Annotated in this window: 120 protein-coding genes, 2 tRNA genes and 2 pseudogenes (1 of these 124 only partly in view); 48 read left to right on the forward strand and 76 right to left on the reverse strand. The window is 62.8% G+C overall.

Features of this window, described 5'->3' with window-relative positions; genetic code table 11:
* Positions 1-181 precede the first annotated feature (181 nt).
* Entirely contained in the window at positions 182-793 is a 612-nt protein-coding gene (locus LB524_RS09170; RefSeq protein WP_224525488.1) for a TetR/AcrR family transcriptional regulator, read from the reverse strand.
* 200 nt (positions 794-993) lie between these two features.
* Here LB524_RS09170 and LB524_RS09175 point away from each other — a divergent pair, with 200 nt between their 5' ends.
* Together LB524_RS09175 and LB524_RS09180 are read left to right on the forward strand one after the other, a co-directional pair.
* The gene (locus LB524_RS09175; protein ID WP_140717607.1) at positions 994-1,428 is read left to right on the forward strand and encodes an OsmC family protein; all 435 of its coding nucleotides are present in this window, start codon (positions 994-996) and stop codon (positions 1,426-1,428) included.
* A gap of 17 nt (positions 1,429-1,445) precedes the next feature.
* Positions 1,446-1,832 (forward strand): nuclear transport factor 2 family protein, encoded by a 387-nt coding sequence (locus LB524_RS09180; protein WP_224525490.1) that lies wholly within the window; start codon positions 1,446-1,448, stop codon positions 1,830-1,832.
* Between the two features lie 14 nt (positions 1,833-1,846).
* Here LB524_RS09180 and LB524_RS09185 read toward each other — a convergent pair whose 3' ends face one another.
* From LB524_RS09185 to LB524_RS09220, 8 genes are all read right to left on the reverse strand, one after another.
* The gene (locus LB524_RS09185; protein ID WP_224525492.1) at positions 1,847-2,458 is read right to left on the reverse strand and encodes a LysE family translocator; all 612 of its coding nucleotides are present in this window, start codon (positions 2,456-2,458) and stop codon (positions 1,847-1,849) included.
* 193 nt (positions 2,459-2,651) lie between these two features.
* A complete protein-coding gene (locus LB524_RS09190; RefSeq protein WP_224526064.1) occupies positions 2,652-2,978 on the reverse strand; it encodes a YkgJ family cysteine cluster protein in 327 nt (108 codons plus the stop codon).
* Positions 2,979-3,039: 61 nt separating this feature from the next.
* The gene (locus tag LB524_RS09195) at positions 3,040-3,207 is read right to left on the reverse strand and encodes a hypothetical protein (RefSeq protein WP_015318394.1); all 168 of its coding nucleotides are present in this window, start codon (positions 3,205-3,207) and stop codon (positions 3,040-3,042) included.
* Between the two features lies 1 nt (position 3,208).
* A complete protein-coding gene (locus LB524_RS09200) occupies positions 3,209-3,616 on the reverse strand; it encodes a hypothetical protein (protein WP_140617157.1) in 408 nt (135 codons plus the stop codon).
* Entirely contained in the window at positions 3,616-3,843 is a 228-nt protein-coding gene (locus LB524_RS09205; RefSeq protein ID WP_015318396.1) for a hypothetical protein, read from the reverse strand. The genes LB524_RS09200 and LB524_RS09205 overlap by 1 nt, the downstream gene beginning before the upstream one ends.
* A 339-nt stretch (positions 3,844-4,182) precedes the next feature.
* Positions 4,183-4,392, reverse strand: coding sequence for a cold-shock protein (locus LB524_RS09210; protein ID WP_010915421.1), 210 nt, complete (start codon positions 4,390-4,392; stop codon positions 4,183-4,185).
* 276 nt (positions 4,393-4,668) lie between these two features.
* Positions 4,669-5,421, reverse strand: a complete 753-nt coding sequence (locus LB524_RS09215) for an SDR family NAD(P)-dependent oxidoreductase (RefSeq protein WP_224525495.1) — start codon at positions 5,419-5,421, stop codon at positions 4,669-4,671.
* Between the two features lie 83 nt (positions 5,422-5,504).
* The gene (locus LB524_RS09220; protein WP_140664795.1) at positions 5,505-6,173 is read right to left on the reverse strand and encodes a glutathione S-transferase family protein; all 669 of its coding nucleotides are present in this window, start codon (positions 6,171-6,173) and stop codon (positions 5,505-5,507) included.
* Positions 6,174-6,340: 167 nt separating this feature from the next.
* On the opposite strand from LB524_RS09220, the gene LB524_RS09225 reads away from it, so the two are divergent.
* A complete protein-coding gene (locus tag LB524_RS09225) occupies positions 6,341-6,526 on the forward strand; it encodes a CsbD family protein (RefSeq protein ID WP_015318399.1) in 186 nt (61 codons plus the stop codon).
* 66 nt (positions 6,527-6,592) lie between these two features.
* Here the strand turns inward: LB524_RS09225 and LB524_RS09230 are convergent, their stop codons facing one another.
* Positions 6,593-7,225, reverse strand: a complete 633-nt coding sequence (locus LB524_RS09230) for a TetR/AcrR family transcriptional regulator (protein WP_224525498.1) — start codon at positions 7,223-7,225, stop codon at positions 6,593-6,595.
* 83 nt (positions 7,226-7,308) lie between these two features.
* On the opposite strand from LB524_RS09230, the gene LB524_RS09235 reads away from it, so the two are divergent.
* Positions 7,309-8,148: an NIPSNAP family protein gene (locus tag LB524_RS09235; protein WP_318012222.1), complete on the forward strand. Its 840-nt coding sequence runs from the start codon at positions 7,309-7,311 to the stop codon at positions 8,146-8,148.
* Here LB524_RS09235 and LB524_RS09240 read toward each other — a convergent pair whose 3' ends face one another.
* Together LB524_RS09240 and choX are read right to left on the reverse strand one after the other, a co-directional pair.
* Complete coding sequence (locus LB524_RS09240) at positions 8,149-8,982, reverse strand: alpha/beta fold hydrolase (protein ID WP_224525500.1); 834 nt, start codon at positions 8,980-8,982, stop codon at positions 8,149-8,151.
* Positions 8,979-9,911 carry a choline ABC transporter substrate-binding protein gene (gene choX / locus LB524_RS09245; RefSeq protein ID WP_224525503.1) on the reverse strand — a complete coding sequence of 311 codons (933 nt, stop codon included), beginning with the start codon at positions 9,909-9,911 and terminating at the stop codon, positions 8,979-8,981. Before choX ends, LB524_RS09240 begins: the two co-directional genes overlap by 4 nt.
* A 77-nt stretch (positions 9,912-9,988) precedes the next feature.
* Here choX and betI point away from each other — a divergent pair, with 77 nt between their 5' ends.
* The 6 genes and pseudogenes from betI (at position 9,989) to LB524_RS09270 (ending at position 14,351) form a co-directional block, all read left to right on the forward strand.
* On the forward strand, positions 9,989-10,627 hold the full coding sequence (gene betI / locus LB524_RS09250; protein ID WP_224525505.1) for a choline-responsive transcriptional repressor BetI: 639 nt from the start codon (positions 9,989-9,991) through the stop codon (positions 10,625-10,627).
* A 180-nt stretch (positions 10,628-10,807) separates the two neighbouring features.
* Positions 10,808-11,101: pseudogene (locus LB524_RS28820) on the forward strand (SDR family NAD(P)-dependent oxidoreductase); the annotation flags it as partial.
* The gene (locus tag LB524_RS28825; protein WP_263486555.1) at positions 11,079-11,579 is read left to right on the forward strand and encodes an SDR family NAD(P)-dependent oxidoreductase; all 501 of its coding nucleotides are present in this window, start codon (positions 11,079-11,081) and stop codon (positions 11,577-11,579) included. The pseudogene LB524_RS28820 and the gene LB524_RS28825, both read left to right, overlap by 23 nt.
* 134 nt (positions 11,580-11,713) lie before the next feature.
* A complete protein-coding gene (fumC, locus tag LB524_RS09260; protein ID WP_224525508.1) occupies positions 11,714-13,111 on the forward strand; it encodes a class II fumarate hydratase in 1,398 nt (465 codons plus the stop codon).
* Between the two features lie 172 nt (positions 13,112-13,283).
* The gene (locus LB524_RS09265; protein ID WP_140790525.1) at positions 13,284-13,706 is read left to right on the forward strand and encodes a DoxX family protein; all 423 of its coding nucleotides are present in this window, start codon (positions 13,284-13,286) and stop codon (positions 13,704-13,706) included.
* Positions 13,707-13,928: 222 nt separating this feature from the next.
* A complete protein-coding gene (locus LB524_RS09270; protein ID WP_224525510.1) occupies positions 13,929-14,351 on the forward strand; it encodes a DoxX family protein in 423 nt (140 codons plus the stop codon).
* Here the strand turns inward: LB524_RS09270 and ppx are convergent, their stop codons facing one another.
* Together ppx and LB524_RS09280 are read right to left on the reverse strand one after the other, a co-directional pair.
* Positions 14,352-15,887: an exopolyphosphatase gene (gene ppx, locus LB524_RS09275; protein WP_015318407.1), complete on the reverse strand. Its 1,536-nt coding sequence runs from the start codon at positions 15,885-15,887 to the stop codon at positions 14,352-14,354.
* Entirely contained in the window at positions 15,887-18,079 is a 2,193-nt protein-coding gene (locus LB524_RS09280; protein WP_015318408.1) for an RNA degradosome polyphosphate kinase, read from the reverse strand. The genes ppx and LB524_RS09280 overlap by 1 nt, the downstream gene beginning before the upstream one ends.
* A 167-nt stretch (positions 18,080-18,246) precedes the next feature.
* On the opposite strand from LB524_RS09280, the gene LB524_RS09285 reads away from it, so the two are divergent.
* On the forward strand, positions 18,247-18,492 hold the full coding sequence (locus LB524_RS09285) for a zinc-finger domain-containing protein (protein ID WP_015318409.1): 246 nt from the start codon (positions 18,247-18,249) through the stop codon (positions 18,490-18,492).
* A 10-nt stretch (positions 18,493-18,502) separates the two neighbouring features.
* On the forward strand, positions 18,503-19,741 hold the full coding sequence (locus LB524_RS09290; protein ID WP_140664771.1) for an FAD-dependent monooxygenase: 1,239 nt from the start codon (positions 18,503-18,505) through the stop codon (positions 19,739-19,741).
* Between the two features lie 18 nt (positions 19,742-19,759).
* Here LB524_RS09290 and LB524_RS09295 read toward each other — a convergent pair whose 3' ends face one another.
* The 7 genes from LB524_RS09295 to LB524_RS09325 all read right to left on the reverse strand — a co-directional run bounded on the left by LB524_RS09295 (position 19,760) and on the right by LB524_RS09325 (position 26,753).
* Positions 19,760-20,425 (reverse strand): TIGR02117 family protein, encoded by a 666-nt coding sequence (locus LB524_RS09295; protein ID WP_224525513.1) that lies wholly within the window; start codon positions 20,423-20,425, stop codon positions 19,760-19,762.
* Positions 20,426-20,543: 118 nt separating this feature from the next.
* A complete protein-coding gene (locus LB524_RS09300; RefSeq protein WP_031240865.1) occupies positions 20,544-21,293 on the reverse strand; it encodes an amino acid ABC transporter ATP-binding protein in 750 nt (249 codons plus the stop codon).
* Between the two features lie 79 nt (positions 21,294-21,372).
* Positions 21,373-22,530 (reverse strand): amino acid ABC transporter permease, encoded by a 1,158-nt coding sequence (locus LB524_RS09305; RefSeq protein ID WP_140824685.1) that lies wholly within the window; start codon positions 22,528-22,530, stop codon positions 21,373-21,375.
* 4 nt (positions 22,531-22,534) lie between these two features.
* Entirely contained in the window at positions 22,535-23,722 is a 1,188-nt protein-coding gene (locus LB524_RS09310; protein ID WP_140726254.1) for an amino acid ABC transporter permease, read from the reverse strand.
* A gap of 62 nt (positions 23,723-23,784) precedes the next feature.
* Positions 23,785-24,813 carry an amino acid ABC transporter substrate-binding protein gene (locus LB524_RS09315; RefSeq protein WP_015318414.1) on the reverse strand — a complete coding sequence of 343 codons (1,029 nt, stop codon included), beginning with the start codon at positions 24,811-24,813 and terminating at the stop codon, positions 23,785-23,787.
* Positions 24,814-25,247: 434 nt separating this feature from the next.
* Complete coding sequence (locus LB524_RS09320) at positions 25,248-26,108, reverse strand: DUF2182 domain-containing protein (RefSeq protein ID WP_224525515.1); 861 nt, start codon at positions 26,106-26,108, stop codon at positions 25,248-25,250.
* A 9-nt stretch (positions 26,109-26,117) separates the two neighbouring features.
* Positions 26,118-26,753, reverse strand: coding sequence for a DUF1326 domain-containing protein (locus LB524_RS09325; protein WP_023773469.1), 636 nt, complete (start codon positions 26,751-26,753; stop codon positions 26,118-26,120).
* 342 nt (positions 26,754-27,095) lie between these two features.
* Between LB524_RS09325 and LB524_RS09330 the strand changes: the two genes are divergently transcribed.
* From LB524_RS09330 to LB524_RS09350, 5 genes are all read left to right on the forward strand, one after another.
* Positions 27,096-28,283 (forward strand): cystathionine beta-lyase, encoded by a 1,188-nt coding sequence (locus tag LB524_RS09330; RefSeq protein WP_224525518.1) that lies wholly within the window; start codon positions 27,096-27,098, stop codon positions 28,281-28,283.
* A 207-nt stretch (positions 28,284-28,490) separates the two neighbouring features.
* Positions 28,491-29,570, forward strand: coding sequence for an HPP family protein (locus LB524_RS09335; protein WP_224525521.1), 1,080 nt, complete (start codon positions 28,491-28,493; stop codon positions 29,568-29,570).
* A gap of 89 nt (positions 29,571-29,659) precedes the next feature.
* On the forward strand, positions 29,660-30,346 hold the full coding sequence (locus LB524_RS09340) for an RNA polymerase sigma factor (RefSeq protein ID WP_224525523.1): 687 nt from the start codon (positions 29,660-29,662) through the stop codon (positions 30,344-30,346).
* A gap of 106 nt (positions 30,347-30,452) precedes the next feature.
* On the forward strand, positions 30,453-30,977 hold the full coding sequence (locus LB524_RS09345) for a DUF4142 domain-containing protein (RefSeq protein ID WP_015318420.1): 525 nt from the start codon (positions 30,453-30,455) through the stop codon (positions 30,975-30,977).
* On the forward strand, positions 30,974-31,294 hold the full coding sequence (locus tag LB524_RS09350) for a cupredoxin family copper-binding protein (protein WP_181171288.1): 321 nt from the start codon (positions 30,974-30,976) through the stop codon (positions 31,292-31,294). The genes LB524_RS09345 and LB524_RS09350 overlap by 4 nt, the downstream gene beginning before the upstream one ends.
* On the opposite strand, the gene LB524_RS09355 is transcribed toward LB524_RS09350, so the two are convergent.
* Entirely contained in the window at positions 31,240-32,136 is an 897-nt protein-coding gene (locus LB524_RS09355) for a crotonase/enoyl-CoA hydratase family protein (protein ID WP_224525526.1), read from the reverse strand. The genes LB524_RS09350 and LB524_RS09355 overlap by 55 nt on opposite strands.
* Positions 32,137-32,220: 84 nt before the next feature.
* On the opposite strand from LB524_RS09355, the gene LB524_RS09360 reads away from it, so the two are divergent.
* Positions 32,221-32,808, forward strand: a complete 588-nt coding sequence (locus LB524_RS09360) for a TetR/AcrR family transcriptional regulator (protein WP_015318423.1) — start codon at positions 32,221-32,223, stop codon at positions 32,806-32,808.
* 2 nt (positions 32,809-32,810) lie between these two features.
* On the opposite strand, the gene LB524_RS09365 is transcribed toward LB524_RS09360, so the two are convergent.
* The 6 genes from LB524_RS09365 to LB524_RS09390 form a co-directional block, all read right to left on the reverse strand.
* Complete coding sequence (locus LB524_RS09365; RefSeq protein ID WP_015318424.1) at positions 32,811-34,037, reverse strand: anion transporter; 1,227 nt, start codon at positions 34,035-34,037, stop codon at positions 32,811-32,813.
* 153 nt (positions 34,038-34,190) lie between these two features.
* The gene (locus tag LB524_RS09370) at positions 34,191-35,189 is read right to left on the reverse strand and encodes a glycosyltransferase family 4 protein (RefSeq protein ID WP_224525529.1); all 999 of its coding nucleotides are present in this window, start codon (positions 35,187-35,189) and stop codon (positions 34,191-34,193) included.
* A 168-nt stretch (positions 35,190-35,357) separates the two neighbouring features.
* Entirely contained in the window at positions 35,358-36,146 is a 789-nt protein-coding gene (locus tag LB524_RS09375) for a GGDEF domain-containing protein (RefSeq protein WP_224525533.1), read from the reverse strand.
* A gap of 200 nt (positions 36,147-36,346) precedes the next feature.
* Entirely contained in the window at positions 36,347-36,568 is a 222-nt protein-coding gene (locus tag LB524_RS09380) for a hypothetical protein (RefSeq protein ID WP_015318427.1), read from the reverse strand.
* 268 nt (positions 36,569-36,836) lie between these two features.
* Positions 36,837-36,913 (reverse strand) — tRNA-Arg (locus LB524_RS09385).
* 44 nt (positions 36,914-36,957) lie between these two features.
* Positions 36,958-37,263 (reverse strand): ETC complex I subunit, encoded by a 306-nt coding sequence (locus tag LB524_RS09390; protein ID WP_015318428.1) that lies wholly within the window; start codon positions 37,261-37,263, stop codon positions 36,958-36,960.
* Positions 37,264-37,387: 124 nt separating this feature from the next.
* On the opposite strand from LB524_RS09390, the gene LB524_RS09395 reads away from it, so the two are divergent.
* Together LB524_RS09395 and LB524_RS09400 are read left to right on the forward strand one after the other, a co-directional pair.
* Positions 37,388-37,464 (forward strand) — tRNA-Pro (locus LB524_RS09395).
* A 24-nt stretch (positions 37,465-37,488) separates the two neighbouring features.
* Positions 37,489-37,869, forward strand: coding sequence for a hypothetical protein (locus LB524_RS09400; protein ID WP_224525536.1), 381 nt, complete (start codon positions 37,489-37,491; stop codon positions 37,867-37,869).
* A gap of 28 nt (positions 37,870-37,897) precedes the next feature.
* Here LB524_RS09400 and LB524_RS09405 read toward each other — a convergent pair whose 3' ends face one another.
* From LB524_RS09405 to LB524_RS09425, 5 genes and pseudogenes are all read right to left on the reverse strand, one after another.
* Complete coding sequence (locus LB524_RS09405) at positions 37,898-38,287, reverse strand: type II toxin-antitoxin system VapC family toxin (protein WP_224525539.1); 390 nt, start codon at positions 38,285-38,287, stop codon at positions 37,898-37,900.
* Positions 38,284-38,538 carry a type II toxin-antitoxin system Phd/YefM family antitoxin gene (locus tag LB524_RS09410; protein ID WP_224525542.1) on the reverse strand — a complete coding sequence of 85 codons (255 nt, stop codon included), beginning with the start codon at positions 38,536-38,538 and terminating at the stop codon, positions 38,284-38,286. The genes LB524_RS09405 and LB524_RS09410 overlap by 4 nt, the downstream gene beginning before the upstream one ends.
* 329 nt (positions 38,539-38,867) lie before the next feature.
* Positions 38,868-39,572: a DnaA regulatory inactivator HdaA gene (gene hdaA, locus LB524_RS09415; protein WP_224525546.1), complete on the reverse strand. Its 705-nt coding sequence runs from the start codon at positions 39,570-39,572 to the stop codon at positions 38,868-38,870.
* Position 39,573: 1 nt separating this feature from the next.
* Positions 39,574-40,854, reverse strand: a complete 1,281-nt coding sequence (locus LB524_RS09420; protein WP_015318433.1) for an AI-2E family transporter — start codon at positions 40,852-40,854, stop codon at positions 39,574-39,576.
* A pseudogene (locus LB524_RS09425) lies at positions 40,829-41,384 on the reverse strand (CDP-alcohol phosphatidyltransferase family protein). Before LB524_RS09425 ends, LB524_RS09420 begins: the two are co-directional and overlap by 26 nt.
* A 209-nt stretch (positions 41,385-41,593) precedes the next feature.
* Here LB524_RS09425 and purM point away from each other — a divergent pair.
* Genes purM through LB524_RS09440 form a run of 3 tightly spaced genes read left to right on the forward strand, consistent with a single transcriptional unit; the run spans position 41,594 to position 43,937 of the window.
* The gene (gene purM / locus LB524_RS09430; RefSeq protein ID WP_140617178.1) at positions 41,594-42,703 is read left to right on the forward strand and encodes a phosphoribosylformylglycinamidine cyclo-ligase; all 1,110 of its coding nucleotides are present in this window, start codon (positions 41,594-41,596) and stop codon (positions 42,701-42,703) included.
* The gene (gene purN / locus LB524_RS09435) at positions 42,700-43,413 is read left to right on the forward strand and encodes a phosphoribosylglycinamide formyltransferase (protein WP_224525549.1); all 714 of its coding nucleotides are present in this window, start codon (positions 42,700-42,702) and stop codon (positions 43,411-43,413) included. Before purM ends, purN begins: the two co-directional genes overlap by 4 nt.
* A gap of 14 nt (positions 43,414-43,427) precedes the next feature.
* Positions 43,428-43,937, forward strand: coding sequence for a SixA phosphatase family protein (locus tag LB524_RS09440; protein WP_015318437.1), 510 nt, complete (start codon positions 43,428-43,430; stop codon positions 43,935-43,937).
* A 50-nt stretch (positions 43,938-43,987) separates the two neighbouring features.
* Here the strand turns inward: LB524_RS09440 and LB524_RS09445 are convergent, their stop codons facing one another.
* The 4 genes from LB524_RS09445 to LB524_RS09460 all read right to left on the reverse strand — a co-directional run bounded on the left by LB524_RS09445 (position 43,988) and on the right by LB524_RS09460 (position 45,583).
* The gene (locus LB524_RS09445) at positions 43,988-44,227 is read right to left on the reverse strand and encodes a DUF680 domain-containing protein (protein ID WP_224525552.1); all 240 of its coding nucleotides are present in this window, start codon (positions 44,225-44,227) and stop codon (positions 43,988-43,990) included.
* A gap of 206 nt (positions 44,228-44,433) precedes the next feature.
* Positions 44,434-44,667 (reverse strand): DUF680 domain-containing protein, encoded by a 234-nt coding sequence (locus tag LB524_RS09450; RefSeq protein ID WP_015318439.1) that lies wholly within the window; start codon positions 44,665-44,667, stop codon positions 44,434-44,436.
* A 442-nt stretch (positions 44,668-45,109) separates the two neighbouring features.
* Positions 45,110-45,337: a DUF680 domain-containing protein gene (locus tag LB524_RS09455; RefSeq protein ID WP_015318440.1), complete on the reverse strand. Its 228-nt coding sequence runs from the start codon at positions 45,335-45,337 to the stop codon at positions 45,110-45,112.
* 45 nt (positions 45,338-45,382) lie between these two features.
* Positions 45,383-45,583: a DUF680 domain-containing protein gene (locus tag LB524_RS09460; protein WP_015318441.1), complete on the reverse strand. Its 201-nt coding sequence runs from the start codon at positions 45,581-45,583 to the stop codon at positions 45,383-45,385.
* Between the two features lie 481 nt (positions 45,584-46,064).
* Between LB524_RS09460 and LB524_RS09465 the strand changes: the two genes are divergently transcribed.
* Both LB524_RS09465 and LB524_RS09470 read left to right on the forward strand, forming a co-directional pair.
* Entirely contained in the window at positions 46,065-46,742 is a 678-nt protein-coding gene (locus tag LB524_RS09465; protein WP_224525555.1) for a response regulator, read from the forward strand.
* 12 nt (positions 46,743-46,754) lie between these two features.
* Entirely contained in the window at positions 46,755-48,107 is a 1,353-nt protein-coding gene (locus LB524_RS09470; protein WP_224525557.1) for a sensor histidine kinase, read from the forward strand.
* A gap of 45 nt (positions 48,108-48,152) precedes the next feature.
* Here the strand turns inward: LB524_RS09470 and LB524_RS09475 are convergent, their stop codons facing one another.
* From LB524_RS09475 to LB524_RS09500, 6 genes are all read right to left on the reverse strand, one after another.
* Positions 48,153-49,031 (reverse strand): ABC transporter permease, encoded by an 879-nt coding sequence (locus LB524_RS09475; protein ID WP_224525561.1) that lies wholly within the window; start codon positions 49,029-49,031, stop codon positions 48,153-48,155.
* A gap of 14 nt (positions 49,032-49,045) precedes the next feature.
* Positions 49,046-49,900 (reverse strand): ABC transporter ATP-binding protein, encoded by an 855-nt coding sequence (locus LB524_RS09480; RefSeq protein ID WP_224525565.1) that lies wholly within the window; start codon positions 49,898-49,900, stop codon positions 49,046-49,048.
* Positions 49,901-50,060: 160 nt separating this feature from the next.
* Positions 50,061-51,074: an ABC transporter substrate-binding protein gene (locus LB524_RS09485; protein ID WP_140617183.1), complete on the reverse strand. Its 1,014-nt coding sequence runs from the start codon at positions 51,072-51,074 to the stop codon at positions 50,061-50,063.
* A gap of 175 nt (positions 51,075-51,249) precedes the next feature.
* A complete protein-coding gene (gene dapB, locus LB524_RS09490; protein ID WP_224525568.1) occupies positions 51,250-52,029 on the reverse strand; it encodes a 4-hydroxy-tetrahydrodipicolinate reductase in 780 nt (259 codons plus the stop codon).
* Between the two features lie 10 nt (positions 52,030-52,039).
* Positions 52,040-54,133 (reverse strand): ATP-dependent helicase, encoded by a 2,094-nt coding sequence (locus LB524_RS09495; protein WP_224525570.1) that lies wholly within the window; start codon positions 54,131-54,133, stop codon positions 52,040-52,042.
* 68 nt (positions 54,134-54,201) lie between these two features.
* On the reverse strand, positions 54,202-54,375 hold the full coding sequence (locus tag LB524_RS09500; RefSeq protein ID WP_015318449.1) for a hypothetical protein: 174 nt from the start codon (positions 54,373-54,375) through the stop codon (positions 54,202-54,204).
* A 109-nt stretch (positions 54,376-54,484) separates the two neighbouring features.
* Between LB524_RS09500 and LB524_RS09505 the strand changes: the two genes are divergently transcribed.
* Positions 54,485-54,625: a hypothetical protein gene (locus LB524_RS09505; protein WP_015318450.1), complete on the forward strand. Its 141-nt coding sequence runs from the start codon at positions 54,485-54,487 to the stop codon at positions 54,623-54,625.
* Between the two features lie 33 nt (positions 54,626-54,658).
* Here the strand turns inward: LB524_RS09505 and LB524_RS09510 are convergent, their stop codons facing one another.
* From LB524_RS09510 to LB524_RS09525, 4 genes are all read right to left on the reverse strand, one after another.
* A complete protein-coding gene (locus LB524_RS09510; protein ID WP_224525574.1) occupies positions 54,659-54,829 on the reverse strand; it encodes a hypothetical protein in 171 nt (56 codons plus the stop codon).
* Between the two features lie 309 nt (positions 54,830-55,138).
* The gene (locus LB524_RS09515; protein ID WP_015318452.1) at positions 55,139-56,299 is read right to left on the reverse strand and encodes a M20 aminoacylase family protein; all 1,161 of its coding nucleotides are present in this window, start codon (positions 56,297-56,299) and stop codon (positions 55,139-55,141) included.
* Positions 56,292-57,536 carry a Zn-dependent hydrolase gene (locus LB524_RS09520; RefSeq protein WP_224526080.1) on the reverse strand — a complete coding sequence of 415 codons (1,245 nt, stop codon included), beginning with the start codon at positions 57,534-57,536 and terminating at the stop codon, positions 56,292-56,294. The genes LB524_RS09515 and LB524_RS09520 overlap by 8 nt, the downstream gene beginning before the upstream one ends.
* A gap of 14 nt (positions 57,537-57,550) precedes the next feature.
* Entirely contained in the window at positions 57,551-58,759 is a 1,209-nt protein-coding gene (locus LB524_RS09525; RefSeq protein WP_224525576.1) for a diaminopropionate ammonia-lyase, read from the reverse strand.
* A 104-nt stretch (positions 58,760-58,863) separates the two neighbouring features.
* On the opposite strand from LB524_RS09525, the gene LB524_RS09530 reads away from it, so the two are divergent.
* Both LB524_RS09530 and LB524_RS09535 read left to right on the forward strand, forming a co-directional pair.
* Positions 58,864-59,343, forward strand: coding sequence for an Lrp/AsnC family transcriptional regulator (locus LB524_RS09530; protein ID WP_224525581.1), 480 nt, complete (start codon positions 58,864-58,866; stop codon positions 59,341-59,343).
* Positions 59,344-59,405: 62 nt separating this feature from the next.
* The gene (locus LB524_RS09535; protein WP_224525584.1) at positions 59,406-60,548 is read left to right on the forward strand and encodes a flavin-containing monooxygenase; all 1,143 of its coding nucleotides are present in this window, start codon (positions 59,406-59,408) and stop codon (positions 60,546-60,548) included.
* 31 nt (positions 60,549-60,579) lie between these two features.
* Here the strand turns inward: LB524_RS09535 and LB524_RS09540 are convergent, their stop codons facing one another.
* The 6 genes from LB524_RS09540 to LB524_RS09565 form a co-directional block, all read right to left on the reverse strand.
* Complete coding sequence (locus LB524_RS09540; protein ID WP_224526082.1) at positions 60,580-62,688, reverse strand: molybdopterin-dependent oxidoreductase; 2,109 nt, start codon at positions 62,686-62,688, stop codon at positions 60,580-60,582.
* Positions 62,689-62,770: 82 nt separating this feature from the next.
* Positions 62,771-64,648 (reverse strand): ABC-F family ATP-binding cassette domain-containing protein, encoded by a 1,878-nt coding sequence (locus tag LB524_RS09545; protein WP_140878575.1) that lies wholly within the window; start codon positions 64,646-64,648, stop codon positions 62,771-62,773.
* Between the two features lie 134 nt (positions 64,649-64,782).
* Positions 64,783-65,235, reverse strand: coding sequence for a MucR family transcriptional regulator (locus LB524_RS09550; RefSeq protein ID WP_224525586.1), 453 nt, complete (start codon positions 65,233-65,235; stop codon positions 64,783-64,785).
* A 161-nt stretch (positions 65,236-65,396) separates the two neighbouring features.
* A complete protein-coding gene (locus LB524_RS09555) occupies positions 65,397-65,600 on the reverse strand; it encodes a hypothetical protein (protein WP_015318460.1) in 204 nt (67 codons plus the stop codon).
* Positions 65,593-66,519, reverse strand: a complete 927-nt coding sequence (locus LB524_RS09560; protein ID WP_318012223.1) for a DMT family transporter — start codon at positions 66,517-66,519, stop codon at positions 65,593-65,595. Before LB524_RS09560 ends, LB524_RS09555 begins: the two co-directional genes overlap by 8 nt.
* A gap of 42 nt (positions 66,520-66,561) precedes the next feature.
* Positions 66,562-67,395 carry a hypothetical protein gene (locus tag LB524_RS09565; protein ID WP_181166384.1) on the reverse strand — a complete coding sequence of 278 codons (834 nt, stop codon included), beginning with the start codon at positions 67,393-67,395 and terminating at the stop codon, positions 66,562-66,564.
* Between the two features lie 109 nt (positions 67,396-67,504).
* On the opposite strand from LB524_RS09565, the gene LB524_RS09570 reads away from it, so the two are divergent.
* The gene (locus LB524_RS09570; protein ID WP_015318463.1) at positions 67,505-68,464 is read left to right on the forward strand and encodes a LysR substrate-binding domain-containing protein; all 960 of its coding nucleotides are present in this window, start codon (positions 67,505-67,507) and stop codon (positions 68,462-68,464) included.
* 60 nt (positions 68,465-68,524) lie between these two features.
* Here LB524_RS09570 and LB524_RS09575 read toward each other — a convergent pair whose 3' ends face one another.
* Positions 68,525-69,037: a DinB family protein gene (locus LB524_RS09575; RefSeq protein ID WP_015318464.1), complete on the reverse strand. Its 513-nt coding sequence runs from the start codon at positions 69,035-69,037 to the stop codon at positions 68,525-68,527.
* A 64-nt stretch (positions 69,038-69,101) separates the two neighbouring features.
* On the opposite strand from LB524_RS09575, the gene LB524_RS09580 reads away from it, so the two are divergent.
* The gene (locus LB524_RS09580; protein WP_140823712.1) at positions 69,102-69,794 is read left to right on the forward strand and encodes a glutathione S-transferase family protein; all 693 of its coding nucleotides are present in this window, start codon (positions 69,102-69,104) and stop codon (positions 69,792-69,794) included.
* Positions 69,795-69,885: 91 nt separating this feature from the next.
* Here the strand turns inward: LB524_RS09580 and LB524_RS09585 are convergent, their stop codons facing one another.
* On the reverse strand, positions 69,886-70,158 hold the full coding sequence (locus tag LB524_RS09585) for a DUF2934 domain-containing protein (protein WP_140617197.1): 273 nt from the start codon (positions 70,156-70,158) through the stop codon (positions 69,886-69,888).
* A 303-nt stretch (positions 70,159-70,461) separates the two neighbouring features.
* On the opposite strand from LB524_RS09585, the gene ndk reads away from it, so the two are divergent.
* Complete coding sequence (ndk, locus tag LB524_RS09590; RefSeq protein WP_140823713.1) at positions 70,462-70,884, forward strand: nucleoside-diphosphate kinase; 423 nt, start codon at positions 70,462-70,464, stop codon at positions 70,882-70,884.
* Between the two features lie 62 nt (positions 70,885-70,946).
* Here ndk and LB524_RS09595 read toward each other — a convergent pair whose 3' ends face one another.
* The 6 genes from LB524_RS09595 to LB524_RS09620 form a co-directional block, all read right to left on the reverse strand.
* Complete coding sequence (locus LB524_RS09595; protein ID WP_140823714.1) at positions 70,947-71,132, reverse strand: alpha/beta fold hydrolase; 186 nt, start codon at positions 71,130-71,132, stop codon at positions 70,947-70,949.
* A gap of 4 nt (positions 71,133-71,136) precedes the next feature.
* The gene (locus LB524_RS09600; protein ID WP_140823715.1) at positions 71,137-71,619 is read right to left on the reverse strand and encodes a molybdenum cofactor biosynthesis protein MoaE; all 483 of its coding nucleotides are present in this window, start codon (positions 71,617-71,619) and stop codon (positions 71,137-71,139) included.
* A 5-nt stretch (positions 71,620-71,624) separates the two neighbouring features.
* A complete protein-coding gene (gene moaD, locus LB524_RS09605; protein ID WP_140664705.1) occupies positions 71,625-71,882 on the reverse strand; it encodes a molybdopterin converting factor subunit 1 in 258 nt (85 codons plus the stop codon).
* Position 71,883: 1 nt separating this feature from the next.
* Positions 71,884-72,480, reverse strand: a complete 597-nt coding sequence (gene pgsA / locus LB524_RS09610) for a CDP-diacylglycerol--glycerol-3-phosphate 3-phosphatidyltransferase (RefSeq protein WP_015318470.1) — start codon at positions 72,478-72,480, stop codon at positions 71,884-71,886.
* Between the two features lie 98 nt (positions 72,481-72,578).
* Positions 72,579-74,663: an excinuclease ABC subunit UvrC gene (uvrC, locus tag LB524_RS09615; protein WP_140790590.1), complete on the reverse strand. Its 2,085-nt coding sequence runs from the start codon at positions 74,661-74,663 to the stop codon at positions 72,579-72,581.
* On the reverse strand, positions 74,660-75,424 hold the full coding sequence (locus tag LB524_RS09620; protein WP_140726315.1) for an SDR family oxidoreductase: 765 nt from the start codon (positions 75,422-75,424) through the stop codon (positions 74,660-74,662). Before LB524_RS09620 ends, uvrC begins: the two co-directional genes overlap by 4 nt.
* A gap of 412 nt (positions 75,425-75,836) precedes the next feature.
* Here LB524_RS09620 and LB524_RS09625 point away from each other — a divergent pair, with 412 nt between their 5' ends.
* Positions 75,837-76,493, forward strand: coding sequence for an outer membrane protein (locus LB524_RS09625; protein ID WP_140717897.1), 657 nt, complete (start codon positions 75,837-75,839; stop codon positions 76,491-76,493).
* A 61-nt stretch (positions 76,494-76,554) separates the two neighbouring features.
* Here the strand turns inward: LB524_RS09625 and LB524_RS09630 are convergent, their stop codons facing one another.
* Positions 76,555-77,151, reverse strand: coding sequence for a glutathione S-transferase family protein (locus tag LB524_RS09630; protein WP_140726317.1), 597 nt, complete (start codon positions 77,149-77,151; stop codon positions 76,555-76,557).
* 395 nt (positions 77,152-77,546) lie between these two features.
* Complete coding sequence (locus LB524_RS09635) at positions 77,547-77,936, reverse strand: hypothetical protein (protein ID WP_224525591.1); 390 nt, start codon at positions 77,934-77,936, stop codon at positions 77,547-77,549.
* Between the two features lie 634 nt (positions 77,937-78,570).
* Here LB524_RS09635 and LB524_RS09640 point away from each other — a divergent pair.
* On the forward strand, positions 78,571-78,882 hold the full coding sequence (locus LB524_RS09640; protein WP_224525594.1) for a transcriptional regulator: 312 nt from the start codon (positions 78,571-78,573) through the stop codon (positions 78,880-78,882).
* Between the two features lie 241 nt (positions 78,883-79,123).
* On the opposite strand, the gene LB524_RS09645 is transcribed toward LB524_RS09640, so the two are convergent.
* From LB524_RS09645 to LB524_RS09660, 4 genes are all read right to left on the reverse strand, one after another.
* On the reverse strand, positions 79,124-79,576 hold the full coding sequence (locus LB524_RS09645; RefSeq protein ID WP_140717907.1) for a hypothetical protein: 453 nt from the start codon (positions 79,574-79,576) through the stop codon (positions 79,124-79,126).
* 185 nt (positions 79,577-79,761) lie between these two features.
* The gene (locus tag LB524_RS09650) at positions 79,762-80,628 is read right to left on the reverse strand and encodes a 23S rRNA (adenine(2030)-N(6))-methyltransferase RlmJ (protein ID WP_224525598.1); all 867 of its coding nucleotides are present in this window, start codon (positions 80,626-80,628) and stop codon (positions 79,762-79,764) included.
* Positions 80,625-81,236, reverse strand: a complete 612-nt coding sequence (locus LB524_RS09655; RefSeq protein WP_224525601.1) for a hypothetical protein — start codon at positions 81,234-81,236, stop codon at positions 80,625-80,627. Before LB524_RS09655 ends, LB524_RS09650 begins: the two co-directional genes overlap by 4 nt.
* A gap of 19 nt (positions 81,237-81,255) precedes the next feature.
* Entirely contained in the window at positions 81,256-81,933 is a 678-nt protein-coding gene (locus LB524_RS09660) for a TetR/AcrR family transcriptional regulator (protein WP_224525605.1), read from the reverse strand.
* An 86-nt stretch (positions 81,934-82,019) separates the two neighbouring features.
* On the opposite strand from LB524_RS09660, the gene LB524_RS09665 reads away from it, so the two are divergent.
* The 3 genes from LB524_RS09665 to galE all read left to right on the forward strand — a co-directional run bounded on the left by LB524_RS09665 (position 82,020) and on the right by galE (position 85,785).
* The gene (locus LB524_RS09665; RefSeq protein ID WP_140717915.1) at positions 82,020-82,490 is read left to right on the forward strand and encodes a carboxymuconolactone decarboxylase family protein; all 471 of its coding nucleotides are present in this window, start codon (positions 82,020-82,022) and stop codon (positions 82,488-82,490) included.
* Positions 82,491-83,698: 1,208 nt separating this feature from the next.
* Complete coding sequence (locus LB524_RS09670) at positions 83,699-84,745, forward strand: UDP-glucuronic acid decarboxylase family protein (protein ID WP_140717917.1); 1,047 nt, start codon at positions 83,699-83,701, stop codon at positions 84,743-84,745.
* Positions 84,742-85,785, forward strand: a complete 1,044-nt coding sequence (gene galE, locus LB524_RS09675) for a UDP-glucose 4-epimerase GalE (protein ID WP_224525608.1) — start codon at positions 84,742-84,744, stop codon at positions 85,783-85,785. Before LB524_RS09670 ends, galE begins: the two co-directional genes overlap by 4 nt.
* 859 nt (positions 85,786-86,644) lie before the next feature.
* Here the strand turns inward: galE and LB524_RS09680 are convergent.
* The gene (locus tag LB524_RS09680) at positions 86,645-87,271 is read right to left on the reverse strand and encodes a DUF995 domain-containing protein (RefSeq protein WP_224525610.1); all 627 of its coding nucleotides are present in this window, start codon (positions 87,269-87,271) and stop codon (positions 86,645-86,647) included.
* Positions 87,272-87,462: 191 nt separating this feature from the next.
* Between LB524_RS09680 and LB524_RS09685 the strand changes: the two genes are divergently transcribed.
* From LB524_RS09685 to LB524_RS09695, 3 genes are all read left to right on the forward strand, one after another.
* Positions 87,463-89,088, forward strand: coding sequence for an ArnT family glycosyltransferase (locus tag LB524_RS09685; RefSeq protein ID WP_224525613.1), 1,626 nt, complete (start codon positions 87,463-87,465; stop codon positions 89,086-89,088).
* Between the two features lie 181 nt (positions 89,089-89,269).
* Positions 89,270-90,196 carry a lysylphosphatidylglycerol synthase domain-containing protein gene (locus LB524_RS09690; RefSeq protein ID WP_140823724.1) on the forward strand — a complete coding sequence of 309 codons (927 nt, stop codon included), beginning with the start codon at positions 89,270-89,272 and terminating at the stop codon, positions 90,194-90,196.
* A complete protein-coding gene (locus tag LB524_RS09695) occupies positions 90,193-91,242 on the forward strand; it encodes a glycosyltransferase family 2 protein (RefSeq protein WP_411909905.1) in 1,050 nt (349 codons plus the stop codon). The genes LB524_RS09690 and LB524_RS09695 overlap by 4 nt, the downstream gene beginning before the upstream one ends.
* A gap of 262 nt (positions 91,243-91,504) precedes the next feature.
* Here LB524_RS09695 and LB524_RS09700 read toward each other — a convergent pair whose 3' ends face one another.
* On the reverse strand, positions 91,505-91,921 hold the full coding sequence (locus LB524_RS09700; protein ID WP_224525616.1) for a hypothetical protein: 417 nt from the start codon (positions 91,919-91,921) through the stop codon (positions 91,505-91,507).
* A 342-nt stretch (positions 91,922-92,263) separates the two neighbouring features.
* Complete coding sequence (locus LB524_RS09705) at positions 92,264-94,132, reverse strand: glycosyltransferase family 2 protein (RefSeq protein ID WP_224525619.1); 1,869 nt, start codon at positions 94,130-94,132, stop codon at positions 92,264-92,266.
* 614 nt (positions 94,133-94,746) lie between these two features.
* Between LB524_RS09705 and LB524_RS09710 the strand changes: the two genes are divergently transcribed.
* Together LB524_RS09710 and LB524_RS09715 are read left to right on the forward strand one after the other, a co-directional pair.
* Positions 94,747-95,670, forward strand: coding sequence for a glycoside hydrolase family 26 protein (locus LB524_RS09710; RefSeq protein WP_015318491.1), 924 nt, complete (start codon positions 94,747-94,749; stop codon positions 95,668-95,670).
* Positions 95,671-95,802: 132 nt separating this feature from the next.
* Positions 95,803-96,321 (forward strand): DUF995 domain-containing protein, encoded by a 519-nt coding sequence (locus LB524_RS09715; protein WP_015318492.1) that lies wholly within the window; start codon positions 95,803-95,805, stop codon positions 96,319-96,321.
* 143 nt (positions 96,322-96,464) lie between these two features.
* Here the strand turns inward: LB524_RS09715 and LB524_RS09720 are convergent, their stop codons facing one another.
* Positions 96,465-96,914 (reverse strand): DNA polymerase III subunit chi, encoded by a 450-nt coding sequence (locus LB524_RS09720; RefSeq protein ID WP_140617213.1) that lies wholly within the window; start codon positions 96,912-96,914, stop codon positions 96,465-96,467.
* A gap of 9 nt (positions 96,915-96,923) precedes the next feature.
* Entirely contained in the window at positions 96,924-98,471 is a 1,548-nt protein-coding gene (locus tag LB524_RS09725) for a leucyl aminopeptidase (RefSeq protein ID WP_140726351.1), read from the reverse strand.
* Positions 98,472-98,835: 364 nt separating this feature from the next.
* On the opposite strand from LB524_RS09725, the gene lptF reads away from it, so the two are divergent.
* The 6 genes from lptF (at position 98,836) to rsmA (ending at position 106,451) form a co-directional block, all read left to right on the forward strand.
* The gene (lptF, locus tag LB524_RS09730) at positions 98,836-100,038 is read left to right on the forward strand and encodes an LPS export ABC transporter permease LptF (RefSeq protein ID WP_224525624.1); all 1,203 of its coding nucleotides are present in this window, start codon (positions 98,836-98,838) and stop codon (positions 100,036-100,038) included.
* Positions 100,035-101,120: an LPS export ABC transporter permease LptG gene (lptG, locus tag LB524_RS09735; protein WP_181171237.1), complete on the forward strand. Its 1,086-nt coding sequence runs from the start codon at positions 100,035-100,037 to the stop codon at positions 101,118-101,120. Before lptF ends, lptG begins: the two co-directional genes overlap by 4 nt.
* On the forward strand, positions 101,120-103,564 hold the full coding sequence (locus LB524_RS09740; protein ID WP_224525627.1) for an LPS-assembly protein LptD: 2,445 nt from the start codon (positions 101,120-101,122) through the stop codon (positions 103,562-103,564). The genes lptG and LB524_RS09740 overlap by 1 nt, the downstream gene beginning before the upstream one ends.
* Positions 103,565-103,652: 88 nt before the next feature.
* Positions 103,653-104,585 carry a peptidylprolyl isomerase gene (locus LB524_RS09745; protein ID WP_224525631.1) on the forward strand — a complete coding sequence of 311 codons (933 nt, stop codon included), beginning with the start codon at positions 103,653-103,655 and terminating at the stop codon, positions 104,583-104,585.
* Between the two features lie 13 nt (positions 104,586-104,598).
* Entirely contained in the window at positions 104,599-105,615 is a 1,017-nt protein-coding gene (pdxA, locus tag LB524_RS09750) for a 4-hydroxythreonine-4-phosphate dehydrogenase PdxA (protein WP_015318499.1), read from the forward strand.
* Positions 105,612-106,451: a 16S rRNA (adenine(1518)-N(6)/adenine(1519)-N(6))-dimethyltransferase RsmA gene (rsmA, locus tag LB524_RS09755; protein WP_015318500.1), complete on the forward strand. Its 840-nt coding sequence runs from the start codon at positions 105,612-105,614 to the stop codon at positions 106,449-106,451. The genes pdxA and rsmA overlap by 4 nt, the downstream gene beginning before the upstream one ends.
* Before the next feature lie 50 nt (positions 106,452-106,501).
* On the opposite strand, the gene gmk is transcribed toward rsmA, so the two are convergent.
* The 3 genes from gmk to mltG all read right to left on the reverse strand — a co-directional run bounded on the left by gmk (position 106,502) and on the right by mltG (position 109,355).
* Complete coding sequence (gene gmk / locus LB524_RS09760; protein WP_023773399.1) at positions 106,502-107,158, reverse strand: guanylate kinase; 657 nt, start codon at positions 107,156-107,158, stop codon at positions 106,502-106,504.
* 21 nt (positions 107,159-107,179) lie between these two features.
* Positions 107,180-108,070 carry a YicC/YloC family endoribonuclease gene (locus LB524_RS09765; RefSeq protein WP_224525633.1) on the reverse strand — a complete coding sequence of 297 codons (891 nt, stop codon included), beginning with the start codon at positions 108,068-108,070 and terminating at the stop codon, positions 107,180-107,182.
* A gap of 160 nt (positions 108,071-108,230) precedes the next feature.
* Positions 108,231-109,355: an endolytic transglycosylase MltG gene (gene mltG / locus LB524_RS09770; RefSeq protein ID WP_224525635.1), complete on the reverse strand. Its 1,125-nt coding sequence runs from the start codon at positions 109,353-109,355 to the stop codon at positions 108,231-108,233.
* On the opposite strand from mltG, the gene LB524_RS09775 reads away from it, so the two are divergent.
* On the forward strand, positions 109,354-109,605 hold the full coding sequence (locus tag LB524_RS09775; RefSeq protein ID WP_224525637.1) for a hypothetical protein: 252 nt from the start codon (positions 109,354-109,356) through the stop codon (positions 109,603-109,605). The two genes, mltG and LB524_RS09775, sit on opposite strands and share 2 nt — an antisense overlap.
* Before the next feature lie 8 nt (positions 109,606-109,613).
* Here LB524_RS09775 and fabF read toward each other — a convergent pair whose 3' ends face one another.
* Positions 109,614-109,959 carry the 3' end of a beta-ketoacyl-ACP synthase II gene (fabF, locus tag LB524_RS09780; RefSeq protein ID WP_023773396.1) on the reverse strand. 917 nt of this gene lie beyond the right edge of the window, so 346 of the gene's 1,263 nt are visible here — the last part of the coding sequence; its start codon lies off the right edge, out of view — the gene reads right to left on this strand; the stop codon is at positions 109,614-109,616.

Raw genomic sequence — 109,959 nt, forward strand, 5'->3', positions numbered from 1 at the left:
GAAGTCCATAAAGCACGCCCATGAATCCAAGTTGCTCAAGCCCGCAAGCGGGCTTGAGTGGCGGCATGGACTTCTAATCCACGCTTCCATCTGCATTCAGCTACCGAAGGGCGGCCCTCGAGGTCGCCCTTTTCTTTTCGTCTTGAGGCTGGTGCTCCACCGCAGTCAGTTGGGATACCGGTCAGACAGCGGTAGTCTCCGCCCGCTGTGCCACCTTGCCGGCGAGCACGGCCTGCTCGATAAGGATGGCCACCTCATCGGCCACTGCGTTGAGCGATGAGCGGTCGCGGGTGGCGCGGGCAATCACCATCAAGCCTTCCAGCGAAGACTCGACCAGCAGCGCCAGTGCCTGCGCGCGACGCTCGGGCACTCCTGCCCTGACGAAAGCCTCACGCAGCAAGCCGATCCACTGTTCGAAGGCCGAGCGGCACAGTTCGACAAGGTCGGGCACATCGCCTGGCGAGTCCAGCACGACCGGCGCGACCGGGCAGCCGAGTGAGAACTCATTGTCTTCCAGCATGCGTCCCACCGACTGATAGATGTGATGGACGGCGACGGCAGGGTCGCGTTCGGCGGCCAAAGCCTCGCCCAGACGCTCGGTTACCTCGGCGACGCTGGCGCGCGTCACCTCGACCACCAGTTGGTCCTTGCCGCCTGGGAAGTGGAAATAGAGCGAGCCGCGGGGTGCGCCGCTGGCGCTCAAAATGTCGTTGAGCGACGTGCCGTGATAGCCGCGCCGCCGCAATAGCAGTGCCGTCGCCTCGATCATCCGCGTGCGTGTGTCCGTCGCCATGTCAACCTCTGTCAGGAGTGCGCACTATAAGGCTTGCCCGAAATATGACAATCGGTCTACATAATATGTAAATCGGTCTACATATTTCGGAGGCAGAGATGGATGAGTATCGGCGGAAAGGGCAAGACGGCGGCCTGGCTCGTGATGCATGAGGAAGCGGTCGCGGAGCCTTCATTTCATCAAGCAGAGGAGAGACAGCAATGACAATTCGCGAAGCATCGGCCGAATGGCACGGCCCGCTCAAGGAAGGTTCCGGACGGCTCAGGCTGGGCAGCGGCGTGTTCGAGGGCGCCTACTCGTTCCCGTCCCGCTTCGAAAACGGCCCCGGCACCAATCCGGAGGAACTGATCGCGGCCGCCCATGCCGGCTGCTTCTCGATGGCGCTCACCGCCGTCCTCGGCAGTGAAGGTCATGTCGCAAGCGACATCCACACGACCGCCAAGGTGCATCTGGGCGCCACCGCGGCCGGGCCGACGATTACCCGCATTGAATTGGAGACGGAGGCGAACGTCCCCAGGCTCCCCGCCGCCGACTTCGAGCGGCTGGCGCAGTCGGCCAAGGCGGGATGCCTCGTCTCGCGGGCGCTGGCCGGCGTCGCCACGATCACGCTGAAAGCGAACCTCATAAGTCACTGAACGGAAGGAGAAATCGCATGACCCAGGAATTGATCATCGACATCACCGCGGCCAACCGCTCCGGCGAAACGGCTGAAATCATGCGGCGCTACAACGATGTGTTCCAGCGTCACGATCCCTCGGCTCTCGACGATCTGGTGGCGCAGGACTGCGTGATCGAGAACACCACGCCGGCGCCGGACGGCGCGCGCCGCGCCGGCAAGGCAGCCTGCGTCGAGCTGTGGTCGGCGATCGCCACCGCACCCGGTACGCGCTTCGACCTCGAAGAGATTTTCGTGGCCGGCGACCGCGCCACGATCCGCTGGCGCTACTGGATGGCCGACGGCAATTCGCTGCGCGGCGTCAACCTGATGCGCGTCGCGGACGGGCGGATCGTCGAGGCGATGGGTTATGTCAAGGGCTAGACTAAGCGCCTCGATCACCTATCCGCCAGCGCCAGCTTGGCGCCGAGCATGACGAAAGCGCCGGCAAAAGTCCGGCGCATCCAGGTAAGCACCATTGGCCGCGACACGACATGGCTGCGGATCGACGCCGCGAAGATGCCGTAGCCGACAAATACCACGAAGGTCAAAAGCATGAAGACCGAGCTGAGCTCCAGCATCTTCGACAGTGCGTTGGGTTCGGTGGTGCTGACGAATTGTGGCAGGAAGGCGAAGAAGAAGATCGACAGTTTCGGATTGAGCACGTTGACGAGGATGCCGGTGGCGATCACCTTGCCGGCCGAGCGCGGCGCGACATTGTCGTCGACGCTCAGGCCGCCTTTTTCCTTCAGCGTGTTCCAAGCCATGTAGAGCAGATAGGCGACGCCGAGATATTTCAGCGTCTCGAAGGCGACAGCACTGGTGTGCAGCAGCGCCGCCAGGCCGGTGATGGCGGCCGCCATATGCGGGATGATGCCGAGCGTGCAGCCGAAGGCGGCAATGATCGAGGCCCGCGCACCACGCGAAAGCCCGGCGCTCAGCGTATAGAGTACGCCGGTGCCCGGCGAAGCCACGACGATCAGCGACGTCAACAGAAATTCGATGCTCACGATGATTTCCTCCGGCGCCCTACCCTGACGCAGCCTAGCCAGCAAGCGGGGTGCGCACAAGCGACAGTCATTACAGCATGTCGCGGCGACAGGATTCGCCGACCCGCTGTAAGCTTCTGATTTTATGCTTGTCGTTGTCCCGGAACCGAGGACACTTCCGGGCGACATGCATTCGCCGCCAGCAAAGCCGCCGCTAAGAGGTGGAAAATCCGAGCGCCCGGCGCGCGATCAGGCACTCGTCGTCGCCAGGCATGCAGGCGCGGCAGACATCCGGGCGCAGGTCATAGATGGTGCAGGCGGTCGACTTGCCGACCTCGCCAGACAGGGCCGAACAGCGCACGCCGTCACAGCGCATGCCCGACAGGTCTGCCGCCACGTATTTTTCCGGGATGCGGTCGAGCTGCGCATCGTCCTCTGTCGAAAAGCGCGGCCACTCGGCTGAATAGGAACAGCACGCGCCGCAGCTCTGGCAATCGAACATAGGAGCGATGCCTGGTTGTGCCGACGGCAGGCTGGTCATGGCTGCCTGGGCAAACGGCCCCGGCGCGGCGAGATTGCGATCGGCGTCCCGCGGCAAGGCGCTACTTCTTCTTGCCGGTCTTGCCCTTCGGTGCGTCCGCTGGCGACTTGAACAGATCGGTCGCTGCCTGGTCGGCGGCGGCGGCCTTCGGCGCGGCAACCGGCTTGGCCGGCTTTGCGGCGGGAGCCGGCGCTGCCGGCTGATCCTTGGCGGAGAATTTTATGGCCATTTCAATCCTCGTCGGCGAAACGCGATGATGGTGCGCGCGGATTGCGCAAGCGGCCGATCAACGCGGAAACCGCCGTGATGTTCATTTCCTCGGGCGACCAGTTCCTGGCTTCCGCGATGTGGTGCGCGGCCAGCTCACGATGCGTGCTGCCGCTATAGGCGGCATCCTGATAGGTGACACGCTCATGGGTCTTGGCGTCTTCGCGGACATATTCGATGAGGTAGTTCGGGCACTCGGCCCGGCCGCGCACGCCGACGCGCACCTGGGCATCGCCATGGGCGCGCTTGCAGCGTTCGAGCTTTTCCAGCACGCGCCGGACATATTCGACCGGCTTGTCCAGGGTCTCGACCATGTCGGCAATGGTCGCATCGGCCGCGATTGGCGTTTGCGGTACGCGCTTGGTGGCCATCAGCGTTTTCCGGCTCGTTTCGGCAGCGCCGCGAGTGCCGCCGCTGCCGCCATCTCGTCGGCCTCCTTCTCCAGCCGCAGCTCGCGCAGGCGCGCGGTCTTGGCTTCCCGCGCTTCGCTGACGGCATCGCGCTCGGAAATGATGCGGTTAAGCGACATCGACTGGGTTTGCGTCTTGCTGAACAGCGACACGGCCGGATCGACGGCTGTCTTCGAATGGGCGGTCAAAATCTTTCTCCTGTCAGGAGCCTGGTGTAGGACGAGACCGGGTCTTCGGTCGGGACCATGCACAAAGCGATGCGGCAGCGGATTCAAGATGCTGGAGCGTCCCTTAGCACGTTCAGCTCAATGCGCAGCGCATTTTCGGCGGCAACAAGCGTAAAATGAAAAAGGCCAGGCACCGCCTGACCTTCCCTGGGAGCGCCGCGCATCCAACTGGATGCGCAAGGCTAGCTCCTGATGGGCAGCACAGGCCGTGGAAACTCAGGTTCCCGTGGCCATGCGCCCCAATTCGCCGTTCACCAGTGCCAGTACATCCGTGGTCACCGGGACGGCTGAATTCTTTCTTCAGGCCGCCTTCAACTGGTCGGCGGACATCTTGCCCGACTTGTTGTCGCGGACCATCTCGTAGCCGAGCTTCTGGCCCTCGACGATGTCGCGCATACCGGCGCGTTCCACGGCCGAGATGTGGACAAAAACGTCGGCGGAGCCGTCGTCAGGCTGAATAAAACCAAAACCCTTGGTGGCGTTGAACCACTTAACTGTGCCGGTGCTCATGACGAACCCTTTCCATGGCAAATATTCGTTCGCCGTCATGCGGATGCACAACGCCGTTTGTCTCGATTTTTGATGTGGGAAGTTCGTCAAAGGCGCGCCCGGAAGCGCGGATAACAAAAGTCAGTCAAACAAATATCGACGACTTTCTTCTACGCGTGTTTCAGACGCCTGTCAAATGTTGCGCCATCGATCCGAGAATTCGACGCCTGAAAGGACGTCATCTGGCCAACATCCATGGTGAACAAGCGCCCGCACCTGAGCGTTGCCGGCGGCCGCTCAGCGTTCCTGGTCGGTCGGTCTGATGACGATCTCGTTGACGTTGACGCGCGCCGGCTGGCCGACGGCATAGAGGATGGCGGCGGCGACATCCTCGGCGGTCAGCGCTTCCATCGTGGCGAGGCGCTGGTCCAGCCCCGCCTTCGAGGCAGCGTTGGTGATATGGTCGCCAAGCTCTGTGCGCACCAGGCCCGGCTCGATCACGGTGACGCGAACCTTGTCGGCATAGACTTCGCGCCGCAGTGATTCCGAAAAACCGACAACACCAAATTTGGTCGCCGCGTAACCGCTGGCGCCGGGATTGGCGACGCGGCCGGCGACCGACGAGACATTGACGATATGGCCCTTGGCAGCCTTGAGATGCGGCAGCGCCGCCTTGGTGACGCCCATCAGCGCCAGCAGGTTGAGTTCCACCATATGGCGCCAGTCATCGAGCGTTGCCTCCGCTGCCGGCGAGAGCAGCATCACGCCGGCATTGTTGACAAGAATGTCTAGCCGACCCCATTCGGCCACCACCTTCCCGACCATGGCCGCGACATCGTCATTGCTGGTGACGTCGGCCTCGAAGCGCAAAGCCGTTCCGCCGATTTTTTCGATGCGGGCGGCCAGAGCTTCGAGCCTATCGACCCGACGGGCGGCGACCGCCACCCTTGCCCCGGCAGCAGCCAGTGCCGCAGCCGTCGCCTCGCCAATGCCCGAGGAAGCGCCGGTGACGAGAGCAACCTTGCCGGCAAGCATGGAAGAAACGGTCATTGCAACATCTCCAAAGGGCGCCGCGCCAATGCTCCTAGATAGGCCGTCCCGGTCAACGGGGAAGACCGCTTCGCAGACGGGTCCTATTCATCCGGCCCCGGCTCCGGCCACGGCTCCTTCGCCGCTTCCGCATACCATTGGCGCATCGCCGGCAGCGCGAGGATGGCGTCGACATAGGCCCTGGTATCGGGCGCCAGATCCCCACCATAGGTGTCGAAGCGGGTGACGACAGGCGCATACATGGCATCGGCCGCGGTGAAATGGCCGAACAGAAACGGGCCGCCCTTGCGGTGTTTCTCACGGCACTCGCGCCACAGCGCCTCGATGCGGGCGCGTTGCGCCTCGCCCTCGGCGTCGAGTGGCTTGTGGCCCTTTGGCCGCCGCAAATTCATCGGCCAGCCATAGCGGACTTCGCGAAAACCGGAATGCATCTCGGTCGCCGCCGAACGCGCCAGCGCCCGGGCGCCGATATCGGCCGGCCAGAGCTTTTTCTCCGGAAAGAGATCGGCGAGGTATTCAAGGATAGCAAGGGTTTCCCAGACCATTCCGCCAGTGTGGTTCAAGGGCTTGTGAACCAAGACAGGGACTTGACCTGTCGGCGACACGTTCGCCAGGTTGGCGGCGGTCTCGGGGGTGCGCAGCCGCACCAAGACCTCTTCGAACGGTATCTCCAGGTGCCGCATCGCCACCCAGGGCCTGAGCGACCAGGACGAGAAGCACTTGTTGCCGATATAGAGCGTGAATTCCGACATTTGTCCCCCTTGGCGGTTTGCTCCTTGCGGAGTGCGCTGGCCGGCACCCTAGCCTGCCGGCGCGGCGCCCGAAAGACACCCTGTTTCGCCGACATAAGCGGCGGCTGTCGGAACCGAAACCGTGCCGGCTCGTTTGCCAAGGCGAACCAAACCCGGGAGATGCGAAAATGGTGAACAAGGATCAGGTCGCCGGTGCGGCCAAGCAGGTAAAAGGCTCGGTCAAGCAAGCCGCCGGCAAAGTGACCGGCGATAGGCAGACGCAGGCGGAAGGCATGGCCGACAAGGCCACCGGCAAGGTGCAGAAGGCCTATGGCGACGCGAAGGACAAGGTCAAGAAATCGCTTGACCGCTGAGGAAAGGGCCGCGTCGAGCGGCCCTTTTCACGTCAGCCACAAAGTGGGCCCAGCGATCCACCTGCCTCAAATGCCGCCATGCCGGCGCAGCACCCTGCGACGTCGCCGCGCCACCGGCTCGCCCTGCGATGATGCCGCTTGCGAGGCGCTCTGCTCCAGCGCCGCTAGGCAATCGCGCAACGGGCCGGCGTCCTGCGCTGTCTTGGCCATCGACATGGCGCCGGAATAGGCGGCGACCGCAAACACCGCAAAATGCTCGGGATCCGTGCCTTGCTCCCTGCCCTCCCGCTGGTCGGCCCTGATCTTGTCGGCGATCGCTTGGCGCCATGCCGAAAAGACGCCGGCAAGGGCATTCCGAAATTCGGGATCGGCGAGCGACAGTTCATGCGCCAGATTGTTGAGGGGGCAGCCGCGCACGTAACCTTGCCGTTCCAGTTCCGCCGCCACGGCGTCGAACACTTGACGCACGCCCTCGCGGGCCGAAGCCGCCTGCCGCACCGGCGCGATCCACGTCTCCTCGACCGCCGCCGCCACGCGCTCGTCGATGACCGCCAGCGCCAGCGCCTTCTTGGTCGGGAAATGATGGTGCAACGCGCCACCGCTGACGCCTGCCGCCGTCATCAGGTCGCCGAGGCTGGAAGCATGGTAGCCGCGTGCCTGAAATGCTGCCTCGGCGACATCGAGCACTTTGCGGCGCATGCCTTCGGGGTCGTTGATGCGTTTGCCTCGGACTCGCCCTGGCCGGATGTTGAGCTCTGCTGACATTGCCGAAGGATAGCATGTTGACAAAACAGGGCAACCGGTCTGTTTATAAACAGGATGATCAACCTGTTTTGGAGACTCCGCGCATGAGCCCGATCCTGAATGCCACGCCTAAGCCGGCGGTACTCGCCTCGCCGATCGTCGAATTGCGGCAGTACACGTTGAAGCCCGGCCGGCGCGAAACGTTGATCGATATCTTCGACACGCAGTTCATCGAAAGCCAGGAAGACGCGGGGATGACCATCATCGGCCAGTTCCGCGACCTGGACCGCCCCGATATGTTCGTCTGGATGCGCGGTTTCGAAAGCATGGATGCGCGAAAGGATGCTCTGAGCGCGTTTTATGACGGCCCCGTATGGGCGGCGCACCGCGACGCGGCCAACGCGACGATGATCGATTCCGACGACGTGCTGCTGCTGCGGCCGGCGTGGCCGGATGCCGGCTTCGATCTGTCGGGATTGCGCCGGCCAATGGCCGACATGGTCAAAAGCACAAGCGAACGGAGCGGGTTGCCCGGCCTGGTTGAGATTTCGATTCATCATTTACGGCCGGGCATCGGCGCCGACTTCGCCGGGCGCTTCCGGGGGGAGATGGTTGCGCGGCTTGCCCAGACCGGCGCGCGTCTGCTTGGCGCCTTCCTGACGGAGCCGGCCGCAAACACCTTCCCGCGGCTACCCGTGCGCGCCGGCGAAAACGTCTTTATCACCGTTGCCGGCTTCCCCGACGGCGATGCCCACGCCAACCATCGCCTCGCCACTTCGCCGGCGTGGCAGGCACTTGGCCAGAACATGCAGGGCATTAGCACTAAGCCGGCCGAAACGTTGCGGCTGGTGCCCACGGCCCGATCGCTGTTGCGGTGATCAGCGGCCGGAGAGCAGTCCCGCCATCGCGGAGGCGACGAAGGCCGGGTCCTCCCAATGGGGATTGTGACCGCAGTTTTGCACCCAGACGAGACGGGATCCGGTCAGCGCGTCGGCCAAGGCCTGCTGGTGCGGCTCGTCGAATAGCGGATCGCAGGCGCCGGCGATGATCAGTGCCTTGGCCCGCACGGCCCGTGCCTCGGCGGTCAGGTCGGTGATGCGGACTTCCTCCAGAATGGCACGCCAGCGGGCCGCAGGCATGGCGGAAGCTTCCGTCGCCAGGCCCGCGAGGAACGTCCGCGGCACCGAGGTTTGGCACGCATGCCACCAGGCAAAGAACGGGTCGGCCGGCGATATCGGATCGTGCAAGGCCAGGATGCCGACCGGCAACGCATGGTCAGGCGTGAAGCCGGGCTTCAGCGTGCTGGCCAGCACGACCAAGCCTCCGATCAAGTCCGGCTGTCGGGCGGCCAATGCAGTTGCCACCATGCCGCCCAGCGAGTGACCGATGACGACAGGCCGGTCCAGCCGCAGATGCCGGATCAACCCGGCAATATCCTCGGCGAAATCAGCGACGCGGTAGCCGCCGCCCGCCTGCGAGGCACCATGGCCGCGCAGATCGGGCATGATCAGCCGGCGGCCAGCCAAATGCGGCGCCAGCAGCGAAAAGCTGCGGCTGGTGTCGGTGAAACCATGGATCAGCAACAGCGGCGGCCCGGCACCGGCGATCTCGACATAGGCGATGTCGAGATCGCCGATATTGACCCATTGCTTGCGGCCAGCCCAGGCGTTCTGTTCCATACAGGCGATGGGCAAGACGTCCGGCGGTCTCACAGGCCAAGCTTTTCCTTGACGGCGGCAAGACCAGGCTTGCCATCGAAAGTCGTGACACCGGCGAGCCAGGGATCGAGACGGCTCTTGTTCATCGTGATCGCCTTCAGCGCCCCATCCTCCGGCTTCATGCCGTCATTGATGAGGTAGCCCATGCCGACATTCTCGAAATCGATGTCGAAGACGAGATTCCTGAGGAACTGCGCCACGTTAGGACATTCCTGCAGGTAGCCCTTGCGGACCTGCGTCGTCACCGTCGCGGCGCCGAAATTCGGGCCAAAGAACTTGTCGCCGCCTGTCAGATACTTGAAGTCGTACATGGTATTCATCGGATGCGGCGCCCAGCCCTGGAAGACGATGAACTGCTTCTCCTTGATCTCGTAACCGACCTCCGACAGCATGCCGGCTTCGCTGGACTCGACCACGTGCCAGCCATCGAGGCCGAAGGCCGGATCGGCGATGGCGTCCATCATCAGCTGGTTGGAGCCGGGCTCGATGCCATACATCTTCTTGCCGAACTTGTCGGCGAACTTGTGCAGGTCGGAGACGTCCTTGACCCCTGCCTCCCAGACATAGGTCGGTACGGCGAACGTGTATTTGGCGCCGACGAGATTGACACGCACATTCTCGATCGAGCCGTCCTTCTTGTAGGGTTCGTAATAGGTGACCATCGCCGGGTCCCAATAACCCAGGAACAGGTCGAGATCCCGGTTCTTCATGCCTTCGTAGATGACGTTGATGCCCAGCACCTCGCTCTGTGGCTGATAGCCGAGCGCTTGCAGGAGCACATTGCCCACACCCGTGGTGAAAGCGAGATCGTTCCAGCCGGGCTCGGCCATGCGGACCACACGGCATTGCTCGGCGTCGGCCGCCTGGGCAGCCTGCGAGGCCAAGGCCAGCGTGGCCAGACAGCTTGCAAGGATACGCACCATTTCCGTTCTCCTCATCGTATTGACCCATCGGTCTTTTTATTGCCCCATGGGTCAATGATTGATCTCGCGGGGCGAAAATGTCAAGGTGGATTCGTGAGGCATGGAACAATCCCGTGAAACTGAAACGCCTTGGCGACATACGCCGAAAGGAATTGCGCCAGGCGGCCTTCGCGGTTCTGGAGCGCGAAGGCATTGCGGGGGCGACGCTGGAAAAAGTCGCCGCCCATGCAGGCGCCTCCAAAGGCATCGTGCTGCACTATTTCCGCAACAAGCAGGAATTGTTCGAGCACGCCATGCGCGAGGCCAACGCAGTCCTATGCAACGCGGTGGTCGCAAGGCTTCGCCGGGCGCGGACTTCGATGGAACGCCTGGATGCGGTGATCGAAGGCAATTTCGAGGAGCATCTCTTCCTGCCGCCTCTATGCCATGCCTGGCTTTCGCTCTGCGCCGAGGTGCCGCGCGATGAAAAGCTGGCGCGCATCCAGAAGGTGATCCATGGGCGCATGCGCTCGAACCTGTTGTCCGGCCTGCGCGGCCTCGCCTCAACCAACGAGGCCGACGACATCGCGCTTGGCGTCACGGCCTTGATCGACGGACTCTGGCTTCGGCTCGGCCTGCAGCCGGGCAGCGTCTCGCGCGAACAGGCGATCCGGCAGGTCAAGGGCTATGTCGCCGCGCGGCTGGCTACTCAGGAGCGCTCCACCGCCAGCGCGTGAAACCGACCCGCACGTCGTCCGGTTTTCGCGCTGCGACGGGTCTCAGGCCAGCCGGCCGTCGGGCGCTTGCACCGGACGCCGGCCGAAGTTCATACCCTGGGATGGCCTGATGACTTGACCCCGTCACGGACATGCGGTGCGATCCCTCTGTTTGATGGCAAACGCATGGTGAGGTGCGTGATGAGGCTTCACGGCAAGCGGACGTTGATCACCGGCGGATCGGACGGCATCGGCCTGGCGATCGCCGAGGCATTCCTGCACGAGGGTGCCGATGTCCTGATCGTCGGCCGCGACGCGGGCAAACTCGACACCGCTCGCCAGAAGCTGACGGCCCTCGGCTCGACAGGCATGGTGGCGACATTGTCGGCCGACCTCGCCACCAGCCCCGGCCTCGCAGCGGTCGTCGAGCAGGCGAAAGAATCCGGCCGGCCACTCGACGTTCTCGTCAACAATGCCGGTCGCCTATCTCGTGCCGTTCGAGAGTGTCAGCGAGGCACAGTTCCAGCACTCTTTCGCGCTCAATGTGACGGCGGCGTTCTTCCTCACCCAGGGGCTGCTGCCGCATCTCGGTGCAGGTGCATCCGTCATCAACATCTCCTCCTATTTCGCCAACAAGATGATCCCGAAACGGCCATCAAGCCTCTACTCCCTGTCCAAAGGCGCGTTGAACTCGCTGACCAAATCGCTGGCCTTCGAACTCGGCCCGCGCGGCATCCGCGTCAACGCAATCGCACCCGGTACGGTGGATACGGCAATGCGGCGCAAGACCGTCGACAACCTGCCGGCCGAGGCACAGGCGGAACTGAAAGCCTATGTCGAGCGCAGCTATCCTCTCGGCCGCATCGGCCGCCCTGACGACCTCGCCGGGATGGCGGTCTATCTCGCCAGCGATGAGGCCGCCTGGACCAGCGGCGGCATCTTTGCGATCGACGGGGGGTATACGGCGGGGTGAGCGATCTCCACCGCGATGGGGAAGACCGGCTACAGCTTCAACCGATTTGCATCCTCATCGTTCGCATTCTCCGCTTGAAGCCATTTGTGCAACGCGATACGCCGTTGCCCAAATCGACAGACCGGAGCCTTGCCGTGAGCACGTCAAAGACGAGAACCGAAACCGACACGTTCGGCCCCATCGAGGTCGCCGCCGACCGTTATTGGGGCGCCCAGGCGCAGCGTTCCCTCGGCAATTTCAAGATCGGTTGGGAGAAGCAGCCGGCTTCGATCGTGCGCGCGCTGGGCATCGTCAAGCGGGCGGCGGCGGAAGCCAACATGGAACTCAAGCGGCTCGATCCGGCCATCGGCAAGGCGATCATCGAGGCCTCGCAAGAGGTCATCGACGGCAAGCTCAACGACCACTTTCCGCTGGTGGTCTGGCAGACCGGCTCGGGCACGCAGTCCAACATGAACGCCAACGAGGTGATCTCGAACCGCGCGATCGAAATGCTGGGCGGCGTCATGGGCTCGAAAAAGCCGGTGCACCCCAACGACCACGTCAATATGAGCCAGTCCTCCAACGACACCTATCCGACGGCCATGCACATCGCCTGCGCCGAGCGGATCGAGCATGACCTGATCCCCGCGCTGCACCACCTGCACAAGGCGCTCGCCGCCAAGAGCCGGGACTTCAACCACATCATCAAGATCGGCCGTACCCACACGCAGGACGCCACGCCGCTGACGCTGGGCCAGGAATTCTCCGGCTATGCCGCGCAGGTCGCCTCCTCGATCAAGCGCATCGAGCAGACGCTGCCCGGCCTGCAGGAACTGGCGCAGGGCGGCACCGCCGTCGGCACCGGCCTCAATGCGCCGGTCGGTTTCGCCGAGCGGGTGGCCGATCGCATCGCCGCCATTACCGGCATCGCTTTCGTCACCGCGCCGAACAAGTTCGAGGCGCTCGCCGCACATGATTCCATGGTGTTCTCGCACGGTGCCATCAATGCCGCGGCCGCGGCACTGTTCAAGATCGCCAACGACATCCGTTTCCTTGGCTCCGGCCCGCGCTCGGGCCTCGGCGAATTGTCGCTGCCGGAAAACGAACCCGGCTCCTCGATCATGCCGGGCAAGGTCAACCCTACCCAGTGCGAGGCGATGACGCAGGTCTGCGTGCAGGTGTTCGGCAACAATGCGGCGCTGACCTTCGCCGGCAGCCAGGGCCATTTCGAGCTCAACGTCTACAATCCGCTGATGGCGTACAGTTTCCTGCAGTCGGTGCAGTTGCTCGCCGACGCTTCGGTCTCCTTCACCGACAATTGCGTCGTCGGCATCGAGGCGCGAGAGGACAACATCAAGGCGGCACTCGACCGTTCGCTGATGCTGGTGACCGCGCTTGCGCCCACCATCGGCTACGACAACGCCGCCAAGATCGCCAAGACCGCGCACAAGAAAGGCACGACGTTGCGCGAGGAAGCGTTGGCAACCGGACTGGTCAGCGAGGCCGACTATGACCGCCTGGTGCGGCCGCAGGACATGACACATCCGGGGTGAAGGCATTTTTCGGCGGGAGAATATCCTCACGCCAGCGCGTCGACCGACATGAATTTTTTCACCGGTTCACAGAAACGTATTCCTGTGAACAATGTGTCGCCGGATAGGCGGCTTTGGTGAACAGTCGACATGCTCTATCTGACGGGGCATCAACCCCATTCGGAGAGCCACCATGTCCACAAACACTTCCTTCGCCGGCAGCGGCACCGCGTCCAACAGCTCTGTCACCATCCTCATCGGCCGCATCCTGCTCGCGGTCATTTTCCTGCTTTCTGGATTCGGCAAGCTCACAGCCATTTCCGGCACCGCCGCCTATTTCGGCGGCCTCGGCCTGCCGGCGCCGACGGCAACGGCCGTCATCGTCGGACTGATCGAGCTGCTTGGCGGCCTTGCCGTCCTCGTCGGTTTCCAGACCAGGATCGCCGCCTGGGTGCTCGCGATCTTTACGATCGCGACCGGGCTGGTCGCCCACACCGGCTGGGCCGACCAGATGCAGATGATCCAGTTCCTCAAGAACGTCGCCATCACCGGCGGTTTCCTGCTGCTGGCCTCCTCGGGTCCCGGCGCGTATTCGATCGACGCCAAGCGCGGCTGAGGTTTTTTCCTCCCAAGGATCTGAAACGAGCGGCGCGGAATTTTCCGTGCCGCTTTTTCGTTATGACCACAGGCGTACAGCACGTCGCGGCAAATAGATTCGCCCGAGCTGCTGTAAGCTTCTGATTTATGCATGTCGTTGTCCCGGAACCAAGGACACTCCCGGACGACATGCATTAGACTGCAATGGTCGCCGGCGACCGTGCCGGCAAGGGAGGGAGCCATGGGTCGCAGTGCATTGCTTCTGGTTTCGCGGCTGCTGTTTGCCGTGCTGTTCGTGCCGTCCGGCTTCCAGGCGCTCGCCAACATTGCCGGCACCACCAGCTATTTCGCCGGTCTCGGCCTGCCGCTGCCGGCGCTCGCCGCCTGGGGCACCGGCCTTTTCGAGTTGATCGCGGGGCTGCTGATCCTCGTTGGTTTGCGGACGCGGATCGTCGCACTGCTGCTGGGCGGCTTCTGCATCGCGGCCGGCTATATCGGCCATTATGGCCAAGGCGCCGGTGACGCGACGCTCGCCCTCCTGCACCAGCAGATGCTGATGAAGGATATCGCGATATCGGGCGGTTTCCTGGCGCTTGCCATGGCCGGCGCCGGCGCATGGTCGGCCGATGGGCGCGGCTTCGGCATAGGCGCCGACGCGACTTGACTACTTCGCCGACACGCTCTGCCCGCCCTCGACCGCCAGCACCAGGCGGCGGTTGGTGATGCGCGCCAGTTGCGCCAGCCGGCCAGCCGGGCGCTCGCCGTATAGGTCGGAGAGCGAGGCCGGCAGCACCAGCGCCAGCGCGCCGTTGGGGCGGCTTTCCCATTTCAGCCTCGGCATGATGCCAGGCATCGCGGCCGTCAGCAGATAGACGACGCGCATCATCGCTGCCAGTACGCGGGCGCGCTCCAGCAGGCGCGGCGGCGCCAGCGCCCTGATTTCGGGCGCCACCAATTCATTGAAAACGCCATCATGACGGTAGGCGTTGGTCAGCGCCAGGTAGGCGCGGCCGGGATGATCGACACCGATGAACGAGGCATGCGCAATGATGTTGAGCGACTGCTTGCCGCGATATTCCGGATGAGCGCGCCAGCCGATATCGGCGAGCAGGCAGGCGGCGTGGCGATAGCGCGCTTCGTCTTCCGTCTCGTCGATGCCGAACGCCTTGAAGGCCTTGCCGGTCCATTCGACAAGGTCATGCGCGTGATGGACCGAACGCGAGCGCAAAAGCGCGAGTTCCTCGGCGGCCGAGATCAGCGGATCGGCCTTCTGCTCGGCCGCGTCGAGCAGCGAATAGAGGAAGCCCTCACGCACGCCTTGCGCCGAAACGACGATCCTGGACGGCTGCATCGCCGTCATGATCTCCTGCAGCACGAGAGCGCCATAGGGCAGCAGCGAGCGGCGGTTCTTGGAGACGCCCTCGATCCCCCTCACCTTTTCGACTTCGCCCCTGGCCACCTGCTTGAGGAAGTTCTGAGCGCTTTCGGCCGAAATTTCGTAGTGGTGCATGACGCCGAGCGGATAGTTGTTCATCTCCATATGCAGCCTGGCGAGGTTTCGCCAGGTGCCGCCAACAGCGTAGAAAGTCCTGCCTTGTCCGCCCTTCAAAAGCTTGGCCCGGGCCAGTTCCTGGCGCGCGATCTTCTGCGCCTGGACGAGCGAGTTCTTCGCCATGTCCTGCAGGCGCAGGCCGCCGAGCGGCAGCGTGATGCCGTCGCCGATCGCCTCGCCATCAATGTCTATAAGCTCCAGGCTGCCGCCGCCAAGGTCGCCGGCAATCCCGTTGGCCGGGTGGAAGCCGGAGATGACGCCGAGCGCGGAATAATGCGCTTCCTGGCGGCCGGAGAGCACACGGATTTCGGTCTTGAGCACATCCTCGGCACGATGGATGAAATCGGGACCGTTGATCGCCTCGCGGGCGGCGGCGGTTGCCAGCACGTACATGTGTTCGGCGCCAGCCTGGTCGGAGAGCGCGCGGAAACGGCGAAACTCCTCCATCGAGCGCGCCACCCCCTCGGGGTCCAGCTTCCCCGTCGACACGATGCCACGGCCGAGGCCGGCCAGCATCTTTTCGTTGAACAGCATGGTCGGCGAGCGCGCCAGCCCCTCATAGACGACGAGACGGATCGAATTGGAGCCGATGTCGATGATGGACAGCGGTCGGCGGTCCTGCAGCCGGCCCTGGGAATTGGACAGCATCAGGTGGCGGCGTTCTTCTTGCGGCGCTTGAACTGGGCGATTCGCTTGGGCGCATGCGATTTCAGCGCGTCACCCCGTCCCGACAGGCTCGGATTGGTCATGAAATATTCCTGCGCGTTGAACGGTTCCTCACCCTCCTCCAGCACCACGCGCCGGGAGGTTCCATCTGCCAATACGTCGAAACTTTGCTGATTGTCCATGATGTTGCCCAGCATGATCTGGCCCAGAATCTGTTCATGCACAGTTGGATTGGTGATCGGCACCATGGTCTCGACGCGGCGGTCGAGATTGCGCGGCATGAGGTCGGCCGAGGAGATGTAGACGATCGCCTCGTCCGAAGGAAGGCCATGACCGTTGCCGAAGCAATAGATGCGGCTGTGCTCCAGGAACCGGCCGACGATCGACTTGACCCTGATGTTTTCCGACAGGCCCGGCACCTGCGGCCGCAGGCAGCATATGCCGCGCACGACGAGGTCGATCTCCACTCCGGCGCGGCTGGCATCGTAGAGCGCGTCGATGATGATGGGATCGACGAGCGCGTTCATCTTCATCCAGATACGCGCCGGCCGTCCCTCCAACGCATGGGTGACCTCGTCCGAAATGTGCTGAAGGATGCGGTTCCTCAGCGTGAACGGCGAGATCGCCAGCCGCATCTCCGCGGTCGGCTCGGCATAGCCGGTGATGAAATTGAACAATTGGGCGACGTCGCGGGCGATCGTCGGATCGGTGGTGAAGAAGGACAGGTCGGTGTAGATGCGCGCGGTGACCGGGTGGTAGTTGCCGGTGCCGAGATGGACGTAATTGCGCAGCTTGCCGTCCTCGCGCCGCACCACCAGCGACATCTTGGCGTGGGTCTTGAGTTCCAGGAACCCGAACACGACCTGCACGCCGGCGCGTTCGAGATCGCGCGCCCAGCGAATGTTGGCCTCCTCATCGAAACGCGCCTTGAGCTCGACCAGCGCCGTTACTGACTTGCCGGCTTCGGCCGCGTCGACCAGAGCACGCACGATCGGGCTGTCGTTGGAGGTGCGATAGAGCGTCTGCTTGATCGCCACCACTTCGGGGTCGGCCATCGCCTGGCGCAGGAACTGCACCACCACGTCGAACGACTCATAGGGGTGATGGACGACGATGTCCTTCTCGCGAATGGCGGCGAAACAGTCGCCGCCATGCTCGCGGATACGCTCGGGAAAGCGTGGGTTGTAGGGGATGAATTTCAGGTCGTCGCGGGGAACGGAGACGATCTCGGAGATCTGGCTGAGTGCCAGCGGCCCGGTGAGCACGCTGATCCGGCTCGACGAGACGCCAAGCTCGCCGGCGACGAAATCGCGCAATTCCCCAGGCATCAGCTTGTCGAATTCGATGCGGATGACGGAGCCGCGGCGGCGGCGCTTCAGCGCCGTTTCGAACAGGCGCACGAGATCTTCCGATTCCTCTTCGACCTCGATGTCGCTGTCACGAATTATGCGGAACGTGCCGGAGCCCTTGACCTCGTAGCCGGGGAAGAGCTTGCCGATGTAGAGGCCGACCGCCTCCTCCAGCGGAATGAAGCGGACATGGTGCTTGCGGTCCGGCAGGCGGATGAAGCGCTTCAGCGCCACTGGCAGGCGCAAGAGCGCGCTCATCTCCTCGCCATTCTTGCGATGGCGAAGCTGCAGCGCCATCGAGAAGCCGAGATTGGGAATGAACGGGAACGGATGCGCCGGGTCGATCGACAGCGGGGTGAGTACGGGAAACACCTGCTCCTGGAAATGGTCTTCCAGCCAGACCTTCTCGTCCTTTGTCAGCGCGTCACGGGTGATGCTTTCGATGCCTTCCTTGTTGAGCAGCACCGTGAGTGCCGACAGGCTCTTCTGCTGGTCCTCCTGCAGCCGCTCGACCTCACGCAACAATTGTTCGAGCTGCTGTTCGGGAGTGCGTCCGTCCGGGCTCTTCAGCACGATGCCCTCGCGCACCTGGCCGGCAAGGCCGGCGACGCGCACCATGAAGAACTCGTCGAGATTGGCGGCCGAGATCGACAGGAAGCGGACGCGCTCCAGCAGCGGGTGATGGGTGTTCAGCGATTCCTCGAGAACGCGGCGATTGAACTGCAGCCAGGAGAATTCGCGGTTGACGAAGCGGTCCGGATTGCCTTCCGGGCTCGCTGCCGCGACATTGTTGAATTCGCTCTGTACCGGCTTCAGTTCGTTCATGATTCCTGCTCTTCCGCGCGCCTCAGCCGGTTAACCGGCTTAACTTATCCTGTGGCAGGCTTTTGCGACAGTTCTCTGACAGGCTTTTGCGACAGTTTGATTTCATCGAACTTGCAAACAGACTTGATATGATCCAGATGCAGAGAGACTGCGTTAAGGAGACGACGATGGCAGGCGGTTCCATTCCCCATTTCCAGAACGATGCGGGCCACCCGGCGATCGACATCGGAGTCAAGGAATTCATGTGCACGGGCGCCAACCCGCCTTTCGACCATCCGCATGTTTTTCTAGACATGGGCGACGACAATGAGAAAGTCTGCCCCTACTGCTCGACCCTCTATCGCTATTCGCCGAAGCTGAAGGCGACCGAAACGCTGCCGGCGGGCTGCCTCTACATCGACCAGGCCGCCTGACCTTCCGATCATGAGCGAGACGCGGTCCCGGCAGGTCATGATCGCCGGGGCTGGCATCGCCGGGCTGACAGCGGCGATTGCCTTTGCCGAACGCGGCTATTCCGTGAGGGTGTTCGAACAGGCGCAGCGTCTCGAAGCGGCGGGCGCCGGCATCCAGCTCTCTCCTAACGCGACGCGCATCCTTCGCCAGCTTGGCGTGCTCGACACGCTTCTTGCCAATGCCGTCCAGCCGGAAGCCGTGGTGCTGAAGGACGCCGCGAGCCTGCGCCAACTGGCACGCGTGCCGCTTGGCACAGCCGGCGAGGAACGCTGGGGCGCACCCTATCTCGTGGCGCACCGGGCGGATCTGCAAGACGCCCTGATGGCGCGCGTTGCGCAACTGCCCGACATCCATCTCACCACCGGCGCGCAGATCAGCAGCGTGGCCTCCGGTTCATTCGTTATCACCACGACAGACGGGGTCGGCCGCAAGGTCATCGATACCCAAGGATCTCTGCTGGTCGGCGCCGATGGCGTCTGGTCAGCGGTGCGGAGGTTTGCCCGTCCAGGCAGCGGAGCCGGCTTCGCGAACAGCCATTTCTCCGGCGAACTGGCCTGGCGGGCGACGGTGAGCGCGGACAACGAGGCGGGGCAAGCCTTCGCCGCGATCGGCGCCACTGACTGCGTCACAACCTTCCTGCACCCCGGATTCCACATGGTCGCCTACCCCGTCAGCAGGGGTAGCGCCTTCAACCTTGCCGCCTTCACCCGGGGCGAGCGCATCGCCGACGGGTGGTCACGCCACGCCGATCCCGCCATCCTTTCAGGCGCCATGCGCCGCTCCGCGCCGGCGCTGGCGCGTTTGGTGGAACTCGCTGGCCCGTGGACCGCCTTTCCTATCCACACGGTCGAACAGCGACGCTGGACCATGCCCGAAGGCATCGCGCTGATCGGCGACGCCGCGCATGCCATGACGCCGTTCGCGGCTCAGGGCGCGGCCATGGCGATCGAGGACGCGGCGACGCTTGCCGATTTGATCGCCGACTTCTTCGGCGACCTGACGCAAAGCCTTGTCATCTGGGAGAACCTGCGGCGGTCGCGCATCGCCAAGGTCATCCGTCGCGGCGCGCTCAACCGGCTTGCCTGGCATGCCCGAGGCCCGGTGGCGTTGGCCCGCAATCTGTTTCTGGCGGCGCGACCGGGAGAGAAGCTCGCAGCCGATCTGGACTGGCTTTACGGGTGGGAGCAGCAGCGGATCATCCGTCGCTGAAAGGAGCCCGCGGCAAAGCTAATTATACAGCCGCATCGACAGCCCAAGCGAAACCGGCAGCGGGTTCCACCAGCCGGTGCGCAGGCCGGCGGTGCGCAGTGCCGCCGCCGTCCAGGTGTTGCAACCGATCAGCGCGTTGAAACGGCCATTCGCCTCAAAGAAGCGATCGAAATTGGAGTAGGCGGCATTGTCGATGATGATCGGACCGTTCGGCCCCTCTTGAAAGCTCGCTTCGATGAAATCGAGCAATGCGGCAAAACGGTCTTCGCTCACGTCGAAGCCGGCGACATCGGGGTGCGGCTCGGGAATATTGCCGGCGACGGCGACATGCATCACCGACGCATCGAGCGTCAAAGCCTTGAACGCGGGCAGCGCCTTCAATTGCGACCATGTCGGCGTTTCCAGGTAGAAGGCGCGCCCACCCCAGCCGAAGACGAGGTAGCGCACTTCGGGCGCGTCCGATGGCAGGCCGGCATCGGCAAGGAAACGAAAGCGCCGGCGCACCTCGTCGTCCACGGGAATGGCGATGTCGGTGTGGATCGGATTTTTCAGCACCAATATGTGCCTGACGCCCTCGCCCGCTGCGGCTGCCGGCCAGAGCGGCCGCGGCACCAGCGTGCCGAGCGACACGGCGAGCACCAGTGCTGCAACCAGAATGGCCAGGAAACGCAGGAGTTTTCTCATAGGTGCGGCTTCGCGATTCCATTCGCGGCTCTATGGAGAAGATCATTTATCGGATCGGCCAGAGGCAAAAACGCCCGGCCGTGGCGCGACCGGGCTTTCTCGAGTTGGCGTAGTCCGCTCAGTGCAGGATCTGCGACAGGAACAGCTTCGTGCGTTCGTGGCGCGGATGGTCGAAGAACTCGGCCGGCGTGTTCTGCTCGACGATCTGGCCCTGATCCATGAAGATCACCCGGTTGGCGACTTTCCGCGCAAAGCCCATCTCGTGGGTGACGCACAGCATGGTCATGCCTTCCTCGGCCAGCCCCACCATCGTCTCCAGCACTTCCTTGATCATTTCCGGGTCGAGCGCCGAAGTCGGCTCGTCGAACAGCATGATGCGCGGGTTCATGCACAGCGAGCGGGCGATCGCCACGCGCTGCTGCTGGCCGCCGGAAAGCTGGCCCGGATATTTGTTGGCCTGCTCGGGGATCTTCACGCGCTTGAGGAAATGCATGGCGATTTCCTCGGCCTGCTTCTTCGGCGTCTTGCGCACCCAGATCGGCGCCAGCGTGCAATTCTCGAGGATGGTCAGATGCGGGAACAGGTTGAAGTGCTGGAACACCATGCCGACCTCGCGGCGCACCTCGTCGATCTTCTTCAGATCGTTGGTGAGTTCCTTGCCGTCGACGATGATCTTGCCCTTCTGGTGCTCTTCCAGCCGGTTGATGCAGCGGATCATGGTCGACTTGCCCGACCCGGACGGTCCGCAAATGACGATGCGCTCGCCGCGCATCACCTTGAGGTTGATGTCCTTCAGCACATGGAACTCGCCGTACCATTTATGCATGGCGATGATGTCGATGGCGACATCGGTGGTGGAGATATGCATCTTGGCGGCGTTGACCTTGATCTCTTCCGCGCTGACGGCATTTTCGGTGGCCATGGCTGGGGTCCCCTTGTTCTTTTGTTTAGCGTTTGTAGCCGGTGTCGAGCCGGCGTTCCGTGTACATTGAATAGCGCGACATGCCGAAGCAGAACAGCCAGAAGACGAAGGCGGCGAACACAAGACCGGATTTCGCGGTCTGCGCCGTGGCCCAGTTGGCGTCGGAGAAGTTCTGCTTGACGATGCCGAGCAGGTCGAACATCGAAATGATGAGGACCAGGCTGGTGTCCTTGAACATGCCGATGAAGGTGTTGACGATGCCGGGTATGACCAGCTTCAGCGCCTGCGGCAACACGATCAAGCTCATCTTCTGCCAGTAGCCGAGGCCGAGCGAATCGGCGCCTTCATACTGGCCCTTGGGGATCGCCTGCAGGCCGCCGCGCACCACTTCGGCCATATAAGCCGCCGCAAACAGCGACACGCCGATCAGCGCCCTCAGATACTTGTCGAAAGTGACGCCGGCCGGCAGGAACAGCGGCAGCATGACGCTGACGAAAAACAGGACGGTGATCAGCGGTATGCCGCGCACGGCTTCGATGAAGATAATGCACAGCATCTTGATGATCGGCATCTTCGAGCGCCGCCCGAGCGCCAGCACGGTGCCCAGCGGCAGCGATACGGCGATGCCGACGAAGGACAGGCTCAGCGTGATCAGCAGCCCGCCCCAGCGCGAGGTTTCGACATGCGGCAGGCCGAATACGCCGCCGACCAGCAGGAAGAAGGAAACGATCGGCAGCACCAGGAAAAGCAGGATCGCGTTCAACCCCTTGCGCGGCACACGCGGCATCAGCATCGGCACCAGCAGCGCCACGAACAGGATGGCGACCAGGATCGGCCGCCAGCGCTCCTCGACCGGATAGGTGCCGAACATGAACTGGCCGAACTTGGCGTTGACGAAAGCCCAGCAGGCTCCGCTCCAGCCATCGGGCTGAATGCCGCCTTGCGCGACGGTGGCGCAGACCGTGCGGTCCGGTCCCGTCCACTGTGCGTTAATGAACGCCCAGTTGATGACCTGCGGCAGAACCCAGGCGACGATGACGATGCCGAGGATGGTGAGGATGGTGTCGCCGACCGAGCCGATCAGGTTCTTGCGCACCCACGCGACGGGGCCGCTGACGCTCGCCGGCGCGGGCTGCGCCAGCGCCATTTCGGTGCGCACCCAGGACAAATCGTGTTCCTGCATGGTCCTACCTCTCCACCAGTGCCATCCTGGCGTTGACCACGTTCATCACGGCCGAGGTCACCAGGCTGAGTATGAGATAGGCGATCATCATGATCAGCACGCCCTCGACCGCTTGTCCGGTCTGGTTCAGAACCGTGCCGGCCGTTGCCGTCAGGTCGGGATAACCAATGGCGATCGCCAGCGAGGAGTTCTTGGTCAGGTTGAGATACTGGCTGGTCAGCGGCGGGATGACGATGCGCATGGCCTGCGGCACCACGACCAGCCGCAGGATCGAACCGGATCGCAGCCCAAGTGCGGCCGCCGCCTCGGTCTGGCCCTTGCTGACACCCCTGATGCCGGCGCGCACGATTTCGGCGATGAAGGCCGCCGTGTAGCAGGACAGCGCCAGATAGAGCGAAAGGAACTCCGGTTTGACCTGGAAGCCGCCGGTCAGGTTGAAGGTCGATTGTTTGGGCAAGTCAAAGCTCAGCGGAAAGCCGCTCAGCACGTAAGCCAGCAGCGGCAGGCCGATGATCAGCGCGGCGGAGGTCCAGAACACCGGAAATTGCTGGCCCGTCGCCATCTGCCGCTGACGCGCCCTGCGGGCGACGAACCATGACATTGCGATGCCCACGACAAGGGCGACCAGGATCAGCCAGGAGCCGTCGCCCCAGACCGGGCGCGGAAAATAGAAGCCGCGCTGGTTGAGGAACGAGCCGAAGGGCAGATGATAGGAATCGCGCGGCGCCGGCAGCACGGCGAGCACGCCGGAATACCAGAAGAAGATGACCAGCAGCGGTGGGATGTTGCGGAAGATCTCGACATAGACCGTGCAGATCTTCTGGATCAGCCAGTTCTGCGACAGGCGGCCGATGCCGATGACGAAGCCGATGATGGTGGCGGTGATGATGCCGGCGACGGCAACGATGATGGTGTTGATCAGGCCGACGACGATGGCGCGGCCATAGGTCGAGTCCGACGTATAGGCGATCGGCGTGTCCGAGATATCGAAGCCGGCGCGCCCCTTGAGGAAGCCGAAGCCGGAGGCGATGTGCAGGCGCTGCAGATTGTCGATGACGTTCTGCACGATCCACCAGATGGAGCCGAACAGAACGATGACGACCAGCGTCTGAAAGAAGAGACTGCGAATTCTCGGGTCATTGACGAAGGAGCCGCGGCTCGGCTCCTCGCGTAGGATTTCCTGCGATGCCATGTCACGTCCCCTGTGAAAGAGAAACCGGAAGGCAGGAGCCTGCCTTCCGGATCACATTTCGATCAGCGGATCGGCGGCGCGTATTGCAGGCCGCCCTTGGTCCATAGCGCATTGATGCCACGCGCAATCTTGAGCGGGCTGCCGGAGCCGACATTGCGGTCGAACATTTCGCCGTAATTGCCGGTGGCCTTGACGATGTTGACGACCCAGTCGTTGGAGACGCCGAGGTCGGTGCCGATCTTGGTGTCTGCTTCCTGGCCGAGCACACGCTTGATCTCCGGGCTGGCGGAGTTTTTCATCTCGTCGACATTGGCCTTGGTGATGCCGAGCTCCTCGGCGTCGAGCAGAGCGAAATAGGTCCACTTGACGATGTGGTACCACTGGTCGTCGCCCTGGCGAACGGCAGGTCCGAGCGGCTCTTTCGAGATGATCTCGGGCAGCACGACGTGATCGGCCGGCGAGCCGAGCGTCAAGCGAATGCCGTAAAGGCCCGACTGGTCGGTTGTGTAGACGTCGCAACGGCCGGCATCATAAGCGGCATTGACCTCTTCGAGCTTCTCGAAGACGACGGGATTGTACTCCATCTTGTTCGCCTTGAAGTAGTCGGCGAGGTTGAGCTCGGTGGTCGTGCCGCTCTGCACGCAGACGGCGGCGCCCGAAAGCTGCAGCGCCGAATTGACGCCCGGCAGCTTCTTGGCGTTGATCATGAAGCCCTGGCCGTCATAGTAGGTCGTGCCGATGAAATTCAGGCCGAGCGCGGTATCGCGGTTGATCGTCCAGGTGGTGTTGCGCGAGAGGATGTCGACCTCGCCGGACTGCAGCGCGGTGAAGCGTTCCTTGGCGCTGAGCGGCGTGAACTTGACCTTGGTGCCATCACCGAAAACGGCGGCGGCAACCGCGCGACAGAAATCAGCGTCGATGCCTTGCCAGTCGCCCTTGTCGTCCGGCGCGGAGAAGCCGGCCAGACCGGTCGAGACGCCGCACTGGATGAAGCCCTTCGCCTTGACGGTGTCGAGCGTGCCGGCCGACGCGGCCGACGCCATCAGTCCGAGCGTGGCGGCGCCAAGAATGCCGATAGCAATGTGTTTCATAACCCACAGACCCTTTTCTGTTTTTTCAGGCAAACCCTGATTTTTTTCCCTTGTGAACGCAGCTCCCATCCCGGCCCATTCCCGAAACCCCGCATCGCAAACCGACGCGCCGCCTCCCATTCACGAACAGCATCGAAGGCGATAATTCCCGTGAGGTCAAGGAAAATGACCGAATCCGACCGGGTTTGAAAATCGATTGCCTGAAATGCCTGAATTGCAGACAAACGTGCACGCGATCTCGTCAGAAGCGCGACCTGAATCGGCAAGGCTCATTTGACGCAGATGTGAGCCGGCGCTGTAAAATCCGTTCCGGGCAATAGCTCGGCGTTACTGCCCCCGGGCACGAAATGCATTGACGTTACGGAATACCTTCGGCCGACGATTACCCATGATTGGCGGTCGATATTGCTTGTGGACAAAATCGGCGCGCGGTCTCAAAGCGCGGAAAGGCCCAGCCAGAGGCCGACGGCGACCATCAATGCACCGGAGATGCGCGGGATCAATTGCCCGGCCGGGACCACCTTCTCCAGGAGAACAAGGATGGCGATGCCGGCGATCCACAGCACGTTCATGACACCACCGACGAACAGCAGGGCCATCAGTGCCCAGCAGCAGCCGAGACAATAGGCGCCGTGATCCATGCCAAGCCGAAGCGCGCCGAGCGCGGTGGTGCGGAACCCGCCATGGCTGGCCAGGAACGCGATCGGCGCCTGGCATTGGCGCAGGCAGACGCCCTTGATCGGTGTCCATTGGTAGAGGCCGGCGGCGATCAGAATGACACCGCCGAGCACCGCGCTGTGCGCCGCCATCGCGGGATCAAGCAAGGCGAAACGAGTGAGCAGCCATTGCGCACCCGTCGCCACGATGCTGAAGACGACCCAGACGACGAGATAGCCGGTAAAAAACCATGCCGTCGAAGCGATAGGCCGGCTGTCCGCCAGCGCCTTGCGGCCGACGCCGGCATAGAGCAGCAACATCGGCGCGACCGACGGCGTCATCATGCCGACCATCATCACAACCCACATCGTGAAGATGAAAACGAAATCGGCCGATGCCCAGGGCCGGAAGCCCGGCGCCACGGCGGCGCCCATAGCCATGCCGCCCATGTTCATGCTCGCCATGTCCATCCCGGCCATGTCGCCTGCCTCGCCGCCCGACACCGGGCTGCCAGGCATGGCCATGTCGGCGGCCAGCCAAAGAACATAAGCCCAGGCGAACACGGCAATGACGGCGAGCGCGGCCGTCACGACCGCGCGGTCGCGCCGCAGCACCGCCTCGAGAGCCGTGTCGCCCATTGGATCAGATCAATGCACGATGCCGCTCTGCGTGAGATGCAGGTTGGCGAAATGGCTATGCGTGTCCGCCACCTCGAACTTGATCGGGCTCGTCGTCTTGGTCCAGCCGCGCCCGACCTCGGCGATGGCGTATTCGAAGCCGTGCGGCAGGTCGATGCGCGCCCGGTGCTCGGCGCCGGTGACCGGGTTCTTGATCGGCTCACCACGGCCGTCGGTTACGCCCTTGACGTGCAGCCGGCCGGTTCGCCCATCGACGTCGACCTCGAAATCGATCGCGGCGAAAATCGGATCGTGGAACTTCTCCAAGGTGGTCGAAAAGACCTGGAATATTGTCGCGCCTGGTTCGGTGTCCTGACCGCCCAGTATGCGGAGCAGGGCTTCGCGCTGGGCTTCGCTGGCTCTCTCGTCGATAACCACCGCGGCCTCGCCCCTGCCCTGGTGTATCGCGCCGGGCCAGCTGAAGATGCCGACGAAGCGCAGCCCGTCGAGCTTGGTGTCGCCGTGGTGCCCGGTCTCAATCTCCATGCCGGCGACGGCTTGGCAGAATCCGTATGTCGGCATGGCATTGAACTGGCACGGGCAGCCATAGGCGCAATTGCAGTTGATGAATTCGCGCGCCTTCATCGTCCATTTGACGTCAGGCATGACATTCCTCCCCTTTCCGCTCGCTAAGCGGGATACCCGGATCGGGATCAGGAGATAGCCGGCAAGAACCATCCGGCAGCATCTGATCGAAGCATCCGGCGATTAACATTAGAAATTTATCATATACCTTTCGCAGCCGGCTACAATAGGTTCACCAGCTGACGACCGAGCTTCCGACAGGACACTGCCGCGCGTGGTTGGTCCGATTCAGGATCAAATCGCGGGCGGTCTTCCGGACCAGGAATTGGCATATTCGAAGTCCATTCCTGGCGAACGGTGGGCTGTTGCACGGTCCACCACGCCGCATTATGGCTAGCGCCTTGTCAAACAAGGCGACCAAGAATGGCGAAAGACGGCAGCGAGCAGGGTTCCGGCACGATGGGCATCAACACGCGGCTCGCCCATTCGGGCAACAAACCGCATGACTATTTCGGCTTCGTCAACCCGCCGGTCGTGCATGCCTCGACCGTGCTGTTCCCAAATGCCGCCGCGATGGCCGCGCGCAGCCAGAAGTACACTTACGGCACGCGCGGCACACCGACGACGGACGCTCTTGCGCATGCCATTGACGCGCTGGAAGGCTCGGCCGGCACGATCGCGGTGCCGTCGGGCCTGGCGGCGGTGACCGTGCCGCTGCTCGCCTTCGTATCGGCGGGCGACCATCTGCTGATCGTCGATTCCGTCTATCATCCCACGAGAAACTTCGCCGACACGATGCTGAAGCGGCTCGGCGTTGAGGTCGAATATTATGCTCCCAATATCGGCGCGGGCATCGCGGCGTTGATCAAGCCGAACACCAGAGTGGTGTTCACCGAATCGCCGGCCTCCAACACGTTCGAGGTGCAGGACGTCCCGGCGATCGCCAAGGCGGCGCACGCGGCCGGCGCCATCGTGATGATGGACAACACATGGGCGACGCCGCTCTATTTCCGGCCACTCGACCATGGCGTCGACATCTCGATCCATGCGGCGACGAAATATCCGGCGGGCCATTCCGACGTGCTGCTCGGCACTGTCTCAGCCAATGAGGCCTGCTGGACGCAACTCTACGAGAGCTTTTGCACGCTTGGCTGCTGTGCTGGACCCGACGACGTCTACCAGGTGCTGCGCGGCCTGCGCACGATGGGTGTGCGGCTGGACCGTCACCAGCGCAGCGCACTTGCCATCGCCTCGTGGCTCGAAGGCGAAAAAGGCGTGGCGCGCGTGCTCCACCCTGCCCTTCCCAGCCATCCGGACCACGACCTTTGGAAGCGCGACTTCCGCGGTTCGAGCGGCATCTTTTCGATCGTGCTGGCCGGTGGTGGCCAGCAGGAGCAGCACGCTTTCCTCGACGCACTGCGGATCTTCGGTCTCGGCTACTCCTGGGGAGGCTATGAGAGCCTCGCGGTGCCGGTCTGGCTTGGCGACCGCGTCGTTGCGAAAGGCACTTATGAAGGTCCGCTGATACGACTGCAGATCGGCCTCGAGGATGTCGACGACTTGAAAACCGACATCCGGGGCGGGCTTGCGGCAGCGGCGCGCGCAGGCTGACCTCAAACAGAGTCAGCAAAGGGCCGCAAGCCCTTGACGCTGATGACAAAGCGCGAGGCGCTGCCAGCACTCCGGCGAAGATCGGTGCGCAATATTATTCTCCTACGTCATGACTTTACGGATTTGTTTGACTTTCAAATCGGCGAATTCGGCTGCATTGCGTGCCGCACGCATCCTCGACAGATTCAGTCCTCGCAAAGTTTTCCAATGGCCTTTCGTCTTTTTGTCCCCATCCTCGCCGGCGCCACGCTGCGCGAACGCATCCTGGCGTGTATCGGCGCCACGATCGGCATCGCGCTGACGGGCGTGATCAGCGGGCTGGCGATGGGCGGCGGCCCGCATGTGGCCCTGCTGGTCGCGCCGATGGGCGCATCCGCCGTGCTTCTGTTCGCCGTACCGGCCAGCCCGTTGGCACAACCCTGGTCGATCATCGGCGGAAATTCCATATCGGCGCTGGTCGGCGTGACCGTGGCGCATTTCATCCATGATCCGGTGATGGCCTCAGGGCTCGCGGTGGCGCTCGCCATCGCCGCGATGTCGTTCACGCGCTGTCTTCATCCGCCCGGCGGCGCCGCCGCGCTGACGGCGGTGCTCGGCGGGCCGGCCGTCATCAGCGCGGGCTTCCTGTTCCCGTTCGTGCCGGTGGCCTTGAATTCGACCATCCTGGTGGCGCTAGGCTTCCTTTTCCACAAGCTGGCGCGGCGCAATTACCCGCATGTCGCGGCACCAGCCGCCAACAGCCACGGCACCGCCGATCCGCCGGCTCAGCAGCGCGTCGGTTTCCGGCCCGAGGATATCGACGCGGCGCTGACCACACTTGACGAGACCTTCGACATCGACCGCGACGACCTCGAACGGTTGCTGAGACAAGTCGAACTGCAGGCCATGGTACGCTCGCACCGCACGCTGCTGTGCGAGGACATCATGTCGCGCGATGTGGTTTCGGTGTCCGAGCAAGCCACCGCCGACGAGGCGCGCCAGCAACTGCTCGATCACAATATCCGCACCTTGCCGGTGGTCGACGCGGATGCCCGGCTGGTTGGCGCCGTTGGCCTGCGCGAGCTGACGAAAGCCACCGGCACGGTGAAGAGCGTCATGGCAAACGCCGGCACCGCCTCGCCCGAGACGCCGGCGATGAGCCTGCTTCCGGCGCTGACCGACGGGCGCAGCCATGCCGTGGTCATCGTCGACGGCGAGCGGCATATTCTCGGCCTGATCACGCAGACCGACCTCTTGGCGGCGGCCGCACGCGTGCAGAGGGCAGACAAGGGATTGGTGGCAGCCTAGAATACCGGTCCCGGATCCCTCAGGTCCGGGAACCTTTTGCCGGCAGGCGCATCCAATGTGCAGCATTTGCACGAGGAGATCCGGTCGCGATGAGCAAGCAGCCAATGCCCGCCACGGTGCCCGCGGTTGCCGAAAGCCCTTCCGGCGACATGCAGCTCGTCCACCGCGCGCTGGCGCGCGACCCGGATGCTTTTCGCGCCATCATGAAGATACACAACCAGCGGCTCTACCGCATCGCGCGCGGCATTCTGCGCAACGACGCCGAAGCCGAGGACGTCGTCCAGGAGGCCTATGTCAGCGCCTTCGCCAGCCTGGCGGCGTTTCGCGGCCAATCCACGCTCGCCACCTGGCTGTCGCGCATCGTCATCAACGAAGCGCTCGGCCGCCTGCGCAAGAGACGTCGCACGGTGGAGATGCCTGCCGATCCGGAAGCGCGGATAATCAGGTTTCCCCTCAAATCCAACGACGATCCGGAGCGGACGATGGCGCAGCGGCAGATTCTCGCACTTGTCGAACGGGCGACCGACAGCCTGCCCGACATTTACCGCATGGTCTTCGTCGCCCGCGTCATCGAGGGCCTGAGCATGGAGGAAACCGCCGATTTGCTCGGCATGCGGCCAGAGACCGTCAAGACGAGGCTGCACCGGGCGCGCGCCCTGTTGCGCAAGGCGCTGGACGATGAAATCGGCCCTGTGCTGCTCGATGCCTTCCCCTTCGCCGGTCGGCGCTGCGAGCGACTGACCCAGGCGGTGATGGGACGGCTGGGTTTCGAATGATGCCGTCCTGATTTTCCGGGAACGTTTCTCCCCGCCCCGCATCCAATGAGCGTCAACTGCAAATTCGAGCCCGGCGCCTCCGCGCGGCCGGGCCAAGGAGGATGCCATGTTCACCCGATATACCGTCGCCCTTGCCGCCCTGCTTCTCGTCGGCGCTGCCCCGGTCTCGCAAGCCGCCGACAAGCCGACCGACCCGCAGATCGCCCATATCGCCTATACAGCAGGCGTCCTCGACATCGAGGCGGCCAAGCAGGCGATCAAGAAGTCAAAGAGCAAGGAGGTCGTCGATTTCGCCAAGGACATGGAGCGCGACCACGAAGCGGTGAACAAGCAGGCGCTCGATCTCGTCAAGAAGCTCAAGGTGAAGCCCGAGGACAACGCTACCAGCCAGGCGCTGACGAAGGCGGCGAAGGAGGAACGTGCCAAGCTCGCCAAGCTGAAAGGGGCGGCCTTCGACAAGGCTTATATCGAAAACGAGGTCGCCTATCACAAGCAGGTCAATGGCGCGCTCGAAACCCTGCTCATACCGTCGGCCAGCAATGCCGAGTTGAAGAGCCTGCTCGAGACCGGCCTCAAGATCTTCCAGGGCCATGAGCAGCATGCCGAACACGTCGCCGGCATGCTGAAATGAAAACGGGCGCCTTGGATCATCTGGCGCTGCTGGTCGTGCTGGCGTTGGTATTCACAGCGCCGGCAGCGGCGGCAACCATCCAGGTCACCGTCGACAAGCTCGTCTTTTCGCCGGCCAGCGTCGATGCCAAGGTCGGCGACACGATCGAGTGGGTGAACAAGGATGTGATCGCCCACACGGCCACCGTGAAGGGCGGCTGGGAGGTGATAATCCCGCCGAAGAAGTCGGCAAGCATGACGCTGAAGACGGCGCAAACGGTCGACTATTTCTGCCGCTTCCACCCCAACATGAAAGGACGCTTGCTGGTGGCGCCGTGATCCAGGGCCGCGGAGGCTCGCCTTGCCTCCTCGGGCCGCGCGACATGCGTCCAGGACCCGTCGTGTCCAGGCCTGTGCCTGCTGATCCAGGCATCTAGCGCCTCGCGCAAATCGGCTGTCGGGGCCATACGGGCGAACTGCTCGGCCTCGACCAGCAAGCCTTCGGCGATGCTCAGATTGAGCCCTCGCGTTACCGCCGTGAGGATGCCCGCGGCTGCCAGTCCGGAGTGCCGAAGGATACGCCTGGCCAGATTGAACGCAGCCGGCATCAGATCGTCATGCGGAACCACCTGATTGACGAGGCCAAGGTCAAGAGCCCGCTGTGGCGGGAACCAGTCGCCGGTCAAAAGCAGTTCGAGCGCGCGCTTGCGCCCGGCGAGCCTGGGCAGGCGCTGCGTTCCGCCGAAAGTCGGCGGCATTGCCAGAGTGATCTCCGGCTTGGCGAACAGCGCGCGGTCGCTGGCAATTGCAAGCGGCACGGCTTCCGTGATTTCGCAGCCGCCGCCGAAGGCGAGGCCGTTGACGGCTGCGATGACAGGCTTGCGAAAGGCTTCCAGCCTTGCCGTCAGCCGCTGTCCCCGCATGACGAAGTCTCGCAGCGCCGTCTCGGCGCCCAGCGCCACGCTGGCCGAGAATTCCTCTATGTCGGCGCCCGCCGAGAAGGCCCGCTCGCCGGCGCCCGTCAGAATGACCGCGCGGATGCGGTCGTCGACTTCAATGTCATCGAGTGTCGCGAGCAGGCGATCGATCAGCGCATAGTTCAACGCGTTCAGCTTTTCCGGGCGGTTGAGGGAAAGGACGGCAACGCCTTCCCTGTTTTCGTTCAGGACAAGATCGGTCATCTGGCTTCCTCCAGCATGGTGATGAGATGGAAGGTTACGCCATTCGCGCCTTGTGTATATTCACTAGTCGGTATACTTAAACCCATGCCCGAAGCACAAAGTCCTACCCGCAAGCGCATTGTCGACGCAGCAACCAGGTTGTTTTACGCGGAGGGGATCGGCCGTGTCAGCGTCGATGCCGTCGCCGAGGAAGCGGGTCTCACGAAGCGGACGCTCTACTACCACTTCAAGAGCAAGGACGACCTCATCGCAGCCTATCTCGACGGCCGCGATCAGCCCAATCTGAAACGGATGGCCGGCTGGTTCGAGGCTGAACAAGGTGGTGTGGACAGCAAGGTCCAAGCCATCTTCGCCAACCTGGCCCGGGCCACGCGCCATCCGAAATGGAAGGGATGCGGCTTCCTGCGCACCGCCGCGGAGCTTGCCTCCATGCCAGGGCACCCGGCGGTCAAGGTCGGGGCGCGGCACAAAAGCAATTTCGAGACATGGCTGGCGGCAGAACTGTCCGGCCACCATATCGAGGGGCCGCGGGCGCTGGCGCGCGAGATCGTGCTGCTGATCGACGGCTGCTTTTCGATCATGCTCATCCATCGCAACCCCGACTACGTCGAAGCAGCCGGACGAGCCGCGGCCACGCTTGTCAGGGCGCGAATGTCGGGCAGCCAGGCCTAGGGCTACCCCCCGAACGCCAGCCATCCCGTACCGGCCAAGAGCGTAATCAACGTCAGCGGCAGGCCGACCTTGAAGAAGGCGCCGAAAGACAACGGCGTGCCTGCGGCCTTGGACTGCTCGGCGACGATCAGATTGGCGACCGAGCCGAGCAACGTGAAGTTACCGGCGAGCGTCGAGCTCATGGCCACGACCAGCCAGGCGCGCTCGGGGTTTTCCAGGCCGGGTATGAAAGGCCTGAGCGCCAGCACGGCCGGAACATTGCTCATGACGTTGGACAACACCGCGGTGAAACCCGAAAGCCTCCAGACATCGTCGAGCCCGATGTTCTTGGCCGAGGCGATCATCTCAGGTGTCAGCAGCGTCTTTTCCGCGCCGGCAACCACCACGAACAGTCCCGCGAACATGAACAGCAGCGGTCCGTCGATCTCGCGGTAGATGCGCGATGGCTTGATGGCGCGGGTCAGCAGCAGAATGGCGCCGCCAATGAGCGCCGCCTTGGCTACGGGAACACCAGCGAAGAAGGCGATCGCCAGTCCGATGCAGACGACCACCGCCTTCAGCACCTGGCCGCGATGCATGCGGCCGCGCGAGATGTGTGGCGTCAGTTCGCCGTTGCGGGTAAATTCGGCACGGTAGACGATGCGCACGATGACGATGACCGCGACAAGGCCGAACAAGGCGACCGGCGCGAGTGCCGCCGAAAAGGCCGGATAGGAAATGCCCGACAGCGCGCCGATGACCATGTTCTGCGGATTGCCCGTGATGGTGGCGACGCTGCCGCAGTTCGAAGCGGTGGCGGTGGCGATCAGATAGGGGATCGGATTGCGGTTGATGATGCGTGTAACATGGACGACGATTGGCGCCATGACCAGGCAGATGGCATCGTTGACCAGGAAGGCCGACAGCACGCCGGTGAGGAGCGTCACCATCACCAGCAGCATGAATGGTGCATGCGCGTGCTCGATGGCGATGGCGCCAAGACCGCGAAAGGCACCCGACACCTTCAGATGAGCCACGACGATCATCATGCCGAGCAGAAGCGTGATGGTGTCGAAATTTATGGCCCGGTAGGCATCCTCCATGCTGAGCGCGCCGATGGCGATCATGGCCGCGCCGCCAAGCAGCGCGATGCCTGCCCGGTCGAGCCGCAAGCCAGGTATCCGGCCGATTGCGACGCCGGCATAGGTCAAGATCAGGATCAGCAGTGCCGCGGCGCCCGTCAATGTCATCGGTAGAAGCCCTGCTCGATCTGTCTGCGCGCCGATGCCGGCCGCCCCGCGATTCACGTGATGCCAGCTTTAGCGCGATGTCGGGATCGATGCCAAACGGGGTACGTGGATTGCTGGCCGAGGGTGTCTGGAAAGCCGGACGGCGTGGCGCCGCTAACGCCGATAGAAGTCCAACCGCTGTTGCACCGCCCGCGGCGAAAACAGCTGCTCGACGGTTCGCCGCGCCTTCTGACCCACAGCCAACCGCAGTGCCGGGTCGGCTTTAAGCTCGGCCAGGATCCGTGCTGCCTGTTGCGTCGTTTCGAACAGGAAACCGTTTTCGCCATGCCTGATATGATCGGCGTAGCCGCCATGCGAATGGCAAACGACCGGCAGGCCGCAGGCCATCGCCTCGAACACCACACGGCCGAACGTCTCCACATGCGAGCCGGTGCGATAATAGAAGACGTCGAGCGTCGGCAAAAACTGTTCGGCGGCAAATTCACCCTGCGGCAGGAGCTCGAGTTGCGAATGCGGCGCGAGCCTGTCCTTGAGCGGCATGCCGCCCTGAATCCGCACCGCATCGCCATCGGCCAGCAATGCCTCATAGAGCGCCACATCGTCAGCATGATGCTTGTCCGCCGTATCGCGGCTCAGTCGCCCCACCGTGAACGGACCGTTTGGCCTTACCTGCCGTGGCGAGAAGCGCTCGATGTCGATGGGTGACGGATGCACGACGCCCTCGACCCGCAGCATGCGCTTCTGAAAGTCGGAGATCAGCACCAGTTCGGCACCGGGCCAACCCAGCAGGCGCGGCCTGTGGGTCGTCAGGGCGATGATCTTGGGATGAAAGGTGTTGAAGACATAGATCAGCCGGCGCGGTCGCGGGATCAGATAAGGCCACATCTTGTTGCGCCAATGCGCACCGAGAAAGACATAGGTGCCGCCAGCCGGCACATTGCGTGTTGCCGGCGAGACGCGGCGTATCGGAAATTCCTGCATCAGGTCTTCGGATACGCGCGACGAGGTCGCCCAGAGGCGCACCTGGGGTTCGGCGCTCAACAGCCGATACAACTCCAGGGTTTCGCGCTCACTGCCGCCAAACGGGTTCTGAAAGCCGTTGAATAAGTGGATCATGATCGCGGTGCTTACCGGCCCGGGGCGTTTGGCCATTCAATTCCCTGCATCCGCGGGCCGTGCCGTGCCCGCGAACCGCACGATCGAGGGACTCAAGAAGCAGGAGTGTTTCTGGCGATGCTCCATACATCACTTGCGCGGAGGAAGCACACAGACAGGTATGCGTCAAGGAAGCGGTCGTGCCAGCCGGCTGCGAGGCTGCCCTCAGTGGACGGTGGGGGCGCTGAGCGGAGACACTAGAGCGGCTTCCGCCGGATCGAAGCTGACCTGATCGCGTCCATTCGACTTGGCGGCATAAAGCCGTCTGTCGGCGGCGGAGAATATTGCCTCGTAGGTGGTCGGCCCGCTGAAGCTGGTGCCGCCGATGCTGACGGAAAGCGGACAGGACCGGCCATCCGGCGAAAAGTCCATTTCGCGTATCCGTCGGCGGATGCCTTCGGCAACCAGCCAGGATTGCGAGGGGTCGACGCCGGGAAGGAATACACCGAACTCCTCACCGCCGATCCGGCCGACGATATCGGTGCCACGCAGCTGGCCTTTGATCGCCTGCGCGATCAGTTTGAGCGCCTGGTCGCCGCAATCATGGCCGAGGCGGTCGTTGATCGACTTGAAGTGGTCGGCATCGATGATCAGCAGCGCGCCGGTACGGGTCTCTTCCTGCTTGCGGGTCTGTTCGAGATAGGCCTCGACCAGCATCGAGAAGGCGCCGCGGTTCAGCACCGCCGTCAGGCTGTCCGTCGCGGCAATGACGCTGAGGTCGCGCTGGGCTATCGCCAGTTGGCGGATCTTCCACATCAGGAAAAACAGAAACGAGCCGCCGAGCACCAAGGGCAGCAGAAGGTCGGTCAGCTTAGCGCGCCAGACAGACTCGGGCGAAAGATACGGGAAATTGAACGAATCGACGAAAAACGCCACGGCAATGAAGAATGCCGTGCCGGCGGCGGTGACGGCCATCACCCTGCCCCAGCTGGTGGGCGACAGGTCCAGCTTCATCCCTTTTCACTCCGTTAGCCGTCCCTACTATGACGTGCCAACGCAAACAAAATGATAAGACTTTCCTTTCAATTCGAGATCAGGTGACGACGAGACGAGATCAGGGGCCGGGCGCTGGAGCACGATCGCCCAACAGGCGGCCGTGCCCCAATGGAGGACGCGATTTGCTCACCGGATTTCGGACAAGGGAAATTCCGAAGTCAGCGGCTGGGCGCCGGCCCAACCGCTTCGGCGACGAAGGATGCCGCGATCAGGTCGTCGGCATCCAGTTGCAAGGAACCGTCGCCAGATCCCATGATGGCGGCCACCTTGTGAAAGGTTTTCATTTCATGGCCGGAAATTTCGGCGTCTTGCATTCGGGCCCTGAGATCGGCGATACGCCGCCCCAAGGCAGGGGACGTTCCAATTTCACGTTTCGACATAGCCTTGTTTCTCCTCCCCCAACCCGCGCTTGTTTTGCCCACCCGTTCGCTTGCCCGCATAGTGCCTTTTATGAGGCTCCACGAATACAAGGCCCCGAACGCGTAGTCTTGGCCAAGGTTCCAACAGGGCCGGATCACGAAATAATTCCAGAGCCCTGTGCGGGCCGAACTCTGTTCCGGCTTCCGGTAAGCGGCGTGGCAGCACTGGCAGGCAGGGGTAGGATCGCGCGACCGCGTGAGGTCATGCAACATAAGCCATTGAAATTATTGGCGATCCCGACAGGATTCGAACCTGTGACCATCGGCTTAGAAGGCCGGTGCTCTATCCAGCTGAGCTACGGGACCGTCGGCCGGCCAACGGCCGGCTGGATGCTTGGGCCTGCCGCCTTTCAATGCGTCCAGGGCGTCCTGCGGTCATAGCGGAAATTCTCCGCATAGGAAATCTGGCGGCGCTTGGTCTCTTTCGGTTCCTCGACACGGAAGGCGAGCCCTTCCTTTTCGGCGTAGGCGACCGCTTCTTCGCGCGTGTCGAAGGTGAGCCGGATCTGGCTTCTCATGTCACCCGACGTGGTGTAGCCCATCAAGGGATCGATCTTCTTGCGCATCTCGGGGTCGAATTCCAGCACCCAATGGCCGGTCTTGGCCTTGCCGGACTGCATCGCGGTTTTGGCTGGGCTGAAAATGCGCGCGGACATGGCCACCTCTTTGTTGGCAAGGCGGCATCGCCGCCTCTTCGCCCGTCATTACTGCGCATTGGCAGCGGCGGCAAGGTTTTTGCACTTGCCATTTACCACCGAAATGAATAGGCAACAGACCGTTCGGAGTGTAGCGCAGGCTGGTAGCGCATCTGGTTTGGGACCAGAGGGTCGGGAGTTCGAATCTCTCCACTCCGACCATTTCTCATTTAAAATGCGACACCGATGGCACCGAAGGGGTTTTGGCCCTTATCCGCGTGTCATTATTTCATGCTCGCTTCCATCGGCATTGCTGGCTTAAGCTGCGGCAAACGGGGGTTGGCGGTGCTTGGGATCGATACTTGGATGTCGCTGTTCGGGCCGGCCTATTTCGCCTATGCGGGCGTGACGGTTCCGTTCATGGTGGCATGGGCGATCGCCTGTGCCGCCTTGGCGACGTGGAACAATCGCGAGAGCCGCAGGCACGGCAGGCTCGCACCTGGCATCGTCGCCTCCCGTTCGTGGGCAGCCAGCATCGGGATTTTTGTGCTGGTCGCGGCCTGCTATATCGCCGCGCACTCGGCCGTCTATCTGTTGGTCCGGCATTTCGTCAGAATGTGGCTGTGATTGGTCGCAAGCTCACCGGCCGGCAGTGCTACGTTGAGAGCACACCCTCTATATCGGTTTTCGAAAAATCGGCTCCGACATATAACAGCCGGCAAGAGTGCTCCTTCGCCACCTCGTAGGAGAAACAATCGCCGAAATTGAGCGCGGCCGGATGGCTGCCCTTGCCCCATCGCGCATAGGCTTCGGCGATACGCCGGGCCGAGGCCGGCGTTACCACCACCACCTCGAAACCAAGCCCGTCAATCAGGCTGGACAGCTCGGCGGCGACGCCACGATGGGCCGCGACGATCAGCGCCTCGGCAACGGTGCCGGCGGAGATCAGGAGGTCGTTCTCGGCTGCGAGCGCGGCCATGCAGGCGTCGGCCTGAAGTTCATTCAGGACGATCGCCATAAGCGCCGACGTATCGACCGCGATCATGGCATGCCGTCATCGCCATAAAGGAAGTCCTGGCTGCGGGCAGCGGATGGTCCGGCCTTCATCTTGGCCGCCCCTGCCGCACGCGCCGCTTCCATGAGCGTCCGGCGACCTTCCTTGCCGGGCATTGCCTTGATGGGAACCAGCCGCACGGCCGCATGGCCGTGACGGGTCAGAATGACCTCGTCGCCCGCCTCAGCGCGGCGCACCAGCTCGGTCAGCTGTCCCTTGGCGTCGGTAACGGATACCTGCATCGAATACTCCGCATGGACCATTCTCCGGTCCAAATCTTTTAATCGAGAAATAGACCATCGAGTGGTCTATTTCAAGAGTTTCGACAATGCGGGGGTGGTCCGTGTCGTTGGGGTGGATGTCCGCTGCGGCGGCACCGGCTCGATGCATTTTGAACGCAAGCTCGCCGGGCGAGAACCCCAACCGCCTCAGTCCCGGCGAGCCTACAACCTGATTTGGAACGCAATCAGGACCGGGGTTAGCCGGCAAGCTCACGCAGCAAGATAAGTGCCAGTCTTGTTTCCCAAAATGGGACTCAGTCGAGACGAGGACAGGTGGAAGCCTGAAGTCATCAAATCTCGAACTCGCCCTGCCCTTCGTCCATGGCATTGATGGTTTCGGCGGCCAGCGTCCTTGTAATCGGCATCTTGCGCTCCAGGGCGGTACGATCCAGGCGCTCCACCACACGCATCGCGGTTGCCAGAGAACGCTCGATGCGCCGCACCAAATACTGCACGACATGCGGCTCGACCTCGACCTGGCGGTCGGCGAACAGCTTGGTGATGACACCGGCGAGCAGGAGATCATCGGGCTCATGGATCTCGACGGTCGCCGCAGCCTTGAGCCGCGATGCAAGATCGGGCAGCGATGCACCCCAGGCCGAGGGAAAGCGGCGTGCGGTCAAAAGCAGCGTCGAGCCGGCGCCACGCACCGCATTGATGAGATGGAACAGGCCCAGTTCGTCGACCGCGCGTGCGTCGACATCATCGATCAGGGCCGGGCGGGCACCAAGATTTGCGATGCTGTCGCCAATGCGCCTGGCGTCGACAGTCACCGCCTTGGCGCGCGCACCCCAGATCGAGGCCAGATGCGTCTTGCCGGAGCCGGCTGGGCCCGCCAGCACGACCACCGGTGCTGGCCAATCCGGCCAGCGGTCGACCAGTGCGGCCGCCTGGTTGTTGGTACCGGAGACGACCAGCTCGTCACGCGAGTAACCGGTGCCATGGCCGAGATCGAGCGGCAACTGGCGTGGCGGGTCGGTTCGCTGCGCGGTCACTTCAGCGACGCGGTTGCGAGCGGTGGCCGCCGCCGCGATCGGCTGGCAATGCCGGCGCGGGTTCTGTCGCATGGCCTTTGTAGAGCGGCGATTCGAGATAACGGGCGATGGCAAATCGCACCAGCACCGCAACCGCCGCCGAAGCCGGCACGGCAATCAAAAGGCCGACGAAGCCGAACAGAGCGCCGAAGGCGAACAGCGCGAACATCAGCCATACAGGATGCAGGCCGACGCTTTTGCCGACCAGCCTGGGCTGCAGGATGTTGCCTTCGATGAACTGGCCGATGAAGAAGACCACCGCAACCGCGACGATCATCGTCCAGTCCGGCCAGAACTGAACGAAGGCGACGCCGACGGCCAGCACCAGCCCGGTCAATGAGCCGACATAGGGGATGAAGGAGATCAGCCCGGCGAACAGGCCGATGAGGATGGCGAAGTTCAGCCCGGTCAGCGTAAGGCCGGTGGCGTACATGGCGCCCAGCACCAGGCAGAGCGTACCCTGGCCGCGCACGAAGCCAGCGGTGGCGGTGTTGACGTCGCGCGCGATGGCGCGGACCGTGGCGACGTTGTCGCGCGGCACCCAGCTGTCGATGACCGCCACCATGCGGTCCCAGTCGAGCAGCATGTAGAAGGCCACGACCGGCGTCACCACGAACAGGCTGACCACCGAGACCAGCGCCACGCCCGAACTCCAGATCGAAGTGAAAACCGTCGTGAGCAGGCCGAAACCGGAGGTCAGCAGCGAGTTCAGCCCATCGCGCAAGCCATTGGCGTTGACGCCGAATTTCTGTTCCAGCCACTTCGGATCAAAGGAGGTGATCAGGCTCTGCAGCCGGGTCAGGTACTCCGGCAGCTTGCCGGCGAAATCGGCCATCTGTGTCGCCAGCACCGGAATGAGGATGACGAAGGCCAGCACCAGCACGATCAGGAATGTGATGAGGATGACCACCGTCGCCATGAAGCGGCTGAGGCCGAGCCGCTGCAGACGGTCGGCGACCGGATCGAGGAAATAGGCAAGCACCATGCCGGCGACGAAGGGCAGCAGGATGTCGCTGAACACATAAAGGAAGAGCGCCAGGATCGCGGCCCCCGCCAGCCAGAAGAATATCTGGCGGCGGAACGTGGACGAGGCCTCGGCCTCTGCCGCCGTCTCGCCTTCCGGCACGACGACAACCATCTGGCCGTCGTCGGTCTTGCCCAGCGCCGCCGCCTTGCGGGCGGCCGGCTTGCGGGCAGGCTTGCCGTCGATGGGCTTGTCAGCCTGATTTACCGCCTTCGCCATAGCCGCTCATATGCCTCAGCCAAGCCACGAGATAGGCCGCGGCCGAAGCCACGGTCAAGACCCCGGACAGCAATATGAGGCCTGGCCGCAGAGGGTCGAGGTGCACGGCAAAGGCGAGTTCGCCCAGCACAACCGCCGCCAGCACGATCTGGACGGCGGTATTCGCCTTCGAGGACCAGGAACGGTTTGATCTCGACCGGATGGGCCATCGCCGTGGACAACAGGACCGCGCAGACGATCAAGGCGTCACGCGACACCATGGTGACGACCAGCCACAGCGGCAACTGCCCGATGATGCCCATGACGACGAACACCGAAACCAGCAGCAGCTTGTCGGCGATCGGATCGAGATAGGCGCCGAACCTGGACTGCTGGTTGAAGCGGCGGGCGATGAAGCCGTCGACGCCGTCGGAAATGCCGGCAACGACGAAGCCGGCAAAGGCCCAGTCCCAACGCGCCTGCAGCATGGCCAACACCACGGCAGGCACCAGGACAACGCGCAGCATGGTGATCAGGTTGGGGATGGTCAACGCATTGTCCCGCCGTATTATGCGTTGAGATAGATGAGGGAGATGGAGGGCCGAGGCAAGGGAGAGCCGGCTGGGCCAGCCGCAAGCACTGAGTGCGATGCCCCCGGCTATCCACGCTTTTGTCGGCCAAACGAAGCCCGGTTCGGCCGTTATCCTTGCGGACCGAAACCGTTCATGCGAAGAGCCCGCAAACGAGCAGGAACATTGCGATGAGCAAGCGCGAAACCGGCCAGCATAAAACGGGCCAGAACAAAACGGCCAAGCGCGGAAACGGGCTCACCTATGCGCAGGCGGGCGTCGATATCGATGCCGGCAACCTCATGGTCGAGAAGATCAAGCCGCTGGTGCGCGCGACGCGCAGGCCGGGCGCCGATGGCGAGATCGGCGGCTTCGGCGGCCTGTTCGATCTGAAAGCGGCCGGTTTCACCGATCCGGTGCTGGTAGCAGCCAATGACGGCGTCGGCACCAAGCTCAAGATCGCCATCGAGGCGGGAAAACACGACACGATCGGCATCGACCTTGTCGCCATGTGCGTCAACGACATCGTCGTGCAGGGCGCCGAACCGCTGTTCTTCCTCGACTATTTCGCCACCGGCAAACTCGATCCCGATCAGGGTGCCGCGATCGTCGGCGGCATCGCGCAGGGCTGCCGTCAGGCCGGCTGCGCGCTGATCGGCGGCGAGACGGCGGAAATGCCGGGCATGTATCACGGCAAGGACTATGACCTTGCTGGCTTTGCCGTGGGTGCGGCCGAACGCGGCCAGCTCCTGCCCACCGACGACATCGTCGAGGGCGACGTGCTGCTCGGGCTGGCCTCTTCTGGCCTGCATTCGAATGGTTTCTCGCTGGTGCGCCGCATCGTCGCCGCCAGCGGTCTGGCGTGGAACGATCCAGCACCGTTCAACGACGAGGCGACGCTTGCCGAGGCACTGCTCGAACCCACCCGCATCTACGTCAAGTCGATCCTCAAGGCGATCCGCAACACGCATGGCATCAAGGCGCTGGCGCACATCACCGGCGGCGGTTTTCCGGAAAACATTCCGCGCGTGCTGCCCAAGGACTTTTCCGCCGAACTTGACCTCAATGCCATCGACGTGCCGCCGGTGTTTTCCTGGCTGGCCAAGACAGGCGGCGTGGCGCCGGAGGAGATGATGCGCACCTTCAATTGCGGCATCGGCATGATTTTGGCTGTCGCTTCCGGTCAGGCGGCGCAGGTCGCTGCCGTGCTGCAGGAAGCCGGCGAGACGGTGACGCCGATCGGCCGCATCGTGCCGCGCCGCGACGCCGGCGTCATCTATCGGGGCTCGATCGGCCTATGAGCACGCGGAGAAAACGCACCGTTGTCCTGATTTCGGGGCGCGGCTCCAACATGACCGCGCTGATCGCGGCGGCCAGCGATCCGGCCTTCCCGGCCGAGATTGCCGGCGTCATTTCCGACAAGGCGGACGCCGCCGGCCTCGGCATCGCCAGGGCACGCGGCATCGCCACCCAGGTCATTTCCCGCGCCGACCATGGCAGCAAGCAGGCGCATGACGCGGCGATCGACGCGGCACTTGCGGCCTTCAACGCCGACATCGTGGCGCTGGCCGGCTATATGCGCCTCCTGACCCCCGGCTTTGTCCAGAAATGGCAGGGCCGCATGATCAACATCCACCCTGCCCTGCTGCCGGCCTTCAAGGGGCTCGACACCCATGCGCGCGCGTTGGCCGCCGGCATCCGCATCCATGGCTGCACGGTGCATTTCGTCACGTCCGAGATGGATGATGGCCCGATCATCGCGCAAGCGGCCGTGCCGGTGATGGTCGGCGACAATGCCGATACGCTGGCCGCGCGCGTGCTCAAGGCAGAGCACCGGCTCTACCCGCTGGCGCTTGGACTGGTCGCCGAAGGCAAGGCACGCATGGAGGCCGGGCATACGGTTCTTGCCCACTTCGCCGACGATGCCGACAACGGCACCTCGGTGGTGATGGCGCCCGATCCGCTGCGCGAGGAAGCCGACCTCGAGCACCTGGCGCGGATCACGCCCTGAGCGAGAGCGCAGCGATGAAACAGCTGCTCCTGCTGCGTCATGCCAAATCGAGTTGGGACGACCCTGACCTCGACGATTTCGACCGACCGCTGGCGGAACGTGGGTTGAAGGCGGCCCGGCTGATCGGCCGCGAGCTTGGAGCGCGCAACTGGCTGCCGGATCAGGCGCTGGTGTCGCCGGCGCTGCGCACCCGCGATACCTGGCGGCTGGTGGCGGCGGAACTGCCAGTGCATCCCCGGGTCGCGTTTGCCGAGGCGCTCTACGATGCCGCAGCGGCGGATATTCTGGGTCAGCTACGCAAAGCGGACCCTTCGACCAGCTGCCTGCTGGTTCTCGGCCACAATCCGGGCCTTGAGGAGCTGGCAAAACAGCTTGCCGGACCGGGATCGGAGGCGAAGGCGCGCAAGAGGCTCGAGGAAAAGTTTCCGACAGCAGCCCTCGCGCGCTTCGTCCTTGAAGACGATTGGTCCGGGGTGTCGGCCGCCAGGCTGACACATTGCCTGCGGCCGAAGGATCTGAGCTAGAAGTCTAATGTCCGCGGGTGCGGCAGATCAGACCCGCCGCAGCCGCGACATCAGTTACCCCAGATGCCCTGGCCAGGCTCGGGCCAGTCGGTGGCTGGCTTCATCTTGGTGTCGGCGGTCTTGTGTTTGATCATATCCGTGTCGTTGACGGCGCCCGTGGCGGCGTGATCCACGCCGGCGACCGGGGCGACCGGCTGGTTGGCATTGTCGGAGCCATAGTGGTCGCTGCCGGCGAATGCACCCCCGGCTGCGAGAAGGATAGCGGCGGTAGCGAGAGCAAGTCTGTTCATTTCAATCTCCTGGTTCATCCGTTGGGCGGCGTCTTGGGAGGACGGTTCCGCTGAGGAGAAGACCAGAAGCAGCCTGGTTTTATTCCTGGACGTGAGATGTTTCTGCCGACTGGTAAGATCGGCGGCCTTCGGTCTGAACCTCAAAACAAGAGCGGCGGGCCAGGCCCACCGCTCTTTGTCGTCAAGCCAGGCGAGGCCGGCGTGGATCAGTTGCCCCAGTTGCCCTGGCCGGGATCAGGCTGATTGGAATCGGGCGTCAGCTTGAAACCGCGGTGTTCGACCGGTTTGCGGATCGAAGCCGTATAGCTGTGGTCGATTTTACCCGCGGGCGCGGTGACCGCCGGCTGATTGACATTGTCAGAGCCATAATTGTCGCTGCCGGCGAAGGCGCCGCCCGTGGCAACGAGAATGGCGGCGGCGGTAAGTGCGATCCTGTTCATTTCTTTACTCCGATAGGTCTGGTCTGTCCGTCAAGTGGCGTGCCTTTGGGAGGAATTTCGCGTCGCTCGGACCAGCTGAAAGTGGGTTTTTCGTTCGTCGGCTTCCAATCACGAAGATGTTCCTTCACGGCCCGATTTCGGACATCGAGGCTGGGGCACGGATTCGGCAGAAGTGTTTTTTATCAACGCTATCAGTCTCTTGTTGCGCAACTCACGGAGTATCACGCTTTGTTTCGCCGAGGGGGCGTTCGCCGGGCGTTCACGGAGCGTCAACATTAATTGAACCGATTGGTTCGATCCGTGATCGGCGCGCTGGCCGGCACTTGTTCGATGGCTATCCGGCACGACTGAACCCGACTGGCTCGCCTGATTCCATTTGTCACAAAACAAGAGCGGCGGGCCAGGCCCACCGCTCTTTGTAGTCACGCGATGCTAGAAGGGATTAGCGGCCCCAGATGCCCTGGCCCGACTGAGCCGGAACGTTGGCATTGGCATCGGCCTGCGCCTTGTCCGCCTTCAGGATCGAACCGGTGTGGAAGGTGTCGACGTTGGAGGTCGACTGGCTGGCAACCGGCTGGTTGGCGTTGTCGGAACCGTAGTTGTCGCTGCCGGCAAAAGCGGTGCCAGTGGCAACGAGGATGGCAGCGGCGGTGAGTGCGATCTTGGTCATTTCAAGTACTCCTGAATTCAAAGTTGGACGGATCGGCAGTCGCGATTAGCGGCCGAAGAGGTTGCGGTCAGCGCCCTGCGGAGCCTGGACCGACGCGGCCGTCGACTTCGAGGTCGAAGCAGTGACCGAATGGTCGACAGTGGCGGCAGGCTGGTTGGCGTTGGCCGAGCCATAATTGTCGCTGCCGGCAAAAGCAGTGCCCGTGGCAACGAGGATGGCGGCGGCGGTAAGAGCGATCTTGGTCATTTTATTTACTCCAGAATTTCTTTGTTCTGTCCGTCTAGTGGCGTGCCCCTTGGGAGGATTTCGCGTCGCTCGGACCACCTCCAGATGGGGAAGGCCTTTTGGAATTACCAGTCGCGTCGGTTTTGCAGTATTTCATCATATTATGGACAATGCATATTGCATTGCAGCATTTTCAGCCTGAATTCTCAAACGTTTTCAGGAGATTAGCGTTTCTCCCGCAGACGCAAACACCAACCGACTCACGCCTATTGTTCACTGTTTACGATACAATCCGTCAACCAGAACCGAACCGTTCGGTTCGATTTATGTTTCAAACGAGGCATCTAGCCCGCGAAAAACCATCGCCGGCCGCAGCCAAGCCGCATTTGCCTTGCGTTGCGATCGATACTATCGATCATCCGGGTTCCGATTGCCGAATGGGATCGTCGATCGAGCCTTGGTGGCCGTTGAGACCGAAGTGGATGCTGGAACGGCAATAGACATGCGATTGCTGCTTGTGGAGGACAATCGCGAACTGGCGGACTGGCTAGGCAAGACCTTGCGCCAGGCGAATTATGTCGTTGACATCGTCCGTGACGGCGAGGATGTCGAGCACGCGCTTGCCGCCGGCGACCACGCGCTTGTCATTCTCGACCTTGCGTTGCCCCGCATGGGCGGACTGGAAGTGCTGCGCATGCTGCGAGCCCGCGGCAACCGGGTGCCGGTGATCGTACTGACCGCCAATGCCAGCCTCGATGGCCGGGTCAAAGGCCTCAACGAAGGCGCCGACGATTATCTGGCGAAGCCCTTCCAGGTAGAGGAGCTCGAAGCGCGCATCCGCGTCCAACTGCGCCGCGCCAATGACCGGACGGCACCGGTCGTTGCCTGCGGCGACCTCATCTTCGACACCAACACCAGGCTGTTTTCGCTCGGCGGTGAAACACTGGCCCTGACACCACGCGAACATGCCGTGCTTGAACAATTGATGATCAAGGCGGGACGCACGGTAAGCAAGGCCGCCCTGTCGGCGGCGATCTACGATTTCGAGACCGACGCCGATCCAAGCGCCATCGAGATCTATGTGCACCGTGTGCGCAAGAAGCTCGAGGGGTCGCGGGTCCAGATCACCACTTTGCGTGGCCTCGGCTATCTCTTGTGCCATGAGGATCTGGCGCCATGATGATTTGGCGCTATGAAGACTAACAGCCTGCGTCTGCAATTGCTGGCCTGGGTCGTGCTCCCCCTGGCCGGGCTTGCGACCATCAATCTGTGGACCAGCCAGCGCAACGCTCTGGCGACCGCCGATCTGGTCACCGACCGCATGCTGGTCGGCTCGGCCCGCGCCATCGCCGAGCAGGTCGCCATGGCCGATGGCGTACTCGATGCCACCATCCCGCCGGCGGCGATCGAGATGTTCGATACCGGCGATCGCGACAGCGTCTACTATCGCGTCGAGACCGCCGGAGGACGGTTGCTGACCGGTTACCCCGATTTGCCGCAAGCGCCGCGGCATGCGAGCACCGAGGCGAGCTATCGCGACCATATGTTGCGGCTCTTGACGCTCAGCCACGCGGTGATCGGCGCCGGCGGCGATTCCCCCATAACGGTCACCGTGGGCATAACGCTCTCCGGGCATGATGCGATGGTGAAGCGGCTGTGGTTCAGCGCCTTCGTCCAGCAACTGGCGCTGGTGGCGATCGCCGGCGTGTTCGTGCTGCTTGGCCTGCGCCGCGGCCTGGCGCCATTGATGAGCCTGCGCGACGCGGTGCGTTCGCCAAGCCGAAGCGACCTCGATCCGGTTGACGTGCCGGGCGCGCAGAGCGAAATCCGGCCTCTGATAGAGGCGCTCAACGCCTACATGGAACGGGTGCGCGCGCAGATGGGAGCGCAGCGCCGTTTCATCGCCAATGCCGCACATCAATTGCGCACGCCGCTGGCGCTGCTATCGACGCAGGCAAGCTATGCGCTACGCGAAACCGCCACCGATGCGCGCCAGGAAGCGCTGGTGGCGCTGCAGGCCAGCTCCGGCAAGCTGGCGCGGCTGGCCGAACAATTGCTCACCCTGTCGCGTGCCGAGCCTGGCAGCCGGCGGCCACGCGCCGATCGCATCGACCTGACAGAAGCCGCCCGCCATGTACTGGAAACGCAGGCGCCCGCGGCGATCGCCCGCAAGATCGATCTCGGGCTGGAGGAAACAGGGCCGGTTGCAGTCATTGGCGACGGCACCATGCTGCGCGAGATGATCGTAAATCTTGTCGACAACGCGCTGCGTTACTCGACGGCAGGCGCCAGCGTGACGGTGAAGCTGGCCGCCATCGATAGCGAAGCCGTGTTGACGGTAGCCGATGACGGACCCGGCATCCCGGCCGAAGAGCGGGATCACGTGTTCGAGCGCTTTTATCGCATCGCCGGTTCGACCGAGGAAGGCAGCGGCCTGGGCCTCGCCATCGTGCGCGAGGTTGTCGAGAATGCCGGCGGCCGCGTCACCCTCGGGGATGGCGCGGCCGGCGGTCTGGTGGTCGAGGTCAGGTTGCCCCTGGCCTGAACCGACCCGCACCAAGCGCGGGCTCGTACTGTCCTCGGAACAAAATCAGGTGCCCTGCTCGTTGAACGGCGCCGGCCGCCACTTGACGACATAGTTCTCGAAGCGGGTGATGATGAATTCCACCACCAGCGCCATAACCGCCAGGATGATCATGGCGGCGAAGACGCCATTGGCGTTGAAGGCGCCCTGCGCGGTCGAGATCAGCAGGCCCATGCCTTGCTTGGCGCCGAGGAATTCGCCGACCACGGCGCCGACCAAGGCAAAGCCGAAGCTGACATGCAGGCTGGCCAGGATCCAGCTCATCGCCGACGGGATAATGACGGTGCGGGTGATCTGGAACGGCGAGGCACCGAGGATCTGGGCGTTGGCGATCATCGCCCTGTCGGCCTCGCGAACCCCCTGGAAGGCGTTGGCGAAAACGACGAAGAACACCATCACCACGGCGAGCGCCACTTTCGAGGCCATGCCGAGGCCGAGCGCGATGATGAAGACAGAGCCGAGCACGACGCGCGGCACGGAATTGGCGATCTTGATGTAGATCGAAAAGACATCGGCCAGCAGCCGGTTGCGGCCGAGAATGATGCCGGCGGCGATGCCGCCCAGTGCGCCGATGGCGAAGCCGAGGAAGGTTTCCTCCAGCGTCACATAGATCTGCAGCCAGAGCGGTCCCTGCGAGGTGCCCTCGGTGATCCAGGACCAGATCTGTTCCCAGATGCCCGAGGGGCTGGCGAAGAAGAACGGGTCGATGATGTTATAGTCGGCGCCGAGTTCCCACAGGCCAAGGAACGCAACGAGGATAGCCAGGCGCAGGCCGATGACCAAAGCATGGCGGCGGCGCAGCCGGGCCCTCGCCCGGACCTCGGCAACGGCAATGGAGGCATCGCGGACGGCGGCATGGGAAGCGGTGGGAGAGATAGCGGTCATGTTGGTGTCTCCTCTCAATGCCCGCTCTGCAAGGTGCGGCTCTGGCCGAGCTGCACTTCTTCGCGCAGGTCGTTCCAGATCACCTTGGCGATCTCGACGAATTTCGGGTCGTAACGGATGTCGACCATGACACGCGGACGCGGCAGGTCGATGCGGTAGACACTCTTGACCGTTCCCGGCCCGGCGGTGAGCACATAGACCTTGTCGGCCAGCGCCACCGCCTCCTCCAGATCGTGGGTGACGAAGACGACGGAGGATTTCTGTTCCGACCACAGGCCGAGCAATTCGTCCTGCATGGCCGTGCGCGTCTGCATGTCGAGCGCACTGAACGGCTCGTCCATAAGCAGAATCTTCGGCTGGTTGATGAAGGTCTGGGCAAGGGCGACGCGCTTGCGCATGCCGCCCGAAAGCTGGTGCGGATAATGTTTTTCGAAGCGGCCGAGGCCGACGCGGGCGATCCAGTCGCGGGCCCGATCATAGGCCTGCGCCTTGGGGATCCCGCGATAAAGCGGACCGGCGGCGACATTGTCGATGACGCTTCGCCAGGGAAAAAGCGCATCGGCCTGGAAGACGAAACCGATGTCGCGGCTGATATCGGTGACCGGTTTGCCCATGACGCGGACATGACCTGTGGTCGGCCGCAGCAGGCCGGTGACGAGGTTGAGCGTCGTCGACTTGCCGCAGCCGGTCGGCCCGACGACGCAGGCGAATTCGCCACGCGCCACCGTCATGGTGAAGTCGCGGATCGCCGTCATCATATGGCCGTCGGGCGTGACGAAGCGTAGCGTCACATCATCGATGGCGATCGCGGCATCGGCCGGCGGCGCGGCCTGAGACAACTTCTCAGCCGCCATCGTTTGCACTTGCATGGCATACTCCTGTGGCGATGATGCGAGAATGCCTGCGGCCAAAACTTGTGGTCGCCATCTCTCGACATCGGTAGGCGCGCCGCTGCCAAATCGATTCAGGCCAGCGGCGCAACTTGTTGTTCCTCAAGAGCGAACCGGGTAACCCGCCTCGCCTGCCTGCCTACTTGGCGGCGTCGACGAATTCCGTCGTGAAGGTTTTCGACAGGTCGATCTGCTTGCCCTGCAGGCTCTTGGAGAAGGTCGACAGAACTTTCAGCACCGTCTCGGGGCCATCGGCCGGCATGCGTCCGTCGGGCGTGAACATCGCCTTGCCGCCGGCGAGCCCCTGGATATAGAGATCCTTGTTGCCGGCGTAATAGTCCTTGGGCATCTTGTCGGCGATCTCCTCGGCCGAATGGCCGGCGATGAACTTCATCGTCTTGACGAAGGCATTGGCGAGCTTCTGTGCTTCGTCCTTGTGGCCTTCGACCCAGGAAGACTGGACGTAGAAGGATGCCGCAGGATAGTCGCCGCCCAGCGCTTCCTTGGTCTTTTCGGGCGTGCGCATGTCGACCAGGACACTGGCCTCGCCGGTCTTGAGCAATTTCGCGATGGTCGGCTCCGTGGTCATGCCGGCCTGAATTTGGTCCTGCTTGACTGCGGCGATGAAGGTGTTGCCGGCGCCTACCGGCAGCAGCGTGTAATCACCCGGCTTCAGGCCGCTGCGGACGGCAAGATATTGGGTCAGGAAATCGGTCGACGACCCAAGCCCGGTGACGCCCAGCGTGGCGCCCTTGAAGTCGGCCGGCGACTTGATCTCCGGGTGCTTGGCGGAGACCAGTTCGACCTCGCCAGGGGCCTGGCTGAACTGGACGATCGACTCGATGTATTTGCCCTTTGACTGTAGGTCGACAGTGTGGTCATAAAAGCCGACAACACCCTGCACGGCGCCGGCCAGCAATTCATTCTCGGCCTCGACGCCGGCTCGCGAGTTGATCAGTTCGACGTCGAGCCCCTCATCCTTGAAGTAGCCGAGCTGCTGGGTGAGCACGGCCGGCAGGTAAATCTGCTTTTCCATGCCGCCGACAATGATGGTGATCTTGTCCGCGGCGGACGCCGCGGTCGCGCCCGTGCCGACAATGGCGAGCGTCAGCGCCGCCGAACGCAAGATGCACTTCGAGATCAAACCGGTCATGTAACTTCCTCCACCTGGGCGGCGCGCCATCCAGGCTGCGCCGCATTCCTCCTGCCGGCCACTCCCGCACCGGTCACGCGGCGAACGCCGCAATGAATCAATTGCATGCCCAAGCTTTCAGCTGGCTTTCAGCCACTTTAGCAACCGGGGAATGAAAACAGCCAGGATTTGCTGGTTACGATGCGCCAAAACCCAATACGTCGCGCATGTCATATTCGCCGGGAGCGCGGCCCGCCACCCACAATGCCGCGGCGATGGCGCCGCGTGCAAACATGATGCGGTCGCCAGCCGAATGCGCCAAGGTGACGGTCTCGCCTTCCGTGCAGAAGCTGACGCTGTGCTCACCAATGATGGCGCCACCCCGCGCCACCGCGAAGCCTATCTCGCCCGCCGGCCGCGCGCCGGTGACGCCATCGCGGACGCGCCTCGCAACCGTGGCCAGCCCGATTTCGCGTCCGCCGGCAACAGCCTGCCCCAGCATCAGCGCCGTGCCCGAAGGCGCGTCGATCTTGTGGCGATGATGCGCCTCGAAAATCTCCGCATCCCAGTCATCGGGGTCGAGCGCCCGCGCCGCCTGTTCGACCAATCCGACCAGCATGTTGAGCCCGAGCGAGAAGCTGCCGGAGCGCACGATGGCAATGGTTTTCGCGGCATGGCCGATGGTGGCCATCTCGGCGGCCTCGAAGCCTGTCGAGCCAATCACCAGGGCTGGCCCGCCCCTTCCGGCACACAATCTGGCCAGTTCCGCGGAGGCGGCCGGCGTGGTGAAGTCGACGACCACGTCAGCCATGGCAATTGCCTCGTCGCGGCTCACCAGCCCATCGCCGACACTGCCCGGACGGTGAAAGCAGCCGGTGAGCGCCAGACGCGCATCGGCCCGCACCGCATCCGCCATCTGGCGACCCATGCGGCCGAGAGCGCCTGATATGGCGATCCTGATCGGCGGCTGCGGCATCGACTTCCTGCTATTTCCACATGCCGCGCATGCGCGCGCCGATGTCGACGCGCACCTCCGGCCGAGGCGCCCTGCCCTGCGCCGCTTGCGCGGCCGGCCACGAAAGCTGCTGGAACGCGGCGAGGATGGAGGCCGGAATGAAACGGGTGCGCGAGGCGTAGACATGGCGGTCGCCGCGTGCCGCCTGGCCATGCGGAAAGAAGCGCTGGGGCATGACGAGGTTGAGATTGTCCTTGGCCCGTGTCATCGCCACGTAGAGCAGCCGTCGCTCCTCCTCGATATCTTCCTTGGTGCCGACACCGAGATCGGCCGGAATGCAGCCATCGACCGTGTTCAGCACGAAGACGTTCTTCCACTCCAGGCCCTTGGCCGAGTGGATGGTCGACAAGATCAAATAATCCTCGTCGCGGTGCGGAGGGCCGGCCTGGTCGCTGGTTGCGTCCGGCGGATCGAGCGTCAGCTCGGTCAGGAAGCGTTCGCGCGAAGCATAGCCCAAGCCGATTTGCTCGAGTTGCAGCAGGTCGGCGCGGCGCGTGATCGCATCCTCGTGGATGCGCTCCAGATGCGGTTCGTACCACAGCCTGACCTGTTCGAGATCGGCCGGCCATTTGGCGCCGGCGCGCAAGCCGGAATAGAGCGAGACGAAGCCGGGCCAGTCGTCGGCGGCGCGCTGCGGCGGACGCCAGCCGGCCAGTCCCATCGCCTCGTCCAGCGCCGATGTCATGGCCTCGACGACCTGCGCGGCGGCGGAAGGGCCAATGCCGGGAAGAAGCTGCAGCACGCGAAAGCCGGCGACACGATCGCGCGGATTTTCGGCAAAGCGCAGTACCGCCAGCACGTCCTTGACATGCGCGGCATCGAGGAATTTCAGGCCACCGAACTTGACGAAAGGGATGTTGCGCCGCGTCAGCTCGATCTCCAGCGGCCCGCTGTGATGCGAGGCGCGAAACAGCACCGCCTGCGACTTCAGCGCGGTACCGGCCTCGCGCTCGGCAAGGATGGTGTCGCAGACGAAGTTCGCTTGTTCGACCTCGTCGCGCACGGTCACAAGTCTCGGTTTGTCGGCGGATTTGCGTTCCGACCACAGGTTCTTGGTGAAGCGCTCCGAGGCTTCGCCGATGACAGCGTTGGCGGCCGCCAGAATGGTCTCGGTCGAGCGATAATTGCGCTCCAGCATCACCACATCGGCGGTCTGCGCAAACTGTCCGGGGAAGTCGAGGATGTTGCGCACCTCGGCGGCCCGGAACGAATAGATCGACTGCGCGTCGTCACCGACGACCGTCAGCCCGGCGCCGTCGGGCTTGAGTGCCATCAGGATCGAGGCCTGCAGCCGGTTGGTGTCCTGATATTCGTCGACCAGCACATGGTCGAACCGTCCGCCCAGATGCGTGGCGATTTCAGGCTCGGCTGTCATCTGCGCCCAGTAGAGCAGCAAATCGTCGTAATCGAGCACATTCTGCGCCTGCTTGGCCTCGACGTAACCGGCAAACAATTGCTTGAGCTGCTCGGCCCAGCCGGCGCACCAGGGGAAGGCGGACCCCAGTACCTCACCCAGCGGCGCCTGCGCGTTGACGGCGCGCGAATAGATGGCAAGGCAGGTGCCTTTGGTCGGAAAGCGCGCTTCCGTCCTGGACAAACCGAGTTCGTGGCGCACGAGATTCATCAGATCGGCGGAATCCTCCCGATCATGGATGGTGAAGGCCGGATCGAGGCCGATCTCCAGCGCATAGTCCCGCAGCAGCCGCGCGCCGATGCCATGAAAAGTGCCGGCCCAGGTCAGTGCGTCCGTGATCACCGCGGCGTCGCGGCCGAGCACTTCGCCGGCGATGCGCTCGACACGTCTCGCCATTTCGGATGCGGCGCGCCGCGAAAACGTCATCAGCAGGATGCGGCGCGGGTCGGCTCCCTTGACGATCAAGTGGGCGACGCGGTGCGCCAGCGTGTTGGTCTTGCCGGAGCCGGCGCCGGCGATAACCAGCAGCGGGCCTGCAATCTTGCCGTCGCCATGTTCGACGGCCTGGCGTTGGGCGTCGTTCAGCCGGGCGAGATAAGCCGGCTGGCCGGTCTGTTCCAAAAACGTCGAATCATGGGCGGCGAGGTTCATCGCCCATCAAGCATCGTTTCCGCTTTGTTCGCAACAGAGAAGCAGCTCCGCCAATACAGCGGGAGCAATCAGCGTTTCGGGTCAACGCCCATCGACGCCGACTGCCGGCGTAGCGCCTCGCGGTCGTTTGCGGGCGCTGGCAGCAAGAGCGGATCGACACTGTCGGGAACCTCGTCGATCATCTTGCGGGCGAGACGGTAAGTGACAAAGGCCAGCGTGCCAACCAGAAGCAAACGGATCATGCGGCGGTCCTCCTTCGCTGGGTCAACCTGAGGCAGGGGATTTTGTTCCCTCGGCGCAATCGTGCAACCAAACCGACACCGCCTCGTTCTGCGGGTGGAGGAAGTAGCCATGAAAAAGCTGGGACTGATCCTCGCGCTGGTGACTTTGGCTTTCTCGGCCTGCGACAACAAATTGCCGCCGACAAAGGCGACTGGGGCCGATCAAGATCTCGCCATTCCTGTCGTGAACAATGGCATTGCCAGCCAGTGAATGGAGCATTGCGCAAAAACGATTGCGGGATCTTCACCGCATTGCCGCGATGCATTCCTCGAGACGCTCGAGGCGGAACTTGGCATTGCGCAGCTCGTGGCCTGCGTCCTGGCGCAGCTGTCGTGTCTGCGCCGAGGCGGCGGTCAAGTCTCGTTCGAGTTGAGCGATGCGGGCGCGCACCCGCCGCGCTTCGTCCTGACGCACCGCCTTTATCCAGCTCCGCCCGCGCATCTATGAACCCGCAGCATCCAAAAGCGTGCCACAGCCATGACAGTAAAACCCTAACTTCCGCCGAGCGCGAACGTTCTAACTTTAACGAAATCTAATTTAGCATGCGGGAGAGAAGGCCGGCGCCGCTTGGGAGGTAATCTGATAGCGCCGGCCAGGCGGATATCAGGTCCGCCGCGTGAGCGAGGGTAGCTGAGTCTTGCCGTAGCGTCATGCCAGATCAAGGATTTCGGCCTTTCCCCGGCGTTTTCCCCCGCTAAATGCCGCGAAAATCCCCCCGGGGGTTCAAGTCCCAAGCCGCTGCCTGGCGATGGCGGCATGGAAACTGGCGCCGAACAACAGCCCGTCGTCGTTGAAGTCGTAACTGGAATTGTGAAGCGGTGCCGAGGCCTCGCCGTTGCCGAGGAAGACGAAGCAGCCCGGCACGTGGTCGAGGAAGCGGGCGAAATCCTCCGACGCCGTCATCGGCTCGCGGGCGACCGCGATATTGCCGCGTTCGAAAACAGTCCCGGCGGCGGCAAAGGCCGCGTCGACCAGTTCGGCATCGTTGCGCAAAGGCACGAATTCCCTGGTGTAGTTGACCTCGGCGGCAACGTTGTAAGCGGTAGCGATGCCTTCGGCGATGATGCGCATCTGGCATTCGATCTTGGCGCTCACCTCGGGGCGGAAGCTGCGCGCGTCGCCAAGGATGCGGGCGATGCCCGGCAGTGCGTTGCGGGTGCCATCGGTGATCAGTTCGGTCACCGAAACCACGGAGATGTCGGCCGGGCTCAGCCGGCGCGAGACGATGGTCTGCAGGTTGGTAACCAGCGCACAGGCGGCGACCAGCGTTTCCTGACCCGAATGCGGCCGCGCAGCGTGACCGCCCAATCCCCTGAGCACGATCTCGAAGACGTCTTCGGCCGACATGACCGGGCCGGCGCGGGTCTCGAAATGTCCAACCGGCAAGCCCGGCATGTTGTGCAGGCCAAAGATCTCGTCGAAGGGAAAGCGCTGCATCAGGCCATCGTCGAGCATCGCCAACGCGCCTTTTCCCCATTCCTCCGCCGGCTGGAAGATGAAGCGCACGGTGCCGTCGAAACCGCCCTCCCCGGCCATGAGCTTGGCCGCACCGAGCAGCATCGCCGTGTGGCCGTCATGGCCGCAGGCATGCATGATTCCGGGATTGCCGGAGCGGTATGGCGCGGTTGATTGCTCTGATATGCGCAGAGCATCCATGTCGGCCCGCAGCGCGATCGCGCGGTTGCCGCTGCCGCGCTTCAAAGTCCCGACGACCCCGGTGCCGCCGACACCCTCGGCGACATCGTCCAGGCCGAATTCGCGCAGCTTGGCGGCAACGAAGGCCGCGGTGCGCTCCTCCTCGAAGCCGAATTCAGGGTGCGCGTGCAGATCATGCCGCCATTCGGTCATCTCCAGCTTCAGCACATCACGATCGATTTCAGCCATCGCCTGATACCTCCCGATCCGCAAGGTGGGCGACGATATCAAGCAGGATGTTGGCGCCGGCGACAAGCTCGGCATCGGCGGTATGTTCGCGCGGATTGTGGCTGATGCCACCGGCGCTCGGCACGAAAATCATCGCCGCGGGCGCGAGGCGCGCCATCATCTGCGCATCGTGGCCGGCGCCTGAGGTCATGCGCTTGGATGCATACCCGCGCTTCTTCGCGGCAGCTTCGATCAATTCGACAATGCTGATATCGAAGATCACCGGCTCGAAGCGGGCCAGCCGCTCGACCGAGATCGCGACGCCATCGGCGGCCAGGTTCTCAAGAAACGCGGCGAGTGCGGCTTCCTCGGCTTGCAGGCGATGCTCGAAAGGGTCGCGCAGGTCGACGGTAAAGACGGCGCGCGAGGGAATGACATTGATGGCGTTTGGCTCGAAACGCATCGTTCCGACCGTTGCAACGGTCGGCGTGTTCGAGGCTTTGGCGCGGTCGTGCAGGAACGTGACGACACGCGCGGCCGCATGCCCGGCGTCATTGCGCATCGACATCGGCGTGGTGCCGGCGTGGTTGGCGACGCCGTCTATGGTGATGCGCTGCCAGGAGATGCCTTGCAGGTTTTCCACAGCACCGATCGGCACGCCTTCGCGTTCCAGAACCGGGCCCTGCTCGATATGCAATTCGAGATAGACGTGCGGCTTGAGGAAGCCCGGCTCCTCGTCGCCGGCATAGCCGATGCGGGCCAGTTCCTCTCCCAGCACGCTGCCGTCGGTGCCGACGGCCGCCAGCGCCTCGTCGATACCGACGCCGCCGGCATGGACCAGTGAACCCATCATGTCGGGGGAATAGCGAACCCCTTCCTCGTTGGTGAAGGCGGCGACCGCGAGTGGTCGCGACGGGACAAGAGCCGACGCCTTCAGCGTCTCGATCACCTCCAGCCCGGCGAGCACGCCGTAGCAGCCGTCATAGATGCCCGCATCGATGACGGTGTCGATATGCGAGCCGATGAGGATCGGCGCATGGCCGGCATTCTCCGGCACCTGCCAGACGCCGAAGATATTTCCCATGCGATCGATGGCGATTTCGAGACCGGCCTCGCGCAGCCAGCCGACGAAGCGGTCGCGACCCAGCCTGTCGGCGTCGGAGGCGGCCAGCCGCACCAATCTGCCCTCGCCATCACGACCGATGCCGCCGAGTTCGCGGATGCGGCCAAGCAGCCTTTGTGCGTCGATCGAGGTCATCGCATCGATCAAGGTCATGGCGTCGCTCCAGAAAGCACCTTGCCGGCAAGCACATCTGCCGGACTCGTGCCGACGAGTTCGGCATAGCGGCCGGGATCTGTCGCGCCTTCGGTGTTGACGACCAGCACGCGCGAAGTGGCGTCGAGGCCAAGCTCGGCCTTATGATCGGCCATCGCCCGGATCAGCCCGGCAAGGCCGACCCCGCCGCTTTCACCGGCAACGATGGCCGGATCGTTGCCGGCCGGGCGTGCCAGCCGCCGCATCACGGCGATGGCTTCGTCCTCGTCGACGGTCATGAACGCATCGGCGACGCGTGCCAGCACGCGCCAGGCGACCGGCGAGGCCTCGTAGCATTCGAGCATCGCCATGACTGTCGCCTCGCCATGCGCGATCTTGACCGGATGCCCGGCCTTGGCGGCGCCGAAAACGCAGGCGGCACGGGCGGGTTCCACCACCGTGAAAACCGGCCTGGCTTCGCCAAGCACGATGGCGAGATGGCCGGCGACCGCCGCCGCGATGCCGCCGACGCCGGCCTGCACGAAGACATGGGTCGGCGGTTCGGAGATCTGGCCCAGCGCCTCGCGCACGATCGCCGTGTAGCCCTGCATGACGAGGCCCGGAATGCGTTCGTAGCCCGGCCATGAGGTATCGGAAACCACCGTCCAGCCTTTCTCCGCGGCGACGCGCGCTGCTTGCCTGACCGAATCGTCGTAATTGCCGTCGACATGGATCATCTCCGCCCCATAGCGGGCGATGGCCGCGACGCGCCCGTCGCTGACGCCGGCATGGACAAAGATCGCTGCCTTTGCGCCAACAAGCTCGGCGCCTTGCGCGACGGAGCGGCCATGGTTGCCGTCGGTAGCGCAAGCAACCGTCATGGTCCCCGCGACCGACCGGACTTCGGGCCGATCGAGATCCGCGACACCGACGGAGCGGCCGAGCCGCTTGCTTGCCTCCTCCAGGACCAGGCGGAAGACCGCATAGGCGCCGCCCAGCGCCTTGAAGCTGCCTAGGCCGAGGCGAAAGCCCTCGTCCTTGACATGCAAGGTGCCGAGACCGAGTTCGCCAGCCAATGCCGGCAGGGCGTGCAGCGGCGTCGCCAAGTGATTGTCACGGCGGGCAAGGAAACGCTCGACAGTGTCCGCCCCGGCGATGCCGAGGGTTTCGGCATCGGCCTCGTCCAGCGGCTGGCGGTGCAAGGCATGGCGATTGGGCAGGAACATTGGCGGTCTCTCCTAGGCGTCCAAGAGAAGATATATTGCAAAACCTGCGCAAAAAGCGCCGCAATTTAGCTCTTGAAATGCAAGTTTGTTTCGTCAGGATAGCAATGTCTCAGTCGCCAGCCTCACTCGACAGCTTCGATCTCGCCATCCTTGCCATCCTGCAGCGGGACAACACGACGCCGCAACGGCTGATCGGCGAGGCGGTGAACCTGTCGGCGCCAGCCGTGCAGCGCCGCATCAAGCGCATGGAGCAGACCGGCGTCATTACCGGCAATGTCGCCGTTGTCGAGCCGGCGGCCGTCGGCCAGCCGATCACTATCTTCGTCGAGGTGGAGCTCGAGAGCGAACGCACCGAACTGATCGACGAGGCCAAGCGGCAATTCTCGGCGGAGCCGCAAGTACAGCAATGCTATTATGTCACCGGCGAGGCCGACTTCATCCTCGTCATCGCCGTGGCCGACATGGGCGCCTACGAGGCGCTGACGCGAAAACTGTTCTTCGGCAGCAACAATGTGCGGAAGTTCCGCACCTTCGTCGCCATGGACCGCGTCAAGGTCGGGTTGACGGTGCCCCTGCCTGGATGAGCCGGTGGCACCCTTGCCACGTTTCTGACATTCTGGATCGCCAATTGGAGGTGGAGGCGCGCATGGGCGAAACCACGAAAGTCGCGATCATCGGTGCCGGGCCGGCGGGCCTGGCGGTTGCCGCGTGTCTTCGCCAGGCCGGGCAGGATTTCGTCATGCTTGAAAAGGAGCAGCAGGCCGCGCCAGCCTGGCGGCGTCACTATGACCGTGTGCATCTGCATACGACCAAGCGTTACACCTCGCTGCCCTTCGTTCCCTTCCCAAGGGATTATCCGCGCTATGTGCCGCGCCACCTCGTGGTCGAGTATCTCGACGCCTATGCAAAACGCTTCGCCCTGGAGCCCCGCTTCGGCGAAACGGTGCGAGCGGTCGCCAGGGATGGCCGCGGTTGGCGGGTGGAATCGACCTCCGGCGCCTTACGCGCTTCGCATGTGGTGATCGCGTCCGGCTACAATGCCGAACCCTTGCTGCCCAGATTTGCCGGCATCGAGGCCTTCAAGGGCAAGACGCTGCACAGCGCCGACTATCGCAACGCCGCGCCTTTTGCCGGCCAATCGGTGCTGGTCGTCGGCATGGGCAATACCGGCGCGGAGATTGCGCTCGACCTGGTGGAAGGCGGCGCCCGACCGACGATCTCGGTGCGCGGGGGCGTTCACATCGTCCCGCGCGAACTGTTCGGCGTGCCGATCCAGATGGTCGGCATGGCGACGCGGCTCGGGCCGCAGCGCATCAACGACGCGCTGTTCCCCGTCATCCTCGATCTGGTGCTGGGGAGGCTGGAGAAGTTTGGGCTCAGACGGCCGAAGCAGGGATTGCTGCAGCAGATCGCCCTTGCGTCGCGCATTCCGGTGATCGATGTCGGCACCATCGGCAAGATCCGGGAAGGTGCGATCAAGGTGGCGCCCGACATCGCCGAAATCTCGGAACGCGGTGCCCGTTTTGCGGACGGCAAGCACGGCGAATTCGACGCCATCCTCTTCGCCACCGGCTACCGGCCAGGCTATGCCAGGTTCCTCGAACCCGGCGTCGAGCCCGGCCCCAGCGGCGTCAATGCCCAAGCTTCGGATCTCGGCCTCTATCTGGTCGGCTTTCACAACGCGGTCACCGGGCTGTTGCGCGAAATTGGCATCGAGGCCCAGGCGGTCGCCGATGACATCCGCCAACGGCAAAACAGGAAAAAGGTGGCCGAAACCCTGCCGGTGTGATGGGCTCGCGGACGACCTGGCTCCGCTCGGCTCAATCTGCCTTGCGCAGCCAGACCTTGTTGTCGTGAAAGGCAGCGCCGCCATAGGGTGCGGGGGCGTCGGCGCCGGTCAGTACATTGATGCCCTCGCCGCGCTCATGCGCGCTGTTCGGCCAGATACCTTCGGCGATCACGACGCCGCGCTTGATGCCGCCGAACAATCTGGCGTGCAGCACCACCTCGCCGCGCATGTTGCCGATCTCGACACGGTCGCCCTCGGCCAGCCCCAGAGCCGCCGCGTCCTCGGGGTGCAGCAGGAGTTCCGGGCGGCCCTCCTTGGCCTTCGAGACCGGTGTTTCGGAAAAGGTCGAGTTGAGGAAGTTGCGCGCCGGCGAGGTCGTCAGCCGGAACGGATGGGCTTCGTCAGCCACCTCGATCAGGTCGACATGATCAGGAAATTCGGGCAATCGCGCCACCGGGCCGAACAGGCCCATGCTCTTCGGCGGCCGGTTCGGAGCCGCCTGCCCGGTCCAGTCAGCGCGAAAGCGGAATTTGCCATCCGCATGGCCAAAGCCCCGGATGAAATGCGCCGTCTCGAAATCCGGCTGCAGATCAATCCACTTCTGCTCTTCCAAGCTGGCGAAGCTGCCCAACCCGCGCTTGCCGAGGATGATGTCGATATGCTGCTGCTCGGTCAGCCCGAAGCCCGGCCTGTCGGCGACACCAAGGCGCCCGGCCAGCTGCTCGATGACGAAATGGTTGGTGCGCGGCCCTTCCGGCGGTTCGATCAGCTTGGGGCCGAGCGTGATGTGCTGGTTGCCGCCGCCCTTGTAGATGTCGTCATGCTCGACGAACATCGTCGCCGGCAGCACGACGTCGGCCAGCTTGGCCGTGTCGGTCATGAACTGCTCGTGCACGCAGGTGAACAAATCATCTCGCAGGAAGCCCTGCTTCACCAGCCGCTGCTCGGGCGCGACATTCACCGGATTGGTGTTCTGGATCAGCATCGCCGTCACCGGGGGCCCGCCATAAAGCGCGTCACTGGCGCCGGTCAGCACCGGGCCGATGCGCGAATGGTCGAGATAGCGGATCGAGGGATCGCGCATGCGCGTGCCCTCAAGCACCTCCTGGTTGAGTTTGAAGATGCCGGAATTGGAATGGAAGGCGCCGCCGCCCTCATACTGCCAGGCGCCGGTGACGGCGGCGATGCATGCCGCGGCATGCATGTTGACGGCGCCGTTGCGCTGGCGGGCAAAGCCGTAGCCTAGGCGAAAATAGGTCTTTTTCGTCGCGCCGACGAGGCGCGCGAAGGTCTCGATCTCGGCGACCGTCAAACCAGTAATATCAGCCGCCCATTCCGGCGTGCGGGTAACGAGATGCGCCTCCAGGCCCGTCGGATCGTCCGTGTATTTCTGCAGATAGGCGCGGTCGGCCAGGCCCTCGCGAAACAGGACATGCATGACCGCACAAGCGAGCGCGCCGTCGGTGCCGGGCTTCAGGACCAGACCGATGTCGGCCTGCTTCATCGTCGCATTCTCATAGACGTCGATGACCACGATCTTCGCGCCGCGTTCCTTGCGCGCCTTGATGGCGTGGGTCATCACATTGACCTGCGTGACCACGGCGTTGGTGCCCCAGATCACCACGCAGTCGGATTTCGCCATCTCGCGCGGGTCCGGTCCGCGCAGCGCGCCTGCCCCCATCATCCAGCCGGTCCAGGCGAGATTGGTGCAGATCGAGCCGAAGAAGCCCGAGTATTTTTTCGCGTGGCGCAACCTCTCGATGCCGTCGCGCTGCACCAGCCCCATCGTGCCGGCATAGTAATAGGGCCAGACCGTCTCCGAGCCGTACTTCGCTTCGGCCGCGTCGAATTTCTCGGCGACGAGATCGAGAGCGGCCTCCCAGCTAGATTCCTGCCAGACGCCCTCGCCCTTGGCGCCCTTGCGCACCAGCGGCTTCAGCAGACGATCGGGATGATGGACGCGGTCGGCATAGCGGGCGACCTTGGCGCAGACGACGCCCGACGTGTAGCTGTTGGCCTTGGCGCCATGGACCCGGCCGATGCGGCTGCCGTCGAGCAGTTCGACCTCGAGAGCACAGGTCGACGGGCAATCATGCGGACAGGCCGAATGGCCGATGCGGAGGTTGGCGTGCTGGTTCATGGGAGATGTGTAGCGGGTTTCGGGAGTGGCGTGTAGGGCCAGATAATCAGCCAATCTCCACCTCGTCGAGAGATCACGCACCCTACTCCGCCGTGCCTTCCTCATATTCGGCCGACATGGTCAGCCATTTTTCCTCGTGGCCTGCCAGCGTCTGCGCAAGCTGCGAGCGCTCCTTGGCGAGCCGCGTCGCGGTCGAGGGATCCTTTTCATAGACCGCCGGATTGGACAGCTCGTCCTCGATGCCGTCGATGCGTTTGCGGATGCGATCCATCAGCGCCTCGGTGGCGCGGATTTCCTTGGCCAGCGGTTCGAAGGCGGCGCGGCGTGCGGCCGCGTCGCGGCGACGGTCGGCTTTTGACGCCTTGTCCGCTTCGCGCTTGCCACGGCGGTCGCCGGAGACGCCGGTGACCAAAGTCTTGTAATCCTCCAAGTCGCCGTCATAGGGATTGACCGCACCGTCCTTGACCAGCCACAGCCGGTCGGCGGTCGCTTCCAGCAGATGGCGGTCGTGCGAAATCAGGATAACGGCGCCGGGAAATTCGTTCAGCGCATGTATCAGCGATTCGCGGCTGTCGATGTCGAGATGGTTGGTCGGTTCGTCGAGGATGAACAGGTTCGGGCCCTCGAAGGCAGACAGGCCCATCAGAAGGCGCGCCTTCTCGCCACCGGACAGGTCCTTGGCGGGCGTATTCATTTTCTCGGTCGTGAGGCCGAACTGGGCGACGCGGCCACGCACTTTCGATTCCGGCGCCTCTGGCATCAGCCGGCGGACGTGCTCATAGGCATTTTCCTCAGGACGCAGATCGTCGAGCTGGTGCTGGGCGAAGATCGCCACCTTCAAACCCGGCGCCACCGTCATGGTGCCGGTTTCCTGCTTCAGACGACCCGACAGAAGTTTGGCGAAGGTCGACTTGCCGTTGCCATTGGCACCGAGCAGCGCGATGCGGTCGTCGGCATCGATGCGCAGCGTCATCTTCTTCAGGATCGGCTGACCCTCGGTGTAGCCGACATTGACGTTGTTCAGCGCCACGATCGGCGAGGCCACGGTCTTCACAGGCTCGGGGAAAGAGAACGGCCGTACCGTGTCGTTGACGATGGCCGAGATCGGCTTCATCTTTTCCAGCGCCTTGATGCGCGACTGTGCCTGCCTTGCCTTGGAGGCCTTTGCGCGAAAACGCTCGACGAAGGATTCCATGTGCTTGCGGGCGGCCTCCTGCTTAACCCGGCCCTTTTCCTGCAATTCCTTCTGCTCGGTATACTGGCGCTCGAACTGGTCGTAGCCGCCGCGCCAGAACGTCAGCTTCTTCTGGTCGAGATGAACGATCGAATTGACGGCACGGTTGAGCAGATCTCGGTCGTGCGAAATCAGAAGCACCGTGTGCGGATACTTTGAAACATAGTTCTCAAGCCACAGCGTCCCTTCAAGGTCGAGATAGTTGGTCGGCTCGTCGAGCAGCAGAAGGTCGGGCTCCGAAAACAGCACGGCGGCCAACGCAACGCGCATGCGCCAGCCGCCGGAGAAGGACGAGGCCGGACGGCGCTGCGCGGCGTCGTCGAAGCCTAGGCCGGCCAGGATGGTGGCCGCGCGAGACTCGGCCGAATGGGCGTCGATGTCGGCCAGCCGCATGTGGATGTCGGCGATGCGGTGCGGATCGGTGGCGGTCTTTTCCTCTTCGAGGAGCGCGGAACGTTCGAGGTCGGCCTTGAGCACGATCTCGATCAGCGGGTCCTCGGTGCCGGGCGCTTCCTGCGCCACCTGACCGATCCGCGTATTCTTCGGCAGGCTGATCGAACCCGTCTCGGAGGGGAAATCGCCTGTTATGGCCTTGAACAGCGTCGTCTTGCCGGTCCCGTTGCGGCCGACAAGACCGGCCTTGGTGCCGGCCGGCAGGGTGAGCGAGGCGTGGTCGAGAAGCAGGCGCCCCGCCATGCGGAGCGAGAGGTCGTTGATGATAAGCATGGCCGCGCTTTTGCACTGGACATCAACGCTTCGCAAGGCCTTGCCGGCCAGTTGGCCGCACAAGGCCTTGAAACGGCGCCCACAACCGTGCCGTCAGAGCCGCGACAGCGGCCTGCCGTGCAGTCGGCAAGGCCTCAGGCAGCCGCCTTGCCGCGCTTTGTCGCCTTGGCCACGACTGCCGGCGCAACGGCCGGCTTGCGGCCAAGTCCCGTCGACTTCGCCAACGCCGACCGGGTCGCGGAGTAATTCGGCGCGACCATCGGGTAGTCCGGCGGCAAGCCCCATTTGGCGCGATAGTCGTCAGGGCTCAAACCGTAGTCCGTCCTGAGGTGTCGCTTGAGCGACTTGAACTTCTTTCCGTCCTCCAGGCAGATGATGTAGTCGGGAAACACCGACCTTTTCGGATTTACGGCCGGAACAAGGCTCGGGCTTTCCACGACAGCCGCACCAGCCAGCTTTCGGACCGAGGCGCTGACGCTGGCAATCAAGTCAGGCAGGCCCGAAGCCGGGAGCGGATTGTTGCCTACATAAGCCGAGACAATATCGGCGGTTAGCTCGATAACGATCTTATCCTCGATATTTGACAATTCTTTCACCCTGTTTGCGACAAAGTCGTCTACCCCAGTGAAGACTTTTGTCGATGTATCTCTTTAACCGTGCCCCCAACGGACCCGCCAAGTCCCAAAACGAATCAAGACTTGGCGTCAACTACTTTTATGGGAAATCGACCTCGTGCAAATTAGAAAATCTAATACTTGGATACGGCAGACTTGGTCGAGCGGCTGTCAGCCAATATCTCAAGAATACGCTTCCAGCGGGCACAACGCCCGAAATCCTTCTGCTCGATCGCCTTTTCGGCCTTCATCGCGGCGTAAAGTGGTGCCTCGGCGCCAAATTCCTTGATCAGCCAATGCGCTTCCTGCCTGGCGAGACGTTCATTGTCGTCAAACATAGTTTTCCGCCTCCGAACGTTCCAGTCCGACCGCGATGCAACTGCCTATGACAAGGACGGCTCCGGCAATGGCTGTCGTCGTCAACCGTTCGCCGGACAAGGTCAGCAGCAGTGTCGAAGCGATCGGCGTGAGATAGGCAATGACAGCCACCTTCCCGCTGCCTCCCAGTTTCAGGGCCCGCGACCAGAAGTAGTAACCAAGCCCCATAGGGCCGGCACCGAGATAGAGCCCGAGGGCCAGATCCACCCCGGTGGGCCAGGCGAAGCCTTCGCGAGCGGACCATATAAGGGTCAAAGCGACGCCAACCAGCGACGATGGCAGCAACAGGCGGTCCGGCGAAGTGGCGAGCCGTCCCACCATCACCGAATAGAAAGCCATGCACAGCGCGGAGCCGAATGCGCACAGATAGCCGGCGAGATCACCCTGAAACCAGGTGCGGTCGCGGCCTCCCGAAATCACCAGCGCGACGCCGACGAACCCAAGGGCCGCTGCAAGGCCCAGCAAAGCCGGACGCCGGGGATTTTCGAAGGCGATCACGGCCGCGGCAACCATCAAGGGCCAGGTGTAGGCCACCAGATTGGCTTCGATCACCGGCATCGAGGCGAAGGCGATATATTGCAGCACCATGGTGCCGACCAGACCGATGAAGCCGACCGCGAGCGGCGCCAGCGCGGTGCTCGCCGCGATTGCCATGGCTTTCTCTCGGCTCATCAATCGGATGGCCGCGAAGACCAGTGCAGCCCCTACAAATTGCAGGAACTGCACCTGCGACACCGGGTGACTGGCCAGCAGGGATTTGCCGACCAGCGCATTTGTCGACCACAACGCCACCGCGCCGGTGGCGAAGACCAGCGCGGACATCGAGCCTGATCCATGCCGAAGGAAGCGCCATGGGGCTCTATCTCTGCGTTCGACCATGATCCTGTCCGAAAACCGGCTCCCTTTCCGGATCATGGATCGTTACCATGATTCCCTGGCCCCACCCGGAACCGGTGCTTCGGCCGGGGCCGGCGTCGGATGTTCCGCCTCGAACCGGCGATAGGCCGGCAGCTGATTGGTCCACACGTCCTCGGCCAGCTCATTGACCCATTCGCGGTCGTGATCGTTGTCGGCGGCAAGGTAAAACATCCTGTTGTCGTCGACATAGGGCTTGGCCACGGAGCGCTGGTTGAGCACCAGGGTGACGCGTTCGCCGAACTGGATCGGCGCCGTGCGGTGCAGGACGCCGAGGAACTGCCCGAGCGTTGCATATCTCATCTTGTGATCGATGCGCATGATACGGTTGCGCGGAATCTCGCGGCCGGATTCGAGAATGGCGCGGCCGGTCTCGGAATCATCGCAATAGATTTCGAGATGGCCGCCGACCAGCGGATCGCTGATCGACAGCGGAATGAGTTCGGTGACCGGAACGCCGTCGCAATGCCATTCGACGGCGCCATCCCTGGGATTCATGAAGGTAACGGTCGAACCTACGATCGACAGCGGATAGGGTTCCAGCTTCGTGCCCATCATGTCGGACAGGCGCTCCAGGCGCAACTTGTCGTTCAGCAATTCCTTGATTTCAGGTATGAAACGGTCGGCGCCGGTGATGAAGGTCAGATCGAGATGCTTGTGCACGGCATGGCTGGCCTTGAGCTTCAGGGCGGCCTCCTCGATCGCGGCAAGCAGTGCCGGATCATAGCCATGCAGATACTGCGCAACGCCGAAGCTCGACACCTTCCAGGCGGTTTCGTGGCCGATAATGGCCTCGCGGCTCATCGCATAGCGCAATTCGGGTATCGTATGTGCGTTCATTGTACTTCTCCAAGTGGGGCAAACACTTGGTTAACAGTCAATTAAATTAGCCCCCCCTGTAAAATTAGGAATGCTAGTGCTACCGTAAGCCAAGCTTAAGGTCGAAACCGTGCGTCTGCTCAGTCAGGTCAACCTCAATTCGCTGAAAATCGTGGAGAGTGCTGCGAGGCACGGCAATTTCACGCGTGCCGGAGAAGAACAGTTCATCACCGCATCGGCGGTCAGCCAGCGCGTCAAGAGCCTGGAGGACCAGCTGCGTTTCAAGATTTTTCAGCGCGGCGGCAATGCGGTGTCGCTGACACCGGAGGGCGAGACCTATGTCTCGCGCGTTCGCGAGGCGCTGGAGCGTATCGTCGCCGCCAGCATGGAAGCGACCGGGCAATCACAGGAACATGTGCTGAAAATATCCGTGCTGCCGACATTTGCCGCACGCTGGCTGTTTCCGCGCCTGCCGCTGTTCCAGCAGCAACATCCCGATATCGTGATGCGGGTTTCGACCTCGTACGCGACGCATGAGTTCACGACTTCCGAATTCGATCTGGAAATCCGCTATGGCGACGGCCATTTCAACGGACTGCCGTCCGACCTGCTGTTTCGGGAAGACCTGACCCCGGTGTGCAACCGCAAACTGTTCCATGAGGTTCTCGGCGACAAGCCGGTGTCAAAGGTGACGCCGGACGACCTCAAGCACTTCACGCTGCTGCATTCCGACACCTGCACCCAGAACTGGCAATCCTGGCTTGGTTTCGCCGGGGCCAGTTTTGTGCTCAGCGAGACCAAAAGCATCTATTTCGACTCGTGCATGATGTCCTACGAGGCGGCCAATGCCGGAATGGGTTTTGCCGTCGCCAACCGTGCCTATATGGCCAGCGACATCCGCGCCGAGAGGCTGGTCGCTCCCTTTGCCGTCCACCATCCGAACACGGCCGGCTGGTATTTCGTCTCGCCCCACAAGAGCCTTGCCGCGCGCAAGGTGCTGCGGTTCAAGCAATGGGTGATGGCGGAAGCGGCTCTGACACAGAGCCAATTGGATGGCGAAGTCACCGGCCTGGCTTCGGCGGCTGTGTGAAAATGCGGCGATAGTCCGCGCCAACCGTTCGCCATCGAATTTAGAACGAAACCATCTGGATCAGGCGAAAGCCCTGCCCTCCTCGGTGCGCTGGAAATGCGCCAGATCGAGCGGCACTGACGGGCGACCCAGGACCGTCAGGATCATATGCGCCTGGCCGCGGTGATGGGTCTGGTGGTTGAAGACATGAGCCAGCGCGGGCGCCAGCCGCTGCGAGACGGTGCGCATGTCCGATACGGTCATATAGGTGAAGCGACCCGACAGCGCCTTGTCGCTCAAGCCGCCGAGCCAGTCGATAATCCGCCGGTCCTCGGCCTCGCGCGCTGTCCTCAGGACAGGCAAGGCCCGGTACAATATAGCGTCCAATGTCGTCGGCGCGGCGCCTTCGCCGGTGAAGCGCTTCATCCAGATGCGATCGGCGGCGAGCAGGTGGTTGAGCGTGCCCATCAGCGAGCCGAAGAAGGCGCCGACGTCGCGATTGAATTCCTCGTCGTTGAGATCGTCGGCGGCATCGTAGATGCGGCCATTGGCCCATTGATTGTATGCCGCAAACATCATGAAGTGCTGTTTCATTTTTTCCCGCCGGTCCGTTTCGGGTGTCGGGAGCGATACCTAGACCGCAAAGGAACCCGCGCCAATGACCATTCTGCTTTACGAACTCGTCGGGCGTGACGAGGGCCGCCCGTTCAGTCCACATTGCTGGAAGGCAACAATGGCGCTGGCCCACAAGGGGCTCGATATCTCGACCGCGCCGACGCGTTTTCTCGAAGTGCCCGCCGTTGAGGGCGGCGTTTCGAAAACCGTTCCGGTGATCCGCGACGGCGACAAGGTCGTCACCGATTCCTTTGCCATCGCGCTCTATCTCGAAGAGGCCTATCCGGATCGGCCTAGCCTGTTTGGCGGCGAAGGCGGCAAGACGATGGCGCGCTTCATCGAGCGCTGGTCGCAATCGACCATCCACCCTTACGTCACCACGGCGGCGCTCGTCGACCTTCATGCCATGCAAGACGAACAGAATGGCTCGTATTTCCGCCAGAGCCGGGAGCAGCGCTTCGGCAAGCGGCTGGAGGACGTCGTCGCCGCACGCGACGCCGGCCTGGCAACCTTCCGGGCGGCACTGGAACCGCTGCGCTCCATGTTGAGCTACCAGCCATTCATCGGCGGCGCCTCGCCGCTGTTTGCCGACTATATCGTCTTCGGCGCATTGCAATGGGCGCGCATCGCATCGCCGTACAAGTTGCTCGAAGACAGCGACGTGGTGGCGCAGTGGTTCACCCGCTGCCTCGACCTGCATGGCGGGCTTGGACGAAAGGTTGCGGCGGCGGCGTGACGCCGCAAAGGCCTTCTATCCGCAGGGCAGATCGAGCCTGTCAGCCTGTTGCGAAAATCAGGGGCCGAACAGCTGACCTTACTTCGCCGCCTTACTTGGCCGCCTTCTTTGGCTTGCTGGCTTTCGGCTTGCTGGCTTTGGCGACGAGCTTTTCTTGCTTGGGCGCGGCTTTTGCCTTGCTGGCGCCAGGTGCCTTCTTGGCCGGCTTCTTGCCCACCGTCGGCTTCCCCGCGTCCTCCCGGTCGACGTCGGCCGCCGCCTGGTGCCAATGGCGTTCGTGCTGACCGGCCGGGTGCCCTTCTTCCTGCCAGATCTGATGTGCACGGTTGCGAATGCGCTCCTGACGATCGTCTGTCATGGTCATGTTGTCTCCATTCGGGCCGACTCCAGCGCGGCGCCGACCGGGCGACTATAGCAAGCAAACCGTTGCTGTGCAGCCGTCTGATGCCGACGGCCGACGGGATCAGCCACGGAAATACCGACCATTCCGGCCCTGCGCTGTCGCTCCGGGCGTTCGTCGCCCGGAAACCAAACAATTTGGCTCGAACGCTTGGCGGACCACGCCTCACCCCGGCTCCTCACCCCTCTCCTCAGCCCTCTTGGCAATCAGCCGGGCGGCTTGTATAGAGCCCGCCACTCTCAATTCGAATTCAGACAAGGACGACCCATGGCGCTCGAACGCACTTTTTCCATGATCAAGCCGGACGCGACGCGGCGCAATCTCACCGGCGCCATCACCAGGATGCTGGAAGAAGCCGGCCTGCGCGTTATCGCCTCGCGCCGGGTGTGGATGAGCCGCCGCGAGGCGGAGGGCTTCTACGCCGTCCACAAGGAGCGCCCGTTCTTCGGCGAGCTGGTGGACTCCATGTCCTCGGGCCCGACCGTCGTGCAGGTGCTGGAAGGTGAGAACGCCATCGCCAGGAACCGCGAAGTGATGGGCGCCACCAATCCGGCCAACGCCGCCGAAGACACCATCCGCAAGGTGCATGCGCTCTCGATCGGTGAGAATTCAGTGCACGGCTCGGATGCGCCGGAAACGGCCGCGCAGGAGATCAAGTACTGGTTCTCGGATACCGAAATCGTCGGCTGAGCCGACACTGCACGTTCCAGGCGAGAAGGCCGGTGTTTCGCCGGCCTTTTTTTTGCTTGCGCTCAACTCTCGCGCACGAATCGCAGCACATCGGCATGCAGCCGATCCATATGGGTGTACATGAGGCCATGCGGCGCGCCCTCGTAAACGAGGAAACGGCAGTGCGGAATGAGCTTGGCGGACGGAATGCCCGTCAGCTCGATGGGCGCCGAGCGGGCGCGGTTGCCATGGACGAGCAGGGTCGGCACGGTATTATTCGGATGTCGGCCGCTTCCAGCGCCGGGCTGCCTGGGCATCGGTTTCCCTGGCCTCGACCCAGCCGCCCTCGGAGCCGTCGGTGCGATGTTCCTTCTTCCAGAAGGGTGCACGCGACTTGAGATAGTCCATGAGGAAGTCCGCCGCCTCGAACGCCGCCTGGCGGTGCGCCGAAGCGGCTACCACCAGCACGATGTTCTCTCCCGGCGCGATCTTGCCATGGCGATGGATGACGGTGAGGCCTTGCAGCGGCCAGCGCTCGCTTGCTTCGGTTGCGATGCGGCCGATCTCGGCTTCAGCCATGCCCGGATAGTGCTCGAGTTCGAGTGCCGAGAGCGCGCCCTGCTCGTCCCGGCACAGGCCTGAGAAGGTGACCACCGCGCCAATGTCGACGCGGCCTTGCGTCAGTGCGGCGATCTCGGCGGCGACGTCGAAATCCTGGCGCTGAATGCGCACGGTCGCTACCAGGACGGCCGACATGACTGTCAGCCCCCGGTCATCGGCGGGAACAGCGCGATTTCGCGCGCGCCCGATATCTTCTCGCGGTGGTCGACATGTTCCTGGTCGATGGCAACGCGGATCACGTCGGGATACTGCAATGCGTGTTCGTAGCCTTCGCCGCGCGACCGCAGCCAGCGCAAGAGGTCGGCGACCGTCTCTATGCCGGCCGGCAGTTCGACATCTTCTTCCGGCATGCCGATCCGTTCGCGAACCCAGGCAAAGTAGATGAGACGGGTTGTCATCTCACTCGTCCATGATGTGCTTGAGGCCGGCGCGGAAATAGTCGTAGCCGGTGTAGAGCGTTACGAGGGCCGCGATCCACAGCAGCACGAGACCGGTCTGCGTTGTCAGTGGGAAGACCTTGTCGCCGGCCGGCCCCGCCAGCAGGAAAGCGATGGCGACCATCTGAATGGTGGTCTTCCACTTGGCGAGCTGCGTCACCGGCACCGAGACCTTGAGTGCCGCCAGATATTCGCGCAGGCCAGAAACCAGGATTTCGCGGCACAGGATGATGATGGCCGCCCACAGCGACCAGCCGGCGATGCCGGCATGGCGGTCGGTGTCGGCCGCAAGCAGCAAGAGGCACGTGGCGACCAGCAGCTTGTCGGCGATCGGATCGAGCATCTTGCCGATGTTGGAGGTCTGCTGCCAGGCACGCGCAAAATAGCCATCGAAATAATCGGTAACGGAAGCCAGCAGGAAAATGACCAGCGCCGACCAGCGAGCGAAGTCGCTCGATTTCAGATGGCCTTCGAGAAAAAAACACAACACGACCAGCGGCACCGCGACGATACGGGCGTAGGTCAGCATATTAGGCAGGTTGAACGCGCGCTGGGCCATGTCTGGTGGACTCTTTCTACCTGCGTACTCAAATCAGAAGCTGTTGTAGGGGGTCAACAGGCCAGATTCGACTGGCCAGCTGAAAGTGGCGAATTTTTTCAACTTTCGTGGAAATGATTGTAGACCAATTTGGCGACCTGCTCGGAAATGCCATCGACTTTTCTCAGATCCTCGATCGCGGCGCGGCTGACCGCCTTGGCGGTTCCGAATGCCAGCAGCAGGGCGCGCTTGCGGCCGGGGCCGATGCCGGCGATTTCATCGAGCGGGCTCTTGACCATCTCCTTCTTGCGGCGGGCCCGGTGCGAGCCGATGGCGAAGCGGTGGACCTCGTCGCGCAGCCGCTGGACGAAATAGAGCACGGGGTCGCGAACCGGCAATGAAAACGAGTCCCTGCCCCTGACGAAGAAACGCTCGCGGCCGGCATCGCGGTCCTGCCCCTTGGCGATGCCGATGGCGACGACCCGGTCCTCGATGCCGAGATCCGACAGGATCTTGCGCACCGCCGTCATCTGGCCTTGGCCGCCATCGATCAGGATGACGTCCGGCCATGCCGGGAAGCTGCCGGAAATGTCGTCCTCGATATCATCGCCCGCCTCGGCCGCCATCGCCTCGCCCGCTGCCGCATGCTCAGCCACGGCGACATCGCCATGCTCCTTGAGCAGCCGCGAAAAACGCCGCTCCATCACTTCGCGCATCATGCCGAAATCGTCGCCTGGCGTGATCTCGGTCGAGCGGATGTTGAATTTTCTGTACTGGTTTTTCACAAAGCCTTCCGGCCCCGCGACGACCATGGCGCCGACGGCGTTGGTGCCCATGATGTGCGAATTGTCGTAAACCTCGATGCGCACCGGCGGCTTGGCGAGGCCGAAGGTCTCGGCGAAACCGGCAAGCAACCGCGCTTGCGTCGAGGTTTCGGCCAGCCGACGGCCGAGTGCCTCACGCGCATTCTGCAGGGCGTTGTCGGTCAGGTCCTTCTTCTCGCCGCGCTGCGGCACGGAAATCGCCACCTTGCGGCCGGCGCGGGTCGAGAGCGCCTCGGCCAGCAGTTCCTGGTCCTCGACGGTCTGCGACAAGAGAATGGCACGCGGTGTCGGCTTGTCGTCATAGAACTGCGCCAGGAACGAGCCCAGCACTTCCGATCCCTCCAGCGCCGGATCGGCCTTCGGGAAATAGGCACGGTTGCCCCAGTTCTGGCCGGTGCGGAAGAAAAACACCTGGATGCAGACCTGGCCGCCTTCCTGGTGGATGGCGAACACATCGGCCTCGTCGACGGTCGCCGGGTTGATGCCCTGATGGCTTTGCACGTGCGACAGGGCCGCCAGTCGGTCGCGATAGATGGCGGCGCGCTCGAAATCGAGGTCTTGCGAAGCCTGCTGCATGGCGGCCGAAATCTCGGTCTTCACCTTCTGGCTGCGGCCGGACAAAAAGTCCTTCGCTTCGGCGACCAACTCGGCATAACCCTCATGCGAAATTTCGCCGGTGCACGGACCCGCGCAGCGCTTGATCTGGTAGAGCAGGCATGGCCGCGTGCGGTTCTCGTAGAAAGAATTGGTGCAGCTTCTGAGCAGGAAGGCGCGCTGCAGGGAATTGATGGTGCGGCCGACGGCACCGGCCGAGGCAAAGGGGCCGAAATAGTCGCCCTTGCGCGACCGCGCGCCGCGATGCTTGTAAATGCCGGGCGAGACATGGTCGCCGGTCAAAAGGATATACGGGAACGACTTGTCGTCCCGCATCAGCACATTGAATCGCGGCCGCAAACGCTTGATGAGATTGGCTTCGAGCAGCAGCGCCTCGATCTCGGTGCGGGTGACGACGAATTCCATCGTCGACGTCTCGCGCACCATGCGGCCGATGCGGTTGGTGTGGAATCTGCCTTGCGCGTAGTTGGTGACACGCTTCTTCAGGCTGCGCGCCTTGCCGACGTAGAGCACGTCGCCGGCGGCGTTCATCATCCGGTAGACGCCGGGCGCATTGGGCAGCCGCTTGACCAGTGTCTGAATCACCTCGGCGCCGACCATGCCTTCGGCGTCGCCTGCATGCGGCGTCCAGTCGATGGCCGTGAAGGCGACATCCGGGCCAACCGGTTCGACGATCTCCTCCAGTGCCTCGTCCTCGAGGTCGATTTCGGGAGGAAGATCATCAGCGCCGCCGCGCGCCTTGTTCTTGTGATCCAAAGGACTCATTCCGCCATGCCTGTCACATCGGGCGTCTGCCATGCAAGATGCTGGCCGCCGTCGAGCGCGATCATCTGACCGGTGACCGAGCGCGCCTGCCAGAGATAGCGGATGGTGGCGCCGAATTCCGGCAATTCCGGGCCGCGCCTCAGAATGAGGCCAGCGACCTGCGCGTCAAAATCCGAATCGTTCTGGCGCACGTTCTTCAGCGTCGGGCCTGGCCCGATCGCATTGACGCGGATGCGCGGCCCGAGCGCCTGGGCCAACATCTGCGTCTGCGTCCACAATGCCGATTTCGATAGCGCATAGGAAAAATAGCGCGGCGTCGGCCGCCAGACGCGCTGGTCGATGATGTTGACGATCAGCCCGTCCTGCCCTTCCGGCAAGGAACGGGCGAAGTTCTGCGCCAACAGCGCCGGGGTTTTCAGGTGAATGGCAAAATGGCGGTCCCAGGCGCGCCAGTCGAAATCCTCGACGGAATCATCGACGAAGAGCGAAGCATTGTTGACCAGCAGCGAGATTGGGCCCAGCGCGGCCTCCGCCTGGCCGACAAGGTCGCCGACGGCATCCATGTCGGTCAGGTCGGCCGCAACCACGGCGGCACGCCCGCCCGACCGGTTGATCCCCGCGGCCAGCGCATCCGCCGCATCGTGCGAGCGATTGGAATGGATGGCGACCGCAAAGCCATGGCTGGCAAGGTCCTCGACAATCGCCTTGCCGATCCGCTTCGCCCCACCGGTCACCAGCGCCACGGCAGTGGCTTTGCTCATATGTGTCAATCCTCAATTTCGGCCCGAAAACGCGACGCCGACGAAATATGGCCCGGCATGCGTTAAACGGCGTTCGCACCTGGGGCAACATTGTGGCGAAGTGCCCAGTTCGACGTGCCGGGCCCTCTTGGACTCGCAACCGCCGGACCGCAATATAGGTCGCTGGAGTCCTTGCACCAAGCCGCGTGCAGCGCAGCACGAACTTGCTGCTGACATTTCGCTGTTGCGAAGATGCAACGTCAAGGTTCTGCCTCATTCGCGCCGGGGAATGACCCAAGTTCAGGTTCGGTTCAGCCGCATTTTGACACGACATTTGGAACCGACGAACGCCAGATCCGTTTCACCCCCCGGACGGGTCGATGGCGATCGTGAGAAACAAGCCTGTGTCCTGTGGCTTAAGGAGTAAAGAACAATGCAAGCCAATCTCAAATTCGCACGGCCGCTGGCTGTTGCGCTCGGGCTCTTCGCCCTCGGTGGTACCGCTTATGCCGCGGACGTCGTTTCGGAAGAGCCGCCGGCACCCGCTCCGGTTGCCGAACTTCCGGTCGCCTCGTGGGCCGGTCCCTATGCCGGTATCAATCTTGGCTACGGCTTCGGCGGCAAGACCAAGGAAAAGGATTTCGGCGTTTCGACCGATACCAAGGGTTTTGTCGGCAGTGTCTTCGGCGGCTATCAGTGGCAGCAGGAGAACTTCGTGTACGGCGGTGAAGCCGAACTCGGCTACAACGGCGTCAAGGGTGACGACAACGGCATCCACTCCAAGGGCGGCATCGAAGGCTCGCTGCGTGCCCGTCTCGGCTACGCCGTGACCCCGGAAATCCTGCTCTATGGCACCGGCGGTCTCGCCGGCAGAAGCCTGAAGGTGGAAGACTCGGTCATTCCTGCCAGCGACACCGCAACCATGCTCGGCTGGACCGCTGGCGTCGGCACCGACATCAAGCTGACCGACAATGTCTTCGGCCGCGTCGAGTATCGCTACACCGACTTCGGCAGCAAGAGCTTCGACGGTATCGGCAAGGTCAAGGCGACGGACAACCGCGTCACCTTCGGCCTCGGTATGAAGTTCTAAGTCGTTCAAGCCACGACACGAAAAGTCGGGCCTCGCGCCCGGCTTTTTTTGTGCCGGTCGCTCAGGCCGGAACCGCGGACTTCAGCTCTGGGAATTTTTCGTCGAAACGCGCCGCCCAGCGGGTCAACCGGCCGCGCCCCTTCTCCCACCGACCGCCAAAGCGGAGCGAGAGATAGCCGAGGCAGGCACGCAATGCCAACTGACCGGCCGTGATCTTCTTCGGCAGCTTTGGCGGATTGGCGTTGAGCAGATCGAGTGCCGCCATGATCTTCGCCCACTGCCGGTCGAGCCAGGGCTGATAGACCATCTCTTCAGGCCGGGTGCGGCGTTCGTAGACCATCGACAGCGCGCAATCGCAGATACCGTCGGCCAGCGCCTCCAGCACTTCCGCTTCCAGACGCTTGTCGGGATTGCGTGGAAACAAGGCGTTCTTCGAAATCCGGTTGAGGTGCTGGGTGATGGCGCGGCTGTCGTGAACCGAACGGCCATCGTCGAGCACCAGCACCGGGATCTTGCCGAGCGGATTGGCGCCGATCAGTTCGGCCGGCCTGTCTTCGGTCCTGACCGGCACCTCATCGAGGGCGATCCCGGCATAGGCCGCTGCCATCCTTACCTTGGAGCTGTAGGGAGAGGCGGACGCGTAGAGCAGCTTCGGCATGATCGGTTTCCTGTTTGCAAACATCCAGTGTTGACCGCAGGACTGTCGCCATCAATTGCCAGAGTGCAAAAAAACAGCGGCCAGAAACCGGCTGCGGTTTCCGCCCTGGCATCACGACAAGCCTGATGCCGGTACTCTGGAACGTGCGCCCACACTTCTCTGGCACCCACGCTTCGCAGGCGCTAAGCGTCACGCCGATACATTCGCCAACCACCGCGAGGAGCAAAAAAGTTGGGCGAGCGAGGCAGCCAACCGGCGCCTCGCTTTGCTTGCCCCTCGGCCCCTTCCCGACGCTCAGCCCAGAGGGCTGAACCCGTTGCCGAACATGCTCCGATCCAGAGCGTCAGAGCGTCCTTGCCGGATCCCGAAGGACACGCGACGCCCCAACGATCCGTCTACTTCTTGGCCGGAGCCTTCGCCTTCGCAGGCGCTGCCTTTGCCTTCGGCGCTGGGGCTTTCTTCACCGCCGGCTTGGCCGCGGCGGCGGCTGCTTTGGCAGCTGGCTTGGCCGCCGGCTTCTTGGCCGGTGCCGCTTTTGCTGCCGGCCTCGCCGCGGCTTTCGCGGGAGCCGCCTTCTTGGCAGCGGGTTTGGCTGTGGGTTTGGCCGCCGCCTTGGCAGCAGGCTTCTTGGCCGGCGCCGCTTTCGCCGCCGGCTTCGCCGCCGCTTTCGCGGGCGCCGCCTTCTTCACTGCCGGCTTCGCGACAGCCTTGGCCGCCGCCGGTTTCTTGGCCGGTGCCTTCGCCGCCGGCTTTGCCGCCGCCTTGGCAGGCGCTGCTTTCTTCACTGCTGTTGCGGCCTTCGCCGCGACTGCTTTTGCGGGTGCTTTCTTTGCCGGTGCCTTGGATGCCGGCGCTTTAGATGACTGCTTAGCCATGTCATGCCCCTTCACGTTACGCCGATGGCCGTGAGTGACCCCGGCGCGCAATGCATATCTGACTCGCGTCTCGCTAGCCAGCGAAGCAATGGTATGATTTTCTCAACTTAAATTTTAGTTGCGATCCACACACAATCACACTCATCACCGCAAAAATCCGCTGCTGATCTTCTGACGTCGCCAGCAAATCGATACCGGCGTTGCCGATGCGATCTCGCCATCAAGATCCGAAGATTAGCGAGCGGCTTCACGCATGATCCTTGGCCGTGAACATCATAACCCGCCGCATCATCGAGGCGATCATCTTTTGCAGGCGCCCGGTTCGCGCGGATCACGAGCGCGATGCGACGGTCGATCTGAAGATCATCTTGTCAAGCATGGCTTGAGCACCGGCTTTCCGATTGGCAGAATACTCTGTAGAATAGAGTATTCTGCATGAGATGCGATTGCGCCTTCGGTTTCGGCCATACAGAAGCAAATGGCGCCGCAAAATCGCCAAGCCATATGGCGACAACCCAAGGCTTTGCCGCATTGGAGCCTGTTGATGAGCGCCGATGACATTGTCCACCAGAGTACACGGCTCAGGATCATGGCCGTCCTGAACACGCTGGAAAGGCGCGAGGCCCTGGAGTTCGTCCAGTTGAAAGCCATGATCGAAGTCACCGACGGCAATCTCGGAGCACATCTCGATACGCTGGCCAGAGCTGGCTATGTCGATATTGAAAAGCTTTTCGTCGGACGCCGGCCGCAGACACGGATCAGGGTCACGACGGCCGGGCGGCGGGCCTTTCGCGGTCACATTGCCTTTCTTCGCAAGATCATCGATCAGGCAGAGGCAACGCGTCGCAGAAAATAGCAAAGCGACGAGCCTTGGTTCACCGCCTCACGATACGGCGAGCCGCCGGTCGACAGTTCGACGGCGGCGGAATTGCCGCGTGTTTCGACAAGGAGCGCGTTGTCATCACGGCTGATAGCCGAGACAGATGGCGCCGAGCGCGACGACGGCGCAGGCGCCGACCCGCCGGGGCGTCAGCGTCTCGCCTGCGCCCCCTTCAGGCCGCAGGCGCGAAAAAGATCGGAAGGAGAACGAGGTGCGTTCAGCGCAGGACGCGGCAACGGCCGTTATAGACCATCCAGCGATCGAAGCCCGAGACGCAGAACTCGACATTGTCGCCGATGGAGGCAAAGCCCTGGCCTTCCTCGATCAGATAGAAGATCGACCGGTCCCGGCCATCCGACAGGCTGACGGTTGCCCGGCAATAGTGACGACCGATCGGCCATTCCTCGCTCGCCTGCTGATAACGGTGCTGGCGAATGTCGCGAAAATCGGTGATGGCGACGTCGGGCAGATGGGGCACGTGATGCACCTGGTACGAGAACCGATGCGTGATCTTGCTCAGCACCCATGTCTCGCCACAGACGCTGCCATCGTCCTCAGTATAGACGCCGAGGTCGGCCGCCTGGACCGCCCGGGTGACACCGAGAGGCGCGGCAAGGGGCGTGCAGAGCGAAATCAGGGCAGCAAGTGCGGATTTGGCGAAGCGAGTCATGGCAGCCTCTCAAGGTCGATTGCGCGCACTGTGCGGATTCGCTCGGCGGCGGTCAAGCGGTTGCCGAAACAATGGTTTCCAGAAACCGGCGCCGGGCAGTTGCTGTAAGCAGCAACCCGCGGGTAACGGCTAAGTTCCCCACGGACTGATCGTGCGGTCGTAAGGAACGCGGCGATCGAAACTGGCTATCCCGGCGGCGGGACCTGCTCGCCGGCCAGCCATTCCAGCGACCAGTGGGCCGGCTTGCCCACGGCGAGCAATTTGTGCAGTGCCGGCAGCATGGTTCGCAGTTCGCCTTCCAGCGTGAAGGGCGGATTGACCACCACCATGCCGGTGCCATCGAGGCTGGGATCGGAAGAGGCTGGCCTGATCTCGAATTCTATGTCGAGGATTTTCGAGATGCCGGATTGCTTCAGCGCTTTTCTGAAGGCGATCACCGCCTTGCGGTCCTTGATTGGATACCACAGCGCGTAGATGCCGCTGGGCCAGCGCCTGTGCGCCTTCACCAGCCCCTCAACGAGGCGGCCGAACTCACCCTCTTCCTCGAAGGGCGGATCGATGAGCACCAGGCCGCGCTTTTCCTTCGGCGGCAGGTGCGCTCCGAGGGCAAGCCAGCCGTCCAGTTCCATCACCTTTGTCTGAAAATCGCCGGCGAACTCGGTCTTCAGCCTGGCGGCGTCTTTCGGGTGCAGCTCGATCGCCGACAACCGGTCCTGCTTGCGCAGGAGATTGCGCGCGAGCAGCGGCGAGCCCGGATATTTCTTTACGCCGCCCTCCGGATTGAGCGAGCGCACCGCCGCCAGATAAGGCGCCAGCAGCGCCGCCGCCTTCGCATCGAACGCGGCATCTATCAGCCTGCCGATGCCGCCCTGCCACTCGCCTGTCTTGTGCGCTTCGAGTGACGACAGATCGTAGCGGCCAATGCCGGCATGGGTGTCGATGACGCGAAACGCCTTGTCCTTCTGCTTCAGGTAGTCGAGCAGGCGAGTCAGCACGACATGCTTGACGACATCGGCAAAATTGCCGGCGTGGTAGGCGTGGCGATAGTTCATGTGGGACCCCTGCCCCAACGTGGCGGCGGCGGCTGCGAATTCGGATTTTCCGGTCGCCCGCCAGCAGAACGCAAGGACAGCAAGAAACCGATCAGGCCGACCGCCATCAGCGAGAAGCCTATCGGCCGCGCGCGGCCGTCGATTTCCCCGCCACCGGAGCGCAAGACAAGGTCGACCGCTCGCATCGGTATGTCCTCGGCATCGCCCGGGCCGACCGTGAAGACGTAAGCGCCAGGGCTGACGGTGGCGATCAGGCCAGCCTCGTCGCGAAAGATCTTGTCGGGCAGCTGTGGGCTGGCCTGGCGCGGATTGTCCACATGGTTGAACTGCAGCGTCGAGGCAAGCACCGTGCGGCCATTGGTGGCCGCGGTCAGCGTCAACACAGTGCGCTGCTGCGAAACGATGCGTTCAGCCCTCGCGGTCAGGTCCACCAGCACCCGCACCGGCGCATCGCGATCCCTAAGCGATACGGTCAACGGCTTGAATCGGCCCTGCTCGTAGACCCGCCAGGTGCCGATTTCGCGGCCGGAAAAATTGGCCGTCGCCCAGGGATAGATGAGACCGATGCCGGTGCCGGCCAACAGGATCAGGACGAAGAGAAAGCGCATTCAGGCGGTCACCTTGCAATCAAACCCTGCCGGACGGTCGGCTTATATCGGCGCCGTCGCGCAGGCGTTCCATTTCGTCCAGCAGCATGTCGAGGCCGAGTTCGAAGGTCTTGTCGAATTCGGCGGCGCCAAAAAAGCGCCCGGCCTCCACGACGTTTGGATAGTCCCTGGCCAGTTGCTCGTCGCTGACGGTGTTCACCGCGGACGGGCCTCTGGAATAGCCCGCGTTCTCGTCCAGCACCGCGCCCATCAGATAATAGCCCACGGCGCGGAAGAGCCGCGCACTGAGTTCCGCGTCGAAGCCGCCATCCTTGAACAAGCCGATAATGCCGTTCAACCAGGCAAGGCAAACCGGCGAATTCATCCGGTAGGTAACAATGAAAGTGGAATAGGCGGGATGCTCGCGGCCGATGCGGCGGAAATCGTCGACGGCAACACGCATTCTTTGCCGCCAGGGAAGGCTGGTGTCAGGCACTTCAAGGGCGCCGATCAGCCGGTCGATCAGCGCCTCGTGCAGATGCGCCACCGAGGGGAAGTGATGATAGATGCTCATGGCCTCGCAGCCGAGCGCGGCGGCGAGCTTGCGCATCGAAAAGCCGGAAAGGCCCTCCCTCTCGATCACCTCGAAAGCCGCGTCCTCGATCATTTCGCGCGACAGACGCCCGCGCGCTCTCTGTTTCGTGATTGATTGATCCATAGTGCCGCTTGACAACTTACAGTGTAAGGTTCATTTTCGCCGCCACCTTACATCGTAAGGCTAACAAAGACCAGAGGAGAAAAATCATGTCGTACCATCGCATCGTCAAATCCGTGCAGTCTTCGTCCCAGCATGTGTTCTTGTCCGCCGCCGCGGCCTGTATCCTGTCGCTTGGCTCCGCGCCTGCCCATGCCGACGACTATGATGCAACCCTCAAGGACATACAGTCGACCATGGGCGGCGTACCAAGCTTTGTAAAACAGTTTCCCAAAACCGGTCTGCCCGGTGCCTGGGCCGAGGTCAAGGCCATCGAGCTCAGCGACAAGACGGCGCTGCCGCCCAAGGTCAAGTCGTTGATCTCCTTGGCCGTGGCGGCGCAGATTCCTTGCACCTACTGCATCTGGTCGGACACGCAGGACGCCAAGCGCGCCGGCGCCACGAACGAGGAGATCGAGGAAGCCGTGGCGATGGCGGCGCTGACGCGCCACTGGAGCACTATATTCAACGGCATGCAGGTCGATTTCGACACATTCAAGAAGGAAATGGGCGGGCAGTAAGCCCGCCGGCAAGAAGGAAATGGGGGCAGTAAGCCCGCCGGCAAGAAGGAAATGGGCGGGCAGTAAGCCCGCCGGCAAGAAGGAAATGGGCGGGCAGTAAGCCCGCCGGCAAGAAGGAAGTGGGCGGGCAGTAACATAGCCAAGCTGGAGCACGGCGCCGCGTCAGGAGCGGTCTGCCACACGACAACAGGCGTCCCTGTTTTGTGGTTGCCTGAACGAGATGGCCCGCTGAGAAACGGACCATCTCGACCATTTTTGCGGCCCGCGCCAGTGCGGCGGTCAACCTGGATGCGTGGTCGCGCCATGGACAGCAGCTAGCCTATGCCCTCAAATGCCATTGCCGAGATGGTCGGCATTCCACTATGACTTCGATGCGTCTGCAGGCGAGAAGGGGATGTCGACTCATACCTTGGCGGATGAGGGACCTCGAATGCACAGAGCACACGGGCGGCCCGACAGAGAGAAATCGGCGTTAAAAATCATTCCTGCGGGCCGATTCTGCCTTCTGATTTTGACTCTTGGTCTGCTCTGCGCCGCTGCCAGTTGCGACGTGGATTCCGTCCGCAGAGAGATACTGGCAAAGTATTCACGGCCAAGCGTTTATGTCTGCAGTCCCAGCGGATTTGGGCAGCAATCTCATTGCAACCTGAAGATTTGACGCCTTCTGAATCGCTCTTCATTTCAGACAGTGCCCAGGGGCTACCCACCCCAATGATCTCACAAGGACACTCCGCCCTGTTCCTCGACATCAGGCTTTTGATGGCACCCGAGAAGAGATCGCGGCAGCCTGTGAAATTTGCTTGGATCGAGCCAATATGCTGATTCAAAATGAAGAACCCCGGCCGTAGCCATCCGCGCCCGCGCCGGGAACGCGTCGGCCATGATTAACCAATGGCAAACACAATTGGTTAAGGAATCTCTAATTTAGTTGACTTGAATTTCCACAGGTATATTTTCAGGGCGTTGGGATGTGCAATTTGGGCGAGCAATCGGCGATGATGGCATGGGGCGCGTGATCGCGATCTTGGGGCGCATGGACTGCTGAACGGCAGATACAAGCCGGGCGGCAGCGGCCTCGTAACTCAGCTAGTGACAAGCGCACATCAGTGATGGCGATCCGCGGATGCGGAGATTGCCGCGTTTAAGGACGTGGCCGGGCAGTGCTTTGCCCTGCCCGGCGGTAGCGTGTGCGGTGCGTGGAGGAAAGCATGAGTAAGGTCATCAAGGTTCTGAAACTTGGTTCCAGAAACGATCAAAGGGGCAACGGCAACGACCATAACCGAGGCCGTGCGCTGGTCGCTGGAGGCGCGGGCTTCCTGGGATCGCATTTGTGCGAACGACTTTTGCAGGACGGATACGACGTCGTCGCACTGGACAATTTCCATACCGGCAAAAGATACAATCTCAATACGCTGCTGCGCGATCCGAGATTCAGCTGCATGGAGCACGACATCGTCGATGCATTGCCTTTGGACCTTCGGTTCGACGAGATCTACAATTTAGCCTGCCCTGCTTCTCCGCCACATTATCAGGCAGATCCGATCCATACCTTCAAGACCAGTGTGCTTGGCGCGCTGAACCTGTTGGAACTCGCGCGTCGGAACAATGCCAAGATATTCCAGGCCTCGACTTCCGAGGTCTACGGCGATCCGTTCGTGCACCCGCAGCCCGAAAGCTATTTCGGCAATGTGAACACGCACGGACCGCGCTCCTGCTATGACGAAGGCAAGCGTTCGGCCGAAACCCTTTTTTTCGACTATTCGAGGACGTATGGCCTCGATATTCGCGTAGCCCGTATCTTCAACACCTACGGTCGCCGCATGCAACCCGATGACGGGCGCGTCGTCTCGAACTTCATCGTCCAGGCGTTGCGTGGCGAAGACCTGACCGTCTATGGCAGCGGTCTGCAGACCCGCTCCTTCTGCTACGCCGACGACCTGATCGAGGGTTTCATGCGGCTGATGAATGCGCCGAGTGCGCCTGCCCATCCGGTCAACCTCGGCAATCCCGGCGAATTCACCATCATGGAACTCGCGACACTGGTTGTCAGCTATACCAACTCCAGATCGAAAATCGTTCATCGGCCATTGCCGATCGACGATCCCAGACAACGCAAGCCGGATATTTCCTTCGCCAGGAGCAATCTTGGCTGGGAGCCGAAGATCAGCCTGGCCCAAGGGCTCGCGCATACCGTCGACTATTTCGACGCCCTGCTCTACGGGAGCCGGATTACCAAAGGGGCCGCGGCTTCATGAGCCAGCCGGCAGTCCTGGTGACAGGGGGAGCCGGCTTTATCGGCAGCCATACGTGCAAGCTGCTTGCCGCGGCCGGTTATCTGCCGGTGGCATTCGACAACATGTCCCGCGGCAATCGGAAATCCGTCGCCTGGGGTCCGCTTGTCGTCGGCGATATCCGCGACCGGGATGCATTGCGGGCGGCGATCGAAGCCTATCGGCCCGCATCCATCATCCATTTCGCGGCGCTCGCTTATGTTGGAGAGTCCGTCGCTCAGCCGGCCGAATACTATTCCACCAATGTCACGGGCACCATCGCCGTACTCGACGCCGCACGCGCGCATTCGATCGAGAACATCATCTTTTCCAGCAGTTGCGCAACCTACGGCGTTCCGGAAGCGCTGCCTATTCGTGAGACCTCTTCGCAAAATCCGATCAGCCCGTATGGGCGCACCAAGCTGATAGGCGAACAGATCATCAGCGACTATGCCAGCGCATACGGAATGAAGTTCGCCATCCTGCGCTACTTCAATGCCTGCGGGGCCGATCCCGACGGGGAGCTCGGCGAGTGGCATTCGCCGGAAACGCATCTGGTTCCCAGGGTGCTGATGGCGGCGTCAGGCATCATCGACGAGATCGAGGTCTTCGGCACGGATTATGAGACATCGGACGGGACTTGCGTGCGCGACTATATCCACGTCAGCGATCTGGCCCGCGCCCATTTGAAAGCTCTTCAACATTTGGAGGGCGGGGGACAAAGCCTGGCGGTCAACCTCGGCACCGGGCGAGGCGTGTCCATCAAGGAGATTGTCCAGGCTGTCAGCCGGATGACTTCAAGACCGGTTCCGGCCGTCTTCAGGGCCCGGCGCCCGGGAGATCCGGCCGAACTCTATGCCGATCCGAGCAAGGCGCGCGCGCACCTTGGCTTTGTGCCGCAGCTTTCCGACATCGACACGATCGTCAGGACCGCCGCCCCATTCTTCGGGGTGCGGACGAAACCGGTGATACTGCCACCAAGCGACGGCGCGGTAGCGGGTCGCTGCTCGATAGATCAGAGATAGCGCGGGTGGCAGCTTGCGCGTTGGCCAAATCCGCTGGGGCTGCAGATGTAAGGCGAGCCTCCTAACAACGCACCTTCATCGACAGGACTGAAAGCGACTTTCACGGGTCCCGTTGTGCGGATCGCGATCGGCGGTGGCGGAGCAAAAGCGTAAGTTCTTTCAGTGGTGCGGATGGTCCTTGTCATCAGCACCTCAGGCTCGATCCTGAGCGAACGCACGATGTATCCAGCCTGGAACGGTCGGACTGAAGGCTGGCTCCGGAGCGGATGCGCGACCGGTGCAATGAGGACGGAACCGGTTCTGGTCGTATCCATCCCCTGACATCCTGCAACCAGAGAGGTCATCGCCACCACAACAATAGAGAGAGCTTTCTTGCTTAGGCGAGAAGCGCCCATTGCGGAATTGTTCCCCATGTGTCCCTTGCCTTTGAGTATAAGCTGGGGCGCGTTGCGACACCTGCGCCGCTTCACGCCGTTTCAGTGACCACTCGCACATCACACACAAATATTAGACATCACTAATTATTAAATTTCATGAAAACCATATGGTGTTGGATCCATCGTCTCGTCGTCTGTCAGAGAGAAGTGATTGCGCCAATCGGCGGTCGGTGCGGCGACAATTCCAGCCGGACTGCTCAGCGTTTTATAAGCGATTCGCAAGCTTCTTCACAGGCCTGGCAAAAGCGGCCTGCCTGAATCCGCCCCTCCGGACACGCCGTCACCGATGTGGTATCGGGAGGGGCCAACGGAGCCAGGAACGGCGCCTGCCGCGGCGAATAGGATTCGCCCGACCTGCCGTAAGCTTCTGATTTCGTGCATGTCGTTGTCCCGGAACCGAGGACACTTCCGAGCGACATGCATCAGTTCTTGGAGTCGATCAACTTGCGGGCCTCTTCGAACCGCGCGGCCTTGGTATCACCAGATTCGAATTTTCGGTATTCGTCGGAAGGACCTTCGGGAGTTCGTTTGAAACTGTACCATTCTCCGTCCGGATCCTTGCGTTGCTCGATCGTTCCATCCTTGATTCGGTGGCTATAGCAGGTGCGGCGCTGTTTGCCCTTGTAGCTGTTGGACCGCCAAGCGACATCCATGCACATCTTGCCGTCTTTGGTCACCAGCCACCTGCCCTCTGCGACAGACGCTGAATCCTGCCCCGACGTCCAGGCCTCAAGGCGCCGATCGCCCTTCGCGAAATAGGCCGCTCCATTTTCCCATATCCATGTGCGATCGGCATACAGAAGCTGCAGCTCATAGGCTGTTGGAACAGTGGCGGCAATTGGAGCAATAGCGCTATCCGCTTTTGCAGGTGCGCTGTCCTTGGCGGCAGCCGCGTGGGACGTTCCCGGGAGGGCCACCTGGCCGCAGAGGGCCAGGACAAACAGGAGCAGCGTGAAACGTGCGGACCGACGACGTTCCCTGCGCCGCAGACGATCGACGCCATGCGGCGGCGACCTGGTCGGAGCTATCGGTACAATCAGCGTTGGCATGTCTGTGCGGCCCAGGGCAGCGCTATCGGCGCGACAGCTTTGCGAATTATTTAACAGCCGCGGGAGTTGCGATGTCAACTTTCGCGGCGCCCGCTGTCGCCAAAATTAAGGATTGCGTCGTATACTCCCTCGCCTTTGACAATCGCGCGCAAAAGCAACATCCGCAGACGTCAGAGAGGACGCGGTTCCAAATGGGCGACGATCCGGAATTGAATCAGGCCGAGGTTCAGCAATACCTGCAGCAGCCGATCGCTCGGGACCCGGCTGCTCGCAATTACCTGAACCTCGACACGGCGATCTTGCTGGGGATCCTGTTCATCGCGGTCGTGTTCAGGTTCCACAACATAACCTTGCCGCTGGTCGACGCTTTCAGCTGGCGCGAGACAAGCACGGCAATGATGGCCGACAATTTTCAACAGCGCAGCTGGAACATCTTCTTCCCGGAGGTGAGTTGGACCGGACCGGGCCCGAGTTATCAGGGCCGCGAGTTCCAGATCGTCAGCTATCTGACCGCCCTGCTCTACCAACTCTTCGGCTGGCACGACTGGTTTGGCCGCGTGGTTGCGGCCTTCTTCGGTCTGGTGACGGTGTTTTCGCTGCACAGGTTGACGGCGCTATGCTGGGGCCAAACGCATGCCCATGCGGCGGCGCTCGCCTACGCGCTGATGCCGGCGGCGATCATGATCGACAGCTCGTTCCTGCCCGATCCGTCGATGCTGGCACTGGTGACAACAGGCGTTTGGCTGTTCGCCAAATACTGGGCTGGCGGCAGCCGACGGCTTTTGCCGCTCGCCGCCGTCAGCTTCACGCTCGGTGCGCTGGCAAAGCCGCCGGGCGTGGCGGCGGGCGCCGTCATCTTCTACCTGATGGTGCGCTGGATTCTGCAGAAGAAACGACGGCAGGCGACCGAGGTCTTCCTGTGGGGATTTTTGAGCCTGGCCATCATCGGCGCCTATTTCAGCTGGGCCATCTATCTCGGCCGCAGCTATCCACCCTATCACGTCGCGGGCAGCGGCTACATCTGGAACTCCGGATTGTGGACGTTCGTCAATGATGGCTTCTACTTCAAATCCGTGTGGAACACCTCTGTCTGGTGGTTCTACGGCTATCCGTTCATGGCGCTGATCGCGGTCGGTTTCTGGATACCGCCCGGACCCGCCGAAGACCCGACGCAGCGCACCCTTTCGGCCATTCCCTATATTTGGCTGGGTGCGGCCATGATCGTCTACCTGGCGGCGGCGCGCGAAATCACCAGCAACCCCTGGAATTACCACATTTTCCATGTGCCGTTCGCGATGTTCTGCGGCCGCGGCGCGCTTCTTCTGGCAACGTTTGCATCGGGAACCGTTCTGTCGCCGGTCGTGCTGCGTTCGATCTGTATCGTTGTCGTGACCCTCGTGTGGTCGACCTTTCCTCTCGTGAGGACAATGAAGGCGCCGGTCGCGATGAACGGCAAGCTGCTCGGCGAGGAGTTGGCGCGGTTGGCGCAACCGGGCGACCTGGTCGTGGCCATCGCGCCGGAGGTCGGCGATCCCGTCGCCGTCTACTACAGCAGGGCACGCGGCTGGGTGTTCCCGCCTGGCGGAGGCGATGTCGAATGGTCGAAATTCGTCGCGGACGACGCCACCGCGATCGCTCAGCTCGAGGAGTTGCGCGGTCAAGGCGCGGATCTGTTCGGCACGGCCAAGAACGCTGCCGACAATCAGGACCAGTTGTTCATCGAGCATCATGACGGCGTCGTCGACTATCTGGACAAGACCGCAACCAAGCTTGTGGATTCGGATGCTTTGCTGGTCTATAGGATCACCCGTCCATGAGAGCTGCGACAGCTGTGGGCCTTGACAGGATATGGCCCGACGGCTCAGCGGCCACGCATCCGCCCCGCGGAAGGCCGGCAAGGCGGTGGGCCAGGCGAACCGCCCCAGGATGACGCCTTGGACGTTCAGTCGCCACGATGCCGCCGCTGGAACTCGGCGGTGAAAACCGGCGGAGAATTGGTTGAAAAGAGCAATCTCGATAATCGTGACGCTGGCCCTGCTGGCTTGGCTGGCAAGCGACTCGCGCTGGCGGATGGTCGGCGATGCATTCGACCGCATCACGCCAGCTACGTTCGCAGTGGCGACGATCGCCTTTTTCGTCACCTATGTCTTGCGTGCGCTACGCGTCTGCGACGAGTTCCGCGACGAGGTGAATGGCCGTTTCGGAGCCTGCCTGCGCGTCATTCTGATCCACAATGCGATGATCAACGTCGTACCCTTCCGGGGCGGCGAGACGGCCTTTCCCTTGCTCCTGCGCCAGGTCTTCGGCGTGCCGATCATGCGCGCCAGCGCCTCGCTGCTGTGGTTCAGGCTGCAGGACGCTTTCGTCGTCGGCGTGCTGGCGCTGGCGGTGTGGCCGGGCCTGCATGCGGCGATAAGGATCGCTGGAATCGCCGCCTTGATCGCTGCCGCCTGGTACCTGCCGCGCTGGGCGCGCGCGCCGCATGACTGGGCCGGGCGCGGCAGGATCGTGGCGAAGCTCGGCCTGCTGCGCGACACCTTCACCGAGGCGACCGGGCGCTCGCGTTACGGCTGGTGGTGGACGATCGCCAACTGGTCGCTGAAGCTCGCCGTGCAGGGATGGCTGCTGGCCCTGATACTGGGAACATCCTTCACGACGGCCTTTCCAGGCGTCGTCGGGGCCGAAGGCGCCGCAATATTGCCGGTGCAAGGCGTCGCCGGCTTCGGCACTTATGAAGCGGGAGCGGCGGCGGCACTGCTCACATCCGGAATTGCGATGAAGAGCGGTCTGCAGGCGGCCCTGGCGCTGCACCTGTTCATCTTCTGCTCGGCTATCGCCACCGGCGCTATAGCCTGGCTGTTTCCCTCGAAATCGACGCTGCCAGGGACTCCGGCCGTCGGACCTGCAAGGAAGCCATCCCAATGAACATATTGCCCATCCCCGCTTCGGGGCTGCCTGAGGGCGCGATGATGCCGGACCATACGCTGTCCATCGTCGTGCCCATGTACAACGAGGCCGAAAACGTCGAGCCGCTGCTGACGCGGATTCACCAGGCGATGGAGCGCTACGAGCAGCCGTGGGAGGTCGTGCTGGTCGATGACGGCAGCACCGACGCGACGGTGAGCGAGATCAGGCGCCTGGCTGCGCATTATGGCCCGCATGTGCATGCGGTCGAACTCGTGCGCAATTACAAGCAGACCGCCGCGATGCAGGCCGGCATCGACGCGGCGCGCGGCGATGTCATCGCCACGATCGACGGCGACCTGCAAAATGATCCCTTCGACATCCCGCGCATGGTCTACCGCCTGCTGAGCGAGGATCTCGACTTGGTGGTCGGCTGGCGCAAGGACCGTCAGGAGGGGCTTTTGATGCGCAGGCTCCCTTCGCGTATCGCCAATGCGCTGATTGCACGCGTCACCGGCGTGCGCCTCAAGGACTATGGCTGCAGCCTCAAGGTCTATCGCGGCAGCGTCATCCGCAGCGTCAAGCTCTATGGTGAGATGCACCGCTTCATCCCGGCATGGCTGGCTACCGTGACGACCCCCAGACGCATCGCGCAGGAGGTTGTGACGCATCATGCCCGCATCCACGGCCAGTCCAAATACGGCATTTCGCGCACCTTCAGGGTCGTGCTCGATCTGGTGTTCATGTATTTCTTCATGCGCTATCGCACACGGCCCGGACATTTCTTCGGTGGCATCGGCATCGCGCTTGGCGCGCTGGGTTCGCTCATACTTGCCTATCTGCTTTGCCTGAAGCTGTTTTTCGCGCAAGACATCGGAACACGGCCGATGCTGTTCACTGGCTTCTTTCTGCTGATCGCCGGAGTGCAGATGGTGACGTCGGGCGTGCTGGCGGAAATGCTGGCCCGCGTCTATCACGAGGCAAACGGATCATCGGCCTATGTCGCGCGGCCACGGCCGGCGCCCGGCGACGATAACGGCTGGCTCCGCCCGAGCCGACCTTCATGAGGAGATCGGAACGCCAGGGATATTCATGGCCACGAGCCGATGGCGGTCGAAGGGCAAGAGATAAGGCCAACCCTGCGCCCACCTCTCGCCCTCGACTCGCGCCCCCCAGCGAAGACCTGGGCGGCAGCCCTCGGTCAGGCACCGCCACTTACACATGTCGCGGCGAATTGGATTCGCCCGACCTGCTGTAAGCTTCTGATTACGCATGTCGTTGTCCCGGAACCGAGGACACTTCCGGGCGACATGCACTAGGTCCAATGCTCTAGTAACGCGAACGGCAGCTGGCGCGCTGGCCGAAACCGCTCGGGCCGCAAATCCAGGGCGAATGACCCAAGAACTGACCGCCATTGCCCGGGCTGTAGGAAACCTTCACCGGTGCCGGCCTGGCAATCCGTTGCGGCCGCACGAAGGCCGCGTAAGCCTCCTCCCTGGTACGCGTCACGACACTCATCTGTGTAAGCGGTTTGCGGTAGAGAAGCTTTGTCTTGACGTGATGGACCTTCCCGGCGTGATGGGCCATTTTGCCGAACCCGTAGTCGATGGTTCGCCCGTTGATCGAGCCGGTCTTGGTTGTATCCATGGTCTGGCAGCCGGACACCATCGAGACGAGCACAAAAGCAGCAACAGCACAGGTATATTTTCTGCCGTTGTTGGCCAAACTTTCCATAAACCTGTTCATCTACGGCTCCCTAGCTTTAAACATAACTCGGTTTTGTGCGGGCGGTATACTTTATAGTCGGCTTCTTTCCGCACCTTTTAAGTGATCATCTCCGCTCAATCTGCATACGTATATTAGAACGAACTTATTAAAATTCGTGCAAACAGCATAATGAACACAGTCTTTCGGTGTTCGCTCGGATATGACGAAAATTCGATTGATTGCATCGGAGGCTGGCGGGGAGCCTGGCGTGGGGGTGCTTCGGCAAACGAAGCCTTCGCGCCGGTGGCAACGGCGATCAGCGCTCAGGCTGGCAGAGTCGGAAGGGCTGTTGCAGGTGTTAGGGGACGCTCAGCGCCGCGTTTACCAACCTGGATCGAAGTAGAAATTGCGGGCGCCGATTTCGCCCATGCCGGCGCCCGAAACGGGGAAAGCCATCCTGACGAGATGAACAGCGCCGGCACCCTGCTGCAGTCCGTAAATGCCCTCCAGGCCGCGGCCGTAAAAACCCGCGAGCGGAGCCGTTAAAGCCACGCCGGCGAGCGAAGCCTGCAAGACAAATTTGCCGATACTCGGCCGCAGGGAAATCTTGTTCTCGGTGACGTGCTTGGCGATGATCACGACGGTCAGCAGGCTATATAAAGCTGCATTGAACGCGGCGAACCAGTAAAAACCCGTGGCACTCTGCGGATTTTGTACAAGGAGCACGGGCAAGGACGCACCGACGGCAAGCGCCACATAGGGAATGACGACGCGAACCGGCAGGAGATCCTTCGGGCCGCGGCCCTTCGGCGTGACGCGGAAATCGACAAACGATTTGGTCAGATAGTCGCGGACGGCCGACAGCGTGCCCGCCAGCACCCACGGCCAGCGCGCGAAGAAATGAAACAGCATGCCTTCCCAGCTGAGTGCCTTGGCAGTTACCGGTCGCGAGAGCGCGAACGCCTTCAGCATCATCACCAGGATGATCGGCGTAACCGAACTCGGCGCGTAGTGGAGAATGAAATCCAGATACGTCACATTGGCGAAGTTCCGGCCAGAAAACAGCGCGTAGATCGGCATGAGATACGTGGAGAGCGCGAGCAGTGCGAACAGCGGGTACCAAAGCTGGCAGAAAACGAACTGCAACCTCAATCGCAGCCTCAGCTTGGAGAGATACACGGGCGAGTATTCGAGCAGGATGGTGGTCAGGCTCCTCGACCACTGGAATTCCTGGGTGACGAGGTCGGCGAAAGTCTGCGGGCCATCACCGTGCGCAATGGCGTCGATTGCATGCACGCCGCGCCAGCCCCCCGCGTTGATCAGCATGGAGGTCGAGTGGTCTTCGGCCAGTTCTGGGCCAAGCCCGCCCGCCTGCTTCAATGCGGCGGTGCGCACCGCATAGTGCGAGCCTATGCACAGTGGCGCTCCAACGCTCGTGTAGCCCGACTGCAGCAGGCCGTGCAGCATTCCCTCCACGAACAGTCGGCCGCGGGCCGACCAACTCTCGGCGGCATTGTTGTCGCAAATGCTCGGCGCCGAGACGTAGCCGACAGCGGGATCGGCGAAGGCCGCCAGCATCTCGCGCAGATAGGTCAGCGTTGGCACGTGATCGGCGTCCATCTGGGCGACGAAGTCGTAGCGTTCATAGCCGTAGTGATCATAGAAGAACGCGAGATTGCCTTCCTTGCAACGGGTTCGGCGCGGCCAGGTCTTGCGATGATAGTCTTCCCGGCCTCGCCGCGTCGAAATCTGGATGTTTCGCGCCTCGCACCATGCGATCGTCTCCTCGGAAGGGTCCTCGTCGGCAAGCCAGGTGTCGTGAGGATAATCCTGCGCAAGCATCGCCTCGAGCGTGCGCGCAACCACGAAAAACGGTTCGGATGGCGCTTTCGTCACCACCATCGCCACCCTCGAACTCGCAGCGACCGTGTAAAATTTGGACGGCCTTTTCGACACAAGCACGAATAACAGGAAATACATCGGCATCAGCGTCAGCCAGGCCAGCACCGTCGTCGCGAAGGCGTATGGCCCGATGTACTCGACATGCTCGGGCCTTAGCCACCAGATCCAGAAAAAACCGAGCGTGACGAACCAGAATGCCAGCGCCAGCCTCAGGATCCATTGCTGAGCGGCAGACAGGACGGGAACCAGAAAAGGGCCCTTCTGCGCCGCCTTGGCCAGAGCCGCCCGAGACCGGCGTTTCGGCCTGTTCTTACCGCTGATGGTCGCTACGTCCGCGGAAACACTCATACACGTACCGCCGCCACTCTAAGCGTCAGCCGAAGACGGCCGACAACCTTCAACCCCGGCGCCAGAATCCATCGCAAATTTATTAGAGTCAACTAAATTAAGAGCTTCTTAACTATGCTTCTTGGGAACTGGTTAACCTAGCGCCTTTGAAGCGCCGGGCCGATCCGGCGGTCGCGTGCGCCCGACCAGCGCTGGACAGGCAAGCCGGACGTTTTGCGTTGAGGAATTCACCGAGAGGGGGATGGTCCCCATGTCTGGATGAGGACAAGCAGCGTTAACCACGTTGCGAGCGCCAAGGTTAAGCAACCGTTAATTGTGCTTGACTCTTGGCCCCGACCGGCTCTTAAATTAGCTAGGGATGATATATCGGGATGTTGACGCGAATTTGTGAGTATCGCGGCGAACTTTCTCTCTGAAGCTCTTCAGTATCGGAGCCTTGAGGGATAATTTTGGGTGGGTCCGTGCAAAGTTCGCACACTCGCCAATGGTCGCTCCGAAATCCCGCAGATTACGCCAATAGAGCCAATGGGTGTTGGATGGGCGTGTCGATCAGGCGTCGACGCGCCGGGCGAAGCCTTGGCTTCCGCAGGAAGTCGGGCCTTGGGAGGCAAACAATGAAACGCTCCGCAGCAAATGCGCTTGTAGTCACGCTGGTTTTGGGCGGAAGCGCCGCGTTCCCCACGGCGGGAGGCGCCGGCTCCGTCCCCGTGACGGACCCCGTTCAGACGAGCAGCGCCGCGTCGGCATTCGGCTCGTACGATCCGTATGGCGATTTCACCAATGACAAGACCGCCAGCATCGAGGAACTGTTCCTGCCTTGGGAAGACGTCGATTTATCGACGCTGCCTCTGGCCGATGCTTATGCCCAGCAGCGCGGGCGCTCGCTGTTGATCACGATCGAGCCGTGGACCTGGTCGAAGGACTGGCGCATCACCCCGCCCGAGCTGCGAGACGGCATATTGGGCGGCAGATATGATGCCAATATGCAGGCGATCTGCGGCTTGGTGGGACAGATGAAAAGCCCGGTGACCATTCGCTGGGCGCAAGAAATGGAAGACAAGAACGGTCGCTTCACCTGGGCCAACTGGGCACCGAAGGACTGGATTTCCGCCTACAAGCGCGAAGTCGATATCTGCCGCAAGGCCGCCCCCACGGCCAAATATATGTGGTCGCCCAAAGGCGATGAAGGCTTGGAAAAATACTACCCTGGTGACGACTATGTCGACGTGATCGGCCTGTCGGTGTTCGGCCTGCAGAAAAAGGACAACGACGAGGCCGGTCACGACCGTACGTTCGCCGAGTTGCTGAAGCCAGGCTATGATCGCGTTGCGGGGTTCAACAAGCCGATCGTGGTGGCGGAACTCGGCTATGTCGGCAAGCAGGACTATGTTTCGAAGTGGCAGGACGATTCTCGCAAGTCCTATGCGGAGTTCCCGGCGCTGACTTCAGTTGTCTACTTCAACCAGAAGGAAGTGTGGCCGTGGCTGGGGGGCTATGGTCTGCCCGACTGGAGGGTGACCCAGCACGTCCTGCCGTAGACGCGTCGTCCCGATGCGTCCCGACACGATCGGGATGGATCTCCATCTTTCTGTTTGTTTGCCATCCATGCCGAACCAGCGTTTCGGCATGATGGATGAGGCGTGGCGTGAATCAGTCCGTGGAGTAGTTCCGTGAAACGAGTGCTGGGTAATTGTCTTGGAGCGGCATTCGCCTGCTCCGTTCTTGTTCTTGCCTTACAGGTCCCCGCGACAGCCAAGACAGCGGCCAAAATCGCCGAGCAGGCGCAAAAGGGCGCCGTGGTGCCCGACGAAGGCGTCTACCAGATCTATCAGAACCGTTCGTGGATGTGGGGCAATCACGGGGCCGCGTTCTTTGCCGTCAGGCAGCGGCAATTTAACGCCTGGTCGACGGAAAAGGGCCAGCCGGGCTATGGCGACGGGATATGGTTCATCCCCGGCGGCGGCAAGTTGTGCTACCGCGCGCAATGGCACGGCTCCTGGGGCGTGAAGGGCTCAATGACCTGCTTCGAGCATCGCCAGACCGGCAAGGCGATCTACAAGCGCAAGTCGCCTGATGGCGAGTGGTACGTTTTCAGGAGTTCGCATCGGAACCGGTCGGACGAGTCCGCGAAATTGAAATACGGCGACTACGTCACCAGGAAACAGACACGGATCAAGGCAAGGCTTTAGAACCGTCATCCGCGAAAGCCGCCGGGCTGGAGTTGTTCATCGTTCCAGGCGAACGTCGAACTGCTCTTCGTTCTAGCGCAATTCGCCAGGCAAGGCGCTGCGCGCTTTTCCCGGGATAGGTCCACACTTTCCGTGGAATTGCTCTACGCCTTGCGCTCCCAGCGGCGGTCCGCGGCTTGCTGCCAGTAGGTCACGGCGTGGCCCGCGTCCTTCATCGTCTTCCAATGTGCCCGGGCCATCTCGACCTGGGCCGCGTCATGGCCGTCGAACAGGAACACCGCACGCTCATAGCCGGCAAGGTCGGGTGGCGCCGCGCCGTCTACGAGGAACCTGATCTTGGCTTGGTTGGGGTTGCCGTCGCCGGTGGTCAACAGGATTGGTTGTTCACCGGGATAAGCTTCGCGATCGGTCGCGTGCGCCAGGAAGGAATCGTCGCGGAAAGTCCACAGATGCTGGTCGAGCGCGTCGCGCCGCTCCTCGGTGCCGGTCTGCACCACGGCGCGCCAGCCGCGATCGACGCTGCGCTCGAGCAGGCCCGGCAGCGCATCCTCCAGCGTCGATTCGGTCAGGTGGTAGAACAGCACATCGGCCATGGACGAACGTCAGCTCTCGTAGTGATCACGCACCAGCCGGTCCAGCAGCCGAACGCCGAAACCCGAACCCCAGGACTGGTTGATCTCGTTCAACGGCGAGCCCATCGCGGTCCCGGCAATATCGAGATGCGCCCAGGGCGTGTCCTTGACGAAGCGCTGCAGGAACTGCGCGGCAATGATCGCGCCGCCGTAGCGGCCGCCGATGTTCTTCATGTCGGCGTTCTTGGAATCGATCAGCTTGTCGTATTCAGCGCCGAGCGGCATGCGCCACAGCCGTTCCTGCGTTGACTGTCCGGCCGCGGTCAGCCTTTGCGCCAGTTCGTCGTCGTTGGAGAACAGGCCGGCATAATGCAGGCCGAGCGCAACCATGATGGCGCCGGTCAGCGTTGCCAGGTTGACCATGAATTTCGGCTGGAAGCGGTCGTTGCAGTACCACAGCGCGTCGGCCAGAACGAGGCGCCCCTCCGCGTCGGTGTTGAGCACCTCGATGGTCTGTCCGGACATGGAGGTGACGATGTCGCCGGGGCGCTGGGCATGACCGTCGACCGCGTTTTCGACAAGACCGATGATGCCGACGACATTGGCCTTGGCTTTGCGCGCGGCAAGCGCATGCATCAACCCGGTCACGGCGGCGGCCCCGCCCATGTCGCCCTTCATGTCCTCCATGCCCGAGGCCGGCTTGATCGAATTGCCGCCGGTGTCGAATGTGACACCCTTGCCGACGAAGGCGACGGGCCTGTCCTTCGGCTTGCCGCCGTTCCACTGCATGACCGCCATGCGGGCGCCCCGGGGCGAGCCTTGCGCGACGCCGAGCAGCGAGCCCATGCCGAGCTTCTTCATCTCCTTCTCGGTCAGGATCTCGACGTTGACGCCGAGTGCCTCGAGTTCCTTGGCGCGGGCGGCGAACTCGACAGGTCCCAGCACGTTTGCCGGTTCGTTGACGAGATCGCGTGCCAGAAGCACACCGTCGATCACCGCCTCGGCATCGCTGAATGCTTTCTTGGCGCCTGCGGGGTCGGCGGTATGGATGGTCACCTTGACCGGCTTTTTCGGATCGGGCTTACCGTTCCCTTGGCCGCCCCCCTGGCCGCCCCCTTGGCCGTCGTCCTTATCCTTCCTGGTCTTGTACTTGTCGAAGGAATAGCTGCGCAAAAGAATGCCCGCCGCGAGGTTCGCGGCGTCCTTGCCATCGGGCGAAGCGCCGGCCAGGTCGAGCACCACGGCCACGTCGGTTGCCTTGCGCAGCGATGCCGCAATGGTGCCGCCGAGCTTCAGCCAGGCATATTCGTCGAGCCCCGCGACCTTGCCGGCGCCGATCGCGACCAACCTGTCGAGCGACGTCGTTTCCGGCGCCAGGATTTCAACGATGCCGGCGAGCTTGCCGGTAAACTCGGCGATCGGGAAAGCCCGATCCAGCGTCTTGCCCGGATCGTAAGCCCTGGCCGCATCGCTCAGGCCGCCATTATCCGCCGACAGCACGAAGACCGTGCCCTTCCTGCTCGCCGCCGCCTGGGGCGCGGCGAATTTCGCAAAGGCGATCGACGGTCTCGGGTTCATCATGTCCTGCTTTCGGGGATTGGGCGACTTTGCGCGAAGCGGTTTGAAGTGATCCGCGACATTTGGTCGTTTTCCGGCATTTGGCAAGACTTTGCCAAAATGGCTACCCATATGAGACGTGGAATCGAAGGCGATTCGTCGCGGCACGGCCCCGCTTCATGCCGCAACCTGTTGTTAACCATCGATGTTCGTCCTTTCTTATCCATTGCCGCCGACACTCCGACCCGCTGCGGCACGCGACGTGGGACGGGAACCGGATCGCCTGCCTGATGCAGCCCAACGGAGCCAGTTGTGCGGGCGTCGCCGGACAGCTACCCTTAGCGTGGTGGCATGATGCCGTTCGAGAAAATCGAGTAAAGCCTTCATGAAGGTCATTGAACGCTACATCATGCGGCGCACTTTCGTTGTCTTCATCGCAGCGCTGGTCTGGACGCTGGCCATCGTGTGGACGACGCAGGTGCTGGCCAAGATCAATCTGGTCACGGACAGCGGCCAGTCGGCCTTGACCTTCTTCGAGGTCGCGTCTCTCATTCTCCCTTCCATCGTTCCGATCGTCGTGCCTTTCGCGCTCGTGGTGGCGGTCGCGCAGACACTCAGCGTGATGAATTCGGATTCGGAACTCGCGGTGGTCAATGCATCGGGTGCCTCGCGCTGGACCATCGTGCGGCCGATCATGCTGCTGGCGCTGGCCGCCAGCGTCTTTTCATTCGCCGTGGACAACGGCATCGACCCCTATGCACGACAGAAGAACCGCGCCCTGGTGGCGGAGTCGCGCGCCGACCTTTTGTCGCTGATCATTCAGGAAGGCACCTTCCGCAAGATCGAGGAAGGACTGTTCCTGCAGATTGGCGAGCGGCTTCCCGACAACCGGCTGGGTGGCATCTTCGTCGCCGATTCCCGTGAGGAAGGCGTCAATCTCGTCTATTATGCCAAGACCGGCAGCATCATCGAGCGGGGCGGCGAAAAGGTGCTGATGATGAATGACGGCGTCATCCATCGCAAGACGCTGACAGGCGACCTCAGTGTCATCCGGTTCACGTCCTATGCCTTCGACATGTCGGCCTTCATGTCGGCGGCCAACCAGGTAACGCTCCTGCCAAAAGACCAGACCACGCAGTACCTGCTCAATCCGAGCCCCAACGACAAGAACTACCAGCAAAGTCCGCAGGAGTACCGGGCGGAGGTCGACCAGCGGTTTTCGGAATGGACATACTCCATGGTTTTCGCACTGATCGCGCTCGCGGTCGCGGGAGACGCGCGTTCGCATCGCGAGGCGCGCGTCAATCCGCTGATCACCGCCATCGCGATATCGCTGTTCGTACGCTGGCTGGGGTTCTTCGCCGCAAGCAAGGCCGACGAGGTCCCGCAATATTCCTATGTGGTGTATGGCATACCGATCGCGGCTTCCGCGGTGGCGATCTGGTTCATCGTGTCGAACCGGACCATGGAACTGCCGGTTGCCTGGGCGGACTGGATGACAAACCTGGCCGGCCGCGTCGGTGACGGGTGGAATGCCCTCAAGTCGCGTTTGTCCAGGCGCGACACCTCGGGCCAGGGAGCCGGCTGATGGGCTGGACGCTGGGCCGTTACTTCTTCTTCCGTTACGTGGCGATCACGATCTGGTTCTTCATCGGCCTTCTGGCGCTGGTGTTCCTGATCGATTTCACGGAATTGTCGGGCCGCACCACTGGCCTGCCGGGCTTCACCTATGGGACGGCGATGGCCATTTCAGGCCTTCGAATGCCCATGATCATGCTGCAGACGGTGCCGTTTGTCGGCTTGTTCTCGGCGATGGCGACGCTGGTTTCGCTCAACCGGCGTTACGAACTCGTCATCGCGCGGTCTGCGGGCGTCTCCGCCTGGCAGTTCCTTTTGCCGTGCTGCATCGGCGCATTGCTGTTCGGCGTCGTGTCGGTCGGGATCATCAACCCGCTTGCCGCCCACGCTTTCTCCTTGTCCGAACAGATCGAGACCGAGCTGCGCTCCGGCAAGTCCAATACCGTTTCAGCAGATGCCGCGCCCTGGATTCGCCAGAAAACCAGTTCCGGCGACACGATCATCGGCGCGCGGGCTATCCTCGACCAGGGCCTGGAGATGGCCGACGCCGTGTTTTTCATCCTCGACCAGCAAGGCAACATTGTCGAGCGCAAGGACGCCGCACGGGCCTACCTGCGCGACGGCTATTGGGAATTGCAGGATGTAAAGACGTTCAGGAACGGCACCATCCAGCCCGTCGCGAGCGATCGTGTGCAGACCAATCTGAAGCCGGAATTCGTGCAGGAGCGGCTGGCGCGCCCGGAGACAATTCCCTTCTATGACCTGCCCGGAAAAATCGAGGTTGCCCGTTCCTTCGGCCTCAAGGCAAATGCCTTTGCCATGCAGTTTGATTCGCTGGTGGCGTTGCCGTTCCTGCTCGTCGCCATGACGCTGATTGCGGCAACAGTTTCAATGCGATTTGCGAGGATGGGACAATCGGCAACGATGATTCTGGGTGGCGTCGTTGCCGGGTTTCTGCTTTATGTCGTTTCGGTGCTGGTGAAGGCGTTCGGCGTGGCGGGGTTCGTGCCGACTGCCATAGCCGCCTGGGTGCCGGTCGTGGTAGCTATGTTCTTCGGGGTGACTTTCCTGCTATACAAGGAAGACGGCTAGTGAGGGAGGCGTTTTTGCCCAGCGACAGGCAGGCCCATTTGGCGCGCCTTTATGCGGCGAGCGCCTTGGCGTGCCTGCTTGCCTGCGGCGTCCCGCTGCCGGCCTTCGCGCAGGAGGTCGGCAACTTGGCGACCACCGTTCCATCCGGTTCGCAGATGCTGCTGGCCGCCGACACGCTGGAATACAACAACGACAACCAGACCGTGACCGCCGTCGGCGGCGTGCAGATCGACTACGGCGGCAACCGCCTCGTCGCCCAGAAGGTCGTCTACAACCGCAACACCAAGCGGATGGTTGCAAGCGGCAATGTCGAGATCGTCAACAGCGACGGCACTAAGATCAATTCGCAGCACATCGACATCACCGACGATTTCGCCGACGGTTTCGTCAACGCGCTGCGCGTTGAAACGGTCGACAAGGCCTATTTCGCCGCCGAAAGCGCCGAACGCATGGGCGGCGTGCTGACCACCTTCCACAATGGCGTCTACACCGCTTGCGAACCGTGCGAGGACAAGCCCGACAAGGCGCCGACATGGCGCGTCAAAGCCAGGAAGATCATCTGGAACGGTGAGAAGAAGACGGTTCGCTTCGAGAACGCGAATTTCGAGTTCTTCGGCTTTCCGCTGGCTTACCTGCCGGCGTTCGAGATCGCCGATCCCACCGTGAAGCGCAAGAGTGGCTTCCTGATCCCCAGCATCGGCTACAACAGCCATCTGGGGTATAGCGTCAAGGTTCCCTATTATTTCGCCCTTTCGCCGACATATGATCTGACGGTGACCGGAAGCGGTTACACCAAGCAGGGCTTCCTCGGCGAAGCCGAATGGCGCCAGCGCTTCAACAACGGCGAATACACATTTAAGGTCGCCGGGATCCAGCAGCAGAATCCGGACGCCTTCCTCGACAGCGCCGCGTTCCCCTCGACCGCTGGCCACAATATCGATTCCGGCGCGGTGGGCGATCCGAACAAGTTCCGCGGCATGATGGGCACGCAAGGGCAGTTCGCCATCAACGAACGCTGGAATTTCGGCTGGGACGTGTTGCTGCAGACCGATAAGAATTTCTCGAATACCTACAACATCGCCAAGTACAATTCGTATGTCCATCAGTCCTCGGTCTACCTGACTGGTCTCAACGACCGTAATTATTTCGACGTGCGCGCCATGCATTTCGAGGTCCAGGAAGATACGCCCAACGACAATGCCGCCGCGCGAAGCGGCCAGCAGCCCTGGGTGCTGCCCTCGCTCGACTATGCCTATATCCCCGACACATCGGTCGCCGGCGGCCAGTTGTCGCTCAACGTCAACACGCGCGTCATCCGCCGCGAAGATCTCGACGAGGCTTTCAACACGCCATACGACTCTTCTACGCTTGCGCAGCGCGTGCGCGGTATCGAAGGCGAGTCCGGCCGCCTCACCGCCGAGGCCGAGTGGAAACGGAGCTTCGTCACCGATGACGGGCTGGTATTGACGCCGCTGCTGGCATTCCAGGGCGACGTTGATTACGTCCGCGCTTCATCAGCTTCGCTTGCGGCCGTTCAGGAGATGGCCGCCAACCCTGTGATAAATACTAGCGAAGACATGCGCTCGTCCTTTGCCCGCTACATGGCGACTGCCGGGCTCGAGATGAGCTGGCCGCTGTTGTTCTCGCTGGCCAGCGGCTCGAGCCACGTTGTCGAGCCGATGGCACAGGTGTTCCTGCGTCCGAACGAACAGTATGTCGGCGGCCTCTCCATTCCGAACGAAGACGCGCAGAGCATGGTTTTCGATGCGACCACGCTGTTCGAGCGCGACAAGTTCTCCGGTTATGACCGTATCGAGGGCGGCTCGCGTGCCAATGTCGGGCTGCGCTATTCCGGCTCCTACATCAATGGCTGGGGGACCAATGCCATCTTCGGCCAATCCTATCAGATTGGCGGCGAGAACTCCTTCGCGGCACCCGACCTGGTCAATGTCGGCGCAAATTCAGGCCTTGAGACCACCAAGTCCGACTATGTCGGCCTGTTTGGCATAACCAGCCCCAATGGATTCGCGGCCTCGGTCAGCGGCCGGTTCGACGAACAGAGCTTCGAGATCCGCCGCGCCGAGCTGAAAGCTGCCTATTCCGGCCTGCCGGTGTCGTTGAGCGCCAAGTATGCCTTCATCCAGGCGCAGCCGCTCTACGGTTTCACCACCGACCGTCACGAGGTCACGCTGGGTGCATCCACGCATCTTGCCGAGAACTGGCGCGTATTCGGGACAGGAACCTACGATTTGCAGGAGGGCCTGTTGGTCAAGGACGGGGTGGGCTTCGCCTACAACGATTCCTGCTTCACCTATCTGATGACGTACGCACAGTCGCGTGACCTGAACACCAGGGAAGTGACGCAAAGCATCGGATTCAACCTCTCGTTCCGTACCCTCGGCGACTTCGGCTCGTCGAGCAACGGAGTCGACACCATCCAATAGACGGCGACATCGTTTCGCCGCATAGGGCTGGCACGGATTCGCGCATCCGGAAGGGGACGGAACGGGCGAAGCCGGGAATAGAATTGGGATGCCAAGGATGAGGAAATACCTCTTTTCAGCAGGGTTCGCGTTGCTTGTGGCGGCGACATCCGTGTCAATGACCGTCATGACGCCGCCGGCCTTCGCCAGCGAGATCAAATACGTCGTCAACGACATGCCGATCACCACCGGTGATATCGCCCATCGTGCCGCCTTCCTGAAGCTGCAGCGCAAAAAGGGTGATGCTGGCCAGGAAATGATCGATCAGACGCTGCGGCTCGCCGAGGCCAGGCGGCTTGGTATCCGCATCAGCGATGCACAGGTCGAGGCCGCCTATCAACGCTTTGCCACCAACAACAAGATGCAACTGGGCCAGCTCGACGGCGTCATGGAAAAATCCGGCGTCGGCAAGGACCATTTCAAGGAGTTCATCCGCGCCCAGATGGCCTGGAACCAGGCCCTGAGCGCGCGCTACCGTTCCGGCGAAGGCGGCAGCGTGACCGAACAGGACGCGGTGCGACGCATGCTCGACAAGGGCGGCGCCAAGCCGAGCGCCATGGAATACATGCTGCAGCAGGTCATCTTCGTCGTGCCGGCGGCCGAACGCGGCGCGACGCTGGCCAAGCGCAAGCGCGAGGCCGACGCCATGCGCGCTCGCTTCAACGGCTGCAACACGACGCGCGAGTTCGCCAAGGGCCTGATCGACGTCACGGTTCGTGATCTCGGCCGGGTCCTGGCGCCACAACTGCCGCCAGACTGGGCCGAGCAGATCAAAGCGACCAAGGTCGGCGGCGCCACCGTTACGCGCGAGACCGAGCGCGGCGTCGAATTCATCGGCATCTGTTCGTCGCGCGAAGTGTCCGACGACAAGACCGCCCAGATGGTGTTCCAGAGCGAAGGCTCCAACGACAAGGCCGCCGACGATCTCAGCAAGAAATATGTCGACGAGTTGAAGGCCAAAGCCCGCATCGTCAAGCGCTGACGTGGGTAGCGCGATGACCGCGCTGGCGTTGAGTGTCGGCGACCCATCGGGTATCGGCCCTGAAATAGCCATCGCCGCCTTCCTTGCGCGTGACGCCGTCGGCTTGCCGCCGTTCTATCTGCTGGCCGACCCGGCTGTGGTCGCCGCGCGCGCACACCGCCTTGGCATTTTGCTGCCCGTCCAGGAGGTGACGCCGGTGCAGGCGATCGAGGTCTTTGGCCACGCCTTGCCGATCGTTCCGCTGACGGCGCGCTTCATCGACAGCCCCGGCCGGCCGGACCCGGCCAATGCGGCCGGCACCATCGAAGCGATCGACCGTGCGGTCGCCGCCTGCCTTGCCGGTGAGGCCGCCGCCGTCGTGACCTGCCCGATTGCCAAGAAGCCTCTCTATGATGCGGGCTTCCTTTTTCCCGGCCACACCGAATATCTGGCGCATCTCGCGGCTCGGCACAGCGGCGTCGAGGCGATGCCGGTGATGATGCTGGCAGGCCCCGACCTGCGCACCGTTCCCGTCACCATCCACATCGCCCTGGCCGAGGTGCCGAAGGTCCTGAGCACCGAATTGATCGTCGCGACCGCGCGCATCGCCGCGGCCGACCTTGCCAGCCGCTTCGGCATCGCCAGGCCGCGGCTCGCCATTGCCGGCCTCAATCCGCATGCCGGCGAAGGCGGCTCGATGGGCACGGAAGACGAGCACATCGTGCGCCCGGCGGTCGACATCCTGCGCGCCGAAGGCATCGATGCTTTCGGCCCCCTGCCCGCCGACACGCTGTTCCATGCCCGGGCGCGGGCAGGTTACGACGCGGCACTTTGCATGTATCACGATCAGGCCTTGATCCCGGCCAAGGCGCTGGCCTTCGACGAGGCGGTCAACGTCACGCTGGGCCTGCCCTTCATCCGCACCTCGCCCGACCATGGCACCGCCTTCGACATCGCCGGCAAGGGCATTGCGCGGCCCGACAGCCTGATCGCGGCGCTGAAGCTCGCCAGAAAACTCGCCGACACCGACGCAAGGGCCGCGGCCGCATGAGCATCGATGGGCTGCCGCCGCTGCGCGAAGTCATCGAGCGTCATGGACTGCAGGCGAAAAAGGCGCTTGGGCAGAACTTCCTGCTCGACCTCAATTTGACAGGCAAGATCGCGCGCAGCGCCGGCGACCTGACAAATGCCACGGTGATCGAGGTCGGGCCCGGGCCCGGAGGGCTGACGAGGGCGCTGCTTTCCAACGGCGCCCGCCGGGTCGTTGCCATAGAGCGCGACGAACGCTGCCTGGCAGCGCTTGCCGAAGTCTCGGCTCATTACCCCGGCCGGCTGGAGGTGATTTCGGGCGACGCGCTGAAGACCGACTTCGCCGCCCTCGCCGCGGAGGCGGCTGGAGATAGCGGGCAGGTGCGGATCGTGGCCAATCTGCCCTACAATATCGGCACGGAACTGCTGGTCAGATGGCTGACGGTCACGGACTGGCCGCCCTTCTACGCCTCCATGACATTAATGTTCCAGCGTGAGGTCGCCCAGCGCATCGTCGCAGCGCCCGACAGCGACGCCTATGGCCGGCTGGGTGTGCTCGCCGGCTGGCGCACGCAGGCCAGGATCGCCTTCGACGTGCCGCCTCAGGCCTTCACGCCACCGCCCAAGGTCACCTCTTCGGTGGTGCATCTCGAGCCCCGCGCGACACCCCTGCCCGCCGATGTGAAGAAACTCGCTCGGGTCACGGAAGCCGCCTTCGGCCAACGCCGAAAGATGCTGCGGCAAAGCGTGAAAAGCCTCGGCGGCGAGGCCTTGCTCGAACGAGTGGGGATCGACCCGACACGACGCGCCGAAACGCTTAGCGTCGAGGAGTTCGTGCGGCTGACCAATGCGGTGTAGCTCTCTTCTCGCCGCTCACGCAGGACTATCCGGGAAGAAGGAAAAAGCGGTCAATCCGTCTTCTCGTCCAGCAAGCCCGACACGAAATCGAAAAGACCTGGCCGGCGGTCGCGGCGCAGCCGCTCTGCCACGACGATGCCGCGCACTTCGGCGAAAGCACGGTCTAGATCGTCGTTGACGATGACGAAGTCATATTCCTTCCAGTGCTCGATCTCGTTGCGGGCGTTCTTCAGCCGCGTCTCGATCACCGCTTCCTGATCCTCAGCGCGGCGCTTCAGCCGCGCCTTCAATTCCTTCATCGACGGAGGCAGAATGAAGATCGAGACGATGTCGGCGCGCATCTTCTCCTTGAGCTGCTGGGCGCCCTGCCAGTCGATGTCGAACAGCATGTCGCGCCCCTGCGCCAGCGCCAATTCGGCAGGTTCGCGCGGCGTCGCATAGCAATTGCCATGCACTTCGGCCCATTCGAGCAGCGCGTCGGAATCACGCAGCCGCTCGAATTCGCGCATCGTGCGGAAATGGTAGTGAACGCCCTCGATTTCCGAGCCGCGGCGAGGTCTCGTGGTGACCGAGACCGACAGTTCGAGGCTGGAATCGCTCTCAAGAAGATTGCGCGCGATCGTCGACTTGCCGGCACCCGATGGTGACGACAGGACGAGCATCAACCCCCGGCGGCGGATGCGGGACCCCAAATCCCTGGCAACCATCGGTTCCTTGGCAACCATCGGCTACTCCAGATTCTGGACCTGTTCACGAAACTGGTCGACGACCGCCTTCAGTTCCAGTCCGATCGCGGTGACGGCGGCGGCATTCGACTTCGAACACAGCGTATTCGATTCGCGGTTAAATTCCTGTGCCAGAAAATCGAGCTTGCGGCCAACGGCGCCGCCGCCCTCGAGCAAGGCCCGGCCAGATGCGACATGCGTTTTCAGCCGGTCGATCTCCTCGCGAATATCGGCCTTAGTGGCAAGAAACGCCGCCTCCATGTGCAATCGGCTTGCATCCAGATTGGCGGATGCATCCATCAACAGCCTGACCTGCTCGGCGATGCGTTCGCGGATCACCGCCGTATCGCGCGACGGATCCGCTTCCGCGCGCAGGGTCAGTGTCTCGATGGCGTCGATATGACCGGACAAAAGCAGGGCCAATGCGGCACCTTCGCCCTGCCGGGCCTGTTCCAGGCCGTTCAGCGCCACGTCGAGCGCGGCCATGATGGCGGTGTCGAGCGCGGCCCGCGCCTCGTCGGTTTCGATGGTTTCGGGAACGTCGAGCACACCACGCAGCGACAGCAAACCGTCAGCCGTTGCGGGCGCGACGCCGAACTGTTCCTGCAATCGCTTGGCCAGGCCGGCGAGATCTTTCAAAAACACCTCGTTGACGACTGGTTGCGCCTGCGCGCCGGCTGCACGGCCGATGGTCAACGTCGCCTGGAAGTTGCCGCGCGCGAAACGCTTCTGCAGCGTCTGCCGAAGCACAGGCTCCAACCGCTCGAACCCCTGAGGCAGCCGCAACCGCACCTCGACGCTCTTGCCGTTGACGGATTTGACTTCCCAGGCAATGGAGGTGCCGTCATGCTCGGCGACGGCGCGCGCAAAACCGGTCATGCTCTGCAAATTCATGTCGCCTGCACATCCCTGGCGCCTCACCCCGAAACCGGTTTTCCGGAGGGACGAGTGCGGCTTAACTTAAAATGACCATTCCGCGAATACGTCGAAATTGGACGCCTGGCGTTCCTTCAAATGTCAGGCCGCCGCCTTCCAGGCAACGCTTTTCCTCGCCTTACTGGGCCGCGCCCGCATCACCGCCAGCATCGCCATTGTCGCCATCGGTGCCGCTGTCAATGGCAGGCTTGTCGTCAGCTGGCTTGTCGTCAGCAGGCTTGTCGGCACTGCCGCTGGCACCGGCGGCAGCAGCGGCCTTGGCTGCCTCATCGGCCTGCTTCTTCTGCAGCGCGCGATAGCGGGCGACGTTTTCATTATGCTCGTTCAGCGTCGAAGCAAAGACGTGACCGCCCGTGCCGTCGGCGACAAAATAGAGATCGTCGGTCTTCGACGGGTTGGCCACGGCCTCGAGGGCCGCGCGGCCCGGATTGGCGATGGGCGTCGGCGGCAAGCCGCTGATCACATAGGTGTTGTAAGGCGTCTGCTTCTGGATGTCGGACTGATAGATCGGGCGATCCGCCGGCTTGCCCTTGCCGCCAAACAGACCGTAGATGATGGTCGGATCGGACTGCAGGCGCATGCCCTTGGCCAAGCGGTTCAGGAAGACGGCGGCCACGCGCGAGCGTTCGTCGCCCTTGCCGGTTTCCTTCTCGACGATCGAGGCCAGGGTGACAAAGTCCTCGACGCTGGCTAGGGGCAGATCCGGCGCGCGCCGCTGCCACACCTCATCGACCAGTTTCTTCTGATCGGCGAGCAGCTTGTCGACCATCTGCTGACGCGTTGCGCCACGCGTGAAGCGCAGCGTGTCGGTGGCAAGGCTGCCTTCAGGGGGTGTCTTCGCCGGCATATCGCCGCTCAAAGCCGGTTCGTCGGCGATGCGCTGCAAGGCCTGCTCGACCGTCAGCCCCTCGGGAATAGTCAGCGAATACATCACCGACTTGCCGCTCTTCAGCAGTTCCATGATGTCGCGCATGGATGCCCTGGGCTTGATCTCGTACTCACCGGCCTTGAGCGCGGAATCGTTGCCGAAGGCACGCACCCCGAGGCGGAATACGCGGGCGTCGCTGATCAATCCGCGGCGCTCGAGCTGGTCGGCAATGTCCTGAACGCCGGTGCTGGGCTTGACGAGGAAAGTGTCGCCATTGGCGGATGGGCCGGGTTCGGTAAACTCCTGCTTGCCGAAATAGAGGGCCACGCCCGCCGCCAGAACGATCAGCATCACCGCCGAGATGACGAAGTTCATGAACACGACGACCTGGCTGCGCGAAGCACGCGAGCGTTTCGGCGGCGGTGTTCCGGCTTCCGGCCGCAAGGCTTCGCTGGCCGTTTTCGGCACGATCGGCCCGGTGTTCGCCGGCCTTTGCCCGAATTCTCCGTTGCCCGACGGATTAGTGTTCATGTCGCCCTACCGTTCGATCTCTCAACGAATCCCCTGCGGCAGAGTAGGGGCGAATATGGCAAAATTGACGGCACGCCAAAGCATTGCCCGGTAACCGGACCGTCAGCCATTATACCGCTGGAAGACGAGCGAGGCGTTGGTGCCACCGAAGCCGAAGGAATTGGACAGTGCCACGTCGATCTGGCGGGCGCGTGGCTTGTTCGGCACCAGGTCGATCGCGGTTTCGCGTTCTGGATTGTCGAGGTTGATGGTCGCCGGTGCGATATTGTCGCGGATGGCGAGGATCGAAAAGATCGCTTCGGCCGCGCCTGCCGCTCCCAGCAAATGGCCGATCGACGACTTGGTCGACGACATCGAAATCTTCGACGCCGCATCGCCGACCAGCCGCTCGACGGCGCCGAGTTCGATCGTATCGGCCATGGTCGAGGTGCCGTGCGCATTGATGTAG

This window comes from Mesorhizobium sp. ESP6-5 (assembly GCF_020164695.1).
Classification (GTDB): domain Bacteria; phylum Pseudomonadota; class Alphaproteobacteria; order Rhizobiales; family Rhizobiaceae; genus Mesorhizobium; species Mesorhizobium australicum.

Excerpts from the sequence above, each read along its gene's own strand:
- LB524_RS09170 (WP_224525488.1), bottom strand. The coding sequence starts at position 793 with ATGGCGACGGACACACGCACGCGGATGATCGAGGCGACGGCACTGCTA.
- LB524_RS09175 (WP_140717607.1), top strand. The coding sequence starts at position 994 with ATGACAATTCGCGAAGCATCGGCCGAATGGCACGGCCCGCTCAAGGAA.
- LB524_RS09180 (WP_224525490.1), top strand. The coding sequence starts at position 1,446 with ATGACCCAGGAATTGATCATCGACATCACCGCGGCCAACCGCTCCGGC.
- LB524_RS09190 (WP_224526064.1), bottom strand. The coding sequence starts at position 2,978 with ATGACCAGCCTGCCGTCGGCACAACCAGGCATCGCTCCTATGTTCGAT.
- LB524_RS09195 (WP_015318394.1), bottom strand. The coding sequence starts at position 3,207 with ATGGCCATAAAATTCTCCGCCAAGGATCAGCCGGCAGCGCCGGCTCCC.
- LB524_RS09200 (WP_140617157.1), bottom strand. The coding sequence starts at position 3,616 with ATGGCCACCAAGCGCGTACCGCAAACGCCAATCGCGGCCGATGCGACC.
- LB524_RS09210 (WP_010915421.1), bottom strand. The coding sequence starts at position 4,392 with ATGAGCACCGGCACAGTTAAGTGGTTCAACGCCACCAAGGGTTTTGGT.
- LB524_RS09215 (WP_224525495.1), bottom strand. The coding sequence starts at position 5,421 with ATGACCGTTTCTTCCATGCTTGCCGGCAAGGTTGCTCTCGTCACCGGC.
- LB524_RS09220 (WP_140664795.1), bottom strand. The coding sequence starts at position 6,173 with ATGTCGGAATTCACGCTCTATATCGGCAACAAGTGCTTCTCGTCCTGG.
- LB524_RS09225 (WP_015318399.1), top strand. The coding sequence starts at position 6,341 with ATGGTGAACAAGGATCAGGTCGCCGGTGCGGCCAAGCAGGTAAAAGGC.
- LB524_RS09230 (WP_224525498.1), bottom strand. The coding sequence starts at position 7,225 with ATGCGCCGCAAAGTGCTCGATGTCGCCGAGGCAGCATTTCAGGCACGC.
- choX (WP_224525503.1), bottom strand. The coding sequence starts at position 9,911 with ATGGTGCGTATCCTTGCAAGCTGTCTGGCCACGCTGGCCTTGGCCTCG.
- betI (WP_224525505.1), top strand. The coding sequence starts at position 9,989 with ATGTCAAGGTGGATTCGTGAGGCATGGAACAATCCCGTGAAACTGAAA.
- LB524_RS28825 (WP_263486555.1), top strand. The coding sequence starts at position 11,079 with ATGCCGGTCGCCTATCTCGTGCCGTTCGAGAGTGTCAGCGAGGCACAG.
- LB524_RS09265 (WP_140790525.1), top strand. The coding sequence starts at position 13,284 with ATGTCCACAAACACTTCCTTCGCCGGCAGCGGCACCGCGTCCAACAGC.
- LB524_RS09270 (WP_224525510.1), top strand. The coding sequence starts at position 13,929 with ATGGGTCGCAGTGCATTGCTTCTGGTTTCGCGGCTGCTGTTTGCCGTG.
- ppx (WP_015318407.1), bottom strand. The coding sequence starts at position 15,887 with ATGCTGTCCAATTCCCAGGGCCGGCTGCAGGACCGCCGACCGCTGTCC.
- LB524_RS09280 (WP_015318408.1), bottom strand. The coding sequence starts at position 18,079 with ATGAACGAACTGAAGCCGGTACAGAGCGAATTCAACAATGTCGCGGCA.
- LB524_RS09285 (WP_015318409.1), top strand. The coding sequence starts at position 18,247 with ATGGCAGGCGGTTCCATTCCCCATTTCCAGAACGATGCGGGCCACCCG.
- LB524_RS09290 (WP_140664771.1), top strand. The coding sequence starts at position 18,503 with ATGAGCGAGACGCGGTCCCGGCAGGTCATGATCGCCGGGGCTGGCATC.
- LB524_RS09295 (WP_224525513.1), bottom strand. The coding sequence starts at position 20,425 with ATGAGAAAACTCCTGCGTTTCCTGGCCATTCTGGTTGCAGCACTGGTG.
- LB524_RS09300 (WP_031240865.1), bottom strand. The coding sequence starts at position 21,293 with ATGCATATCTCCACCACCGATGTCGCCATCGACATCATCGCCATGCAT.
- LB524_RS09305 (WP_140824685.1), bottom strand. The coding sequence starts at position 22,530 with ATGCAGGAACACGATTTGTCCTGGGTGCGCACCGAAATGGCGCTGGCG.
- LB524_RS09310 (WP_140726254.1), bottom strand. The coding sequence starts at position 23,722 with ATGGCATCGCAGGAAATCCTACGCGAGGAGCCGAGCCGCGGCTCCTTC.
- LB524_RS09315 (WP_015318414.1), bottom strand. The coding sequence starts at position 24,813 with ATGAAACACATTGCTATCGGCATTCTTGGCGCCGCCACGCTCGGACTG.
- LB524_RS09320 (WP_224525515.1), bottom strand. The coding sequence starts at position 26,108 with ATGGGCGACACGGCTCTCGAGGCGGTGCTGCGGCGCGACCGCGCGGTC.
- LB524_RS09325 (WP_023773469.1), bottom strand. The coding sequence starts at position 26,753 with ATGCCTGACGTCAAATGGACGATGAAGGCGCGCGAATTCATCAACTGC.
- LB524_RS09330 (WP_224525518.1), top strand. The coding sequence starts at position 27,096 with ATGGCGAAAGACGGCAGCGAGCAGGGTTCCGGCACGATGGGCATCAAC.
- LB524_RS09335 (WP_224525521.1), top strand. The coding sequence starts at position 28,491 with ATGGCCTTTCGTCTTTTTGTCCCCATCCTCGCCGGCGCCACGCTGCGC.
- LB524_RS09340 (WP_224525523.1), top strand. The coding sequence starts at position 29,660 with ATGAGCAAGCAGCCAATGCCCGCCACGGTGCCCGCGGTTGCCGAAAGC.
- LB524_RS09345 (WP_015318420.1), top strand. The coding sequence starts at position 30,453 with ATGTTCACCCGATATACCGTCGCCCTTGCCGCCCTGCTTCTCGTCGGC.
- LB524_RS09350 (WP_181171288.1), top strand. The coding sequence starts at position 30,974 with ATGAAAACGGGCGCCTTGGATCATCTGGCGCTGCTGGTCGTGCTGGCG.
- LB524_RS09355 (WP_224525526.1), bottom strand. The coding sequence starts at position 32,136 with ATGACCGATCTTGTCCTGAACGAAAACAGGGAAGGCGTTGCCGTCCTT.
- LB524_RS09360 (WP_015318423.1), top strand. The coding sequence starts at position 32,221 with ATGCCCGAAGCACAAAGTCCTACCCGCAAGCGCATTGTCGACGCAGCA.
- LB524_RS09365 (WP_015318424.1), bottom strand. The coding sequence starts at position 34,037 with ATGACATTGACGGGCGCCGCGGCACTGCTGATCCTGATCTTGACCTAT.
- LB524_RS09370 (WP_224525529.1), bottom strand. The coding sequence starts at position 35,189 with ATGGCCAAACGCCCCGGGCCGGTAAGCACCGCGATCATGATCCACTTA.
- LB524_RS09375 (WP_224525533.1), bottom strand. The coding sequence starts at position 36,146 with ATGAAGCTGGACCTGTCGCCCACCAGCTGGGGCAGGGTGATGGCCGTC.
- LB524_RS09380 (WP_015318427.1), bottom strand. The coding sequence starts at position 36,568 with ATGTCGAAACGTGAAATTGGAACGTCCCCTGCCTTGGGGCGGCGTATC.
- LB524_RS09390 (WP_015318428.1), bottom strand. The coding sequence starts at position 37,263 with ATGTCCGCGCGCATTTTCAGCCCAGCCAAAACCGCGATGCAGTCCGGC.
- LB524_RS09400 (WP_224525536.1), top strand. The coding sequence starts at position 37,489 with ATGGCACCGAAGGGGTTTTGGCCCTTATCCGCGTGTCATTATTTCATG.
- LB524_RS09405 (WP_224525539.1), bottom strand. The coding sequence starts at position 38,287 with ATGATCGCGGTCGATACGTCGGCGCTTATGGCGATCGTCCTGAATGAA.
- LB524_RS09410 (WP_224525542.1), bottom strand. The coding sequence starts at position 38,538 with ATGCAGGTATCCGTTACCGACGCCAAGGGACAGCTGACCGAGCTGGTG.
- LB524_RS09420 (WP_015318433.1), bottom strand. The coding sequence starts at position 40,854 with ATGGCGAAGGCGGTAAATCAGGCTGACAAGCCCATCGACGGCAAGCCT.
- purM (WP_140617178.1), top strand. The coding sequence starts at position 41,594 with ATGAGCAAGCGCGAAACCGGCCAGCATAAAACGGGCCAGAACAAAACG.
- purN (WP_224525549.1), top strand. The coding sequence starts at position 42,700 with ATGAGCACGCGGAGAAAACGCACCGTTGTCCTGATTTCGGGGCGCGGC.
- LB524_RS09440 (WP_015318437.1), top strand. The coding sequence starts at position 43,428 with ATGAAACAGCTGCTCCTGCTGCGTCATGCCAAATCGAGTTGGGACGAC.
- LB524_RS09445 (WP_224525552.1), bottom strand. The coding sequence starts at position 44,227 with ATGAACAGACTTGCTCTCGCTACCGCCGCTATCCTTCTCGCAGCCGGG.
- LB524_RS09450 (WP_015318439.1), bottom strand. The coding sequence starts at position 44,667 with ATGAACAGGATCGCACTTACCGCCGCCGCCATTCTCGTTGCCACGGGC.
- LB524_RS09455 (WP_015318440.1), bottom strand. The coding sequence starts at position 45,337 with ATGACCAAGATCGCACTCACCGCCGCTGCCATCCTCGTTGCCACTGGC.
- LB524_RS09460 (WP_015318441.1), bottom strand. The coding sequence starts at position 45,583 with ATGACCAAGATCGCTCTTACCGCCGCCGCCATCCTCGTTGCCACGGGC.
- LB524_RS09465 (WP_224525555.1), top strand. The coding sequence starts at position 46,065 with ATGCGATTGCTGCTTGTGGAGGACAATCGCGAACTGGCGGACTGGCTA.
- LB524_RS09470 (WP_224525557.1), top strand. The coding sequence starts at position 46,755 with ATGAAGACTAACAGCCTGCGTCTGCAATTGCTGGCCTGGGTCGTGCTC.
- LB524_RS09475 (WP_224525561.1), bottom strand. The coding sequence starts at position 49,031 with ATGACCGCTATCTCTCCCACCGCTTCCCATGCCGCCGTCCGCGATGCC.
- LB524_RS09480 (WP_224525565.1), bottom strand. The coding sequence starts at position 49,900 with ATGCAAGTGCAAACGATGGCGGCTGAGAAGTTGTCTCAGGCCGCGCCG.
- LB524_RS09485 (WP_140617183.1), bottom strand. The coding sequence starts at position 51,074 with ATGACCGGTTTGATCTCGAAGTGCATCTTGCGTTCGGCGGCGCTGACG.
- dapB (WP_224525568.1), bottom strand. The coding sequence starts at position 52,029 with ATGCCGCAGCCGCCGATCAGGATCGCCATATCAGGCGCTCTCGGCCGC.
- LB524_RS09495 (WP_224525570.1), bottom strand. The coding sequence starts at position 54,133 with ATGAACCTCGCCGCCCATGATTCGACGTTTTTGGAACAGACCGGCCAG.
- LB524_RS09500 (WP_015318449.1), bottom strand. The coding sequence starts at position 54,375 with ATGATCCGTTTGCTTCTGGTTGGCACGCTGGCCTTTGTCACTTACCGT.
- LB524_RS09505 (WP_015318450.1), top strand. The coding sequence starts at position 54,485 with ATGAAAAAGCTGGGACTGATCCTCGCGCTGGTGACTTTGGCTTTCTCG.
- LB524_RS09515 (WP_015318452.1), bottom strand. The coding sequence starts at position 56,299 with ATGGCTGAAATCGATCGTGATGTGCTGAAGCTGGAGATGACCGAATGG.
- LB524_RS09520 (WP_224526080.1), bottom strand. The coding sequence starts at position 57,536 with ATGACCTCGATCGACGCACAAAGGCTGCTTGGCCGCATCCGCGAACTC.
- LB524_RS09525 (WP_224525576.1), bottom strand. The coding sequence starts at position 58,759 with ATGTTCCTGCCCAATCGCCATGCCTTGCACCGCCAGCCGCTGGACGAG.
- LB524_RS09530 (WP_224525581.1), top strand. The coding sequence starts at position 58,864 with ATGTCTCAGTCGCCAGCCTCACTCGACAGCTTCGATCTCGCCATCCTT.
- LB524_RS09535 (WP_224525584.1), top strand. The coding sequence starts at position 59,406 with ATGGGCGAAACCACGAAAGTCGCGATCATCGGTGCCGGGCCGGCGGGC.
- LB524_RS09540 (WP_224526082.1), bottom strand. The coding sequence starts at position 62,688 with ATGAACCAGCACGCCAACCTCCGCATCGGCCATTCGGCCTGTCCGCAT.
- LB524_RS09545 (WP_140878575.1), bottom strand. The coding sequence starts at position 64,648 with ATGCTTATCATCAACGACCTCTCGCTCCGCATGGCGGGGCGCCTGCTT.
- LB524_RS09555 (WP_015318460.1), bottom strand. The coding sequence starts at position 65,600 with ATGTTTGACGACAATGAACGTCTCGCCAGGCAGGAAGCGCATTGGCTG.
- LB524_RS09560 (WP_318012223.1), bottom strand. The coding sequence starts at position 66,519 with ATGGTCGAACGCAGAGATAGAGCCCCATGGCGCTTCCTTCGGCATGGA.
- LB524_RS09565 (WP_181166384.1), bottom strand. The coding sequence starts at position 67,395 with ATGAACGCACATACGATACCCGAATTGCGCTATGCGATGAGCCGCGAG.
- LB524_RS09575 (WP_015318464.1), bottom strand. The coding sequence starts at position 69,037 with ATGAAACAGCACTTCATGATGTTTGCGGCATACAATCAATGGGCCAAT.
- LB524_RS09580 (WP_140823712.1), top strand. The coding sequence starts at position 69,102 with ATGACCATTCTGCTTTACGAACTCGTCGGGCGTGACGAGGGCCGCCCG.
- LB524_RS09585 (WP_140617197.1), bottom strand. The coding sequence starts at position 70,158 with ATGACCATGACAGACGATCGTCAGGAGCGCATTCGCAACCGTGCACAT.
- ndk (WP_140823713.1), top strand. The coding sequence starts at position 70,462 with ATGGCGCTCGAACGCACTTTTTCCATGATCAAGCCGGACGCGACGCGG.
- LB524_RS09600 (WP_140823715.1), bottom strand. The coding sequence starts at position 71,619 with ATGTCGGCCGTCCTGGTAGCGACCGTGCGCATTCAGCGCCAGGATTTC.
- moaD (WP_140664705.1), bottom strand. The coding sequence starts at position 71,882 with ATGACAACCCGTCTCATCTACTTTGCCTGGGTTCGCGAACGGATCGGC.
- pgsA (WP_015318470.1), bottom strand. The coding sequence starts at position 72,480 with ATGGCCCAGCGCGCGTTCAACCTGCCTAATATGCTGACCTACGCCCGT.
- uvrC (WP_140790590.1), bottom strand. The coding sequence starts at position 74,663 with ATGAGTCCTTTGGATCACAAGAACAAGGCGCGCGGCGGCGCTGATGAT.
- LB524_RS09620 (WP_140726315.1), bottom strand. The coding sequence starts at position 75,424 with ATGAGCAAAGCCACTGCCGTGGCGCTGGTGACCGGTGGGGCGAAGCGG.
- LB524_RS09625 (WP_140717897.1), top strand. The coding sequence starts at position 75,837 with ATGCAAGCCAATCTCAAATTCGCACGGCCGCTGGCTGTTGCGCTCGGG.
- LB524_RS09630 (WP_140726317.1), bottom strand. The coding sequence starts at position 77,151 with ATGCCGAAGCTGCTCTACGCGTCCGCCTCTCCCTACAGCTCCAAGGTA.
- LB524_RS09640 (WP_224525594.1), top strand. The coding sequence starts at position 78,571 with ATGAGCGCCGATGACATTGTCCACCAGAGTACACGGCTCAGGATCATG.
- LB524_RS09645 (WP_140717907.1), bottom strand. The coding sequence starts at position 79,576 with ATGACTCGCTTCGCCAAATCCGCACTTGCTGCCCTGATTTCGCTCTGC.
- LB524_RS09650 (WP_224525598.1), bottom strand. The coding sequence starts at position 80,628 with ATGAACTATCGCCACGCCTACCACGCCGGCAATTTTGCCGATGTCGTC.
- LB524_RS09655 (WP_224525601.1), bottom strand. The coding sequence starts at position 81,236 with ATGCGCTTTCTCTTCGTCCTGATCCTGTTGGCCGGCACCGGCATCGGT.
- LB524_RS09660 (WP_224525605.1), bottom strand. The coding sequence starts at position 81,933 with ATGGATCAATCAATCACGAAACAGAGAGCGCGCGGGCGTCTGTCGCGC.
- LB524_RS09665 (WP_140717915.1), top strand. The coding sequence starts at position 82,020 with ATGTCGTACCATCGCATCGTCAAATCCGTGCAGTCTTCGTCCCAGCAT.
- LB524_RS09670 (WP_140717917.1), top strand. The coding sequence starts at position 83,699 with ATGAGTAAGGTCATCAAGGTTCTGAAACTTGGTTCCAGAAACGATCAA.
- galE (WP_224525608.1), top strand. The coding sequence starts at position 84,742 with ATGAGCCAGCCGGCAGTCCTGGTGACAGGGGGAGCCGGCTTTATCGGC.
- LB524_RS09680 (WP_224525610.1), bottom strand. The coding sequence starts at position 87,271 with ATGCCAACGCTGATTGTACCGATAGCTCCGACCAGGTCGCCGCCGCAT.
- LB524_RS09685 (WP_224525613.1), top strand. The coding sequence starts at position 87,463 with ATGGGCGACGATCCGGAATTGAATCAGGCCGAGGTTCAGCAATACCTG.
- LB524_RS09695 (WP_411909905.1), top strand. The coding sequence starts at position 90,193 with ATGAACATATTGCCCATCCCCGCTTCGGGGCTGCCTGAGGGCGCGATG.
- LB524_RS09700 (WP_224525616.1), bottom strand. The coding sequence starts at position 91,921 with ATGAACAGGTTTATGGAAAGTTTGGCCAACAACGGCAGAAAATATACC.
- LB524_RS09705 (WP_224525619.1), bottom strand. The coding sequence starts at position 94,132 with ATGAGTGTTTCCGCGGACGTAGCGACCATCAGCGGTAAGAACAGGCCG.
- LB524_RS09710 (WP_015318491.1), top strand. The coding sequence starts at position 94,747 with ATGAAACGCTCCGCAGCAAATGCGCTTGTAGTCACGCTGGTTTTGGGC.
- LB524_RS09720 (WP_140617213.1), bottom strand. The coding sequence starts at position 96,914 with ATGGCCGATGTGCTGTTCTACCACCTGACCGAATCGACGCTGGAGGAT.
- LB524_RS09725 (WP_140726351.1), bottom strand. The coding sequence starts at position 98,471 with ATGAACCCGAGACCGTCGATCGCCTTTGCGAAATTCGCCGCGCCCCAG.
- lptF (WP_224525624.1), top strand. The coding sequence starts at position 98,836 with ATGAAGGTCATTGAACGCTACATCATGCGGCGCACTTTCGTTGTCTTC.
- LB524_RS09745 (WP_224525631.1), top strand. The coding sequence starts at position 103,653 with ATGCCAAGGATGAGGAAATACCTCTTTTCAGCAGGGTTCGCGTTGCTT.
- pdxA (WP_015318499.1), top strand. The coding sequence starts at position 104,599 with ATGACCGCGCTGGCGTTGAGTGTCGGCGACCCATCGGGTATCGGCCCT.
- rsmA (WP_015318500.1), top strand. The coding sequence starts at position 105,612 with ATGAGCATCGATGGGCTGCCGCCGCTGCGCGAAGTCATCGAGCGTCAT.
- gmk (WP_023773399.1), bottom strand. The coding sequence starts at position 107,158 with ATGGTTGCCAGGGATTTGGGGTCCCGCATCCGCCGCCGGGGGTTGATG.
- LB524_RS09765 (WP_224525633.1), bottom strand. The coding sequence starts at position 108,070 with ATGAATTTGCAGAGCATGACCGGTTTTGCGCGCGCCGTCGCCGAGCAT.
- LB524_RS09775 (WP_224525637.1), top strand. The coding sequence starts at position 109,354 with ATGAACACGACGACCTGGCTGCGCGAAGCACGCGAGCGTTTCGGCGGC.
- mltG (WP_224525635.1), bottom strand. The coding sequence starts at position 109,355 with ATGAACTTCGTCATCTCGGCGGTGATGCTGATCGTTCTGGCGGCGGGC.